Origin of the sequence: Thiofilum flexile DSM 14609, assembly GCF_000380185.1 — a bacterium.
Taxonomy (GTDB): domain Bacteria; phylum Pseudomonadota; class Gammaproteobacteria; order Thiotrichales; family Thiotrichaceae; genus Thiofilum; species Thiofilum flexile.
This window is the reverse complement of the sequence record NZ_KB904749.1, coordinates 1-115,343: the sequence shown is the minus strand read 5'-3', so window position 1 is coordinate 115,343 and position 115,343 is coordinate 1. Positions and strand designations below refer to the sequence as shown.

Sequence of the window (115,343 nt, the reverse complement as noted above, 5' to 3'; positions counted from 1 at the left end):
TTTTCTAGCCCTTCTTTCTCCCCATCTGCTTTACCCTCTTGATAGCCCTCTACCTTTCCGTCTTTATACCCATCTAAACGCGCGGTTGCTTGGCTACTCATAAAATCTCGATAATCCTTTAAGCTGCTTTCATATCCTTGACGTTCATTAGCCGGTAATTGAGCGATTTCAGCAATCCCAAATAAACGTTGAAAAATCTCATCGGTGAGTTGAGAGGGAATATGATCTAATTCATGGAGGTGCTTAAACACATAAATCCACTTATCTTGTAATGTACTTAATTCATTAGCCTGCAACTGAAAGCGTGGGAGGACTAAATAGATAAAGTTAAGTTTATCGTAGAATAAAATATTATCCTGATCTTTTAATTGGGCATGATAAAAGACTTTACTTTGCTCATCATCAATCAAAAAATCCAGAATGCCAATGGTATAAATCGCGGTAAGCTTATAGTTCCAATCCCCACGCTTAGCTTGCTCTTGAACAGGAAAGGTAGCGTAATAAATACTACGATCTTTGAAATAAATTTGCTTGACACGCTGTAGTTCTACAATAAAACGCTCACCTGTGGGGCTAATGCAGTTGAGATCAAACACCGCTTTGCGATCCACCATACTACGGCCTTGATACTCATTTTTAGTGTAACTCAAGTCTTGTACTTGATGATGTGCTGGTAAGAAGGTGTTTAAAAAACTGATGAGTAAGTCCTTATGTGGCTCTTCTCCAAACAGCTTTTTAAAGCCAAAGTCAGTCAACGGATTGAGATAGACGTCACTCATACACAGGGTCGCTCTTGAGGTCGCTTGTAATAGCAACAGTATAGTGAAGATGGGGGTCAGATGCGAGTGACCCTCAGAAGCGTTATGGCTCTTTTGATCGAGATTATAAGCTATATTTTAAGCGTATCTTTTTAAACTTAAACATACGGATTATTTATGCTAGCTATTAAATGGATATTGAAAAAATGCCAATATTTAACTTTATTTACCTTGTCGTTAGTATTTCTCTGCAGTATTGCTCAGGCACAGCCTGCTCAAATTTTAGATGCTAATAGATATTTATTTGCGGGTAGTTTGCCTAATAATTCTAATCCTCTTACTAAAAAAATTGCTGGTCTGGTTTATGGAAGAGCTACTTTATATAAGAGTTTAAATAGCACCATAGGAACCGTTGAAATAGATCAATTACCTAATATAGTGAAGCAAAACTTGTTTCGATCTACTACCTATAACCCTTTTAAAGCAGCCTATGCTTATCTGTACACATCCAGTAATTTAGAAAAATTAAAAAGTTGTTCGTTTGTAGGGGTTCCATTTGAGCTGGATAATAATTCCAAAACACAAGAATGGTTTATATCGACTTCATTATATGGGTGCCTGAAGGGGCAAGTGCGAGGCGATGGAGGAGGTATACATTCATGGGTGCTTCAACAGGATAGCCAAAATAAGAGTAGAGTTTTGATGGAAAGTGATGGGCCACTTAGTATTACTAAAACTCCTCAAGATAAGGCAGGGTATCGTCAGATGCGAACAGAACATTATGTCATACGCTTTGCCCCACAAGAGAAAATAGGTTGTGGTAAGGTATTGCTGAAATGGGGCTATAATGGTAAGCAATACAAAATCCTAGAGCAAGGTCCCATCTTCTCAGCAGATTGCCCTGGTGATTGGTATAGTGCAGACCTTTCTAAAGAAGAAAATGCTCAACGTAAACATCAAGCAGCAACTCAGGTAAAAGCGGCTGTTAATAGATGGCTACCTACACTCAAGGCTTTTCGTTAATCCCCCAACAAAGCACTTTCTAATATAATCAGAGTGCTTTGCTAAGCTGATTTAAGCCTGTGCATCTAGTGCTAATCTTCTCGTATTGCCTAAAAAAAAACCATTTCAACCCTTGCCGCTTTGGTGTAAATTGATATTTCGCACAGACATAACGTTTTAATTAAGACTATTATAAGGGATTTTTCGGCCCCTGATAAACTAGCGGTTTACTTAGGGTCTCATTCAGTTTTTCCTCACCAAGGAGGTATTTATGGATAATGATCAAACTGTTGAACCCACTATTACCATGACGCAATCCCCACGCAGCGACGATCAGCCCGTGGAAGAGTTCACTGTCAATGAGGGGGTTAATAAAACAGGGTCGGCGCGTTTGACTGCCATTGAAGATATTATTCAAAGCATGCAAAAACAACCCGATGCTGATAATGACTCACAGATTCTTTCAACGCTAGAAACACTCTTGAGTGATGCCTCCCCTGAAGATGCAGCCCGTTTAAAGTCGGCGCTGCTTAAATGGACTGCGGACAACAAGCTACCAGCGAGTCCCGATGATGAGTTAATCGAAAATTGGCGCACGGCGGTTTACCCGTATAAAAATCGTATGTCACGCAAAAATTACGAACAGCAAAAATATCACCTACAAGTTGAACTCCTCAAATTACAAATGTGGGTACGTGAGACCGGACAGCGTGTAGTGATCCTATTTGAAGGTCGTGATGCGGCGGGTAAAGGGGGAACCATTAAGCGCTTTATGGAGCATCTCAATCCTCGTGGTGCTCGTGTGGTCGCGTTGGAAAAACCCACTGAAACCGAACGGGGTCAATGGTATTTCCAACGTTATGTGTCTCATCTTCCTACTGCTGGCGAAATCGTCATGTTTGACCGCTCTTGGTATAACCGTGCGGGGGTTGAGCGTGTGATGGGCTTTTGTAGTGAAGATGAATACTTAGAGTTTATGCGTCAAGCTCCTGAGTTTGAGCGCCATCTGGTCAAAAGCGGTATTCATGTCATTAAATTCTGGTTCTCTGTGAGTCGTGAAGAACAACGCCGTCGCTTTAAAGAGCGTAAAATCCATCCGCTCAAACAATGGAAGCTCAGCCCTATTGATCTCGCCTCCCTAGAAAAATGGGAAGATTACAGTAAGGCTAAAGAAGCGATGTTCTTCCATACCGACACGGCTGAGTCACCTTGGACTATTATTAAGTCAGACTGTAAAAAACGTGCTCGCCTCAATGCGATGCGCTATGTGTTAAATAAATTAGCCTATGCCGGCAAAGACCCTAAGACCGTCGTGCCTGTTGATCCGCTTATCGTGGGTCGCGCTAGTTTAAGCAACTAAAGCACTGACTTAACTTAGCCGCTATGTAGTATTCTTAAGGAGTAACGTGTATTTCCGAGTAATGCACGTTAGAATAGTGCCATTAACGAAAGTTTACTATTTTAGGAGTATTTATGGACGTTATGGAACGCATTGACCAAGCGGTTAAAGATAATCCCGTTGTCATTTTTATGAAGGGTACCCCACGCATGCCGCAATGTGGCTTTTCCAGCCGCGCAGCTCAAGCATTAATGCAGTGTGGTGAAGAATTCGCTTATGTTAATGTATTAGCTGACCCTGAAATTTTCCAAAACTTGCCACGCTATGCCGATTGGCCTACCTTCCCACAAATCTATGTAGATGGTGAGCTGATTGGTGGTTGCGATATTACTTTAGAAATGTTGCAAAATGGCGAGTTAGTGCCTGCTGTTAAAGCAGCGGTTGCTAAACATAAGGCGGCACAAGCGCCTGCACTTGATACCCCAGCCGATGAAGTTCAGCCTAGCGCTTAATTTTAATCACCCCTAATAACCTTATTCCCTATACTTTGCGCTGTGCGAACAGTGCAAAGTATAGTGTGTTGCCTAAATTTTTCTATTTTCAAGCCCCGCATTGACTCCATCCGCCTTTTTTGAGTGATTGAAAGCTCAATTAAAGTCCATTTATTACGGAGTAAAGTTGCCACTCTTAAATGACCTGCTTACAATGCGCTTCTTAGTTTAATTATGCCTGCGCTGCCATTACCAAACGCTCAATATTTAACGCATATAGGTCTGGATAGCCATTACTTTAGGAGTTTTTTATGCCCTGGAATGAACCGGGAGATAACAATCAGGATCCATGGACTGGCAAAAAGCGCTCTACAGGAAGCAAAGCGAGTCCAGAAGAACTACTCAATTCGTTTACTAAAAAACTAAATGAATTACTAGGAGGTCGTAGCGGTGGCTCTAATAACTCCTCCCCTAGCCAAAGTCCCAATCTCAAAACCTTAGGTCTATTAGCCGCTGCGGGGGTGGTTGCGTGGCTAGCTTTTGGTATTTATACCGTCGATGCACGCCAACAGGCGTTAGTATTACGTTTTGGCTCGTATGCGGAAACCACGGGGCCTGGATTACATTGGCACCTACCCTATCCGATTGAGCGCATTGAAATTGTTGATGTGGATCAAAACCGTAGCGCTCAAGACCGCAGCACCATGTTGACCAAAGACGAAAATATTGTCGATATTGCGGTTTCTGTGCAATACAAAGTCAGCGACCCGGTCGCTTATAGTTTTAATGTGCGTAATATTGACAGCTCGGTTGATCAGCACGGCACTTTGTATCAAGTATTGCGTAGCTCTATTCGTGAAGTGGTCGGACGCAATAGTATGGATTTTATTTTAAAAGAAGGGCGTGAACAAATAGCACTCGAAACGCAAACGCTCATGCAAGACATTCTCAATGGTTATAATGCCGGGGTAAGGATTATTAAAGTTAACCTCACCTATGCCGAAGCACCAACGGAAGTGAAAGATGCGTTTGATGATGCCAACCGCGCACGGGAAGATGCGAATCGCTTCCAAAATGAAGCCGATGCTTATGCTAAAAAAGTAGTCCCCGAAGCACGTGGTCAAGCTGCTCGTAAACTAGAAGAAGCCAATGCTTATCGTGAGCAAGTAACCGCTCAAGCCCAAGGGGATACCGCCCGCTTTACCCAGTTACTCAGCGAATACCAAAAGGCTCCTATTGTCACTCGTGAACGTTTATATCTTGACACGATGGAAAAAGTGCTAACCGGATCACGCAAAGTATTGGTTGATAATAAACAGCAAAATATTTTGTATTTGCCCATCGAACCCGGTTCAGCCGTGAGTAGCCTTCCGCCTCCACCGACACCACCGGCGAGCTTTACCTCACAAAATAGTGATAGCCGAGGGATGATTACCTCAACGGCTCCTGCTGTGACTAATACTAGCTCAACACGCCAAGAACGTAATTTAGCTCCGGGTGCTACACGGGAGGGACGTTAATCATGAGTATGATGGATAAATTGAATACCTCGACGCTTAAAATCATTGGCATATCCGCAGGCGTGTTAGTCGTTGCGTTATATGCCATGGCCTATACCGTGGATCAACGCCAGCAGGCGATTAAATTCCGTTTTAGGGAAATTGTGGAGTCTAATATTGTTCCGGGTTTACACTTTAGAATCCCTATTATGGAGCAAGTGGCTTATTTCCCCTCGCAAATTCTATCCTTAGAATCCAGTTCAGAACGCTTCTTAACGAGCGAGAAGAAATATGTGCAAGTCGACTTTTTCGTGAAGTGGCGCATTGAGGATGTGGGTAAGTTTTACCGTTCTACCAGTGGTGGCAGTATGCAAGATGCGACCAGTCGTTTAGAAGATATTATGAAGGATGGCCTACGTAATGAATTTTCTAAGCGCACCATTGAAGAAGCCTTAAGCGCTCAACGTGCTCAAATCATGCAGGGTTTAAAAACCAAATCCAATGAAGCCTCTAAAGAACTAGGGATTGAAGTGGTGGATGTGCGGGTCAGCAAAATCGACTTCCCTGATCAGGTTAGCGAATCGGTGTATGAGCGCATGCGCTCCGAGCGTAAACGGGTCGCACAAGACTTCCGTTCACGCGGTAAGGAAGAAGCCGAAAAAATCCAAGCGGCTGCGGATCGTGAGTCGACCATTATTCTAGCCGAAGCCTATAGGGATGCCGAACGGATACGAGGTGAAGGGGATGCTAAGTCTGCTGAGATTTATGCTAAGGCTTATCAAGCGGATGCTGCTTTTTATTCATTCTATCGTAGTTTACAAGCTTATCGCGGTTCGCTAGGAGATAACTCTAGTGTGATGATTTTAGATCCTAGTATGGATTTCTTCCGCTACCTGAAACAGCCTCAGCCTAACGCTGTTGCGGCTCAGTAAGCTATGATCGATTGGCAAAGTCTATTAACTGCCATAGCCCTCTTACTTATTATAGAGGGCTTACTGCCGTTTATAAGCCCCGGCTTATCTAAGAAAACGTATACAGAATTTTTGACCTATTCGGAAAAAACCTTACGTTTGATTGGTCTCGCTAGCATTATTGCTGGTATCCTACTGCTCTTTCTGACTGATTAACTCCACCATGTCCAATGCTAATCAATACTGGGCGCTCCCCGACGGGATTAATGAGGCATTGCCTATTGATGCCGCACGTCTAGAGCGCTTACGCCGTGAACTACTTGATTTATATGCCACTTGGGGCTATCAACTCGTTATGCCACCCATGGTGGAGTATCTGGAGTCCTTGCGTATTGCACAAGGCACTGATCTGGATTTGCAAACCTTTAAAGTGACCGATCAGCTCAATGGGCGCATGATGGGGGTTCGCGCTGATATGACCCCACAAGTGGCGCGTATGGATGCCCACCGCCTAAGAGCAAATGAAATCAATCGCCTTTGCTATATTGGCACGGTATTAAGAACAAAAAGCTTTCACCGTGATGGTTCGCGTGCTCCCTTGCAAGTGGGTGCCGAACTATTTGGGCATGCAGGCATCGATAGTGATGTAGAAATACTAGCCTTATTAATCCAAACCCTTATGCACTGCCATGTACCTGATATTTTACTTGGTATCGGTCATGTAGAAATATTCAGCGGTCTGGTGGCTCAAGCAAAATTAGATGAAGTAGAACAAAAGCACTATCTAGCCATCTTAGAGCGCAAGTCCCTGCCTGAATTAGATCAGTGGTTAGCTAAGCTTACTTGTAGTGATGAAATACGCGCGATGCTACATGCCTTGCCACGCCTTTATGGTGGGGTCGAAGTGCTGCAAGATGCCCGTAATGCTCTACAGTTAGCACAACCTAATGTCCTAGCCGCCCTCGATTATCTACAACAGATTGTTGAGACGCTACAACGCCATTATCCGACTTGCCGTATCCATATTGATTTAGCCGAACTATCGGGCTATAGCTATCATACAGGTATTGTCTATGCGGCTTATACACCCGGAACAGGATCGGAGATCGCACGCGGCGGGCGTTATGATGGTATAGGTGAAGCGTTTGGGCGCTCTCGACCTGCGACCGGATTTAGTACCAACCTACACGAGTTAGTGCAATATCTGCCTGCTGCTCTGATGGATAATGGCGCTATTTTAGCACCTGCTACTCAAGACCCTGCGTTAGATCAAGCAATTGCTCAATTACGCCTACAGGGTGAATGTGTAATTCGCGCTTTAGCAGGACAGGTGAGTACAGCAGCAGAGCTAGGATTAACCCGCCAACTCGTATATACGAATGGGCAATGGATTCTTAATAAAGTTTGAGTGAGATTGAGTATGGGTAAGAATGTTGTGGTACTGGGTACCCAATGGGGTGATGAGGGTAAAGGTAAAATTGTTGACCTACTCACCGAAAAAGCTGCCGCTGTGGTGCGCTTTCAGGGGGGGCATAATGCCGGTCATACCCTCGTTATTAATGGTCAAAAAACGGTATTACACCTTATTCCCTCCGGTATTCTTAGACCTAATGTGGAGTGCTTAATTGGTAATGGCGTGGTGCTTTCCCCAGAGGCATTGCTAAAAGAAATGACTATGTTAGAAAACAATGGCATACCCGTGCGGGAAAGGCTGCGTATTTCGGAGTCATGCCAATTGATTCTCCCCTATCACGCCGCACTTGATTTAGCACGGGAAAAAGCACGCGGCAGCCAAGCCATCGGTACGACTGGACGCGGGATTGGGCCGGCCTATGAAGATAAGATTTCTCGGCGTGGGCTAAGGGTCAGTGATCTCTTAGATCCAGTCCAATTTGAAACTAAACTGCGCATTATTCTAGACTACCATAACTTTATCTTAGTCAATTACTATCATGCTGATCCTGTTGATTTTCAACAAACTTTAGAGCACGGCCTAGCCATGGGTGAAGTATTGCGCCCTATGATTATGGACATTCCGCACCGCCTCTATGAGCTACGTAAAGCCGGACACAATATTATGATGGAAGGTGCTCAAGGTACCCTACTCGATATTGATCACGGTACTTACCCCTATGTGACCTCCTCAAATACCACAGCCGGTGGCGCTTGCACGGGTTCTGGTGTAGGGCCTCGTGATCTAGATTATATTTTAGGGATTACCAAAGCCTATACCACCCGCGTTGGCTCAGGCCCCTTCCCGACTGAATTATTTGATGAAGTAGGCCAACACATTGCTAAAACCGGACAAGAGTTTGGTGCTACTACCGGACGCGCCCGTCGCTGCGGTTGGTTTGATGCCGTTGTGTTACGTCGCGCTATGCAGCTCAATAGTATTAGTGGCTTATGTATCACTAAACTCGATGTTTTAGATGGGATTGATACCATTCGCCTGTGTGTAGCCTATGAATTAGATGGCGTACAATACGATGTTCCACCTATTTCAACCGAGCGTTTTGCTCAATGTACCCCCGTATACGAAGAGCTACCCGGCTGGACGGAATCCACCTTTGGCGTGACCGACTATCATAAGCTACCCGCTAATGCACAGGCTTATTTAAAGCGCATTGAAGAGGTACTAGAAACACCGATTGATATTATTTCAACGGGGCCCGATCGAGAACAAACCATTATTCTCAATCATCCTTATGCTTAATGACTTAACCTAAGTCGCTCAAGAGTAATCGAGCAGTTCTCGCTCGATTACTCTTGCTCTAGTCCTTTACCCTCACAGACAAGCGGCGGCACTCTATGCTATTATTTAAAATAACAACTGCCTCTTTTTCCAGTAGCCTAGTAAAACAGTGATTCCATGCTCCGTAAAAAGCTCCCCATTGGTATTCAAACCTTTGCCGAAATACGTCGAGAAGGCTATTACTACGTTGATAAAACAGCTCTAGCCTACAAACTAATCAATGAAGGCAAGCACTATTTCCTCTCTCGCCCGCGCCGTTTTGGTAAGAGTCTATTTCTTGATACGCTGAAAGAATTGTTTGAGGGTAATCAACCCCTATTTCAAGATCTAGCGGTGTATGATCAATGGAATTGGGCAGTAAAGTATCCCGTATTACGCTTCAGTTTTGCCAGTGGTAATTTTACCCATGCTGATTATTTACCTCAGAACCTCAGTGCTCAATTAGATACACTAGAAGCTCAGTGGGGATTTCAGTCCGGTTATAGTACCTGTCCTGAGCGTCTACAAGCACTAATTCGTTACACAAAACAAGAAACGGGGCAATCTGTTGTAATTCTGATTGATGAATACGACAAACCTATTTTGGATGCTCTGCATTACCCTGAGATCGCTCGTGCGAATCGTGATTTCCTCCGTGGATTTTATGGCACCATTAAAGACTATGATGCTTATATTAAACTGAGCTTTTTAACGGGTGTTACCAAATTTTCTAAAGTTAGTTTATTTTCTGGCCTAAACAACTTAAAAGATATTACTTTAGATGAACGTTATTCCGCCTTATGTGGTTATACTGATACCGATGTAGATCAAGTATTTTCGCCAGAACTATCAAGATTTGATCGAGATGAAATTCGTAGATGGTATAATGGTTATCACTGGTTAGGTGACGGTGTTTATAACCCTTTTGATGTTCTACAACTGTTTGATACCGGCAAATTTAAAAACTATTGGTTTGAAACGGGTACACCTACCTTTTTAGTGGATTTGTTACTTAAGCGTAAAGTGACCTCTATCTCATTAGATAATAGTATTAGTAGTGCGACTGTCCTCTCTAAATTTGACGTGGATGATATAGAAACCGATGCTTTATTATTTCAAACCGGCTATTTAACCATTAAAAATACTCTCTGGGCAGGCGATAAGGAGTTCTATACCTTAGGCTATCCTAATCAAGAGGTTTACCAAAGTCTTAATGAGATTCTCTTATCCGCATGGGTTAAAAACCAAAAGGCGCAAGGTATTCAGACTTTACGTTTATATGATTTATTAAAAGCTAATGATTTATTAGGCTTAAAGTCACTGTTTCATAGCTTCTTTGCTAGTATCCCCTATCACTGGTATAGCAATAATGATATTCAAAACTATGAAGGCTATTACGCTAGTGTATTTTATTCTTATTTTGCCTCATTGGGTTTAAATGTTACTGTCGAGGATGCCACCAATTTAGGACGTATTGATATGACGGTACAATTCAATGGAGCTATTTACCTGTTTGAATTTAAAGTCATCGAAAATAGCAGCCCAGAAGCCGCTATGGAGCAATTAAAAAATAAAGGCTATGCTGATAAATACCGTGCCCTCCAGCAACCTATTTATCTAATAGCGGTAGAGTTCAGTAAGTTATCGCGTAATATTGAAGGCTTTGCGGTGGAGTCTGTTGGAGTACCCCTATGACCTCTTGCAGTACTGACCCTGATCTCAATCGCCGCTTTGGTGGCATTGCTCGTTTATATGGTGTGGAGGGTTTCGCCCGTCTACAACAAGCGCATGTCTGTGTGATTGGCGTGGGAGGTGTTGGCTCTTGGGCGGTCGAAGCACTCGCTCGCAGTGGAGTTGGGCAATTAACCTTAATTGATTTAGATTCGGCGAGTGAGTCGAATATTAATCGTCAACTAGTCGCTTTAGATAGCACTTTAGGCAAAGCTAAGGTTACTATTTTAAAAGAACGCTGCTTTGATATTAATCCCCATTGTAGTGTCAATACGATTGAAGACTTTGTAGAATTAGAAACGATTAATACTCTAATTACCCCTCAGTTTGACTATGTGCTCGATTGTATTGATAACTCTAAAATCAAAGCCGCACTCATTGCTCATTGTAAACGCCATAAAATTAAAATCATTACGCTAGGTGGTGCAGGTGGACAAAAAGACCCTACTAAAATTCGCCTCACCGATTTAACTAAAAGCCTGCAAGATCCATTACTGTCTAAAGTGCGTAAATTACTCCGTCAGGACTATAACTTTACTCGTAATCCTAAACGCCGTTTTGATATCCCCTGTGTATGGTCTGAGGAAACTATGAGTTTTGCCGATAATGCCAGTGCTAAAACAGGACTAAGTTGTGCAGGCGGTTTAGGGTCGGTGATGACAGTAACCGCTACTTTTGCATTAGTTGCGGTTAGTTATGTACTGGATAAATTAACGACCTCTAGTCAAGCTAATCATAACTAAGCAAAAGCTATTGAGTATTTCTGGAGCAGCATTGGCGGTAGGGATGCCGCCTTGTAACGTACAAGGATGTATTTACAGCAACTGCGGAAGCAATACTCAGTAGCTTTTGCCTATGCACCAACTAAGGTGTATCTCGTAACTGCTTTAATGCACTCGATGATAAAATCAAAATCTGATTTTTATCCTCCTGAATAACGCCCTGCTCTTTCATTTTAGAGAGTACCCGCGAAAACGTTTCGGGTTGTAACCCTAAACGTGAGGCAATCATTGCTTTGGTGGCAGGTAAACGAATCGTCTGCTCATCTGTGGCTTGCTCTAAAAAAGCGAGTAAATAGCCCGCTACCTTTTGCTGTGCAGTCGCCAGACTTAGTGTGTGAATATCATTTAAAAAACCATGAATCCGTAAACTCAAACTCGCCAGCATTTTAAACGCTAGCTCATGATTAACTTGTACTTGATCACGCAATATTTGCGAGGGTATGGCAATTAATTCTGTCGACTCTAATGCCGAGGCATAAACCGGATAAGGCTTACTCAATAAAGCAACAGCCTCGGCAAAAGTTTGTCCCGGACTGATGATTTCAATCACTTTTTCTTTGCCTTCGGGCGTCAGGCGATATAAACGCATACTACCTTTAGTGACTAGAAAAAAATGTTGTGAAGGATCACCCTCGCGAAATAATAATTGACCCATCTTTAAACTCATGAGACGCGAGGCCGCTGCAATCGGGGCTAGATCAGCATCACTCAAACTATTCAATAATGGGGCTACTCGTAACAACTCCATCTACCACTTACCTCTTACAATCGATGCCAAAGCTATCAGGATAACGCCATCAAGCCTTGATCTAGGTCAAGGCGGATGAGCAACCCTTTTTCATATGGTGAGCACATAATAGAACCCAGGATGGAATTATGTTTTGCTATCAATGTGAACAAACCCAACGTAGTGATACCGTGCTCGGCTGCGCCTCACAAAAAGGCAATTGCGGTAAAGATACCAATACCTCCGATTTACAAGATATTTTGATCTATCAACTGATCGGTTTAGCTGATTATGCTCAACACGCTCGCACCGTGGGTATTACTGATCAAGGCATTGATGACTTCATTCAGTATGGCATGTTTACTACTTTGACCAATGTGAATTTTAATGCCACACGCTTTGTAAATTTAATTCAGCAAGCTGCCAAACTACGCGATACCTTAAAAGCCCAGTTAGCCACCACTCCCCTTGCCAATCATACTTGGGTTGCAGCTGCCTCTTTTGCACCGACTAGTACGATGGAGGAGCTACTAAAACAACATCCGATTGCAGCGATTAACCGCGATCAAGCCGAAGTTGGGGCGGATGTGATTGGTTTACGCATGTTGATTTTATATGGCTTAAAAGGGGTTTGTGCCTACTCTCATCATGCTCGCACCTTAGGTTTTCGTGATAGTGCTATTGATGCAGATATTGCAAAACTACTGGCTTATTTGGGCACTGATCCCGTGGATATGGATGAGCTACTGGCTCAATCCTTAGCAGTCGGTGAAGTTAATTTGCGTGTGATGGAATTACTCGACCGTGCGAATAATGAAACCTTTGGTAATCAGACTGTTACTCAAGTGCGGGTTAGTCCTGTTGCGGGCAAAGCCATTCTAGTCAGTGGTCACGACCTACACGATTTAGCCCAAATTTTGGAGCAAACCAAAGACAGCGGTGTGAATGTTTATACACATGGCGAAATGCTCCCCGCGCATGCCTATCCGGGCTTAAAACGCTATCCGCATTTAGTGGGTAATTATGGGAGTGCTTGGCAAAATCAACAAATCGAATTCGCTGAATTCCCAGGGCCTATTATTTTAACCTCGAATTGCATTATCGAGCCGGATAAAAGCTATAAACAACGTATTTTTACCGTAGGCCCGGTAGGTTGGGCGGGGGTGCGCCATATTGATAATGGCGACTATAAAATGGCGATCCAAGCTGCTAAAGCGCTGCCCGGATTTAAAGAAAGCGCTCCCGAAAAATTTATTACTACCGGCTTTGGTCATCACACCGTATTAGGGGTGGCAGATAAAGTAGTTGCTGGGGTAAAAGCCGGAGCCATTCAGCACTTTTTTGTTATTGGTGGCTGTGATGGAGCTAAACCCGGACGTAATTACTACACCGAACTGGCACAAAGTACGCCCGCTAATAGCGTCGTACTGACCTTAGGCTGTGCGAAGTATCGCTTTAATCAACACGAATTCGGTGCTATTGACGGTATTCCGCGCTTACTCGATTTAGGGCAGTGTAATGATGCCTATTCAGCGATTAAAATCGCCAGTACGTTGGCTGGAGCCTTTGGTTGTAGCGTAAATGAGCTGCCCTTGTCCTTAATGATTTCTTGGTTTGAGCAAAAAGCCACCGCAGTCTTATTATCCCTCCTAGCAGTAGGTGTGAAAGGTATTCATTTAGGCCCCACGTTACCCGTTTATCTCACTCCGAATTTATTAGCGGTATTACAAGAACGCTTTGATATTCGGGTGAATAATACCCCTGAAGCTGATTTAAAACTGGCACTAGCGACGGCGGCTTAAGGGTTATTATGATGTCGGAATTCCAGATTCAATTAGTCACTCGTGACGAGCAAGTGCTGCAATTTAATTGCCTTGCAGGCGAGGATATTGTCAGTGCTGCCGAGCGAGCTGAATTGTATTTAATCAGTCAATGCCGTTCGGGTAGCTGTGGCGCATGTATCGGCACTGCCACACGCGGGCAGTATGTGCAAGATATTGATCCCGATATTGCTAACAGTATTGCACATACAGAACAGGTACTCTTATGCCGTACCTATCCACGCAGTGATTTGCAAGTAGTTCTGCCCTATGACGCCAATCAGGTACGTAAGCAACCGTTACCTATGCGCCAAGCCACTCTACTAGAAAAAAATTACCTCACCCCTGATACCTTGCAACTTAAATTGCAATTAATCGAAGACGAGGACGGTAATTTAAGCCTAGCCTTTGAGCCGGGGCAGTATATTGAAATCTGGATTCCGCAGACTGAGATTAAACGTGCCTATTCTATTGCCAATGCACCAAACTGGGATGGGGTATTAGAACTGCTGATTAAGCTGCGCTCCCACGGACAGTTTGCTCAGTATATTACTGAGCAGGCTCAAGTCGGCGATGTGCTCACCCTGCAAGGAGCCAGTGGTAACTTTACCCTACAAGATCGTGGCTTACGCCCTCGGTATTTTATTGCGGGCGGCTGTGGTCTCGCCTCTGTGATGGCAATGGTACGCCAAATGGCGGAATTGCAAGAACCCCATGAAGTGCAATTACTCTTTGGGGTATGGCGCGAAGAGGAGGTCTTTTACCAGTCCGAGCTGGCTGAATTAGCAGCAGACTATCCTAATCTGCACTATCAAATTTGTGTGCAGGATGCAACTCCGACGTGGCAAGGGTTTCATGGCTCAGTCGCGGATGCTTTTAAAGCCTTGATGCAAAACACACCCACTACCCCTGATATTTATATTTGTGGTTCTAATGGTTTAATTGAGCGTGTTGCTGAAGTGGCTGCCACATTTAATATCAGTAAAGACCAACTGATTCATGAGCATTATGGTGCTCAAGCTACTAACACTAGTCATTTTTGCCAAGAGGATAGCTGTAGTATGCCCTATGCTGTAGCGAGTTAATACTTAGCCTGCGGCTTAGTTCAATACCTAAGCCACAGGCTAGAATCATTAGTTATTTGGTATTTGGCTCGCAATGCATTTCGGGCGCACCAGCCCCCCAAGTGATCATAGCCCCTCCGTGATGCTCCCAGAAGCTCTCATTGCGCCCCTGATAACGTGCTCCACTACCACTAGGCTGTACATACATGAGTGACACACTGTCACCGCGCTCAGCGATTAAGGTCGCAGGTTCAGTCTTAAAGAAAGTGACTGTCACCTCATTAGCCGCATTCCCACCACAGCCATAACGCACAGGGCCAATGGCAGACACTAGCCGGTAACGAGCCTGTAGCTCAGCAATGCGTTGTTGATAGCTCTCTCTCACGCAAGCGGTCTTATCAGTACTTTTCCAGCAATCATCGCGCCCTTTAATCCAGCCGCGCTGTTCGGCTTTCAAAGTTGACCCAGGTTCATTCGCAGCCATTTTCAAGGCTTTTTTGTATACCCCCGCTAGTTTGAGATCAAGCGCTACTAAGGCTTTATCCTTACAAATCAACTCCGCGATACTGCCAGACTCTACCTTTTTACACGTGAATGACGGCTCCTGTGCCGCTTCAGCAACACCCATCTGTATCCAGCTCGAAGCAACTAGTGCAATCAACAACCCATACTTATTCATGAAAACTCCTTTTTTTCTGTGAACTTCACTTATTTTCATCGTTACTTGAGACACTAAAAACCATTTAAAGATTCATAGAAAACAGCGGGAATAATAAAATTACTGAATAGATTATGCGGGTTCAACCTCAAAACCCACGACATTTCGGCTTTCTTTACTAAACTCAACCCCAATAAGGTAAATCGGTAAACCAAGTGCCTTATATTTATCAGCATAGTGTTTGGCTTTTAACTGCTCTAATGCCTTACCCTCACCACTATTTTCAATCACTTTAAATTCAAATAGGTAAATATGCTGATTAAACTTTACTGCCATATCTAAGCGCCCTAGACTAGAACTATCCTCTACAATCGTTTCCATACCCAAAGCAGCAAAATGGGAATAGAATATGGAGGCATAGAACCCTTCATAATGAGCAATTAAACCCTTACTACTGTCATACCATTGATGAGGAATACTGGCAAAGAAGGCTTGGAAAATGGTTTTCAAACGCTCAAAATCATTAGCTTTCAAAGCCTGATAAAGATTTTTTCGATTGACAATAGGGGCACTACTTGGCTCACTCCAATACTGGAGTAAACTACCATTTAAGCTTTGATAGACCTCTCGATTAGGATAGCCTAAGGTATAGAAATAGTTATCATCTAAATTCTCAACTTGCTTAATCGTTAAATAGCCGGTTTGAAACATTAAGGCTTCAATCGCCATTTGGTCGATATCAAAGCTTGAGAGCAATTCATCATTACTTAAAAGTTGATTAAGCTGGGGAGTTTGTACTTTAGCTTTTTGTAAAGCGTGAATTAAAAAGGTAGGCGTTCCTGTTTCAAACCAATAATTTTTAAATTTACGTGTATCAAACAATAGCAAAATATCAAAAGGATTATAGACCCCTTCACCTAACCAATTATAACCATTATACCAAGCGCGTATTTCATCACGCTCTAATCCGGGTAGCTCTGCTGCAAACACGGTATCAATATCCTGATCGGTATAGCCACAAAGAGCGGAATAGCGTTCATCTAAAGTAATATCATTTAAATTATTTAATCCTGAAAATAAACTAACCTTAGAAAACTTACTCACTCCCGTTAAAAAACTAAATTTAATATGAGCATCATAATCTTTAATGGTGCTATAAAATCCACGTAAAAAATCCCGATTAGCTCGTGCTATTTCAGGGCTATCTAGTGCATCTAAAATCGGCTTATCATATTCATCGATTAAAATAACTACGGGTTGTCCCGCTTGCTGTTCAACAGCTTGAATTAATGCTCTAAAACGCTCTGGACAAGTAGAGTAGACAGATTGCTGATTAAACTGCTGCTCTAAGTTATCTAATTGTGCAGCTATATTTTGAGCTAGATAATTGATCTCTTTAAAATTACCACTGCCAAAACTAAAACGTAGTACTGGATATTTTACTGACCAATCCCAATCCTGCTCGGCTACTAAGCCTGTAAATAGAGCTTTATTACCTTCAAATAATTCTTTTAAGGTATCTAAGAATAAGCTTTTACCAAAACGGCGCGGGCGTGAGAGAAAATAGTGCTTACCCTCATCAACTAATCTGACTGCAAAAGCTGTTTTATCTACATAGTAGTAATTACCCTCTAAAATCTGGCTCAGGGTTTGTATGCCAATGGGGAGCTTTTTGCGCTGGGTCATGGGTTATTTTATCCTAATGCTCATTAGAGTAAGTTTAGCACACTCTAGTTTACCAATCTCAATGACAGGTATGCGATATGAATAACTCAGACAAACCTATCTTTTGGCGTGACTCACGTCTGCCCTATCTGGAGCTGCGGCAGGTTATAGATGGGCGCAAGGTCTGTTATGCGCCACATAGCCACCCCCAATGGTCTTTAGGCGCTATCACCGAGGGTAGCAGTCTATCTTCTTATCAGGGCAATACATTTCAGGTCAGTGCAGGCTCGCTGTTGATGATGAATCCCTATCGAGTTCATGCCTGCAATCCCCTCATGAATCAGCCTTGGAGCTATCTGATGTTGTATATTGATACGCAATGGTTAGCCTCTTTGCGGTATGAGTCTGGTTTGCTGGAGACTCCCTGCTGGCAAGACATCCCCACCACGCTCCTCACCGACCCCGAATACTATGCAGGCTACTGTCAGATGGCAGAATGCCTGCTCGATCCAGACAAGAATTGGCTGGACAAACAGACGGTTGTTATTGAATATTTGACTACCCTGATGTTCAAACTAGTCGGGCAAATATGGGAACTAAAACCACCTCCGAATGCCCCTGATACACTGCTGGCATTGGCTACCTATCTTCAGGATCATGCCACACAGACCGTAGCAGAGGTATCCTTAGATGCACTATGCGAGCGCTCTGGTTACAGCCCTAGTCATTTGATCCGAACCTTTCGATATTATTTCGGTTTGACACCACATGCCTACTGGATCAATGCGAGGATTCAGCTAGCACAACAGGAACTTAAACAGGGCAAACCGATTGCCGAAACCGCACTGAATGCAGGGTTTGCCGACCAACCCCATTTTCAACGTACCTTCAAACGTTTACTAGCTGTCACACCTAGACAATACCAACAAGCCTCATCCAATCAATAGGTAAATACAGCTAGCCGCCAGTAATAAAGCGAGTATTCGATTGATAGCGATTAGTATTTTAGGGTTATGAACATAGTGTCGCAAAAAGGCACCCGCATACACCCAACAGCTCAGGGATAACCAGCAAATGGGCAAGTAAATAGCGGCAAACAGCATAACTTGCCCCATATCGCTACCACTAGTATAAGTGCCGATACCAGAGGCTGAGGCAAGCCATGCTTTGGGATTGAGCCATTGCATAATAGCACCTGTCATAAAACCGGGGGCTTGGTCAATTTCCGCGTTTGAGACCTCACCCTTATCACGAAATAACTGGATGCTCAGATACAGTAGGAACGCGATACCCGCCCAACGCAACACCATATTAAACCCCGGTATAGCCATCAATACCGAGTAAAGCCCCAGACCAATAATAATAAACAGGGCAATAAAACCCAACGTAGCACCCGTAACAAAAATGAGTCCTCTAGAAATGGGATAGCGTGTACCGCTACTTAGCCCTATTAGATTCACAGGCCCTGGGGAAATCGATGCTGCCAATGCAAAAGCAGCCATAGGTAACATCAGTGAAAGTGTGGGTGTCATGGTAGTTTCTCTTAGTTGATGAAGCTCAACCGAAGTCTGCAACCATGCTGGTGTAAAGTATTGAACAAAATTGCCCGTGCGTACTCAGATAAGTACTTGAGTCAAAGTAATCGAGTATCTCCTCCGCAGCCGCTGTGAATACGTCCCTCTCGCCATGACTGCTTCAGAAATACCCACTTACTTTGGTATACCTACTTATAACAACCTATCTAAAAAACTCTGGCTATCAATAGTTTCCTGTATTAATCTTGTTTCGTCTAATCATGGAAATGTATAGATACCATTGATGATGTCTAACAGACTATCTCTGTAACATTAAATATTTTGATATCAAAACCTGTCCGTATTATCGCGGCTGCTGAACCCGATGTATTAACAGGATGATGAAATGAGTAATGAAAGAGATCGAGCCTGGAGAAGGTTCAAAAACTGGGTCAATAATGGAAGAGGCATGGGGACTGAAGAAAGATGGAAGCCCGAAAAAAACTGGAAAATGCTCTATGTTCGATCAGAAAAACAAGCCAGAGCTAAACAACTTGGCTTTGAATACCCCAGAAAAAGCAGCCGTCAACTGTTAGACCTTGAACTTTCACCGAATGAATAAGCCGTTAAATCTGTTATTTATTTGTAGTAGAAATCAGTGGCGCAGCCCTACAGCAGAAGCACTCTGGAAAAACGACCCCAGATTCAATACAAGATCTGCTGGTACTAGCCCTAAAGCAAGAAAAACCGTTAGCTCATCGGACATCCGATGGGCTGATATTATCTTTGTCATGGAAGAAAAACATAAAAACCGACTGATTGCCGAGTTTACGAGAATGCTGGACTATAAGCCGGTTTATGTTTTGGATATTCCCGATGACTATCACTACATGGACCCACAACTGATTCTTGAATTAGAAGCCAAAGTTAAACTGAGTTTTGTGGACATTCATCACACCAAATAAATCAACAATCAGGATAGTTTTAGCTCTGCTACCGCACCAGGCGTATCAATATCCCACAGCACTCCCTTATCCTCTACCTCTACTTGAGTTAACAGCGCTTGCTCACGCTGAATAATACTCCCTGCCCCCTTATCGCCTTGTAAAGTAATTAATTTATCCCTAAAGGCAGCGCTAAACCCTACCGGATGCCCACGTTGTCCTTGATAAAAAGGTGCAATCATCTTTGCCCCCTGCTCTAAACCTTGCCCCACCCTTTGCAAAGTATTTAAGCTAATAAAGGGCATATCCCCTAAAGCAATAACCCAACCTTTTACCTCAAAAGCACTCAATACCCCTAACGCTAAGCTCGTACCCATGCCTTGCTTGGCCTCTTGATTGATGACTATTTCAATAGTGTCCTGCTCTAATAAGGCTTGTAGTGCTACATACTCAGGACTTAGCACAGCGATCACTCTTTCAAACACTGCTTTAAGATGACGTGCTGACTGCACACCCATCACTACACCATTCGGCAATACATGCAGCAATTTTTGCGAGCCAAAACGGGTACTTTGCCCAGCGGCTAACAGAATGGCGGGATATTGAGAACTAATTTTTTGCATACACTATCCTAGTACCTGCATGAGATATTGCACCGGATGCTGTGCTTGAAACGACTGCTCACTCAACTGATGACGACAGGAAAAACCACTGGCTAATAAGGTTTGTTTGGAGTGCGTGGCCTGCTCCACCGTTTCGCGCCAATGGGTATTAAAAATTTGCTCTGATAAAGCTTCATTCACGGCTTCATGCCCAAAGAGTCCTGCCATGCCACAACAGCCACTGCTACGCACCGAGAGCTTTAAACCTAAATACCCAAAAAGTGTTTGCCACTGTTGCATACTGACTTTCGAGGCGGTTTGTTCCATACAGTGGGGTAATAATAAAGCACCACTCTCCGAGCGCACCCTACTTTTTAATGGCTCCAAATACTCGATATGTTGAGTAAGCCACGCCTCTAACGCCTGTACTTTAGGCAGCATCTCACTCACGGCTCGATACTCCTGTTGATAGAGTAAGCGTGTTACCACATCCACACTCACTAGCGGCAAACCCTGTGCGGCATAATGTGCTAATGCCTGTGCCTGAGCTTTAGCAACCTGCTCAAACTGTTTACTAAAACCTTTTACATACAAAGCCTTACCATTATTTAATACTGGTGCCACTATCACCTGTACTTGTAAAGCGCTTAATAGATCAATCGCACTTTGTAACACTGAACGATCAAAATTGGCATTAAAACTATCCGGCAGTAATACCACTTGCGCTTTAGGCTGGGGTATAGAGGGAATATGTAAGGTTTGTGTGGAAAAATGGGGCAAGTGAACTAAACCTAGCTGCCGCAGCAAGCGCTTAGATAAGGGATTATGCAATAGCCTATTCGTCCAGCGTGGAGCTTTACGCCCCCAATAAGCTAAGGATTCAAAATGGGCAAAAGCATAATCTCGTAGCGGGCGGCGTTTGTTCTGATGATAGGTATGCAAAAACTGCGATTTTAACTTGGGTATATCCACCTTAACCGGACAACTATAACTACACGACTGGCAAGACAGGCAAGCGGATAACGATTGATAAACCTCCTCACTCAATGGCTCTAGAATAGTACTGGAGGTATCTAAACTGTTTAAACGTGCCCACTCGCGTAATAAAGCCGCGCGGCCTTTGGGTGAGTAGCTACGATTTTTAGTGGCCCGATAGGAGGGGCACATCGCCTCTTGTGTTGACCACGAAAAGCATTGCCCATTGCCATTACAGCGCACCGCATCATGATAGGCCGCTGCATACTCGGTATTTAATTCAGCATCAAATTGCCCGCGTAAAGGAACCGTATCAATACGATCTAAAGCCCTCAGAGTATGAGGATCACTCTTAGGCGTTGCTAATTTATGGGGATTAAAACAATTATGAGGGTCAAAAAGGGCTTTGAGTTCTTGTACTATGGGGTATAAGGTGGCCTCAAAGAAAAAGGGTACATATTCACCACGAAAACCTTTGCCATGCTCACCCCAAAGTAATCCGCCATATTTTTTAGCTAGCTGTGCTACCCCATCACTAATCGGTCGAATCAAGCTTTGATCCGTTACCTGGCGCATATCTAGCAGGGGTCGTACATGCAAACAGCCCACATCCGCATGCCCAAACATGCCATATTGCAAACCATAGCTATCTAATAAAGCACGAAACTCCCGAATAAAATCGGGCAAATATTCTGGCGGTACGGCTGCATCCTCTACAAATGGAATCCCGCGTCGTGCCCCTTCTAAACCGCCCAATAAGCCCACAGCCCGTGTGCGTAGTGACCACAGTGCATTCATAGCAAAAGGTCGCACTTCCACTAAATGAGTCACCACTTGGAATGCCGCGCTAGACTGCTGAATCAAAGTAGTTAAATAAGCGCATTGTTCGGTAATACTCTCCGCTGTCTCGCCACAGACCTGAATAAAATTCGCCCCCAAAATCGGCTGAGTACTGTGTTTTAAGGTATCACCTAATACCGTTTGCAAATCTTGCCATAGAGAGTCTTGCTGCACTAGGGTCAAAATCTTGTCATCCACTACTTCAATAGCGACCGGATCGGCGGGGAGTAAGGTGGGAATATGTTCTAAAGCAGACAGGAAATCAGCATAAAATACCGCAATCAAGGCTTCATGTTTGGGGAGAGGGATCGCTTTTATAGTAATACTTTGGGTGAGTGCTAAAGTCCCCTCCGAACCGGCTAGTAAATAGGCTAGATTGATTTGTGGGGTTTGACTATCGGACTGAGGTACTAAGGCTTGCTTGAGATTATAACCCGTCAGACCTCGATTCATTTTGGGAAAAATACGCTCAATAGCGGCTTGATGCGGGGCAATTAAATCATGACAGGCTTGATAGAGGGGGTGGGTATTTAGCGGTTCATTACCCTTGACGGTGAGTGTGGAGCCATCGGCTAATACCACCTCTAGCTCCACAATATAATCCGAGGTTTTGCCATACACACGCGAGCCTTTACCGGAGGCATCGGTTGCCACCATCCCACCAATCGTGGCACGTGAAGCCGTCGAGACTTGAGGTGGGAAAAATAAACCATGTGGGGCTAGAAATGCATTGAGCTGATCGAGGACTACGGCAGGCTGCACTTTCACCGTCTGTGCGACCGGGTCAAAGGCTAAAATCTCGGTTTGATAACGCGCAAAATCCACCACAATACCCGTATTCAGTGATTGCCCATTCGTGCCAGTATTCCCACCACGAGCGACTAAGGCTAGATCCGTATTCGTATAGTCCTGCAGTGCTTGCACGATAAGCTTTAGATCATCGACTGCTTTTGGATACAGGATAGCTAAGGGCAGCACTTGATAAATACTGTTATCGGTAGCCGCGACAATACGCGCTCCATACTGCGTTTCTATATCGCCTGCAAACCCACTAGCGCGTAATTGCCCTAAATAGTATTCGAGTATCTCAACCATGTAGCACCGCAAGACACTGTGCTAAAGATTGCTGTTCTATACGGGCATACCATTCAAAGGCATCCAATACCTGCACACCCAGCGCTTGCTCAAAGGCTTGTTGGCTGGCCTGTGCGGTAAAATCATTGGCGGCATCAGCGGCTAAATTCGAGCGGAAAATACCGGCTGCACTCACAGGTAGGAAGTCTTCATAAATAATAGGTAGGGGCAGAATAATACCGTTCTTAATTAACTCCTCGATACTCTGTTTCGCGCCTTTGACCGTATCGGTTTGTAAGTGATAGGTAAAATAAGCGAGTTCTTCTTGTCGAAGCTGTGTTAAATCATCAGGAAAGGCCTGAAATACCTCCTGCAAAACGTGGTAGTAATGTTTAGGGTCAGCTTCAGGCTGGGGCACTCGCTCTCGGACTTGTGCTAATAGCTCATCATATAAAGCTCGACCTTTAGGGGTTAGCGCTACTCCCCGCTGCTCAATCTCACCAAAGCGAGCGGTATGAGTACCTGTCTGCCAAGTACCAACGTTAGTTTTAAACTGAATCGCTTCCTCTAAGGCTTTAAAGCTGGTTTGACGCAATAAGATAGGGTGTTGGCGCTTTGGCGGCCCTTCAATAATTGTTTTAGCCTCAATCCCCTGCGCTAACATTGCCGCTTGTGCCTGATCAATATCTAAGGTGCGTGGGGTCAGGTGATTAATATGTGGCCCTTTAAAGCACACAATATCCGCAACTAAAGGGTGCAATGCTTTTAATTGTTGATAGGTGTCCTCATCCACCGCCGCCTCACTTTGCCAACGAAACACATTAAGCGCCTCTGTTACAAAATGATCGGCCTGATACGCAGTTAAGCCCCCCTGCTCCTCCGCCAGTTCAATTAAGTCTATTAGTTCAGGGTGAAAGATTCTCCGCTTGGCTAATAGCGCTTTGATACGCTCTTGCAATGCCTGATCGGGAATTAACTCTAGGCGTAATAAGGAGGTAAAAATACGAAAGGGATTCACGGCTAAATCATTAGCATCCACCGGACGAAACGCGGTCGAATGAACCGGAAGCCCTGCTATACCAAGATCATAATAACCCACAGCCTGCATACCCAAGACCGCAAACAGGCGGCGCATGGTATGTAGTTCTGCAGCGGTGCCTAAGCGAATAGCCCCGTGACGCTCTTGGCTTAGGCGCACTAGGTCGGTATCTCGCTCTGAGCGGGGTAAATCATCAGAGTGCTCCGCTAAATACTGCCCATTAACCTCAACAACCAGATCAACTAACGCCCCATATAAGGGCACTTCAGTACGATACATCGCTGATAATGCTTGGGAGAACTGCTCCCGCAGTTGATTAGGGCTGATCAAAACACTATCAAACATATCACTCCTCTCCTACTATTAAGATCAAGAAGGCTAGCTTTATTAGCTTTTCACCGCAAGCGCTATGATTTTTACGGCGGCATAGATATTGCTTTGCAGTATAGGCCATTATTTAGGCAAGTAGATATCCCAAGGTAATCGAGTATTTCTGGAGCAGTCTTGGCGGCAGGGATGCCGCCTTGTAGCGTACAGGGAGGTATTCACAGCGGCTGCGGAAGAAATACTCGATTACTTTGACGCAAATACTTAATACCACCAAGGATAGGAGTTGACTATGACTAAATTGACCACACTCATTGCTAGTGCATTAATAGCTCTCAGCCTCACCACCACCGCACAGGCAGCGGATAAATTGATATTAGGTAATGATGGTGCTTATGCGCCTTTTCATAGCAAAGATAAAGACGGTAACTTAATTGGCTTTGATATTGAAATCGGTAATGCATTGTGTAAAGTCATGGAAGTGGAATGTGAGTGGGTAACAACCGATTGGGATAGTTTAATTCCCGCACTCGATGCCAAAAAAATCGATGCCATTCTTTCTTCTATGTCGATTACCTCAGAACGTAAGAAGAAAATCGATTTTACCCAGAAATATTATAGTACCCCGATTCAGTGTGTGCGCGAAGTGGGTAAAGAGGCTGATCCTAGTGACCCAGAAAAAGTTAAAGGTAAAAAGGTGGGCGTCCAAAGTGGTGTAGTCGCGGATAATTTCGCACGGGCTAAATTTAAAGATCTTGCCGAAGTCATCGCTTATAAAACACAAGAAGAGGCTGATTTAGATTTATTAGCGGGTCGCCTTGATTTAGTGTGTGCTGACTCTGTCGTACTGGTTCCCTTTATTAAAGAAGAGAAAAATGTGGGCAAGATTGAACTCATAGGGGGTGATTTTACCGATGTAGCCTTTGTAGGAGAAGGGGTTGGTATTGGGGTACGTAAAGGCGAGACCGAGTTAGCTGAAAAATTTAATCAAGCCATTCAAAAAATCCGTGATGACGGTACTTATGCCGAAATTAATAAAAAATATTTTGATTTTGATCTCTACGGTAATTAATACCTGAAACTAGAGTAGCTTTAGGGCTACTCTAGTCTTAGCGTTTGAGTATCGATCAGTTAAACCACAACTAATGCAGCATAGAAGGGAATTTCGGTGCGCTACAGCGCTGATAACGCTCGAACAGTGCTGAAACTGAACTCACTTTCTTAGCTGATCAATCAAGCACAAAGCTAAACTGCTGTTATTTCTATCGTGTTACTTTTACTCAAGATAGAGGGGACTTTTAGCTTTTCACCGCAAGCGCTATGATTTTTACTTGCTTTATTAAGCTGATTGTTTTATTGCTTAGCATATCTCATTCGCCGCAGCTGGGAACTACACATGACAACTGACCACACCCTTGTCGTCAATAATATTACTAAACGTTTTGGAGAACTCTCTGTTCTCAATGGTATTTCTCTCACCGCCAATAAAGGGGATGTCATTTCACTCTTAGGCTCAAGTGGCTCCGGTAAAAGTACTTTTTTACGCTGTATCAATCTGTTAGAGATTCCCGATACCGGCGAAGTATGGGTCAATGGTGAACTTATTGAAATGACTCAGCACCGAGGCAAAACAGCACCGAAAAGTGCTAAACAAGTCGACCGTATTCGCACCCGTCTCGGCATGGTGTTTCAGGGTTTTAATCTCTGGAGTCACCGCACTATTTTAGAAAATGTCATGGAAGCCCCCGTGCATGTACTCAAAACCTCCAAAGCCGAAGCCAAAGAATACGCTATGGAGCTACTCAATAAAGTAGGGATCGCGCAAAAAGCTGATAGCTACCCCGATCATTTATCCGGCGGACAACAACAACGGGTTGCTATTGCGCGGGCTTTAGCTATGAAACCAGATGTTATGCTGTTTGATGAACCCACCTCCGCCCTCGACCCTGAATTAGTTGGGGAAGTATTGCGCGTGATGCGTCAACTTGCGGATGAAGGTATGACTATGCTAGTCGTCACTCATGAAATGGGCTTTGCCCGTGAAGTGTCCTCTCAAGTCGTGTTTCTGCATCAGGGGCGCATTGAGGAACAGGGTACGCCCGATCAATTATTTAATAATCCCCAAACCGAACGCTGTCAGCAGTTTTTAGCGAATCAATATAAATAGCTTAAGTAAGACTTTTTTACTATCACAACTATGTAATGTAACCCGTCCAACGATAGGACTATAGGAGTTGACTCATGACTAAACTAACCACGCTCATTGCTAGTGCGTTAATAGCTCTCAGCCTCACCGCAACCGGACAAGCAGCGGATAAACTGCTATTGGGTACTGAAGGCGCTTATGCTCCTTTTAATAGTAAAGATAAAGACGGTAACTTAGTCGGTTTTGATATTGAGATTGGCAATGCGCTGTGTAAAGCCATGGAAGTGGAATGCGAATGGGTTACATCAGACTGGGATGGCTTGATTCCAGCACTTGATGCCAAAAAATTCGATGCGATTATTGCCTCTATGTCGATTACAGCAGAGCGTAAAGAAAAAATCGATTTTACCAAAAAATATTATAGCACCCCGATTAAATGTGTGCGCGAAGTCGGTAAAGACGTTGATCCTAGTGACACTGAAAAAACTAAAGGCAAAGCCGTTGGCGTACAAAGTGGTGTCGTTGCCGATAATTTTGCACGCGCTAAGTTTAAAGATATTGCCGAAGTGACTGCGTATAAAACGCAAGAAGAGGCTAATTTAGATTTATTATCGGGTCGTCTGGATTTAGTGTGTGCCGATTCTGTGGTACTCGCTCCTTTCGTTAAAGACGAAAAGAATGCCGGTAAAGTAGAATTCGTCGGTGGTGATTTTACCGATGTTGAATTCGTCGGTGAAGGTGTAGGTATCGGTGTGCGTAAAGGCGAGACAGAGTTAGCTGAAAAATTTAATCAAGCGATTCAAAAAATTCGTGATGATGGCACTTATGCCGAAATCAATAAAAAGTATTTTGACTTTGATCTTTATGGTAATTAATTAATGCCTAAAACTAGAGTAGTTTTAAGGCTACTCTAGTTTAGACCAAATAAGTAAACTCATAACTACCGACAAGTAATTTCAGTAAAGCGATCACAAAAGGAACCATTGCAGGCTTGTCCACTAAATAACTTTGAGGGTGGACTATTCCAAGCAATTTCATGGCTCACAGAGGTACTATAACCTTTTTTGAGGCAGTATAAATCTGCAGCAGGCTTACCACAATTTGTTGCCCATGTAGTACAAATATCTAAACTCACTCCATTAACTGTCGGGTTTCTAAAAATTACAACTTTTGTACTACAGGTAATACTGGCAAATCGATCACAATCAGGCACTGTGCAGCGTTGTCCGGTCTTAGGCAGAATCGTAGGGGGTGCATCATAGACAATAGTATGGCGACGTGAACTCGCACCGGAACCTAAGGATAAACGACAAAAATAATCGGCAGCAGGCTTACCACAATTTGTTGCCCAAGTTAGGCATATATCCACCGCATTACCTTGGTAAGTAGGATTACTATAAAGCGTAGGTTTGTTTTGGGAATAAGCCGTTCCCCCTAAACTAGGGGCTACTACTAGTGCATAGGCATTATTAACCATCAGTAGTAAAGCTAAACTTATAGTGATTAAGTATTTTATTAGCAACATGTTACACCTCTCAAGGTTAATCGCATAGGAGCCGTGTTTAAGTTCTAACTATTCACCGAGCTTTAAAAGTAAAAAATATTACCCTTAATCCAGTTAAAGATTAATAAAATTAAATAGATATTGTTATAGAAATGACACTTAATTAAAATACCATAAAGATACCAACAAAAGCAATCATTTTCACAAGGCAATTGCTTGAATCTTTATTGTTGTAGAAGCACGTAGCAAGGTAGCCGCTAGACCCAGTAATAGGATTTCGAGCAGCAGATAGATCAGTTTGGCAAGTTGACGCGGATCTTTTAGGGGCGGCAGATGCTCCATCAGACAGCTTACGGCATTTGCCCTGTCTAAGAGCGGGCTGCCCCTTTGCAAATCCCCCAATATTTAGTATTCTAATTAAGAATCAAGGGGGTGCTCATATCCCATCTTCCCACAAGAAAAGACTCATCGGTCATTGAAGCATTGTGTGACTTGCTTATTCGGCACAATAGTCACGTATTCCATTGAGATAACATAACTCTATATTCTGTTATTGGCTCAAGCGAGTTTAAGAGTGGGACAAAACTCGTGCGATACTGACGGAGATTATGTTATGCCTTTCTCTATTTCTGCCAATACTCTCAAGCATCAAGCTAAAATCGTTGTCAAATTTTGGCCTTTCAAACACATCAAAACCACACAAGCTCGCCAACTATTGACCCAATTGTATGGCTATAAAGATGATCATCATTACCAAAAACTACTTGCATCGCCTCATGCTCCCTTTGCACCTATCACCGAATCGGTATTGATTAGCCAGTATAAATTATGGGTAAAAAACCTAGCCGACCTAGGTTCTATGAATCAAAACCAAGCCAAAGCTCTATTACATCAACTATGGCCCGCTTACCTTAACCAACAAATAGCGCTGACCGATAAACTTTACCGTGTCAGTTTTCGTTTTTATGGTGACTGTAATGATTTTTTAGCCGGAGAAATGCTCAATCAAGATATTAGCTACGCCTTCGATGATCGCCCTTCGATTAAAGACAGTATTGAAGCATTAGGTATTCCGCATACCGAAGTAGGTGCCATTCAAGTCGATCAACAATGGGTAGGCTTTGAGTATCTCTTGCAAGATGGGCAAACGGTCAAGGTATTTCCACACCCCAATCAAGACACCACTCACCCATTACCCTACATGCCATCCCCTCGCCCCTGTTTCTTACTGGATGTCCATTTAGGTGCTCTAGCACGTTATTTACGTCTAGCCGGATTTAACTGTCTACATGAAAACCAAGACTATGGTGATGCGGTATTAGCTGAGATAGCCGCTAGTCATACCTGTATTTTACTCACGCGCGATATAGGATTGCTCAAGCGCTCCAAAATTAAATATGGGCGTTGGATCAGAAACGTGTTACCTGAGCAACAATTCAAAGAGGTGGTACAGCACTATCAATTACACTCGGCCTTTCAACCCTTCACCTACTGCGTAAAATGTAATGGACACATTAAGCCTGTTGCTAAAAATAGTGTTCAAGCCTTAGTTCCTGCGGGTGTATTTGCGTGGCAACAAGACTATCAACAATGCCAAAACTGCGGACAAGTGTTTTGGAAAGGTTCGCATTTCAAAAAAATCATGCAAATTTTACAAGAAGTAGCCTAGGGGGCTGTCATGTCTAACACATTCAATACGGGAATAGAACAAATCCCACTAACCCAAAAACAATCCCAAAAACACTATCAAACCCAGCATGATCAGGCCATTATCGCAGCGACTCAACGCTATCGGCAAGAACCCCTATTTCTTGAGGATGGCACCCTGCTAGGACAACCCCAGACCCTGCTTAACTATCAACCCAGCAGCCATACCCTATTCCGACCACGCCGTTGCTATATTTGTAAGGAGCGCTATGTTGAGGTGCACCACTTTTATCACCAACTGTGCCCACATTGTGCTGACTATAACTACCAGCAACGCACTAATAACGCTGACCTCAACGGGCGTGCTGCACTAGTCACCGGTGGGCGTATCAAAATAGGTTATGAAATTGCTTTAAAATTGTTACGAGCAGGTGCGCATGTCATAGTCACCACACGCTTTAAACACGACGCGGTGGCTCGCTATATGCAAGAAAGAGACTACCCTGAATGGCAACAACGTCTCACTATCTATGGCTTAGATTTACGACATATCCCAACCGTAGAATCTTTTATTAGTTACTTGACTACTCAAGGTCAACCTATTGATATATTGATTAATAATGCCGCTCAAACTATCAAAAAATCTGACGATTATTATCGAGCCATGGCTATTCGTGAGCAGAAATGCTTACCCCTTGCAGCCAGTAACTGTTTGGGATCGTTCAAGGATAAACAACTTGAGCAGTATCAGCAGCACTATTTGAGCCTTCCTACACATCATCACATTCATACAGAAAGTAAAGTGGATGAATTTGGTGAACCACTGGATAGGCGACCCCATAACTCTTGGTTAAGCACATTAGAATCGGTAGATACGGTAGAGTATTTAGAGACCCAAATTATAAATGCAATGGCTCCCTTTTTATTCAATAGTCGTTTGAAACCGTTAATGATGCAATCACCTTTCCCACAACGCTTTATTGTAAATGTATCAGCGATGGAGGGGCAATTTAATCGTGAAAATAAAACCCACCGCCACCCTCATACTAATATGGCAAAAGCCGCCTTAAATATGATGACACGAACATCCGCACAGGATTATCAGCAGGTTGGAATCTACATGAATAGTGTTGATACCGGCTGGGTAACACAAGAAAATCCCTTCCCAATAAAAGAGCGTAACCGCCGCAAGGGAATTGTGCCACCACTAGACTGCATTGATGGCGCAGCACGAGTACTTGTACCTATTTTTGATGCTGTGAATAATAAGGGCTTGGTTTATGGTAAGTTTTTAAAGGATTATCAGCCTACTGCATGGTAAGACTAATACAGAAAAAAGCCCCCTTTCAGCATCGCCCAGCCGACTCCTATTTGCTAAAAAGAGCGGCTGGATTGTCTTTTGGAAAAATCATGACAACAACATAAAAAGGCTACTTAAACCAATACACTAATGCAATCGTAATACCCAAGGTAACAACTAAGGTTCGTAAATGATTCGGATTAATAAAGCCTGCTAATTTGCCACCCAACATACCACCGATTAAAGCGCCGATTGCCATTATCCCCGCCGCTAACCAAACCACTTCACCAGAAAATAAAAAGAATACGGCGGCAGCCACATTGACACAAAACGCGACCGCTTGTTTAAGCGCATTTAGCTCTGTCAAGGTTCCTTCTAATACCAAGGCTAATACCGCTAAAATAATGACGCTCAACCCCGCACCAAAATAGCCACCATAAATAGCGCCTAAACACACTAAGGGGACTACCCACCACACGGGTAAATGGGCATGAGCCGGATTTTGTAGCCGCTGCTTTAGCCAATTGCGTAATGGATTTTGTAAGGCTAATAAGATAGAGGCCAATAGAATGAGCCAAGGGACTAAACTACTAAATACCTTTTCATCAGTTTGTAATAATAATAACGCGCCTACCAAACCACCGAAAACGGCTATGGGTAAAACCCAAGGCCAATAATGCTGTTGTGCCCTAATCTCCTTCCATTGTGCCAGCGTTGCCCCTAAATACCCCGGACATAAGGCCACCGTACTGGTTACATTCGCAGCGATGGGGGGAATACCAAGTGCTACTAAAGTCGGAAACGTCACCAATGTACCACCGCCAGCTAGCGCATTAATCAGCCCCGCCAGAATACCCGCTATCCCAATAGCTACTAGTCCCCACCCATCCACTGCTAACATATATTACTCCTGCTGATCCTCTAGACCTTGACCCAATTCGGCGGCGAGATCTTGAGGCTCAATCTCCAATCCTTCCAGCTCCTCATCCCAATTCGGGCCAATGAGCAAATCATCCTCATGCATACCCGGCAGCCAATCGGTGACAAACTCTTCTAAACTAATTGCCTCTGGCTGATAGCCACTCCATTCCTCGCTACAATGCCCACGTGCGGCGGCTTCTGTTGACCAGAAGGGAATAACATCCGTTTCCTCAAAAAATGCAGAGGGACAGGTCGCCCAGCCATCCTCCGAATTTAAGCCCCACACTTGTCCGTTTTGCTTAACGTCTACGATGAAAGCATCATAGGCAGCCTCAAAATCGACTTCAGTATCTTTCTCTTTCATAAAAATGCTCACCCGCTCGTAATTAGCAATGTCAGGAGGTGTTCTCACGACCCTCCCCTTGATGGCTTCATGCCTAGGAGGATTATGGGGGGTTTTAGGTACTGACTCCAATAGGGTTATACAAAATAATGCCTTAACAACCACGCCCATAGAGGCTAGATTTGCTTAAACCCCCATAAACACCGATACTATTTTCATTACATAAACAGTTTGTATGTGGTGTAGTATGTCTAATCGTCCAAACCAGTATGACTTAGCCATTATCGGTGGCGGTATTAATGGCTGTGGTATTGCGCGTGATGCGGCGGGGCGAGGGCTGAAAGTCGTCTTGATTGAGCAAGGCGATTTAGCACAAGGAACCTCTTCAGCAAGCACTAAGCTGATCCATGGAGGTTTGCGCTATTTAGAGCATTACGAATTTCGTTTAGTGCGGGAAGCCTTATCCGAGCGTGAGGTTCTGCTTAAAAACGCCCCACATATTATTTGGCCTTTACGCTTTATCTTGCCTCATAATACCGAACTACGTCCCCAATGGATGATCCGCTTAGGGTTATTGATGTATGACCATCTAGGAGGGCGTAAGCTCTTACCTGCTACTAAAACCATTGATTTAACCACTGATATTACTGGCAAACCGTTAGCCTCCGGCTATAGCAAAGGCTTTGAGTACTCTGACTGTTGGGTGGATGATGCTCGTCTTGTGGTCTTAAATGCCCTAGATGCACAACAACGCGGTGCTACGATTTTAACCCAAACCCAATGCACTCATGCCCAGCGCCAAGCAGAACATTGGGATATTACCCTCAGCACAGCACGACAAAATGCACCTACCTTGATTCAGGCTAAAGGCTTGGTTAATGCTGCAGGCCCTTGGGTTGATCAGTTCTTACATCAAACGGCACTACTACCCACCGCACAACACCATGTCCGACTCGTGCGGGGTAGTCACATTGTCGTGCCTAAAGTATATGAACATGATCGAGCCTATATTTTCCAAAATGGGGATGGGCGCATTATTTTTGCTATTCCCTATGAACAGAATTTTACTCTCATAGGTACTACAGACTGCGATCACACTACAGGTTTAGGCCATATAGCAATTACACCAGAAGAAATTGATTATCTTTGTAAGGCCGCGAGTGAGTATTTCAAAAACCCTATTACCCCCGCTCAAGTAGTTTGGACTTATGCGGGTGTCCGCCCGTTGTACGATGATGGGGCGAGTGCCGCACAAGAAGCCACCCGCGACTATGTCTTAGCGGTCAGTGATGAGAACGGGAAGACTCCTTTGCTTAATGTATTTGGCGGCAAGATCACTACCTATCGACGCTTAGCTGAAGATGCTCTGCACAAATTACAGCCCTATTACCCACAGCAAACCGCCCCTTGGACGTATGCCGCCCCCTTAGCAGGAGGTAATTTTGCCATCACTGCATTACCTCAACTGCTTAGCCGTTTACAGCAAGACTATACGTTTTTAACGCCGGCGTGGGCGCAGAGTTTAATCCGACGTTATGGGACGCGAGCGTGGGATATGCTGGCAAATGCCCAACAATTAAGTGACATGGGTCAATACTTTGGCGCAACCCTCACCGAACGCGAAGTCTATTTCCTGTGTGAAGAGGAATGGGCAAGCAGTAGCGAGGCGATTTTATGGCGACGCACTAAATTAGGCTTGCATATGACTCTGGATGAGCGTAACTATTTCATGGAGTGGTTTGCTAACCTTTAAATAGCGACACATTGCAGGAGGAGACAACATGAGCTTGACCGTGGATCACGTTTCCAAAGTCGTTGGACGGGATACTCATATTCATCCCACCACCCTTACCTTAGCAGCGGGTAGTTTGAATGTGCTGTTAGGCGCGACCCTAGCCGGTAAGACTAGCCTCATGCGTTTAATGGCGGGTTTAGATAAACCGACCACGGGGCGCATACTGTGGCAAGGACAGGATGTCACCGCTAAACCCGTACAAGAACGTAATGTCGCGATGGTTTATCAGCAGTTTATTAACTATCCCTCCTTAAGCGTCTACGAGAATATTGCTTCTCCTCTCAAAATTCGGGGTCTACCTAAAAAAACCATTCAAGCCAAAGTACATGAAGCCGCCGAATTGCTCAAACTCACCCCTATGCTAAAGCGTAGGCCGCTAGAATTATCCGGTGGGCAACAACAGCGCTGTGCTTTAGCACGTGCCTTAGTCAAAGAGGCCGACTTAGTATTACTTGATGAACCCTTAGCCAATCTAGACTATAAACTGCGTGAGGAATTACGGGTTGAATTACCACGTATTTTTACCGCTTCCGGTGCCGTATTTGTCTATACCACCACTGAACCTACCGAGGCATTATTACTAGGGGGGAATACCATCACCCTACATCAAGGTCAGGTGACTCAAATGGGTAATACCTTAGAGGTCTATCGTTATCCGCAAACCCTCACCACCGCACAGGTCTTTTCTGATCCTCCGCTCAATACCCTGTCTGTAACCAAACAAAATCAGCTGCTTAAAACACTAAAAGGTCAAGTACTCGCTTGCCCCCTTGCGCTACAAACACTACCCGATGCCCCCTATACCTTAGGCTTTAGACCGCATCATTTCACTCTGCAACCGAGTAGCCCCCATGATCTTGCTTTTCATACCCAAGTCACGGTTGTAGAACTCTCTGGCTCCGAAAGCTTTATTCACCTCAAACACGAAGAGGAGCGTTGGGTCGCTCTGGTGGGTGGCATACATGATTTCCCCTTAGGCAGTGCCATAACACTCTATGTCGCCCCCGAACAAGTGTATTGCTTTAATGAGCAAGGTAAGTGGATGTCTCCCCCTTCACTGGCTCAAGCAGCCTAAAGGTAGTCTAGATGGCTGAAATTTATCTCAAACAACTGGCACATAGTTACCTACCTCATCCTCAAGCACCCAGTGACTATGCCTTAAAGCAAATTGACCTGACTTGGGAAGATGGCAAAGCCTATGCCCTATTGGGTTCTTCGGGCTGTGGCAAATCAACCTTACTCAATATTATTTCTGGTCTATTACATCCAAGCCAAGGCCAAGTCTTATTTGACGGGCAAGACGTCACCCAGCTACCAACCGAACAACGCCAAATTGCCCAAGTATTCCAATTTCCCGTGGTCTACGACACCATGACGGTCTATGACAATCTGGCCTTTCCACTACGCAATCGCAAAGTGGATGAAGCAACGATTAAAACGCGCGTACAAGAAATCGCCCAACTACTCGAAATGAGCGGTGATTTAAAGAAAAAAGCGCAAGGTTTAACCGCCGATGCTAAACAAAAAATATCCCTAGGACGTGGCCTGATTCGGCAAGATGTCGCCGCTATTTTATTTGATGAACCGCTGACGGTGATTGATCCCCATTTAAAGTGGTTATTACGGATGCAACTCAAAGCGTTGCATCAAAAAAGCCAGCGCACCATGATCTATGTCACTCATGATCAAACCGAAGCCTTAACCTTTGCCGATCAAGTCGTGGTGATGTATGACGGCTATGTGGTGCAAATGGGCACCCCCCAAGCCTTATTTGAACGCCCTGCTCATACTTTCGTAGGCTACTTCATTGGTAGCCCCGGCATGAATGTATTACCCGTACAAGTCGCTGGCCGCCAAGTCTCTTTTCATGATCAAACGCTGTATCTACCGCAAAGTTATACCCCAGCGCCTAATACATCCTTAGCCTTGGGTATCCGCCCTGAGTTTCTCAGTCTACACCGTGAACCCACTTTTAATAGTATCCCTGTCACGATTCAACGTATTGAAGATATTGGACGCCATAAAATAGTACGTACCGCGTTTCAAGATTTAATCATCAATGTGATTGTGCCGGATCAGGTGGCTGTTAGCCCTGAATACACCTATTTAAGTTTTGATGCGGCTCATATTCATCTGTATGCCAACGATTGGTTAATCACAGCGGAGGACACCCTATGAATAAGACTTGGAATAATAAAGCGTGGTGGATGGTACTCCCCGTCGTATTACTAGTGGCTTTTAGTGCGGTGATTCCACTCATGACGGTGGTCAATTACTCGGTGCAAGATACCTTTGGTAATAATCAATTTTTCTGGGCCGGATTACAGTGGTTTGAAGAGATTGTTAATTCCGAGCGTTTTCATGATGCCCTCATTCGGCAATTTATTTTCAGTGCGGTGATTTTAGCAATTGAAATTCCGCTCGGTATTTTTATTGCCATGAATATGCCCAAAAAAGGCTGGGCGGTTCCGGTGTGTTTAGTTTTAATGTCTTTACCTCTATTAATTCCTTGGAATGTGGTGGGCACCATTTGGCAAATCTTTGGACGGGTCGATATTGGTTTACTCGGTGCCAGCATGAAAGCACTCGGTATTGATTATAACTATACCCAGAATATTGCCGATGCATGGATCACGGTCGTGGTGATGGATGTATGGCATTGGACCTCACTGGTGGCCTTATTATGTTATGCCGGACTGCAATCCATACCAGAAGCTTATTACCAAGCCGCACGTATTGATGGTGCGAGTACTTGGGCCATTTTTCGCTATATTCAGCTCCCTAAAATGCGTGGAGTACTGTTAATTGCGGTGCTATTGCGCTTTATGGATAGCTTTATGATCTATACCGAACCCTTTGTTGTCACCGGTGGCGGCCCCGGAAATGCTACCACTTTCCTTTCCATTGATTTAGTCAAAATGGCGATTGGGCAATTTGATTTAGGGCCTGCGGCGGCGTTTTCCATTATCTACTTCTTGATTATTTTGCTACTCAGTTGGGTCTTTTACACCGTCATGACCCACCTCGATAAACAGGGGCAAAAATCATGAGTACGGTAGCCACATCGAGTATTGCTCCTATTAAAAAATCACGCTTTAGCCGTCAAGGTATAGTCATGACGGTATATTTAGTGTTTTTACTCTTACCGATTTATTGGCTGATTAATATGAGCCTTAAAACCAATGAAGAGATACTATCAACCTTTAGCCTATGGCCTCAGCATTTAACCCTAGATAACTATATTAAAATCTTTACCGATCCCTCGTGGTATTCCGGCTATATTAACTCTATTACCTATGTAGTCTTAAATACCGTGATTTCGATTACTGTAGCGTTACCCGCAGCCTATGCCTTTTCGCGCTATCGTTTTCTAGGGGATAAACATCTCTTTTTCTGGTTACTCACCAATCGCATGGCTCCCCCTGCGGTATTTGCTTTGCCCTTTTTTCAGCTATATAGCTCGGTGGGTTTATTTGATACACATATTGGAGTGGCCTTAGCCCATTGTTTATTTAATGTGCCACTCGCGGTATGGATTTTAGAAGGTTTTATGTCCGGTGTACCGAAAGAGATTGATGAGACTGCTTATATTGATGGCTATAGTTTTACACGCTTTTTTACCCGTATTTTTATGCCCTTAATTGCCTCCGGTATCGGTGTTACGGCCTTTTTCTGTTTTATGTTTTCATGGGTGGAGTTATTACTCGCCCGCACTTTAACGTCCGTCGCGGCTAAACCAATTGCAGCGACTATGACCCGTACCGTATCTGCCTCCGGTATGGATTGGGGGGTACTCGCTGCTGCTGGAGTACTCACGATTATTCCGGGGGCCTTGGTGATTTGGTTTGTGCGTAATTATATCGCCAAGGGCTTTGCTCTGGGTCGGGTATAAGGAGGTCGCGATGGATTTAAGTTGGATGGCGTGGACTTGGCAAACTGCCTTGTTTTTTAGCCTGATTTTATTAGCCCTGATATTAATGACGATTTGGAGTATTAAAGCCCCTCAAGCACCGAGGAGAGGAATATTAGGCATTGAAACAACCCCAGGCGATCGATTATTTATTTCGCTCTTAGGCAGTGCCTTTATTTGCTTGGGATGGCTTGCTGCGATAGGTTCACCCTTATGGTGGGCTTTAGTTGTTTGTGTCATTTATGCCTTAGCAGTATTTCGCTGGGTATAAATTTGATTCATCTAGGAGGAGGACGATATGAAACTGAAACGTTTAAGTTTTACGGTGACTACAGCACTCATGCTTAGTTATGGTTCGCTGGCTGTTGCCGATATAGAAGCCGCTAAAAAATGGATTGATAGTGAATTTCAACCCTCTGCATTATCAAAAGAGGATCAAGTCAAAGAAATGGAGTGGTTTATTAAAGCCGCTGAACCGTTTAAGGATATGCAGATTAATGTAGTATCCGAGACCATCACTACTCATGAATATGAAGCTAAAACCCTAGCCAAAGCCTTCACTGAAATCACGGGCATTAAATTAACTCATGATTTAATTGGCGAGGGGGATGTGGTCGAAAAACTGCAAACCCAAATGCAGTCTGGCAAGAATATTTATGATGCCTTTATTAATGACTCTGACTTAATTGGTACACATTGGCGTTATCAACAAGTACGTAATCTAAGTGATTGGATGACGGGTGAAGGTAAGGATGTTACTAATCCTAATTTAGATATTGCGGATTTTATTGGCGCTAGTTTCACGACAGGGCCAGATAAAAAGCTGTATCAATTGCCCGATCAGCAATTTGCCAATCTCTATTGGTTCCGTTATGACTGGTTCTCTAATCCGAAAAATAAGGAAGACTTTAAAGCTAAATATGGTTATGACCTCGGTGTGCCGGTGAACTGGTCAGCCTATGAGGATATTGCCGAGTTCTTTACCGGACGCGAGCAGGACGGCAAAAAAGTCTATGGGCATATGGACTATGGTAAAAAAGACCCTTCACTCGGTTGGCGTTTTACCGATGCGTGGATGTCTATGGCGGGGATGGGTGATAAAGGTGAGCCTAATGGTCTGCCCGTGGATGAGTGGGGCATTCGGGTCAATGATAAATCCCAACCTGTCGGTTCTTGTGTGGCTCGTGGTGGTGCGACTAATGATGCGGCGGCAGTGTATGCGGTCACTAAATATGTAGACTGGCTCAAAAAATATGCTCCACCAGCAGCAGCGGGTATGGTGTTCTCCGAAGCAGGCCCTGTTCCGGCTCAAGGTGAAGTGGCGCAACAAATGTTCTGGTATACCGCCTTTACCGCCGATATGGTCAAAGAGGGCTTACCCGTCATGAACACAGACGGCACTCCAAAATGGCGCATGGCCCCCTCTCCGCATGGAGCCTATTGGCAAAATGGTATGAAGGTAGGCTATCAAGATGCGGGATCGTGGACTCTCATGAAATCCACCCCACCAGAACGCGCCAAAGCCGCTTGGCTCTATGCTCAGTTCGTCACCTCTAAAACCGTAGATGTGAAAAAATCGCATGTCGGTTTAACCTTTATTCGTGAGTCCACGGTCAACCATGAAAGCTTTACCGAACGCGCTCCTAAATTAGGTGGGTTAGTCGAATTTTATCGCTCACCGGATCGAGTAAGATGGTCGCCAACAGGTACAAATGTGCCAGACTATCCTAAACTGGCTCAACTATGGTGGCAAAATATCGGTGATGCCTCCTCCGGTGAAAAAACACCTCAAGCCGCTTTGGATGCTTTATGCGAAGCACAAGAAAAGGTACTCGAACGGTTAGAACGCAGTGGTGTACAAGGTGATTTAGGACCAAAATTAAATGAGCCTAAAGACCCGAATGAATGGCTATCTGACGATCATGCCCCACGCAAAAAGTTAGATAATGAAAAGCCTAAACCTGAAACCATTGATTACGATGAACTCATTAAATCATGGAAAAAGAGCTAAAGTAGATACTCAAAAGTAATCAGGTATTTCTGGAGCAGTCTTGGCGGCAAGGATGCCGCCTTGTAGCGTACAAGGATGTATTATTCGGCGCGTCCATGCGCCTCTCAAGCTGGCGTGAAAAATCGTTCCTGACGATTTTTTTACAGCGACTGCGGAAGAAATATCTGATTACGTTCGCTCAAATCTTAATACTCAGCCTTAGTGATTATACTAAGGTTGAGCTGGATTGTTTTTAGTTAGGGGAGTTGATTCATGTCTCAGTATATTGTTGCTATTGATCAAGGTACGACCTCTAGTCGCAGTATTGTCTTTAATGAAAACCTCCACGTGATCGCCTTGGCGCAACAGGAATTTCCCCAACACTTTCCACAGTCGGGTTGGGTCGAACATGATCCTAATGATTTACTACACAGCACGCTGGGTACCTTTAAACAAGCCCTCGCTAATGCACACATTACCCTACAACAAGTCGCTAGCATTGGCATTACGAATCAACGTGAAACCGTGGTGGTGTGGGATAGAAGCACTGGCAAAGCCATTTATAATGCCATAGTCTGGCAAGACCGGCGTACAGCTGATTATTGTCAAACCCTTAAAGACTCTGGTGCTGAAACCTTAATACGGGAAAAAACCGGCTTACTTGCTGACCCCTATTTTAGTGGTACTGAAATACGCTGGATTTTAAATCATGTCACTGGCGCACGAGCTAAAGCCGAGAAAGGCCAATTAGCGATGGGCACGATTGATACGTGGCTGATTTGGCATTTAACCGGCGGAAAAGTCCATGCGACCGATGCAACGAATGCGAGCCGTACCTTACTGTATAATATCCATACCCATCAGTGGGATGATGAACTCTTAGAACTCTTAGATATACCCCGTTCATTACTGCCTGAAGTGAAAGATAGTGCAGCAGATTTTGGTACTACTGATGCGCAGTTACTAGGAGCCGCCATTCCTATTTCTGGGGTTGCGGGTGATCAGCATGCGGCCGTAGTGGGTCAAGCCTGTTTTAAAGCGGGCATGATGAAATCGACCTATGGCACCGGTTGCTTTGCTCTCCTTAATACTGGAGAGCATGCGGTACTGTCGCAAAATAAACTACTCACCACCCTCGCCTATCAACTCAACGGTAAAGCGACCTATGCTCTGGAAGGCTCGATTTTTGTAGCCGGTGCTGCGGTGCAGTGGTTACGCGATGGCTTAAAAGTGATTCAGCACGCTCATGATACGCAAGCCTTAGCCGAACAAGCCGATCCACACCAACAAATCTATTTAGTCCCCGCCTTTGTCGGCTTAGGAGCACCTTATTGGGATGCGCAAGCACGAGGCGCATTGTATGGTTTAACCCGTAATACCGGAGCTGCGGAACTAGCACGAGCGACCTTGGAGAGTATTGGGTATCAAACCCGTGATTTACTAGAAGCAATGCAAGCCGATAGCACTCTACTACAAGCCACCAAAACGGTCTTACGGGTAGATGGCGGTATGACAGCCTCGAATTGGACTATGCAATTTTTAGCCGATATTTTAAATAGCCCTGTCGATCGCCCCCAAGTGCTGGAAACGACCGCGATGGGTGCTGCATGGCTTGCGGGCTATCAACAAGGGATTTGCCCCGATCCTGACACCTTTGCAGCTCAATGGGCGCTAGATCAACGCTTTGAGCCACACATGAGTGATGAGGTGCGACAAACAAAATATGCGGGTTGGAAAGAAGCCGTTAGGCGCACCTTAACCCCTAGCTAAATCAGCCCCCGCTCAGAATACCTTGAATAAACGGCTTCACTGCGGCAACACCGTCACGCTCCATCACTCGGATAGTTTCCGAGCCAATCACGGCAATATCCGCCTTGCCGCGAATAAACTCGAAATCAGCGCGTGAAGTGACACCAAAGCCCAACGCCAGTGGCAAATTGGTAGCGGCTCGACAACGCGCCAAATAGTCGCCTAACTCGCTGGAAAAGGCAGTATCCTTACCCGTCACGCCTTTACGTGCCACGGTATAAATAAAACCAGCACTGCAATCACTTAAGTGTTGCATGCGCTCACTGCTAGTATTAGGGGTAAAAATATGAATCGGTGCCAGTTCACACGAGCGCATGGCAGCTAAATAATCCGCCCCTTCCTCGGGTGGTAGATCGGGAATAATCGCCCCCTGCATCCCAATCTGTTTCATCTGCCCCACAAAATCAGCCACTCCACGCCGGAATAGGATGTTGTAATAGGTCATAAATAGAAAAGGAATATCAAAGCGCTGCGTGATTTGCTCGGACAATTCCAGACAGCGATCTACTGTAGCACCCGTCTTTAGCGCTTCGGCATTAGCACGCAAAATCACCGGCCCATCGGCCATAGGCTCGGAAAATGGAATCTGTAGCTCCATCAAATCCACACCGGCCTCGACCATAGCCTCCACGACACGCAGAGAAGTATCAAAATCCGGATAGCCCAACACAATATGGGTCATGAGCAGCAAGTCTTTTTGTTGACGACGCGCTTGAATGTAGTGTTGTAATTGGTCAGTCATTTCAATGTCCTCCCTGTGCGCCGGACTGGTATTGTGCAGCCTTACGGATAATGAATTCCTTCCATTTCGGATCATCAATGGCATCGGCTACGGTGAAAATATCTTTATCAGCACGTCCAGATTGATTGATGAGAATAATATCGTTCGGACTCAGATCAGGTGCTTCTTTGAAGGCCTGTGCAAACGCATGTGAGGATTCCAGTGCTGGAATCAATCCTTCCTTACGCACGGTTAGCTGCATGGCTTTGATCACTTCATCATCGGTGGCGGCTTCAAAGCGTACTCGTCCGGTTTCATGAAGGCTTGCTAGAATAGGCGATACTCCCACATAATCTAGTCCAGCAGAAACGCTGTGAGTATCTTGCATTTGACCATCTCGATCTTGCAGGAAATAGGTCTTATAGCCTTGAGCCACACCAATGCTAGCATCGTCATAGGCAAGCCTTGCCGCATGCTCGCCCGTGCCACGGCCTCGACCTCCGGCTTCGACTCCGACTAGCTCTACCTCTTTATCATTTAGAAAACCACTGAATAGCCCCATCGCATTAGACCCCCCCCCAACACACGCATAGGCACGATCGGGTAAACGTCCGACGCGCTCTAACATCTGTTGCCGTGCCTCCTGCCCAATAATGGACTGAAACCAAGTCACCATGTCAGGGAAGGGATAAGGGCCACAAGCTGTACCGAGTACATAGTGGGTATCATCCATATTAGTTACCCAATCGCGGAAGGCTTCATTAATGGCATCCTTCAGGGTTCGGCTACCATCCTCGACCGGAATTACCGTCGCCCCCATTTGTTCCATCCAGAATACATTAGGACGCTGACGCGCTACATCTACCGCTCCCATGTAGATAGTACATTCAAAACCAAAACGAGCCGCCATAGTTGCTGTCGCCACACCATGCTGACCGGCTCCGGTTTCAGCGATCACACGCTTTTTACCCATACGCCGCGTCAATAGCCCCTGCCCCATGACATTATTAGCCTTATGCGCTCCGGTATGATTGAGATCTTCACGCTTGATATAAATCTGTGCCCCACCAAAATGGCGCGTCAGGTTTTCGGCAAACGTAATCGGGGTCGGACGGCAGGAATAGCTACTCATCAAAGCCTTATATTCCGCCCAAAAGGCTGGATCGGCTTTCGCTTCCAGATAGGCTGCTTCCAGTTGTTCAAAGGTGGGAACCAGAATCTCTGGAATAAAGGCTCCCCCGAACTGGGTGTGATAACCGCTGTGTTTCATGCTGTGGTTCCTTGTGCAGGGCGTATCCAACCCGCTGTGGCGGGTAGGTGAATGGTTTGAGAAAAATGGAATCGGTCAGTACGGCAATGGATGTCACAATAAATTGCGGCCCGATGGCTGCCAAAGTGCAGGGTACGTCCTACCTGTAGCAGAGGGGTGTGACGATTGGTTTTTAATAGTATCCCGATGCTTGGCTCTGGATAGATAATGCTAAAGGACTGCTCTGCTTCACTGGCTTCAAGGTAATACGTTTCACGCACTAGACGCGCTAATGAATCCCCCTCCAGATTATGCTGCTCTAGCCCATAAAACAGCTCAGCATCAAGGTAAAAGGTTTCGAGTAGTACCGGCTCAGCCGCCAAACTGCTAAGGCGCTGAAAGTAATAGGCTCTGCGTCCGGTAAAAATCACAGGATGGGGTTCATCTAGCGCCAGTAAACGCGGAGGCTGTAGCAAAGTAATACGAGCCTGACTACCGGCTAATGCGGCACTGGTTCCCGCTAGTGAGAACAAATCAAGCTGCTGCACGGGTGGCAAAACATAAGTACCCGAACCCCGTCGCCGCTGTAATAAGCCTTCACGCACTAAAAGATCCGTTGCCTGTCGCACCGTGGGACGCCCGATGCCGTAGTAGCTAGCGAGTTCGTGCTCCGAAGGAATTTTCGTATCTACCGCATACACAGACGCCGCCACATCCTGCCGGATACGCTCCGCCAGTTGCTGATAAAGAGGAATCGGTGAGCGGGTATTAAGCGACATGTCCGGCCTGTACTATATAGGATAGGCCTAGCATAGATTGATAGCTGTATAGTTGTCAAGACAACTTAGGACTATTCGTAGCCAACTGAAAACCCTCTGCCTCTATCAATGACAGGATGATAAACTAACGAAATATTCAATACTTCTCACTTCAATAACTCAGGAGATAATTCAATGGGAGCATGGTCACACGAACCTTTTGGCAATGATACGGCTTGCGACTGGGCTTATGATCTGGAAAACACACACGATTTATCCCTCATTGAGCAGGCCTTTGATGAGGTACTAGATCTAGGTACTGATGATTATCTGGACTCTTACGAAGGCTCTCATGCGGTAGCAGCAGCTGAAGTGCTAGCCAAACTATTAGGTAAAGGGACTCAAACCGATGGCTATACCTCCAAAATTGATGCTTGGGTTCAATCTATTCACATCCAACCTAGTGAGACATTGCTCAAAAAAGCACAACAGGCTCTCACCCGCATTATGACTGAAAACTCTGAGCTGCAAGAACTATGGGGCGAAACAGATGATTATAATGAATGGGTAAACTCCATAAATACCCTACAGGCAGCCCTTAGCTCTACTTAAAACGAGTGCTAAAATTGACTGTAATAGCTTAACTCAGGTAATAACCATGCAAATTTGCCAATTAACCACTATAGATGGAAATACCCTAGAAGGGTTAAATGCTTTACTACATGATTGTGTTAATAATGGGGCATCGATTGGCTTTATTATCCCCTTATCTAACGATACCACCCATCATTATTGGTCACAGGTCTCTAAAGCCTTAGAGGATAGTTTATATCTTTGGATAGCTAAAACAGAAGGACAAATAGTAGGCTCGGTACAATTAAACGTGTGTACTAAAGATAATGGGCGTCACCGTGCAGAATTGCAAAAACTGATGGTATTGAGTAGTGCTCGCCAACAGGGTATTGGTAAACAGCTCCTAGAGGCCGCAGAACACTATGCTAAAAATCTTGGCCTACGCCTATTAGTCCTTGATACAGAACAAGGCTCAACTGCCGAATTGATTTATCCACGCCTAGGTTGGGAAAAGGCAGGCGTAATACCTGACTATGCTATTACACCCAATGGGCGCTTACATCCAACTGTGTATTATTTTAAACGTTTACCTATCACTAATAGCGATAGTGAAAGCCTACAATAAACGGATTCCACTATTCGCTTAAAAAACTAATAGGCGGGCTAACTCGGTTTAGCCCAAACCGCTGGACGTTTCGCTAAAAAGGCTGCCACCCCTTCGCGTGCTTCCTCTGTACCTCGCACGCGGCTGATCGTTTGTGCAGTGAGTTCACGTACTTCAGGCGTAATTTCACTCGGACTTAGTTGATTAAACAACCATTTAATTTCCTTGTGTGCATTAGGACTGCCTAACAATACATCCGCAATCACCCCATCAATCGTTGCATCTAGGGCATCACTATTGACTACTTGATGTACTAAACCTAAGGCTAAAGCCTCTTGTGCGCCAATGCGTCTAGTGGTTAAGGCTAAACGTTTAGCATGGCGCTGTCCTATGGCATTAATCACATAGGGACTAATCACCGCAGGCACAATACCAAACTTAGCCTCGCTCAAGGTAAAGGTCGCATTATCTGCCGCGATGGCAATATCACAGGCACACACTAAACCGACTCCACCACCTAATGCTGCACCGTTAATACGGGCAATCGTCGGTTTCGGGCAAGACTCAATCATATGCAACATTTGAGCTAAGCGCCGTGCATCCTCTAAATTCCATTCCTGTGAAGCCGCACTCGCGCGGCGCATCCACTGTAAATCGGCTCCGGCGCTAAAATGCTTACCCTCACCCGCCAAGACGATGACACGCACACGCTCATCGGCGATGAGTTCGGCAAATACCGCCTTAAGCTCAGCAATCATTTGCTCATCAAACGCATTAAAAACGGCGGGGCGAGCCATAGTAACCTGAGTCACCCCAGCAGCACGCTCAGTAACTGTTAAAGTTTGCCAACTCGACATACATTTCTCTCTAGCGATTCTCAACATTGAGTAGTGAAGTGTAACTAAGCACTAATATCCCACTCAACTTCTACTTCATCCCCAGCTCCCATAGCCTTACTTAGTAGCTCAACTAAACCTGCATCGGCGCCCTCTTCTGCTAAAATCTCTAACTCAGCACGGTTGAGCCAGTAATCATGATCCTCTGGGCTTTCTTCTTCTAAACGATCCATTAAGAACTGTAGCTGAGCAGGGGTTAAGGTACCAATGATCTCTTGGGTATCTTTATTTTTTAACGTAATCATCACAGCACTCCACCTTGAATAAAATAAAACTATTATAGTCTAAGCACCATAATAGAACCTTTAAAAGATAGCAACCTGCTGCTTATAAAACCCCTCACATCAAAGGCTCCAGCAGGTGACGCTCTACTAGAATCCTGCTACATTGCAGCTTTAGGATTCAAAGGATCACTGCCGTGCATGATTTAATGACTTGCGTATTTGTGCAATTGCGTTGCAAACCCGGCAAAGCATATGAAGTGGCTGACCATATTTATGAGCGTGAAATAGTTTCTGAACTGTATTCGACCAGTGGTGAATGGGATTTATTGATTAAGCTGTATGTACCCCATGAAGAAGATATTGGCAAGTTCATCAATACCCATATTTTAGATATTGAGTATATTGAACGCTCTTTGACTACGCTGACCTTTAAAGCCTTTTAGCCCTCCTCTAGCAGTGCTGGGATAAGCTGTGTTTAAAACCCAGCTTTTAAAGCCTAATCATCCACACAAGCCAATGCTTGTAGCTGCTTAGTATCCAGCAGGTGAATTCGCCCTTGCCGCTCTTCAATCCAGCCTTGACGTTTCCAATCCGAAATAAATCGACTGACCGTTTCAATGGTTAAACCTAATAGCTCGCCTATTTCACTGCGTGATAAAGGTAACTCAATCCAACCATTCAAACCTACCGGCTCACACCAGCGAATCAGAAATGAGGCTAGGCGTTCTGAAGCTTTTTTAGCGCCTAACTCTAGCATCATATCCTCAGCTTCACGTAAGTGCTGAATCCAACGCTTCATCATGGCGTTTTCGATTTCAGGATGCTGGCGCTTTAATGCTAATAATTCGGCTAATGGTAAACGGCAAACTTCGATTTCACACAAAGGAATCGCACTATGGTTATAAGGCTCACCAATAAAACCATCAAATCCAAAACTATCCCCCGCGCGAATTAAGCGCACAATCTGAGTACGCCCATTGGGGAGCGTTTTTACTAAACGCACTAAACCCTGACGCAAAGTATAGGCACAACTGGCGGCTTCGCCTTGATGGTAAACCGTTTCATTCGCAGAGAAATGTATAATAGAAGGTTGAAAGTGTTGAATCTCTACTAAAGCAGCCTCTGGTAATTGAGCAAAAATACTCATCTGCCGAATAGCACAAGAGCGACAGTGCCCCTTACCTTTAATGCTCGACATGGGAACCTCGTTATCATCGTCGTTATGCTCACAAGACTATGCTGCCTTAGTGCTTAAGGCAAGCAACCTAAGCGTAGTACCCATTTGTTGAGCGGTGCGAACTCTACTGCAACTAGTGGGCTTTAGATGATAGCAAACGCCTCAAAGCCGCCTCAGCATCTGCGTCGTGGTCTTTAGCGGCTAGTTGAGGCTGACATATGATCCTTGTTTGAAAATATCGCATTTAACCGCGTATCAATGGCAGCATCGTAACCCATATTCAGATAAGGTATAAGCCACCTGCAGAGGTGATTATAGGTCGGATTACCGCCAAGACCGATAAAATAGCGTGTGTAGATCTGGCGGGATTTTTTGTTAAATAGATAACCGATGAGCCTTATCTGCGGCAGATGAGTTTATGAGTTGCGTCATCACCCTCTACCTTTGCCCTAGCTCGTTTGCTGTGAGCTTGCCATCCTTATTTTTATCAAGCCGCCCGAATGCCATGGAATAAAGTTTGCGCGATTTAACCATATTGGCACGTCCGATATTGTCTTCTGCATTCAGATCGATAAACGTCCTGAATTCCTTTTGATTGAGAGCCTTGTCGCCATTAACATCCGCCTGCTGGAAGTTTTGCACAGCAGCACTGTTGTCACTAGCCCATACCGGAGTGGTTAACATAGCGAAAATGAGCAGGATAATAGATAATCTGTTTTTCATAAGAAAAATCCTTGTCGATTTATTGTTGAAGCCATTAAATTCAATGTGTCAAAGTACCGGTTTTACCCGTCAGGCAGACTGTGTTGATCCATTAAGACGAGCCAGTCGCCGCTTCCCGTAACGTATCATCGCACCAAACTGGATACTGAGAGGGTTATAGCCAATGAAGCCATCCGTTGTACCGTATTGCACTTTTTCGGTTTCAGCCTGATAACTGCCGAACATGCGATCCCAGACAATAAATACCGCCGCATAATTTTTATCAATATAGAGCGGGTTAACACCATGATGTACGCGGTGTGCTGATGGGGTGTTAAGCAGCTTGCCCTCAAACCAACCCATGCGTGGTAGAAATTCGGTATGCAGGAATAGCTGATACAACAAACCCAGCACCAGCGAGCCAAAAACATACTCTACCGGGAAACCGATAATAATCAGTGGTAAGAAAAACAACGGGCTGATGAATTTACCAACCCAATTGAGGCGAACAGCCGTGGTGAAGTTCATTGCCAGACTGGAATGGTGGGTATGGTGCATCGACCACAGCAGCGGCGATTCGTGACTCAGGCGGTGATACCAGTAATACATAAAGTCGGTGACCACAAAAGCCAATGTAAAAGTCAGCAGGTCTTTTTCCAAGCTGAATAGCTGCAGTGGTTGGATGAGACTGATTAGCCAGACCGTCCATGCGACGGTGAATACCTTAAGTACGGTATTTGAAAAGAGCATCATCCCAATATTACTCAGACAGTCTTTGACGATGAATACATCCTGTCGTTTCCGGCGGGCGATGATAACTTCAAGCACCAGCAATGCCAAAAAAACACTGGGTATGATCAATTGTAATGGTTGCAGGTTTTGCATTTCCATGAATCGTTTCCTATATGAATAACTGAAGTGTTGTTACTCATGAAACGAGTCAGAGGCAGAAACCCTTCGTTTTATTCCGTTTGTTTTAGTATTTTATTTCTCCAGCTCACGGGTCAAAACGGCAATTGCCTGAGTCAACAGGCCATCCCCCTGCTGCCATTGTTGCGACCATTCCCGACGTGCTTCGGGGGGTAGTTCCTTCATGGTCGCAGCCATTGCTGACTGTAACTGCTCCACTATTTTGTTCAGATCAGCTCTGGACTGTATGAGCGCCTGATCCAGTGCAGCACTATCCAGTTCGGTTTGTTGTAATAAATGGTTGATAGCCTGACGTCCGCTCCTGAGTTGTTGCAAATTGTGCAGTAGTTCATCCTTGTTATTACGCAGGTGTCTCTGAAACACCGGGCGTGCCACTACTGGCACCGTTTGCATCGTGTGCGCTAATAGTGAATCGGAAATGAGCCGGTTTTTGAGCCACTGGCTACCTGCCCAGATAATAAAAAAGATATTCAGCAGCAGTGAGCCAATCAGAACAAAGCGTTTCATTCGAGTACTCATAGTGCTAATACACTCAGGTTAGGGGTGCCGTATAGTAATGCGGTCAAAAAATCCTGTTTAGGCATTACTGCCAGCAAATCCAGCAAACCAGCGAGAATACCAACCACCGAAGCAGCGGTTGCCAAGAGCGGATACAGCCAGCGGTTCTCCCAGCCTGATTCACCAGCGAGTTTATGCCCAACGATGTTGACAGCCGAAGGAAATTGTTCAGGAATCCGCCGCAGTTTTTCCTGTAGCGCGGGCGAGGGTTTATCACCGGCTAAGCTCTGCTGTAACCATTGTTCAAATGGTGCATCTTTGGGGGTAGTTTTATCTTTCATTCGATTCACCTAACTGTTGTTTTAACCGGAATTTAGCGCGTCCCAGCAAAGATTCAAATGCCTTAAGCTGTAAATCCATAACCTGTGCAGCCACCTTATTGGATAGGCCTGTCTGGTAAACCAGTGCGATAGCGGTACGTTGGTCGATGTTGAGCTGGCTGAGTGCCTGTTGAAACTGTGCTTGTTGTTGTTGATGCTCGAAAACAGCCTCAATTTGCTGCGGTGCAGCCAGCTCGTCCTCTGCAGCCAAAGGTTCGTTATAACGGTGAGCGGCACTACGCAGTTCATCCAGCGACTGGTGGCGGACAATCTGGTATAACCAGGTGCTGAATTTCCCCTGTTCGGGTTGCCACTGACCGGCTTGTTGCCAGACTTTGACAAAGCAATCCTGCACAATATCCTCAGCCAGTTCCGGCTGCTGCACCATACGGTAAGCTAAGCCATACGCCAGCTCATGATAGCGAATCACTAGCTGATCGAAAGCGGTGCGCTCACCATGCAGCACGGCTTTCACCAGTGTGGCATCGTTATCCTCAGATCTATCATCGCGACTACGCAGCAGCCTGGCGATGACTTCTAGTGCATTGGGCATAGTAGGGCTTTACAGATCGTTTTCTTAAGGTTTTGATCAATCATATCCAGTGATACGGAGTAGGATTGGAAAACCTTCGTTTTATTTTTCCAGTTAGCCACATCTATCCACTCACCAGCACTCTGATAGCAATGGGAGGGGATAATCCCGATGCAAACCCTAAGCGCCGGATTTGAGCTTACCCATGAACTCCTTAAAATGTGGCGCAAAATCCTTGAATAACTCCATATCTTTATGGCGCAGCATCACTTCACTAAATAATTTTAGGCCAACAATAAAAGCCGTCGCCTCATCTTCTTCAAACTGCCCGCGCTGTTTTACTTTACTCACCAACGTAGCTAGATCGTCGTGATTCCTAGCTTCAAACACTAGCTTTTCTGCACTAACCGGATTGCCTTGATTATCTGCAAGCTTCTCTACCGTGACCTGATATAAGTGACCTTTCATCCTCATAACTCCTGAATATTGTTTGAAGAAATACCGTCTAAACATTCGACTAATGGAGGATATTACCCGATTAAAAAGCAAAAAAAGTGCATATCAGTACTTATCTTAACCATTTTTTCTGTTTATCTGATATTTGTTGGGCATTTGTAACAAATTGTTATTATTGTCTCAAATAAACAACAAACCCACACAGGCATAAATAATGAAAATAAAATTATTTGGTTTATTAGCTATTGGCCTTTTATCTGCACAGATGAGTATGGCAAAAGAATTAACCCTAAAACCTAGCTATAACTATATGGATGGTAAATTACTACTAGGTAATGATGATACTGGTATTGATTATGGTATTGACTGGAGTGTTTCACGGGATATTAGCCCATCATTCAATATGTTATTTGGTGTAGAAAGCATGGTCACTGAAGGGAATAGTCATTCTTATGTAAATAGCATATCACTCAATACGTTAAGGGGTGGAATGGGGGCACATAAAAGTATTGCTCCTAAAACAGATATTTATGGTAATGCGACCTTAAGCTATAGCTATTTATTATTAGATACTGACTACAAAATCGGTAGAACTAAAGGTGAATGGGGCTATGGTACTGAACTAGGTATTCGCCATAAGCTAAATTCCAAGGTAGAGTTTAATGCTAAGATAGAATATAAAAAACTAGCTGAGGATTTAGATGATACGATTTTCGAAGATGTAGATGGTCTGATGTTCAGCATGGGTGGACGAGCTTATTTAACGAATGCCTTATCAGTCGGTGCTAATTATCAGCATAATACAGATGTAGGACTTATGGGACTTAATCTACGTTACGATACTTTCTAAATCACTTTCCCTACTCAAACTATAAAATGGTTCTGAGTAGGGGATATTCCACAGAATATCAGGTTATTTTAGATTTTAAAATCTCTACTTAAGCAATATCTGCCTCTAGAACTTCTCCTCCAAACAAGAAAAAAACAGGGGCATATCAAAAAATCAGCTTCTAGATCTTTTTATTTTATTACTACATCATTAGTTAAAAGTACCTAGGTAATTCTTTAAACCACTTAGAGCAGGGTGTTCAAAATCCCAGATGGGTTTAGCCATGCTTGCCTCAAATGAACATTTTCGACCAGCTTGTTTTTTATCATTTTTAGAGCAATTATCATAGCGTTGATAAATATTAATCCAAAATTTATCAAAATCTTTTTTTGAGAGAACCTTTCCCTGACTAGTTAAACAAGCTTCCCAAGCACTTAAGCAATCTGCAAAACTAGACTCTTGGTTTTTAATAGCTCTCAATAAAGTTTCTAACTCACCTTCACCATTATAATTTAGTACATGACACGAAAGATCAACATCATACTGATGACAATGTCGCCAACTATTAAACTCTAAGGGTTCAGTATCAAACCCACTCTCAATAAGTGCTTGATTGACCAACTCTAAGCGTTGATCGACACCTTGAGTATCTGCATCAACTATTATACCTAGTTTTTGAATATCATCTTTTTCTATAGTTGTTTGTATTTCAGTTAGCTTATGCTTTAGCTTAACTAATGATAGTCCCTCTAAACATTCATAGTCATCAATAGAGCAAATAGGGTTTTCTACTATAATTGCAGTTTTATTAATATGCTTTAACAAATTTTCTATGAAGAACTTATCATTTTGACTTTCAACAATCAGGACATTTTTACTCACCACGAATATCCTCATTATGATCTAAAGCATATTTTAATTGCTCAGAATCGCGATAGGCTGCTGATATTCTTTGTTTTTTCTGACTATAGAATAGTTCAAAATAAGCACCATTATTTCTACTAGTCTCTAACATTTGAATATTATTGAAAGCGGTAATACACTCTTTTGAATGAGAGGTCACAAAGACTTGGCAATTTGCTTGAGCACTAGCGAGAAAAATAAGCTCCCAGAGTTTAGGGTAGTTAGTGTAGTGAATGCCATTTTCTATTTCATCAATGAATAGATAGCCATCTTGACTAGCCCAAATAGCACAGAGTATCGCTATATAGCGATTTACACCCTCACCTAGAGAACTTAATAATACCAACTCATTTTTATTAGCTAATTTAGCTTTGAGCTTTACTCCATGACTCACAGGAACTACCTTTATACTCCTAAGGTGGTCACTAAAAAACCTTATTGAACTCTCTAAAAAATGCTCTTTATCCTTATTAATAATTGCGCCGTATAAAAGTGCCAACTCATCATCAGATAAACGAGATGATTTAATAAAAACTCCTTTAAGCTCCTCCTTCTTAGCTCGCATAGAAAAAAAAGCCTTTAGATCTGAATCTGATAAGCGTCCAAGAGGTATCGTTGTATTTGCACCACCAACTACAAAACGTAATGCCATATCAGATATATTATCAAAAGGGGTTCTATCAAATTGCTGTTTAAATAAAGGGTCGTTATCCTTATGCACCTCTAGTTGGTTTAAATTAGAATTTATTTTAAACCCTATATGATTATCATAAACCAAATCGTTCTCAAGATATCCTTTATCTTGCCTACGTCTTAATAAAGTCCAAGTAAGATAAGCTAATATATAAGGGTTAGATGAGTTACTTACTAATTCTAATGCTTCTAAAAGCGCGGTCTTGCCCACATTATTTTTACCACCAATCAAGTTCACCTGTTTAAAGCCATTAATCTCTAAATTCTCAAAACACTTAAAATTTTCAATTTTTATGTTTTCAATACCATGCTGGCTCATAACGAACTCCTGATAATTAGACGAGTAAGACTCACACTTCCCCGTCTAATAGTAGCAAACAATCTCAATAATACGGTTTAACCTACCCATACCCGTGCATTACTAAACATCCGCATCCACGGTGCGCCACCCTCCCAATCGTGAGGTAGCCATGAATGCAATACGGCACGGAATACCCGCTCTGGATGTGGCATCATAATTGTAAAACGTCCATCTTCTGTGGTAAGACCCGTAATCCCTAAGGGTGAACCATTGGGGTTTTCAGGGTAATGCTCGGTTGCCTCACGATAGTTGTTAATGTAACGCAAACCAACTAAACCCTGTGCAATTAGCTCTTGAGGATTTACACCTTCATCAAATACTGCACGCCCTTCACCATGTGCCACCGCAATGGGTAACATCGAGCCTTCCATACCTTGTAGGAAAATCGAAGGTGAGCGGAGCACCTCAACAGCGGCATAACGCCCTTCAAACTGTTCAGAACGATTGCGATAAAAGCGCGGCCAATGGTCTGCACCAGGGATCATATCGCGTAGTTGTGAGAACATTTGACAACCATTACATACCCCCAGACCAAAGGAGTCTTGACGAGTAAAAAAGGCAGCAAATTCATCACTCGCACGTGGATTGAGTTGAATAGTTTTAGCCCATCCGCCCCCTGCACCTAATACATCACCATAAGAGAAACCACCGCAAGCCACTAAGCCTTTAAAATCCCTCAGACTCACACGACCACTAATAATATCGGTCATATGCACATCGACTGCTTTAAAGCCTGCGCGATCAAAAGCGGCAGCCATTTCAATCTGACCATTCACCCCTTGCTCGCGTAAAATCGCCATCGCAGGACGCGCCCCTAAATTAATATAGGGTGCGGCTAGATCGGCAGTGGCATCAAAACTAATCTCCCAAGGTAAACCCGGATCACTCGCATCGTCTAAACGCTCAAACTCTTGCGCAGCACAATCGGCATTATCACGCAGTGCCTGCATGCGATAGCTCGTCTCAGCCCAGATTTTTTGTAACTCGGCACGAGGCGCTTTAAATAGCTCTTTATGACCAAAGTTAATAATAAATTCATCGGTTTCATTCAATTCGCCGATGACATGGGTATGGTGGCCTAGCCCCGCATCACGGAAGGTGGTTAGCACAGTATCGGTATCGAAATGGCTGACTTGAATCACCGCACCTAGCTCTTCATTGAATAAGGCGGGTAATATTTTCCCACCCAGCTCACCCAATGCTAAGGTAATACCCACATGTCCGGCAAAACTCATTTCTGCTAAGGTGGCGAGTAATCCACCATCCGAGCGGTCGTGATAAGCTAAAATTAAATCATCAGCGCGTAAATCTTGAATCACTTCAAAAAAGGATTTCATGGCCTCAGGATCATCTAGATCAGGAGACTGATGCCCGACTTGATTATAAACTTGAGACAAGGCCGAGGCTGCTAGGCGGTTTTTACCCTTACCCAGATCAATTAAAATTAAATCGGTATCGCCTTTATCCGTGCGTAATTGCGGCGTTAGGGTATGGCGCACATTTTTAACCGGAGCAAAGGCTGAAATAATCAACGACAAAGGCGCAATCATTTCACGCGGCTCACCGTCTTGCTCCCATACGGTTTTCATGGAGAGCGAATCTTTACCCACCGGAATGGCTAAGCCTAAACGCGGGCATAACTCCTCGCCTACTGCTTTTACCGTGTCATACAGCGCGGCATCTTCTCCAGCATAGCCTGCTGCTGCCATCCAGTTAGCGGATAAGCGAATATCACGTAGGCTTTGAATATCAGCAGCGGCAATATTAGTTAAGGCCTCACCAATCGCCATCCGCCCTGAGGCAGCAGGATCTACTAAAGCAATCGGAGTACGTTCCCCCATCGCCATAGCTTCACCATAGAAAGTGGTATAATCACTCACCGTCACCGCCACATCGGCTACTGGCACTTGCCACGGCCCTACCATTTGATCCCGTGCTACCATGCCCGTAATAGTGCGATCGCCAATGGTAATGAGAAAGGCTTTAGAGGCAACACTAGGCAAACGTAATACGCGCTCAATCGCCTCTTTTAGATCAATACTTTCTAATTCTATTTCTGGTTTATGGAAAGTCTGATGGCGTACATCACGTAGCATCTTAGGCGGTTTACCGAGTAATACACTCATAGGTAAATTCACGGGGGTATTATCAAACAGGGAGTCGCCGACTAATAATTGCTGCTCCGCCGTGACAGACCCAACTACCGCATAGACTGCCCGTTCACGTTCACATAAGGCTCTAAATTCGCTCAAACGCTCCTCAGCAATCGCCAACACATAACGCTCTTGTGCTTCATTACTCCACACTTCCATAGGCGACATGCCCGGCTCATCATTAGGGACAGCGCGTAGTTCAAAACGCCCCCCACGTCCGGCATCATTAATAATTTCCGGTATAGCATTCGAGATACCGCCCGCCCCTACATCGTGAATCGAGAGGATAGGATTCTCATTCCCCATCGCGACACAGCGATCAATCACCTCTTGGCAACGGCGCTGCATTTCTGGATTACCCCGTTGTACTGAGGCAAAATCCAGATGTTCAGTACTCGCTCCACTGGCCATCGAAGAGGCCGCGCCTCCACCCAAACCAATCAACATGGCAGGCCCACCCAACACAATAATCGGTGTACCTTCAGGCAGTGGTTTTTTCTGAATATGATTAGGGCGAATATTACCCATACCGCCCGCAATCATAATCGGCTTATGATAACCCCGTAACTCTAGACCCTTAGCACCCGGTGCCTGCATTTCAAAAGTACGGAAATAACCCGCAAGATTAGGACGTCCAAATTCATTATTAAACGCCGCTGCCCCCAATGGCCCCTCGATCATAATCTCTAGGGCTGAGGCAATACGGGAGGGTTTACCGAAATCCTGCTCCCATGGCTGGATATAGTTAGGAATACGCAAATTAGACACGGAAAATCCACATAAACCTGCCTTAGGTTTAGAGCCAATCCCTGTCGCCCCTTCATCCCGAATTTCGCCCCCTGATCCCGTTGCTGCACCCGCAAATGGCGCAATCGCAGTGGGATGATTATGGGTTTCGACCTTCATTAAAATAGGGACTGGCTCGTGACTATAGCGATATTCTGCCGTTTGAGGATCGGTTAGAAAACGCGTTGCATCAGAGCCTTCAATGACCGAGGCATTATCTTTATAAGCGGATAAAATACCATCCGGTGCGTGTTGATAGGTGTTGCGAATCATGCCAAATAGTGATTTAGCTTGTGCTTTATTATCAATCACCCAATCGGCATTAAAAATCTTATGACGGCAGTGCTCAGAGTTGGCTTGAGCAAACATCATTAACTCAACATCAGTCGGATTACGCCCTAGAGCCGCATAGTTTTCCGCTAAATAAATAATTTCATCGGGTGATAGCGCTAAACCCCAGTCTTTATTGGCTTGAGCGAGGGCTGCATCCGCATCCCCACTAATATTCACAAATCTCAGCTCACCGGGTTCGGTATGTCTAAATAAGATTTCAGCATCTTGATAATTATTCAGTACTACCTCGGTCATACGATCATGCAAGAGCTTTGCAATTGCTTGATTTTGCTCAGTGGTTAACTCATCGCCCTTGAGCACATAAACCAAACCACGCTCAATACGTTCTACCACCCTTAAGCCACAATTATGGGCAATATCGGTGGCTTTACTTGACCACGGTGAAATAGTACCCGGACGAGGTATCACCAGAAATAAGTTACCCGTTAAGAGCACACCACTACCGGCTTGCTCGCCGTAGTTCAAAACGGTGACTAAACGTTGTTGTTCAGCACTATCGAGTTCACGCTCACAACGTATAAAATGGACATATTCCGCATGGAGTGCTTGGACAGCAGGGTTCAGTGCTTGAATGGTTTGAAGTAACTTTTCACGACGAAAATCAGTAAGAGCAACGCTACCGGGGAGAATCAACATAGTCTTTGGTCTGAGGGTATTTTCAAAGCGGGTATGATAGAGCATCTCACTAGCGACGGCTACAGATGGATGTTTATGAAACCGACTTATCTGCCTCATAACACAGCATCCTACTAGGGTTTCTCTAGTCTCTTTTGTCCGTATCGCATCATACTCATTGCTTATTGAAATAAGAATTATTACTATTTGCAAAAATATGAGAATAATTCTCATTAAAGTTCATACTTACCCCCCTCATGATTAATGACTGTTTGTTGGGAGATTTATTTTGATACGTAAGACTTTATTGGCTGCTTTAGTCGGTAGCACTTTGGTATTGGCTACTCCATTTCTAGCCTATGCAGATACTACCCCAGTGGCGACCAGCGCCACCCCTACGCCTAGCCAAGTAATCACTCAGTATGCTGATATTGCCTACGCTAATTATGCTGATTCCTTAAGCTCAGCCAAGGCCTTACAAACCGCTATCAATGCTTTTATAGCGGCTCCCTCCGCCGAGACCCAACAAGCCGCCAAAACTGCTTGGATAAAAGCACGCGCTATTTATAGTCAAACTGAAGTTTTCCGGTTTGGTAATCCTAATGTGGATGACTGGGAGGGACAGGTCAATGCTTGGCCTTTAGATGAAGGGCTGATTGATTACGTCCAAGCTGATGCCTATGAGTATGAGGATGGTAATAAATTTGCCACCGCGAATATTATTGCGGGGACAGAACCGATCACTAGCGAGCTGCTTAAATCGTATCAAGAAAAAGGTGGTTCGGAGGCCAATGTCGCTATTGGTTATCATGCTGTTGAATTCCTACTCTGGGGGCAAGACCTTAATACTGACCCTAAAAGTGCTGGACAGCGCTCTTATACCGATTACCTCAAAGGTGAGGCTTGCAGCAATGGTCATTGCGAGCGCCGAGCGGAATACCTCAAAACTGTGACCGACCTATTAGTCCAAGACCTCGAAACCATGGTTAAAGATTGGGCACCCGATCAAGACAATTACCGTAAAACCTTTTTAGCGCTAGATGAAAAAGAAGCAATGCGTCGGGTTTTATTTGGTATGGGCAGTTTGAGTCTGGGTGAATTAGCCGGACAACGGATGAATGTCGCCCTGCTGGCTCATTCACAAGAAGATGAACATTCCTGCTTTAGTGACAATACCCATGATGATATTTTCCGCAATATCCAAGGTATACAAAATGTGTATACCGGATACTATGTCAAAGCGGATGGATCGGTATTAGAGGGTGCCAATATAGCTCAATTAGTCGCCAGTAAGGAGGCTAAAATCGATGCAGACTTAAAAGCAAAACTCACCGATTCACTTAAAAATGCTGAAGCTATTGTAAGCACAGCTCAAGCCGGTAGCAGCTTTGACCAGCAAATTGCAGCCGATAATGCTAATAATGCTCTGGTTAAAGCCACAATCGATGCACTCAAAAATCAAACCGCCGCGATTGAAAGCGCTGCCGGTGCTCTAGGCATACAAAACCTTAATCCTGAACCTTTGGAGGAAGAGTAATGAGAACGCTCTCATTATTAGTCTTACTAAGCTTCAGTAGCAGTATTGGAGCTAATACTACGGAAAAAACCACTGATTTACGCTTATCAGGAGGTGCTACTACCACCTTTGATAAAAGTATCAATGCGTTTTCTCTGCCCGCCAATAATATGAGTATTTCACGCCGCGACCAGTTTTTTATTGGTAATGCGTTTTTTACTCAGCCTTGGGTGAGTGCGCCCTCGTCTACTACTGCACGCGATGGCTTAGGGCCTTTACTTAATAGTAATAGCTGTCAAGGCTGTCACACTAAAGATGGACGTGGGCAACCGCCGCAATCGTTAGAGGATACGCATTTCACCTCCTTGATTCGCTTAAGTATTCCCCCTACTACAGCCGATCATCAGCTAGTTATTAAAACCATGGGCGTAGTACCTGAACCGAGCTATGGTGATCAGCTTCAACCTTTGAGTATTCAAGGCTTAAAACCGGAGGGTAAGCCTGTTGTCAACTATGAAACCATCACGGGACAATTCAAAGACGGCACGCCTTACGAACTTCTCAAGCCTAAGATTAGTATTAGCCAGCTCAATTATGGCGCATTACATCCGAATACCTTAATGTCCTTACGCGTCGCCCCCGTAATGGTAGGTATGGGTTTATTAGAAGCGATTCCAGAATCGGCTATCTTAGCTTTTGCCGATCCAGAGGATAAAAATGGTGATGGTATTTCAGGTCGCCCGAATCGGGTGTGGGATATTCAAACCCAGCAGACCACTCTCGGGCGTTTTGGTTGGAAGGCCAACCAGCCCACAGTAAAACAACAAAGCGCGGGAGCCTTTCATGGCGATATTGGGATTACCTCTAGCCTGTTCCCAGAGCAAAGTTGCAGCACGCAACAAACGGACTGTTTAGCAGCACCGGATGGTGGCAAACCTGAGATTAGCGACGAAATTTTAAACCAAGTGACCTTTTATGCCTCAACCCTAGCGGTTCCCGCGCGGCGTAAAGTAACTAATCCACAAGTCCAACACGGTCAAGTTATTTTTAATCAAAGTGCCTGTGCAAGCTGTCATATTCCACACTATGTCACGGGTAAAAAAGCAGGCTTTCCTGAGCTAGAAAATCAGTCTATTCAGCCTTTTACTGATCTACTACTGCATGATATGGGTGAGGGACTAGCCGATAATCGTCCTGACTTTGAAGCGAGTGGATCGGAATGGCGCACTGCACCTCTGTGGGGTATTAGCCGGATTGAAAAAGTGAATGGTCACACCCGCTTTTTACACGATGGGCGTGCGCGTAATCTCATGGAAGCTGTCCTGTGGCATGGCGGTGAAGCCGAAGCTGCTAAGCAAGCCGTGTTAGCCTTGAATCCTCAAGAGCGTGCAGCGCTTTTGGCTTTTCTTAATTCACTCTAACCCCTGACTGACTATGAAACTCACGCTCCCACTCTTAACCGGCCTGTTGATAGTAAGCTTAGCGCACCTTGCCAAGGCTGATGAGCCAATATCGACTACAACAACCTCTGCTACTACAGCAGTAGTTACCCCTGCAAGCACTACCCCCACGCTAGCGGTAAGTGATGCTGAAATCCGAGACTTATTAACCGCTATGACCGATAAGGTCATTCTGCCAACCTATCAAGCATTAGAAACTAATACGCAAAAACTCGTCACTACCAGCCAAGCCTTTTGCACCAAGCCCGATGTAGCCGGTTTTAAAGCGCTACGGGAGGTATGGTCAGTTGCTTTAAATACCTGGCAAGAAGCCGATGCCTTTAATATTGGCCCCGCCATTGAAGATCAATTTGATTTTAATTTTTACTTTCGCCCGATTAAGAAAAGCCTAGTCAATGGCCTATTAAAAGGCACTGAGCCTATTACCCCCGAACTACTCAAAAAAAATGGGGTGGGGGTACAAGGTTTTGCGGCACTAGAATACTTACTCTTTGACCGTGAAAAAACAGAAGAGGCGCAATTAAAAACGTTTGATAATAATAAGCGTTGTGAATATTTAAATGCGGCCAGCACTCTATTACATACGCATAGTGCCACCCTCTTAAAAGCTTGGACACCGCATTTTAGTGATGCCATGAAAGAAGTCGGTAAAGGCAGTACCGAATTTGTTACAGCAGCGGAGGCGTTTAACTTAGTTATTAACCGTATTTACCAAGCGGCTGAAAATGCCAAATTAAAAATCCAACCCGCGCTAGGGCAGCCCGCTTTTCAAGCTGGATTAGACCCCCAACGTGAGCAGGTAAAACCTTATCAATTAGAAGCTTGGCGCAGTGGGCATACTCTTGCTAATACTCAAGCCACCCTTATTGGGGTAGAAAAAATGTTGGTAGACGGTGGGCTATTAGCTTGGCTAAAACAGCAGAATAAAACTGCCTTGGCAGATGAATTCGCAGGTATTTTTCAACGGATTAAAGCGCTTTCATTTCCCTCTACGGATTTATTTGCCCAATTAGAAGCGCGTGATTTTAAAGCAGCCGATGCCTTATTTAATGAGGCTCAAATGCTGACCCGTTATTACAAACAACGCCTTGCACCGGCTCTGGGGGTGAGTTTAGGATTTAATGCCAATGATGGGGATTAACTATGCATGCTAAGCGGCGGCACTTATTACAATTATTGGGTGGGGCGGGTCTGATCACGGGATTAGGCGCTTGGGGTTGGCATCATAGCGCCGCCGCTGCTACTCAAGCAGGGTATGTATACAGTGCTGCTACCTTAGAGGGTGGGGTATTTGCCTTAGTACAAGTCGAGCTAGCAAGCTTTACGCAACGCATTTTCCCCCTTCCCTTTCAAGGCCATGGTATTTTACCCCTGTCAGCGCAGGAGGTCTTAGTGTCAGGGCGGCGTCCGGGGACTCAGTGTGCATTTGTTAATACGCAAACACAGGAAACGCGCCTCTTTAATGCACAGGAGGGGCGACATTTTAATGGTCATGCCTGCCTCAGTGCTGATAGGCAAACCCTCTTTACCACGGAAAACGCCTATGATGAGGTACGCGGCATTATTGGTATTCGCGATGCCAAGACTGGACGTTCGTTAGGTGAGTATTGGAGTGGGGGGCTAGATCCGCATGATATTAAACTCATGCCTGATGGTAGAACCTTAGTCATTGCCAATGGCGGGATTGAAACCCATCCCGATTTTGGGCGGCGCAAGCTTAATATCGAGACTATGCAGCCTTCACTGGTTTATCTGGATAGCAATACGGGCAAAGTACTAACCGACTATCGCTTACCGCAACATCAATTAAGTATCCGCCACTTAAACGTGACACCACAAGGCGATGTGGGTATCGCTTTGCAGTATGAGGGTAATAGCGCACGCACTCCCCCCATTGCATTAGTCGCATGGCAAGCCTTTAATCAAACGCTAAAACCAATTTTAAGCACACCCGAACAATTAGCCCCATTTAGAGGCTATTTAGGCGATCTTATTATTAAACCGAATACACAAGAACTCATGGCGACCTCGCTCTTGGGTCAGCATATAGGTATTTGGGATGTATCACAACAAAGCTTTAAGTCATCCCTCCCGCTCGCCGAGCCTAATGGAATTGCTCTCACAGCTAATCAACAAGTGCTAGTATCTAGTGCCACAGGTTCGCTCAATATTTGCTCTAACAATCAAACACTTCCCTACCCTATTTCACAAACGCTGAGCTGGGATAATCATTTAGTGCTAATAAGTTAAATAATGCTTACTTCTTAATCTTCTCCGGTTTGAACAAGACTGACGTTCCTTATTCTACGACCAATGGTGCAGCATTCAACGGCCCTTCACACTAGACTTTAGGCATAGTTATTTTTCTATTGGCTTCGTGTTTATAGATTTAATAACCCACGACTTGAATGTACTTGGATATGGTTAGGGCTTTGCTGTTAACACTCCTAACTGCAGTACACTCTTATTTTAACTGATTGAAACTATTAGATTTAATATAGTTGCAGCAACAACAATTAGGAGAAGCACGTTGAAATACTCAATCATTACTGTACCCATTAGCCTAGTATTAGCCAGTTATGGGCAGGCTGCTTTAGCCGGATACGGCTCTAATAACTGTTATGATCCGTGTCAAGGATGGTCGGTTTCTTATGATGCTCAACAACAAGCGCGTGCTCAGCACCAAGCTCGTTTACGCGCTCAACATCAAGCACGAGTTCGTGCTCAGCGCCAAGCCCAACAAGCTCGGTTGCGTGCTCAACAACAAGCCCGTGCACGCGCTCAGGCTGCCGCGCAATATCAAGATCCCAATTGTGTTATTACTAAAATCGTGATCCGTTCTGAGCGTCGTGTTGTCAGACGTGTGACCAGAACAGAAACAGTACGCCGTTATGTTTCTAATCCGGTTCAGGAATATGTTCCTGCTCCAGTTCAAGTCGTTGAGCGTCCTGTAGAGCGCCCGGTAGTTTACGCTAGCTTTGATGATGGCTTTGTTGGCTTTGGTGGTGGTTCAGGCGGTGGTGTTTGGATCGAAGGCGGTCACAAAGGTAAAGGTAACGGTCATCACGGTGGCAAGGGCAAAGGTCAAGGCGGCGGCAAGGGTCATGTCCAAGTCGGTGGTGGCTGGGGCGGACATGGTGGTAATGCGGGTTGGTGGGGAGGAAACTCTCACTCCAATGGCAATGGTAAATGGAAACATAATAGCCCCTCTACCAATACTCACATAGCAGACAGAGGATCACGCGGTCATCGTGGTGACATGGGTGGCGGACACTCTGGTGGGCGTTGGGCAGGTAATACTATGATTGGTGGTAACTGGTCAGGTAACCTCCCAATAGGTAAAACGGTCTAAGCAACCTAACTCACACACTTTGGTGTAACTGAGAGGTGTAACACCTCTCAGTATTGAGCTGGCTCTTATCTAGCGCTGAGCATAAACGGCTCCTACACCTTGTTTAACTGTATTCCCTAGCTCATGTACCGCCATGGCATAATAACTACTATGGTTATAACGCGTGATCACATAGAAATTATTAAAACCAATATACGGCGCTTTGCCCTCATCATTAGACAGTGCTAGCAAATGCACACTGCCACTGGCTCGATAAGGCTGGGCGGGGGTAATACCATTTTGCGCTAAATTAGCCAGTGAGTACTTATTCTTAAAGCCATCCGGCATAGAATAATAATTATTTGAGCTAACATTGGCAGTGACCACTACACTTTCACCCGAACGCCAGCCGTGTTTAGCAAAGTAATTGGCAATGCTACCAATAGCATCCACTGGATTCCATAAATCCCGAATACCATCACCGTCAAAATCTACTGCATAGCTTTTAAAGCTACTCGGCATGAATTGACCATACCCCATCGCTCCTGCATAAGAGCCTTTAGGTGTGAGGGGATCCATGCGCTCGGAGCGAGTCATTTGCATGAAGGTTTCAGCTTCAGTTAGGAAGAAACTAGCACGCCGAGGCACGGCAACCGCTGAAGTCAGTAGCGCCTCTAAAATCCGATAGTTACCAAAAATTTCGCCCCAACGGGTTTCTACCCCCATAATGCCAACAATATACTCTGCCGGAACGCCATATTGCTGTTCGGCTCGTGCTAAATAGGCACCATAACGCCCCCAGAAATTACGTCCTTTGGCAATATTACCTGCGGTCAGGAATTTACCGCGATAGCTAGGATAGCCGCCGCCACCGCTTTTAGGTTTGGAGTCTTCGCCACCTTTGGCATAATACTTAGCCCATATTTGAGCAATATCTTCCTGGTAGCGTGCTTGTGAAAATACACCATAGAGATAATTACGATCAAACCCACTGCGGGCTAATTTCTCAATCAGACTTAATACGGCGGGCTGGCCTGCAAATGATCCGGTCAAGCTGGTGGCATAATAATTACCCTTGCCTTGTCCTCCCGCTGGGGTCAGATTCATATAGGCAACTTGCATCGGTGCTGGTCTACGCGGAGCCGGTGCATAGCTCACTCTACGCGTCTGATCTACCTGACGTACCGTGGGGCGAATCACTAAGCGCTGTTGATATTGCTGCATTTGGCGTTGCTGTGCTTGAGCAGCCAACTGCTGCTCACGGACACGGCGTTGGCGCTGTGCCTGTGCATCAACCTCTGCTTGTGCGGCTAGTTGCTCGCGGACACGGAGTTGGCGCTGCTTTTCTGCCTGAGCGGCTAATCGATTACGTTGCTGCTCACTTTCCCAGCGCTGATGGTATTCCATACGCTTGGCTTCTAATTCGGCTATGCGCCGTTGACGCAATAACTCTGCGGTATTATCACGCACACTTACCGCTCTGGGTCTAACATACTGTCTATTGCTACTAGCGACTGTTTCTGTAATAACGCTCGACTCTACACGAGTCACACTAGGCTCTGCCTCTGGAGTATCAGGTAATGGCAAAGGCGCGGATTCGGGTATCGCCGTCACGTTAATCTTTTCCGGGGCAGTCTCCTTGACGGGTGCTGATCCACACCCAGCTAGGGTCGATACACATAAGGCTGCCACAGAATATTTTAATAATGTTCTACCTGACTTCATAAACTCATCCCTTTTAAATGCCCTTAGCGGGCTTATTATGCTTGTATTTCAGGGAAGCTGTCGCGGGTCAAGCGGTGATTATTTATAACCTTACTGAGTAAAGTCCATAAAATTAGGGACTTCTTTCATTATTGGTGGTACTTGATTTGCGACAGCATCACCCACTGTCACCGGATCCGGTGTACTCAGTGAGGGAAAACGCCAGCCCCCCGGCATGTACCCCATATCATGAGGTGCGTTGATCATTTTATCCCACCAATCATTCGTCTGATCGGTATAAAAATCAGGCCAAATATAACGCACATCACCCCAAGGCTTACGCGGCTTAGTGGGTTGATTGTTATACTCATTAGTGGAGTTATTAGGTGCTAACATAGACTGCCTACTCTCTGAAGTATAACCCTGAGGATATGAACTTATGGTGTACGGTACATTATTTCCATACGGATAAGGCATTAAGTAGGGATTGGCGTTCTGGAGCATGGGCGCATTATTAGTCGGTATAGGGTCGGATGGGAACACTAAGTCATCAAATTGGTTAGTGCCAGTATCGGCGTTAGCCTTAACAATACTGAGGGCTAACGCTAATGTTATTATGATTTTATGCATGATAAGTCTCCTAAAGATGGACTATCCCCTAAGATGATCACTCTTACTTTAAGTATAAACCAGTAGGGGCTAATACTTTCAGCATAACAAACCCCTTAGGTAAAATCCGTATCTCTTCATGTACAGGGTTAACCTAATAGTAAACCTCACCTTACCACTCATGTACTTTGCTTCTATGTTGATAAATCCAATAGATAATAGCCAAGGCAATCGCTGCACCGGCTGGAAGAGCCAGCGCCATGAATTGTAGATGTTGATAACTATAGGCACCGACTGAACCACCCAAAATAAAGCCTAAAATCAGCAATAAGAACAACAGTGCCTTGCGCCTATCGATAGGATGACCGCGCAATCTGGCTCCTAACATGGTTCCCAGATCTGTGAATAAACCCGATACATGTGTAGTTCTGATGACCGCACCACTGTAGGTACTGACCATACCATTTTGCAGTCCACAAGCGGCGGAGGCGAGAAAATGCCCCGTATTAGAACCATAGCTCAATAAAAACAAAGCCCCGAACAATAATGCCGCCTCAAGCAATAACGCCACACTATATCTACGTCCTAGTCGCAACACGGCACCGTCAATAATAGCCCCACTCAAGGCTGCCCCGAACATGAAAGAAACTATAATCAAAAACAGGTGGGTACTTGCTGAGAGATTGAACTGGATTAATGACGCCCCTAATAATGTCGATGTCCCCGTGAGATGTGAAACACCCTGATGCTCAAAACCTAATAACCCAATAGCGTTTATAGCTCCCGCCATTAAAGCCAGCCAGAAACCACCAATTTCAACCCAGCGCGGAAGTTTAGTAAACACCTACGATCCTATCTAATACAACAGACAACATAACACTTACCACTCTTTGAAATACTGAGACTTAACCCATTACACCCACGGATTCACTAATGTTAAGTTAGGCAGAAAATCAAAATCAACCTCATTGCGTGTCACTAATACGGCATTATTAGCTTGGGCAATCGCTGCAATCATCCCGTCCTCCACACTCATCGGGCGGCCTAGTTGCTTAGCCGTTATCGCAATATCTCGATAAAAAGGCGACACCTCACAGGAGTAAGCTAAACAGCGCCCCTCAAATAATATAAATACTTGAAGTGCCACCTCCGCTAAAGCATGTTTACGTTTACCCTCCGGCAAGAGCGCAATCCCCCACTCTATTTCACCCTTACTGATCGCGCAAAAATACAAATCTGATTCTAGTTGAGCATCGATCCACTCCATTACTTTAGGTTCTGGATGAAGCTTCATGAGTTCAGACAGCACATTGGTATCTAATAAGAACATACTCAATCCTCAGCAAAATCAGGCGATGCTCGTGGAGCCGAACGCTTTGGCAATAGCAAATCCTCGCCCCCTGTTAAGGCAATAACGCGCTGATGAATACGAGTAGCTAACCCTCTGTTTTGCTTAGGTACTAATATTTGCTGCAAAATACGTCGAGCCTCCTCTTCCATGGAACAGCCATGTTGAGCCGCTCGAATACGTAATTGGGTTTTAATGGAATCATCTAGATTACGAATAGTCAGCATTGCCATCATAAGCCCCTAACAATGATTGAAGAGCATTCATTGTAGTCAATGCATTCATTGCATGCAAACAAATAGAGACTACCCTTTCCCTCTCACACCCGTTATGCTTAACCTATAACTCACCCAACGGACTATATCCATGAGTGCCTTAGCTAATAATCACTACACCACGCCCGAAGGCTATTTATTAGGTGAAAACGACCGCCCCGACGGCATCAAGTATGAATATGTTAATGGTCAGATTTATGCGATGGCTGGAGCGAGCCGTGCTCATAATATTATTACCGGTGAAATGTTTGCCTTATTGCGTAACCACTTAAAGGGCAGTCGTTGTCGCGCCTATTTATCGGATATGAAAGTGGGCATTCAAACCAGCACTGAAAATCACTTTTACTATCCCGATCTGCAAGTCAGTTGCCAAGAAGAAAATAATCGCTATTTCAATACCTCACCTTGCCTTATTATTGAAGTGCTCTCTGAAAGCACAGCCCGTATAGATCGCTATGAAAAACTGGTGGCTTATAAACTGATTCCAACCTTGCAAGAATATGTGCTTTGCGCCCAAGACAGCCCCTTAGTAGAAATCTATCGTAAAAGTAATCACTGGCAGGCAGAATACTTCCTAACAGGGCAATCCTTCACCTTAGAATCTATTGGACTCACTTTAGCCGTGAATGATATTTATGAGTTTTTAATCACGCCCCCTGCTCACCATTGAGGAAATACTATGCATATTTGGGTTGATGCCGATGCTTGTCCGGTTGTTATTAAAGAAATCTTATTTCGCAGTGCTGAGCGTACTGGACTGATGTTGACCTTAGTGGCTAATCAACCGTTGCGGGTGCCCAAACTGCCTAATATCACTACCCTACAAGTAGCAGCGGGGTTTGATGTGGCGGATAATGAAATTGTTAAACGTATTCAGGCGGGTGATTTAGTAATCACTGCGGATATTCCCCTTGCAGCGGAGGTACTCGATAAAGGCGCTCAAGCCCTCAATCCACGCGGTGAACTGTACTCCCCCGATACCATCAAGGCGAAGCTCAGTATGCGTGATTTTATGGATACCCTACGCGGCAGCGGAATTGATACCGGAGGTCCCGCCCCCTTGAATCAACATGATCGTAAAGAATTCGCCAATCGCTTAGATACCCTCATCACGCGCTATTTACAATCCCAACGCAACCAATCCACAACCGACTAACATGACCCGCAGCTACAAATATCTGGTACGCAGATATCCGGCATACAATCTAAGTTTTTGGGCTTAGAAATCAAATTACCTACGACCTCGCAATCTATCTCACTAGCACAGTCTGTTAAATAGTCCTTACATACCTTTTCACGTTTATTGTCCTCATCTTCGCGGGTACTCAACAGAGGTGCTTGCTTTAAAAGCTCAAAGGCCACGCGGCACTCCATAAAACGTGCCCTAATTAAAGCCCTACTCTGCCAAACGCCATGCTCAGCAATGAGCTTTTTTACCGCTTGCGAACACGAATCCCCCCGATGTAGTACAGCATGCGCACACCGAAAACCTTTATAAGGCGAGATAAAACGCTGATAAAAATCAATAGCGGCTATTGCAGAGGGAGTTGCTAGACTCATAGCTTCAATACTCGTAGACCTGATTGATTGAATCTAGCACTCATAGAGAGGATGTCATTAATATACTATTGACTAACGGGTTTAATGCCTCCCTATTCAGTCAGTCATTGCTCTAAGTACGCAAAGGAAACTTTAATACATACTCAGGTGTAGCAATCCCCTGTACTAAATCACTAGAAGGTATCGGCTCACCATACACATGCTGTAGCGGAATCACACCTGCCCAATATGGCAAACTTAAATCCTCCTTATCATCAATAGGGCCTCCAGTACGCACCTTACAGGCGGCCTCATCCAAGGGAATTTCAATCAGGCTGGTCGCTTTTAATTCATTATCCTGTATCGCTCGATAATCGCCTTGAGACCCCGGAATAATGGCATAGACAATATCCATCAGGCATTGCGCCTTTTCCTCGCCCTCAATCGCTCGCCCTACTCCATGTACTACCGCAGAGCGATAATTAGCCGAACAGTGCATCCCCGACCGTGCAACCACAATGCCATCAATATGGGTAAACGTGACACAGACCGGATGACCTGCAGTAATATGTTTAATCAAACGTGAGGTTCGTGAACCATGTATATAAATATGATCGCCAAGCCGCGCCACCATCATAGGCATAGCAAAGGGTTCATTATCAATCGACACCGCGACCACGCCGACCAATGCGGTATCAATAATGTTATACAAGGTTTCAGTATCATAATGAGCACGTTTAGCGGTTTGCTTTACCGTAGCCCGTGCACTAGGAGCCAATTCATGAGTACGAGACATAAACAATCCTTACCATCAATCTATCAATAGACTGCTACCTTAAAGGAATTTGTGGTCTAATGAACAGAACCATAATACGATTGATAATAGACCATATACTGCTTCATAACCTTAATTGTCATACTCAAATATCTCATTCCAACCCTGTTTAGTTTTAACTGAAATATTAACATCAGCAACAAACGCTTGAAGTTCTTGCAAGAATATTTGTATTTGAGCTTGTGTTAGTAAGGCACTAACTACAATGATAAATTGTCTTATATCAACAAAATCAAAGGTTTTACCCTTATAGTGATAAACATCTACTTCATCACTAGCTAGCGCTATATCCTCTGGTATACGACAAATAAAGGTTAGTGGTTTATCTAGTACATTTAGCCCGCTCAGTGTATCAATACAATCATCCAGCCTCTTCAAACTGATAGCTTTAACAGTCACTTCATATAGGTTAAGTATATTGTCGTTCTGACTCGTCCAAATATCAGCCGGTTTTTTAGAAGTAGTATTGGTACCAAAAACACTCTCGTCCCCACCCTGCACAGTAATTGAGGATTTTGAATATAAGTGTGTTAATAATCTAGCTACGATAAATTGAGGAATGCTACCTGCTTCGGGGTATGTCACACAGAAGGTTGCTAACCCCTCAGCCACTTGCCTTGAGCTATGGGTTGCATTACTCACTTTAGTAACCTGATAGTGGCTGAGCTGCTGAGCATATCTAAGCAACCTGAAAAAGAAGTAATCAATCAGGTGTACCCTTTGTTGGCCGGTATAACTCATGATCATGCGCAAAAAACTAACCGCTGCAAAAGCAGCAGATTCAGGGCGTTTACCTTTTGCCCAATTCTCATCCAATTGATTACTATTTTTAGCCACATTTAACGGATCTGATTTACTACAGGGAATACCTTTTTCCGTCAGCGCATACCAGATACCTTCCTCAAAAATAGAGCGTGGATTACAACCATAGAAATTATTGAGCGGATCATAATTAGGATTGAGATAGATACCCACCAAAGCGGTTAACACCACACCGCGAAAACCTTTAGCTTGAACCTCTATTAACTCAGTTAGCAAAGTATGGACTGGTGTTCCATTATAGAAATCTGGAAAATCAGTATCTTGTAACATCTCAGCTCTATGTAACTTAGCATTGACATAGTACCGAGCATCTTCATTCCGTTCAGCAACTTTCATTAACAATCCCTAGTAATGCCATGACCTTTAAAGAGAAACTTCTATTTTCACTAACTCTAAAGGCCTCTATTATGTACATAAACTCTAGCACATCCAAACGCCGCTCAAATTGTTCAATTTTTGAAATATCGGATTGATGCATACCTAGCCTATTAGCAAGCTCTGTTTGAGATATAGCCAAACGTTTACGCTCACTAGTGATAGCCTCTATGATGGAACGATACCGTTGATCATGAATAGCTTTGTCCTTTTTCATAGTCGTCAATTATGTTACACTCTATAAATTATTCTTAAATGGAATATTTCAATGAAAGCTATTTCATTATTCTCTGGCGCAGGTGGAATGGATGTAGGATTCAAACAGGCTGGCTTCACAGTGATTGCTGCTAATGAAATCGACACTCATGCTTGTCAAACATTTAGGGCCAATCATATAGAAACTACGCTATATGAAGGTGATATTGCCAACTATACCAATGAACTAGCTCATTTAACCGATATTGATGTTGTCTTCGGTGGCCCCCCCTGTCAAGGATTTTCAGTCGCCGGAAAAATGGATATTACTGATCCAAGAAGCCAATTAATTTTCAGCTTTGCAGATGTAGTCGAAAAAGTCCGTCCACGGGCATTTGTGATGGAGAATGTCAAAGCTTTAGGCCATCTAGAAAAGTTTGCCTTACTCAGAAAACAGTTAATAGCACGTTTTATCAAAGCAGGTTATACAACTATATTAATTACCTTAAATGCTAAAGACTTTGGTATTCCACAATCCCGCGAACGGGTATTTTTTATTGGCCTGCGCCAAACTACTAACCCTATTACAGTAGCCTCTTTCCAAAAATATTATAAAACGCCCCCTACACTGCGAGAGGTAATTTCTCCATTAGGAAAGGCTGGAACACTCAATAATCGTAAAACGTGCAAGGCAAAGATTACGTTAGCTACTAAACCTGTTTTAAGACAATCCCCCTATGCAGGTATGTTATTTAATGGTCAGGGACGCCCATTAAATCCAGATGGCTGGGCTAGTACTCTACCTGCTAGTATGGGTGGAAACCGTACACCCATTATTGATGAAGCCCATTTATTTCATGATGCTAAACCTTGGGTGGAGGAATACCATCAGCATTTAATGAAAGGTGGCAAGCCCTATTCTTCAGATGCAGCACCTCACTCATTACGACGTTTAACAGTTGACGAAGCCGCTTTATTACAGGGCTTTCCGCTAAACTATCAGTTTTGTGGACCGCAAAGTAAGGTTTTCTCACAAATTGGTAATGCCGTTCCTTGTAAATTAGCTTATGTCATTGCTGATGTTGTTTGTCAGACTTTAGCCTATCCAGATTTTTCACAAAATGATGAACACTCTATTGGGCAGAATATGGAGTTACAATTTGCCTAAATCTGGTAAATAGTAACCTCTATGCCCTTAAATATCACCTCAATCAACCTGCAACGCGACCTTGCTATGCCACTAGCACGCCAACTCTATGGGCAGATCTATCAGCAAATTGTACAGGGGCAATTGGTTTATGCCGAGCGTTTGCCATCGAGTCGCTTATTAGCCGAGCAACTGCAATTGTCCCGTGGGGTCGTGGTAGAGTGTTATGACATGCTGCGCCTAGATGGTTTGGTCTTAGGGGTTGGCAAAGGTGGGACTCAGGTCTGTTATCAACCCCATCAACCTAAACGTAACACCCCCGCCTCATCCCCGCGCTTAGGTTTGTCTGAGCGGGGGCAACGGCTGGCGCAAGCTCGTCACTATACGCCCCAAGCTCACTCACCTGAACTACTCAAAACCAGCCTGCCAGACCTCAAGCTATTCCCCAAACAACAATGGTTTAGCCTACAAAAAGAAGCGTGGGCACTCACCCAAGGCCAATATCAACGTCAAGGTGGGGTTATCGCTTTAAAGCAAGCCTTACGTGATTTTTTAGCCCGTTATCGCGGTATTCCAATTCATGACTTAAACTGTTTATTGATTACCACCGGAACGCAGAGCGCCTTAAGTACCCTGACCCAAGTGCTAACAAATGCAGGCGATAGTGCCATTATTGAGCACCCCTGCTGGGAGGGTGGTAAAGCAGCTTTAGCTCAAGCAGGACTGCATATCAAAACCGTGCCGGTTGATACAGAGGGCGCACAGCTACCGGACTTTTCGGCACGTCTAGCGATTCTCACCCCCAATGCCCAATTCCCTACCGGCTTTGTCATGAGTGTAGCACGACGTGAAGCATGGTTAGATTATAGCCATCGGTATGGAGCGTGGTTGATTGAAGACGACTATGCAGCAGAATATAGTTATAACCAACATCCCGCCCCCTCCTTACTCGCTTATCCGCAAGCACAACAAGTCATTCATGTGGGCACTATGAGTAAATTATTACTCCCTGATTTACGCTTAGGCTGGATGGTTGTACCACAGCATCTGGCTATTCCCTTGTCTAGTATCTTAAATACGTTAGGCTTACAGCCGTCTTATTTACAACAACAACAGCTAGCTCTATTTATGCAATACGGCTACTTAGGCAAACATTTAGCCCATACCCGCATGCTCTATAATCAACGTCGTGCGGCCTGCACAGACTATTTACAAACCTATGCTAGCGATCTATTGACAGTAATGCCTTCGGTGAGTGGGATGAATACTTATCTACGTTTACATAGAGCGGTGAATAGGCAAAGTTTATTGCAGCGTTTCAGTGCAGCGGGTTTAGGTTGTGAAGTGTTTGAACTGGAAGAGCAGGAACAAAAAGTTAGTTATATTTTGTTCGGACATGCAGGATTAGAGATAGAGCAAGTGCCTACTGCTTTACATCACTTGCTCAAGGTATTACGTGAGTGCAACTAACGCTTACAGCACACCGTCGGAGTATTCCCACATCACCGCTTTATTATCCTTAATTGATTGCTTGAGTAATTCAATCAAAGGATAAGCACGTGCATTAGGATTCACCCCTTTGTCTTCCTCATCATCATTACTAGCAGGCGCTGCTTCCTGCGCTTTAAGAGCTGCTTGTAAGGAGGCTAAGGCTTGAGGTAAATCTTCAGGACGCAGAGCACTCGGAACCGTACCGCTGGTTCCCATATTAATGATTAAAGGTTTAGCATCCTTTTCATACATTGATACGCTCATACCAGCGGTATTGGTAAATTTCACTAACATAACAACACTCCTTTATCCGTTAATAGGTGCTCTAAGCATAGCACTTTAGGATAAAAGAGTGTTTATTCGATTATCAAGCCTATTTACTGACGCACACAATCCACATAGTAACGTTTCACGCCGTCCACGACTTCTGCAGATAGACCATGCACATCGGTTTCAAAGCCGGGGAATTTTTCATTAAACACTTGGGAGAATTTTAAATAGTCCACAATGGTTTTATTAAAACGCTCACCCGGAATGAGTAGCGGAATCCCCGGAGGATAAGGTGTGACTAAGCTCGCGGTAATACGTCCCTCTAATTCATTCACTGGCACTCGGTCAATTTTACGATGCGTCATCATAGCAAACGCTTCCGAGGGCTTCATCGCACATTCCATATCGGATAAATACATTTCAGTAGTCAGACGTGCCACATCATATTCGGCATAGATTCGATGAATCTGCATACACAAATCACGCAAGCCAATCTTTTCATAGCGAGGATTACGGGCAATAAACTCCGGTAGCACACGCCATAAGGGTTGGTTTCTATCAAAATCATCTTTGAATTGCTGTAGTGCAGTTAAGAGGGTATTCCAGCGCCCTTTAGTAATCCCAATGGTGAACATAATAAAGAAGCTATATAGACCGCACTTCTCAACAATAACACCATGCTCGGATAAATACTTAGTGACAATCGCCGCCGGAATCCCAATCTCTTCACTAAACGCACCATCCACATCTAAGCCCGGCGTGATAATCGTGGCTTTAATGGGATCTAGCATATTGAAGTTATTGGCTAAATTACCAAACCCATGCCAACGCTCATTCGCTTTTAAGACCCACGTCTCACGGCTACCAATGCCCTCGTCTTCAATCGCATCCGGCCCCCAAATACTAAACCACCACGAATCCCCATACTCATGATCGACCTTTTTCATGGCACGGCGGAAATTGAGCGATTCCGAAATGGACTCCTCAACTAAAGCCGTTCCTCCGGGGGCTTCCATCATCGCAGCAGCCACATCGCAGCTCGCAATAATGGCATATTGCGGACTAGTGGAGCTGTGCATTAAATAGGCTTCATTAAACACATTGAGGTCTAATTTAGTTTCTTTAGCATCTTGTACTAAGATTTGTGAAGCCTGTGATAAGCCTGCCAGCAACTTATGGGTGGATTGAGTGGCAAAAACCGTTGATTTTTCGGTACGCTCACCATTACGTGACATGGCATGCATGCCTTTATAAAAATCATGGAAGGTCGCATGCGGTAGCCAAGCTTCATCAAAGAGAAGATTATCGACCCAACCATCCAAGCGCTCTTTAATCATGCCGGTGTTATAAAGCACCCCATCATAGGTACTCTGGGTGATAGTCAGAATGCGCGGATTAGAGGTTAATTTACTCGCGAGTGGATGCGCCGCAATCTTGGCTTTAATCGCTTCTGGCTCAAAGGAGGCTAATGGAATCGGGCCAATAATCCCATAGTGATTGCGCGTAGGGGTCAAAAAGACGGGGATAGCGCCGGTCATAGTAATGGAGTGCAGAATCGATTTATGGCAATTGCGATCCACAATTACAATATCATTATCTGCCACACAAGAATGCCACACCATTTTATTCGAGGTGGAGGTGCCATTGGTCACAAAGAATAAGTGATCGACATTAAAAATTCGTGCTGCATTACGCTCGGAAGCCGCAACGGGGCCGGTATGATCGAGCAGTTGCCCCAGTTCATCCACCGCATTACACACATCGGCACGGAGCATATTTTCACCAAAAAATTGATGGAACATTTGCCCAACCGGAGATTTTAAAAATGCAACCCCGCCCGAATGTCCTGGGCAATGCCAAGAATAAGAGCCATCAGCTGCATAATGTGTTAAGGCGCGGAAAAACGGCGGTGCTAGGCTATCTAAATAGGTTTTGGCCTCGCGCACAATATAACGTGCTACGAATTCGGGAGTATCCTCAAACATATGAATAAAGCCATTGAGTTCCCGCAGAATATCATTCGGAATATGGCGAGCCGTACGGGTTTCACCATGTAAGAAGATTGGGATTTCAGCATTGCGCCAGCGTATTTCCTCCACAAAGGCACGTAAAGCACTAATCACGGCTGGCTCTGACTTACCACTCTCATCCGCCGCAGCGGCAAACTCTTCATCATCAATCGCTAAGATGAATACACTAGCCCGACTTTGTTGTTGCGCAAAGGTAGATAAATCGCCATAGCTAGTAACACCAAGCACCTCCATGCCTGTGTCCTCAATAGCTTTAGCCAGAGCGCGAATGCCTAAACCTGAGGTGTTCTCAGAACGAAAATCTTCGTCAATAATGACAACCGGAAAACGAAAGCGCATGGATGTAATAGCCCTTTGAGAATGGATGAACAAAAACTGATTATACTATAGGAATTATGAAGGGACGGTATTACTCAATAGTCTATTTTACGAACATACTATTCCCCTGCACAACAATCCATCTGTCTGCAAGTTAAGCCGCCTATTGGCAGCCAAGCTTTTTCTCTGTTAGTCTTTGGGTACTAACAGGACGGAGGATATAACCATGACATCAGCCCTAGCTAAGACGCTACGCATGAGCGCGTTGGCACTTTCGCTCACACTCGCCGCTAGCACAGCCCACGCCGAACAATTTATCAATATCCTCACCGGAGGCACCTCTGGCACTTATTACCCCCTAGGTGTCGCACTCTCCAAGATTTATGGCACTAAAATGGAGGGCGTGCGCACTCAAGTCCAAGCCACCAAAGCCTCGGTTGAAAACCTTAACCTACTGCAACAAGGCAAAGGTGAATTAGCTTTCGCACTCGCCGACTCGGTTAAAATGGGTTGGGAGGGTGATACCGAAGCCGGTTTTAAAGGCAAATTGGATAAACTACGTGCGGTCGCTGCCATTTACCCGAATTATATTCAAGTCGTTGCCACAAAGGACTCTGGTGTTAATGTCCTCACGGATTTAAAAGGTAAAAGCCTCTCGGTCGGTGCCGCTAAATCCGGTACTGAACTCAATGCTCGTGCTATTTTTGCCGCAGCCGGTATGAGCTACAATGACCTCGCTAAAACGGAGTATTTACCCTTTGGTGAATCCGTTGAATTAATGAAAAATCGCCAATTAGACTCCACGCTACAATCATCCGGTTTAGGGGTTGCCTCGCTAAAAGATTTAGCTGCTTCTTTGCCTATTACCGTAGTGTCCATCCCTAAAGAAATCGTTGAAAAAATAGGTGCTCCCTATATTTCTGCACCTATTCCAGCCGGAACCTATCAAGGCCAAGACGCCGATGTACTCACTGCTGCTGTCACCAATATTCTAGCCACTCATTCAGAGGTATCGGACGATACGGTTTATCAAATGACCAAATTAATGTTCGAGAATCTAGAAGAATTAAAAGCAGCCCATAAAGCCGCCTCCGATATTAAAATGGAAGAGGCTATTAAAAACTTACCGATTCCACTCCATCCCGGAGCCGAAAAATTTTATAAGGAAAAAGGTTTGCTCTAAATGCAGGCCACTCCAGCTCCTCACCCTGCAGCGGTTGATGCTAATTTGCATCAACCTTTAGAGAGTGGTTTTCCCCAAAATAATCAGGGGAAAATACTCTTTTGGATTGCTGTTGTTTTTGCACTATTTCAAATTGCAACGGCGGCACATCTTATTGACTTACCTAGTCAAACGGTGCGTGTTTTACATGTAGGCTTTTTACTTTTATTAGTTTTCCCCTTAGTTGCCCATGCTAAAAGCACCTCCCTTGTCATGCATAAAATAGCGTGGGGATTAGCCTTTATTGCTGTAGGCGTTGCGCTATATCATTGGGTAGAATATAACGCCCTACTCTTACGAGCCGGCGATCCTTTACCTCGTGATATGGTAGTCGGTATTATTTCACTGGCATTGATATTTCTGGCGACCTATTTAACGATGGGAGCTGCCCTTCCTATTATTGCCGGACTCTTTTTAGCTTATTGTCTTTGGGGGCAATATTTACCTTCGCCTTTAAATCATCGCGGTTATGATTTAGCCCAAATCATTGATCATATGGCCTATGGTACTGAGGGTATTTACGGTATCCCGATCTTTGTCTCCTCTTCCTATATTTTCCTCTTTATTCTATTTGGTGCTTTTCTAGAAAAAGCCGGCATGATTAAACTCTTTACCGATGTTTCTTTAGGCTTAGTCGGACATAAACAAGGGGGTGCGGCTAAAGTTTCGGTTATCTCCTCGGCATTAATGGGGACTATTTCCGGCTCTGGTGTGGCGAATGTGGTGACAACGGGGCAATTTACCATTCCCCTGATGAAGCGTTTTGGCTACAAAGCTGCTTTTGCGGGTGGTGTTGAAGCGACGGCCTCTATGGGGGGGCAACTCATGCCGCCCGTGATGGGTGCGGTTGCCTTTATTATGGCAGAAACCTTAGGGGTCGAATATCACGAGGTTGTCAAAGCAGCGCTGATTCCCGCTATTTTATATTTCTTTTCAGCCTTTTGGATGGTGCATTTAGAGGCGGGAAAAAATCACTTACATGGTTTACCTAAAGAAGAATTACCTTCTGCCCTTGCCGCCTTAAAAGCACAATGGTATTTAATCCTACCCTTAGCCGTTTTAGTGTATCTCTTATTTTCGGGCTATACCCCCTTATTCGCTGGAACCATTGGTTTAGCATTAACTGTTATATTAATATTAGGTGGCTCCATTGCTTTAGGGCTATCTAGCAATACTATTCGAGTTATTTTCTGGATAGGTCTTGGTTTAGTCACTGCTGCCTTTCTTAAATATGGCTTAAATATTCTCCTGATTGCATTAGTGGCATTAATTCTTTGGAATCTATTGACGGAAGGCGGACGTGAAACCTTAAAAATCTGCATTGACTCCTTAGCCGACGGAGCAAAAACAGCTCTACCAGTGGGTATTGCTTGCGCTATTGTGGGTATTGTTATTGGAACGATGACCCTAACCGGAGCCGCCAATACTTTTGGGCAGTTTATTGTATCGGTAGGGGATAAGAGTTTATTTTTATCATTATTACTCACCATGCTGACTTGTATTATATTAGGCATGGGTATTCCTACTATTCCGAATTATATTATTACCTCCTCTATTGCCGGATCTGCTTTATTAGCCTTAGGTGTGCCTTTAATTGTCAGCCATATGTTTGTGTTTTACTTTGGTATTTTGGCTGACTTAACACCCCCGGTTGCATTAGCCTGCTTTGCCGCATCACCTATTGCCAAAGAAAGTGGGCTAAAAATTTCCTTGCAAGCCATTAAAGTCGCCGCAGCGGGATTTGTATTACCCTTTATGGCCGTTTATAGCCCTGCTCTGATGCTGCAAAGCTCTGATCCTATTGCTATTATTTATATTATTATTAAAGCCATATTAGCCATTACCCTATGGGGTATAGCGATTACTGGCTATTTTCGCTCTCCATTAAATTTAATAGAGCGTTTAATTGCTATGGTAGCAGCCTTTAGCTTAGTCCTTGCCTTGCCTTTAACCGATGAGTTAGGTTTTCTATTCAGTACCTTATTAATAGCTTGGCTTTGGTATAAAGCACGCAAAAAATCGGTGAGCCTTGTAACTTGAGTATCTGCATTTTATTAGCGGCAGGCACTTTACAATTAGGTGGTCATGCTTTTAGCCTAAACTGGATACACTCTGTAGAAAAAGTGGAGTGGCAAGAGCAATGGCGCGTAGAGTCTCAAGGCCTCGTGCTCGATACGGCGCGAGTGAAAGGATCAGGGGCAGGTATGGAACCCGCTGATGATGCCGTACTAAAAGAGGGTTGGTGGGAGTGGCATCCACAGGTGCCACCCTTACCTGAAATAGTATTGGCTAATTCCAATGCTACTGTCAGTAACTGGCAACTTTGCACTGAAGATAAAACCTGTAGGGATTTAAAGGATACAAGTTTAGAGGTGATTCGGATTAAGCCTTGTGTACTCAACTAGTCAGTAACCGCCTACTCATCTGAGTAAGACAAAGGCACCACATGAGGCGAGCTAGAGGCCTGCACCTCTAGTCCGCCATCAAATGTCCAGCTATGAGCGCGACTATATCGACCTGCAGTAAATGTTGTCCCATCGGACTGCCAACTAACCGTAGCAAAATACTTAGCACTCATAAGTCTAGACTCTTATTAATTAAACATGACCAACCGGAAGCCGCTTAGCGCCTTTTTTCTCCGCTAATAAGCATAAAAAATCATGCGCTAACGTCGCCCCTGCAATCGCCGTAATCTCTGATACATCATAAGCGGGTGCCACTTCCATGACATCTAAGCCCACCAGATTTAGGCTGCCTAATTCGCGTACAATCCCCAAGGCTTGCGCGGTGGATAAGCCCCCAACTACAGGCGTTCCCGTACCCGGTGCAAAGGCCGGATCAATACAGTCAATATCAAAAGTCAGGTATACTTTTTTATCTCCTACACGCGCTTTAATCCGCTGCACCGTCTCCTCAATGCCGTGGCGATGAATCCAAGGTGCACTCAGAATCTCAAAGCCATGATCGGAGTCATTATAGGTGCGAATCCCCACTTGCACCGAGTGATCGACATCAATCAAGCCTTCACGTTTAGCGCGTAAAAACATACTGCCGTGATCAAAGCGCGTGCCGTCATCGTCCCATGTATCACAATGGGCATCAAAATGTAGCAAGGCTACCGCACCATGCTGCTCGGCGATTGCTCTCAAAATCGGATAAGTGACAAAATGGTCCCCCCCCAAGCTCAGGGGAATAACACCCGCTTTTAATACAGTCGCTATATGACTTTGAATCGACTCCACGACGGTTTCAGGATGATGCGGATCCATAAAACAATCCCCATAATCCACCACCGACAACACTTCAAAGGGGTCAAAGCCGAAGGGAAAAGATTTCAATTCCGCTAATTGCGTAGAGGCAGCCCGAATAGCACGCGGCCCAAAACGCGCTCCGGGACGATTCGTAACGGCACTATCATAGGGAATGCCACTGACCGCTACATCAACACCTGTTAAATCACGTCGATAGGGGCGACGTAAAAAACTCAAAATCCCCCCATAGGTCATTTCAGGCCAGCGCCCTAATAGCTCTGATTTAAAAGCGGCTTGATCGCCGTAGGATTCACTCATACTTTTTTCCTTTTTGAGCTACGACTAATATTCCAAATGGCGACTAAAACCCCTAGTGCCACAATGCTAATCATAATGGTTGCTAGTGCATTAATATCTGGGCTTACCCCTAAACGTACTTTAGAGAAAATAATCATCGGTAGGGTACTATTCCCCGGCCCTGCTACGAAACTGGCAATGACTAAATCATCAAAGGATAAAGTAAAAGCCAATAACCAACCGGATACTAATGCGGGTATAATTAAAGGTAAGGTTATTAAAAAGAATAATGAAAAAGGTTTAGCCCCTAAGTCTAAAGCAGCCTCTTGCAACGACTCATCCATATTACTTAGGCGTGACTGTACGACTACTGTTACATAGGCCATACAAAAGGTCGTATGGGCAATAATAATAGTCGTTAAACTACGCCCGGCAGGCCAGCCAATTAAACCCTCCATCGCCACAAATAATAATAAGAGCGATAACCCAATAATCACATCCGGCATAACCATAGGTGAGGTGACCATGCCGGATAAGAGTGTTTTACCTCTAAAATTACCCAGGCGGGTTAAGCTCAAGGCTGCTATTGTTCCTAATACGGTCGCTAAACTGGCACTCACCGAAGCGACTATTAAGCTATTGACTAAAGCATCTTTTAAAGCTTCATTTTCTAAGAGTGAGGTATACCATTTAGTCGAAAAGCCACCCCATACCGTCACTAATTTAGATTCATTAAAACTAAAAATAACTAATGAGATAATGGGTAAATACAGAAACGCAAACCCTAAGGATGCGGCAATCATTAAAAAGTTAGCGCGTGATTTCATGTATTACGCTCCTGTCTAACATCTTGTACCCGACGTAACACCATCATAGGAATCACTAGGAATACCAACATCACAATCGCTACGGCTGACGCCATAGGCCAATCGCGATTAGTAAAGAACTCATCCCATAATACCCGTCCAATCATTAAGGTATCGGAGCCGCCTAATAAAGTCGGAATCACAAACTCACCCACTACCGGAATAAACACCAATAAGCTTCCGGCAATAATACCGGGTATGGAGAGCGGTAATACGACATGTAAAAAGGTTTCATAGGGTTTAGCCCCCAAATCGGCAGAAGCTTCTAATAAGGACTCATCTAGCTTTTCCAATATCGTATATAAGGGCAAGATCATAAAGGGTAAATAGGTATACACCACCCCAATATAGACTGCAAAATTAGTCCCAATCATATTCAGTGGTTCATCAATAATCCCTAGCGATAGTAGAATATTATTAATCACCCCATTTTTATTTAAAAACCCCATCCAAGCATAAACCCGTAATAGGAACGAAGTCCAGAAAGGCAAAATGACTAGTGCTAATAATACATAGCGATATTTTTTGCTGCGAGCAATCAAATAGGCAATGGGATAGGCCACTAGTAAGGTAATAACCGTTGAAATAGCCGCGATTTTAATGGAGCTTAAATAGGCATCTAGGTATAAGTTATCTTCCCAGAGAAATTTATAATTACCTAAATACAGGCTCAGCGTCACCATGGCATCCTCGCTATTCCAGCCCCATAAACTACTGACAGGCGGAATAGAAAGAGCCTTTTCACTCAATGAGATTTTAAAAACAACCGCAAAAGGAATGAGAAAAAATAAGACCAACCAAGTCATCGGAATAGCAATAACAAAATGCCGTCCTTGACGCAGAAAATGTACGGTACTTTGCCACCACCGCTCCAAAGCGGAGGGGCGTACAGGGCGGGTTAGGGTATTCATGAGCTTAGCACCACGCAATCGCCGGATTCCCACGACAAATACACGGGTGTTTCCCAAGTAAAGCCATCCTCTTCACGACGAATACGATTAATGCGCTCCACCCGCACCATTTTCCCAGAGGCCAGTTCGATCTTATAAATCGAGCTGCTGCCCATATAGGCGACCTCTTTAATGACCCCTTTGGTCCAGTTATAGGGCTGTTGCGGCTGCTCGTGGCTGAGCATAATTTTTTCAGGACGTGCGGCTACCCACATTTCTTGCTCAGGCGCACAGCTCACCCCATGATCAATATGAATCAGCGTACCGGCCTCTTCTGACATAATTTCGGTATAATCTGGCTCATCTTCGGTCACTACTCCAGCAAAAATATTCACCGAGCCAATAAATTGCGCCACAAAGCGATTGACCGGATATTCATAAATTTCCGAGGGCGAGCCGATTTGAATAATCTCGCCTTGACTCATCACCCCAATCCGCGAGGCTAAGGTCATGGCTTCCTCTTGATCATGGGTTACTACCACGAAAGTCACGCCTAATTTATCTTGAATATTGACCAATTCAAATTGGGTTTCTTCTCGCAGTTTTTTATCTAAGGCACCGAGCGGCTCATCGAGTAAGAGTAATTTAGGGCGTTTAATTAAGGCGCGAGCTAAGGCTACCCGTTGCCGCTGTCCACCGGATAATTGATCGGGTTTACGTTTAGCAAATTGGCTAAGCTGCACTAATTTCAGCATGTCATCAACACGTTGTTTAATCTCATCGCGCTTGACCCCTTCGCGTTTTAAGCCAAAAGCAATATTGCTCTCGACACTTAAATGGGGAAATAAGGCATAAGATTGAAACATCATATTGACCGGACGTTCCCAAGGTGGAATACCCGCCATATCCACGCCATCAATCAGAATCTGTCCTTGGGTCGGATTTTCAAATCCGGCTAACATACGTAATAGCGTACTTTTACCACAGCCCGATCCGCCTAAGAGGCAGAATAATTCCGAGCGATAAATATCAAGGCTGACATTATCGACCGCAATAAAATCACCAAAACGTTTAGTGACATTCTTAATTTGAATAAAGGGCTTCTCGGTATCAGGTACACTAGTTGAAGGTTTATCAGTAGTTGGCACACCCGTTGGTGGCGTTGTAGCTAGAGCAGCTTGGGTCATCAAAAGAAACCCTCATAGGATAGGTAATAATAAGCTAGGGTAGGAAGTTAATCTCCTACCCCAAGCGTGTTTAGCTATTAACGATCAGTTTTCAATGCCGTCCAAGCGCGTGAGAGTTTGCGGTCGAAACTCGCGCTATGGGCTTTAGCAGGGAAGAATTTAGCTTGTACTTCAGCAGGTGGATAAATGCCCGGATTATTTTTAATGTCATCATTAATTAAATCGGTTGCCTTCGCATTAGCCATCGCATAAGAGACCAGATTCGCTACTGAAGCAGCGGTTTCGGGTTCTAGCACGAAATTAATAAATTGATAGGCATTCTCTTTATTTTTTGCATCGGCTGGAATGGCCATATTGTCAAACCAAATTTGGGTTCCTTCTTTAGGAATCACATATTCAATTTCGACACCCTTATTCGCTTCTTCGGCACGAGTTTGGGCTTGTAGCATGTCACCATTATAGCCCATAGCAATACAGACCTCGCCATTGGCTAAATCAGAAATTTGCTTAGAGGAGCTAAAGTATTTCACACTCTCACGTGCTCCTTTCAACACCTCAATGGCCTTCTCTAAATCGGCTCCTTCCTCACTATTGGGATCTTTAACACCGGCATAGTTCATCGCAACCGATACCACATCTGAGGGTGCATCCATTAATACTAAGCCACAATCTTTTAGCTTTGCGGTAATTTCGGGTTTAAATAAATAATCCCAGCTATCAATTTTAGTATCAGCACCTAAACGATCTGCGATCATTTTTTTATTATAAGCAATCCCCAGTGTGCCCCAGGTATAAGGTACACCATATTTATTATCAGGATCATGGGTCTTCATATTGTCCAGCATTTTAGGATCTAAATTACCGTAGTTGCTTAATTTAGCTTTATCTATTTCGCTGTAAACACCCGCTTTAATTTGACGCGCCAGGAAGTTACCAGAGGGGAATACCACATCATAACCACTGCCCCCTGCCATTAGCTTAGCTTCGAGCATTTCATTAGAGTCATACACGTCGTAATTGACTTTAATGCCAGTCTTTTCTTCAAATTTCTTTAAATAAGCAGGGTCAAAATAATCTGACCAGTTATAGACATTGACGACCTTGGCATCTTCTGCAGCGACTGAGGTAACCAAACCAAGAGCCAAAGAAGTGGCGAGTATAAGAGCTTTAAATTGCATTCGTACTAATCTCCCGTCTAAAAAATGTCAGTTTGTTGATATGTTTCAATCCATGCCCAAATCAATATATCTCCCTGAAAGGAGAGATTTCAACCTTGGAAAAATTGATAAAAAAGTTAAATGCAGCAAGCTTCGTTTTATGCTTAAACACCTAACCGATCCCGTAAAAGATACCACCACGACCCCATCACGGTTAACGGCACTCGCAATAAGCGCCCGCCCGGAAAGGGGTAGTAAGGTAAACGCGCAAAACTATCAAAACGAGTCGCATCACCCTTTAAAGTATCGGCAATCAGCTTCCCCGCTAAATGGGTACAGGTGACGCCATGCCCACTGTAACCATGAGCAAAATATACCGTATTCTTCAGCCGCCCAAAATGGGGAATACGAGTAAGCGTCAGCGCAAAATTACCACTCCACGCATATTCGATCTTAACATCTTTTAGAGTGGGGAAAACCTTTTCTAAGTGAGGGCGAATTTTTTGCACAATATCAGCGGGTTCCGCGCCGCCGTACACAGTACCCCCTCCATATAATAAACGATGATCAGCCGTCATACGGTAATAATCTAAAAAGAAATTGGCATCCTCAATACAAGTCCCCGCTGGCATCAGTGCTTGGCATTTTTCTGCACCTAATACTTCGGTGGTTAATACTTGGGTACTCACTGGCATAATTTTATTGGTGAGTTCAGGGACAGCATCCCCTAGATAGGCATTACCACAGACCACCACATAATTGGCCTCTACTTCACCCTGTGCCGTTTTAACCAATGGCTTAGCTTGATCATGCAATACTTGTACCACGCGTGAGTCTTCAAAAATCTGCCCACCTAAGGATTCGATCGCCGCCGCTTCCCCTAGACATAAATTTAGCGGGTGTAAATGTCCGCCACGCTTGTCTAATAAAGCGCCAATATAACACTCGGTTGCTACATGCTGCTGGAGTTGGGCTTTATCTAGCATCTCTAATTCAGTATGACCGTGTTGCTCCCAATTAGTTTTCACCTGTTCTAATTCATGGAGTTGGCGCGGATTCAGAGCTGCCACCACATTATGGGGTTTGAGATCACATTGAATATTATACTGCTTAACCAAGGAGCGAATAATATCGCCCCCCTCTAAGGACATAGCACCAAGCGCATCGGAGGCCTCTTTGCCATAGCGTGCTTCAATGACACTCAGGTCACGGCTATAACCATTGACGATCTGCCCGCCATTGCGCCCCGAAGCGCCCCAGCCAACCCGATTACCCTCCAACACTACGACTTTAAAGCCATATTGTGCTAAATGCAGCGCAGTGGATAAGCCCGTGAAACCCGCCCCAATCACACAAACGTCTGTCGTGATACGCCCTTGTAAAGCAGGACGTGCAGGAGCAGGATGAGCCGAAGCCGCATAGTAGGACGTGGTATGATCAACGGGATGTGATGTTTGGCCTTGACTCGACATAGCCCCCCCTTATAGAGCAATTAGAATAAAATTGATTGTGATCACAATAGTTAGGGAGGTCAAGGTATTGTCAGATACCTGATTGTACAGACTAGGATCTTCACACCCGTAGTTTACATTGCAACTTATTTCCCTGTTGAGAGAACTAGAACCTTATAGAACTGTTCCTTAGATATATAGTAACCATATGGTTCAGTTTACATTATATTAATAAACCATATACTTGATAAAAAACATATTATCTTAGATAAAAATCTATCTAGAGTAAAGCAACGGAAAATAAATTAACTCTATCTTAGTGACAATCAATACTTAAACTACAATAACAATAAAAGGTAAGGTATCGTGATTAACAGCGACACACTAATAATATTCATACTAATATTATCGGGTTTAGGTATATTATTCATAATATACAAATTAACAATAAAAAAATGCCCTGCCTGTAAATCAGAAAAACTTTCTACTCAATTTAGCCAAGAACTAGATCGGTGGAGGCAATCTGTACGAGTTACTGAGCAACTAAGTAATGGGAAACAGAGAGATCGACATGTTCAAAAAACATTCATTAAAATAAAGCGTAATTTTTTATGTAATGACTGCCATCATGAGTGGACTGAAATAGGTGTTGAAGAAAAGTAAATTTCTAGAATCAAGTCTTATTACATTATTACTCATTAGTAATATTAAATATATTTAAAATACTATTTATAGATTTTATCTAAAAATCAAATCTAAATGAAACTTAACAACCATCAGCTAAAGCTGAATGGTTAAGCGTGGATCGCAGAGGACTGAACGTCCACCCAATATCGCACCTCACGCTTTTAATAGATTTTCATCCTATTACCTTAATTGCATCAAAACTAAGGCCGCTAAAGCTAACCGTCTAAAGATGGTGGTTTTAACCTTAAAAACGGACTAATAAAACCATGATTTTTCCTCTCATTTTAGCATTAATAATTACTATTATAATTTCACTATTCTATCATTCTAAAATTAAAAAATTTAAAAAAGATATTTCTGGAAATAAATCAGATTTTTGGTTATCAATTGATGAAAAAAATAATTTTAAAAATACTCATAAAGAATACTCTAACACTAAAGATATAATAGATAATGCTCATAATCGTGCTGTCGCAGCGGGGGTTATGAAAAATAAGGATGGCAACTACTCAGCCAAAAGTAAGATTGGCAAAGAAGTTATAGCAATACTAGATAGATATGAAGAGCCTTTTACTGATTTGAAAAACAAACTTGATAAAGTCAAAACAATGCCACTACAGCGATGGACTGAATTTAACAAAACAATTAAGATATATAATTTTTTTACATACTTGGCTGCTACATTTTCATTATTTATAGCTATTTTAATCACACTATTTTTTGCCAATAAGATAGTATTCATTGGCATATTAAAAAATGAGTTAGTATTATCGATAATATTATTGATTATAGTATTATTATTTATATACGAACAAGCTAAAGATCGAGCTACAGCATTCACCCCAAAACCACCCATTGTTAGTCACAACAACATAGATGATTACTAGATGCCAGCTAGATATTAAAAAATTAATAGTTATCAGCTAAAACTGAAAGAACTGAGTATAGTTGTAGTAATGAATATAGTTCTCTCTATACTCTTTTATAATTTTGGTTCAAGTTTCATTAGGTTAGTATACTATACATCCAATTGACAAAACTAATCAGATCATGATCACATCTGCTACTATAAAATAAACGCTAACCTTCGGAGTACTGTCTATGACCACATCAGCGACCTCTTTATCCTGGCATGAACGTGCTCAGCACTTATCTATTCAAGGCCAAGCGTTCATTAATGGTCACTATGTCTCCGCGCAATCGGGTAATACCTTTGCTAACTACAGCCCGATTGATGGTCGTTTGCTCAACTCGGTTGCTGCGTGTGATGCGCTGGATGTGGATTTAGCGGTTAAAGCGGCCCGTACTGCCTTTGAGGATGGGCGCTGGGCTAAACTGCCACCGCTAAAACGCAAACGGATTTTATTTAAATTTGCTGATCTGATTGAGCAACACACCGAAGAATTAGCCCTATTAGAAACCCTTGATATGGGCAAACCGATTCGGGATAGCCTCTCTATTGATATTCCGGCCTCAGTGCGCTGTTTGCGCTGGTATGCCGAAGCGATTGATAAGGTTTATGACGAAATCGCCCCCACCCCGCACAATGTCATCGCCACGATTACGCGTGAACCTTTAGGCGTTTGCGGTCTGGTAGTCCCTTGGAATTTTCCCCTTTTGATGGCGATGTGGAAAATTGCTCCCGCGCTTGCTACGGGTAACTCCATTGTATTAAAACCTGCCGAGCAATCGTCCTTAACGGCTATTCGCTTAGCAGGATTAGCCACACAAGCCGGTATCCCTGATGGTGTGTTTAATGTGGTGCCAGGGATGGGTGAACAGGCGGGTAAAGCGCTCGGTTTACATATGGATGTAGATGGCGTGTTCTTCACTGGCTCCACGGCGGTAGGCAAATTATTTATGCAATATGCCGGACAATCTAACCTTAAAAAGCTCGGCTTAGAATGTGGCGGCAAAACCGGACATATTATTTTAGCCGACTGTGGTGATTTAGATGCGGCGGCGACGGCGGCGGGATTTGGGATTTTCTTTAATCAAGGCGAAATGTGTACCGCCGGTTCACGCTTGATTGTCGATGCTGCCGTTAAAGATGAAGTTTTGGAGCGTTTAAAAGTTTTTTCTACTCTCATGCCACCGGGTGATCCACTTGATCCTAATACTCGTTTAGGGGCTATGGTCAATCCAGAACATACTCAACAAGTGATGAAATACATTGGTTTAGGCAAACAAGAGGCCGCGTTATTTATGGGTGGCGAGCAACGCCAAGCCGTAGCCGGAGGCTGTTATATTGAGCCAACCATTTTTCACCAAGTATCCTCTTCAGCCCGTATTGCGCAAGAAGAAATCTTTGGCCCCGTCCTCTCAGTCATTACCGTGAATGGCGTTGATGAAGCCATTCAAGTCGCCAATAGCACTATCTATGGGTTAGGGGCGGGGGTGTGGAGTGACAACATCAATACCCTGTATAAAGCAACCAAAGGCTTACGCGCTGGTGTGGTTTATGCCAATTGTTATGATGCAGATGATATAACCGTACCCTTTGGCGGCTATAAACAGTCTGGCATTGGACGGGATAAGTCTTTGCATGCGCTAGAGAAATATACCGAGCTGAAAACAACGTGGTTACAGCTCAAGTTATAATACTGCCCTGCTTATAAGTAGGTATACCAAAGTAATCAAGTATTTCCTCCGCAGTCGCTGTGAATACCTCCCTGTACGCTACAAGGCGGCATCCCTGCCGCCAAGACTGCTCCAGAAACACCTGATTACTTTGGCTCGGATACTTACTCAAACTTGGTTTAAAAGCATTAGCTCGCCAGGGTAAGGGTTGAGGTAATATTGTCTATCAATATAGGGCACTGGATGGCGTCTAAAATGATGTTTTAATAAAGTAATGGGTACAATTAAGGGTACATAACCTTGTTGATAGCGCTGAATCATCTCGACTAATTCAGTCTTATCCTCGGCATCTAAATGCTCACGCAAATAGCCCATAATATGAGATAGCGTATTAGCCTGTTGCCCACGGGTGGCTATTTGCTGGAGTACTTGCATAAGCCGTTCGATATACTGCTCACATAATTCATGCAAATTAGTATGGTTACCCGCTTGTGCGACTAAGCGTCCTAACTGACGCAGCTCATCCTGATTATGCGCCATAATTAAATATTTATGATCACTATGAAACTGCACTAGATCATTTGCTTTCAGACCCTGTGCGACTAATTGCTGCCAACGATGGTATACATAAATCCGCTGAATAAAATTCTCACGTAGATGCGGATCGCCTAAACGCCCTTCTTCCTCCAAGGGCAAATGCGGATATTGTTGTTTTAAAGCCGCTGCAAATAACCCTATACCTGTTTTTTCCGGTGGACGCTGATAGAGATAGTCCGCATCATAAACTTTGACCCGCTCCATACCACAGCTAGGTGAATCTTTTTTGAGAATATAGCCCGATAATTGCGGCAATTGCGGTTTAATTTGCTCAATCACTTGGCTTATGGCATCCGTATAATCCTTGACCTCCCCTTTGGTGGTTTGCACCCGAATACCTTGCTCATAACGTACCAAATGAATAGGCGGACGCGGCACCCCTAGCCCCGCGCTGAGTTCTGGGCAAAAGGATACAAATTCAAAATACTCGCCCAAAGTCGCTTGAATATAAGCATTTCGCTTATGAGCGCCGTCATAACGCACCAGCTCGCCTAATAAACAACTACTAATCCCGATTTTTATTGGTGTTTGCATATGTTTCACTCTTTACCCACTCAGTACGCTTGTAGAGTATTTACACCATGAATACAAGCACAAAAAGCAAAACGCCCGCTAAAACTCCTTAGAGGGCGTTAAACAGATAAGTAGCAAGCGTAAAACTTATTTTACATGTACTGCTTGCAGCATCACTTGATTTTGATGATGAGCTGGTTTTTGAATGTAAACTACTTTTTTAGCGGCTGGTTTTACTATTACCACTTTTTTAACGATTACTTTTTTCTTAACCACTGGTTTTGGTTTTACTATTACCACTTTTTTCTTAACCACTGGTTTTGGTTTTACCACTACCACTTTTTTAACTTTCTTATGAGGTGCTGCTTTTTTTACAACAATCACTTTCACCGGCTTTACTGGTTTATGTTGACGATGTTGATCTACTACCACAACCTTAGTTTGGGTAGGGACTGCTTGTAGCATCACTTGATTTTGATAACCACCGGCTTGAGCGGTACCCATAATGCCTAAAGTAGATGCTAATAAGGCAGCGATTACAGTTAACTTTTTCATGTTCATTTCCTCTATTAATCAGTTATTTGGTTTAGAGAGTGTTATGTTTAGTAGCGCTCTCTGTTGTGTGTCTTGATGAGGTCTATTATAGAGAAATGATTTTTTTTGTTTGTGCATTAAGTCCGAAATACTTAGTAACTTATGTCACAGACTTAAAGTCTCATTTGCAAGCAGTCAGTACCTCCAACGCCCTCTAAACTCATGAAAATTAAATAGCCCAAAAAGTAAAACGCCCTCTAAGCATACTTAAAAGGCGTTATTCACATCATAGACCTGATTATCTTTGTAGATCAAACGTTTAAACTAATGACTCTACAAACGATAGGGACATGAATTAATAGTGATGATGTCTAATAGGCGCTGCATTAGTAGTAGCGGTTCTATAGACCACACGATCCACTACAGCAGGACGATGTACGGGTCTTTGTTGTACATAAACTACTTTCTTAACGACAGGAGCAGGACGTACATAAACTACTTTTTTAACAACGGGAGCAGGACGTACATAAACCACTTTCTTAACAACAGGTCTTGGTTTTACCACCACAATTTTCACGGTATTAGCCGCTTTACGTTGGTGATGAGCCGCACGTGCCATTTGTTGACGATGATTATTGTGCATACGTTGAACATTACGGGCATGACGTGCATCGACTACTACGACTTTAGCGTGAGCAGGTACAGCTTGCAGAGTTACTTGATTGTAATTACCGGCTTGGGCAGTACCCATCATGCCTAAAGTAGATGCTAATAAGGCAGCGATGGCGGTTAATTTTTTCATGTCTCAGTCCTCTAATTAATGGGGGGATTCGGTTAGTAAGGGGTTGATATTTACCCACCCCTTTATTTGTCTCAACGAAGTCCATTATAGAGAAATGATTTTTTTTGTTTGTGCATTAAGTCTAAAACATTTGGTAACTTATGTCACAGACGCGGTCGCTAATTTAGCAGAAAAGGCCATAAACATAGCACCAACACTGCCAGTAGATACGGCGGATAAGCGTTTACGCCGTTTAAAGGCCTCTGCTAAATAGACCCCTGCATAAATTAAGGTGGCTAAATAAATAAGGCTCATTATCTGCAAAGTAACTGCCAAGATTAAAAATGAAACCATCTTACTATCATAGCTAGGGTCAACAAATTGCACGAAAAAAGATAAAAAGAATAGAATGGCTTTAGGGTTTAGTAAGCTAATCAATAAAGAGCGTTTAAAGGGTGAGCTATTAGTAGCCTCTTCTAAAGGCTGCTCGATTGCTTCGGCTAAATTACGTTTATTCCAATTCTGTATGGCTGAGCGCACTAGTTTAAAACCAATATAAGCTAAATAAAGCGCCCCTACCGATTGAATGGCTTTAAAAATGAGGGGATAAGCCGTTAATACCGAAACCGCACCTAACGCGGTTAAGACCATTAAAATAGCATCGCCGACAAAAATACCTAAAGCCCCTTGCCAGCCCGCTTTAATGCCACGCTGAGCCGCTGTAGCCAATACATAAAGTGAGTTAGGCCCAGGGAGAAGAATAATCGCAATGCAGCCAATGAAATAGGTTGCGTAATTGAGTACACCGAATTGTTCCATGACTATTTTGATACCTAGAGAAGAAACGACATGATGCTTATCAATCCTGAGGTGAATAAATTTGTCAAGTCCCAAGGCAGAGGCATTGCACACTCTGCCTTGAAAGATAGGCTTTGACGATTACTTCACGACACTAGTGTCTGTTATGACAATTTGTGTACCTTGGGTGGCAAGAAACGCTGCCATTTGACGTTGCATCTCGGTGGTGGTTGCGGAGCTAGCGGTAGGACTTAATAAGGAGCTATGTCCGCCTGCAGTAAAGCGCACCGCCGCATCAGACCCACTCTTTGAAGTACTCGCACTACTGAGTCCCATCATCCGAATCAAAGGCTCGGTTCCTGATAAAGGATAGCCGGTAACACTATTAGGGACGACTTGATCGGATGCTGAGGTAGTAGAGCCTACCACTTCATGCAATAACACTGGATGTTGTGACACCGCCGTGGCTGCTAAATTAATAGGGTCAGCCGAGTCGAGCATAAACTGGGTGGCAAACATAAAGCTATCATAGGCAGCGGTTCCCGCTATCACTCCACTGCTGGCTAAACCGGCTCGAATAGCAGGGCCAAAGGTTGCTGAGCCATCTAATAAGCGGGCAATTCCACCACCAGGTACTGACAAGAGCGCGGGCGTAGAGGTTGTTTCTGTTGCTAAATAACCTACCCCTACCATAGAGCCTAATGAAATCCCCGTAAAGCTGACTTTAGTGGTGTCTAACACCACGCCCGTATCACTTTGTAAGCTGCTTAAACTATTGCGTAAGACCAAGATATCGGAGATAGCTTGGCGGATATTATCGCGTGATACTAAAGGCACAGCTAGATTAATAAAGTGCTTGCCTGACTCATCAATCACACCATCCGCACCTGTCGCACCCGTAGTATTATTCACCACATCCAAATCAAAAGTGCGCTCAATACTAGTACGTAAGGCTGCAAATTTCTCATCATCTACATTAATACCATGTAGTGGTAAATCAATCGCAATGGCAGCAAAACCCTGTGAAGCTAAGGTATCAGCAATCGCTAGCACCGTGGCACGATTCGAGGTAATACCGTGTTGATAAATCACCACCGGCCAGCCGGAAGCGGGCATAGTTTTACCCGAAGCGGCAGTAGGTATGGTGAGCATCACCGGAATGGTTTGAGTGCTGGTTGCTACAGGTGCGGTATTATAACGAGTTAAATAGCTGCTACTCGCTCCATGCCAATAGGCTGTCAATGGGGCTGAGCGACTTAAGTAATAGGGTACTTGTAAGGTTCCCATATGTAACTGAGCTTGCCCATAGGTACTTGTCACAGGCGTTACTCTAGTTTGTAGCGCTCTAGCCGTTGCTTGCGTTTTCACTGCTGATAAAACGGGGGTCACGGATTGAGTGGTAAACGACCAGCTTAAAATAATGGAATCTTTGCTCACTCCAGCACTGGCAGCAGCAGTTTCATGCGCATTGATCTGTAAACGTAATGCCTCTTTGGTGCTATCTGTAAAAACGGCGGAGCCTTTTAATACCGCATAGCTGCTACTGGTGGATACTGCTTTACCTACAGAATCTTTGAGTGCATTGGTTACCACCACCAAATAACTAGTACTTTCCTTGAGGGGTTTTAAAGGGACTAAGGCTAAAGTGGTGCCTGTGCTATCTAGAGTGGCTAATAACTCACTACTCGTCAATTCACGAGTCACGCTTGCGACTAGCCCGCTCGACTTAGTCACCTCAAACACACGCACTGACTGTCCTAATACTACCGAGCTGGCTAAAGGAGCCTCATTCAGCGTCGTCGTAAACGGCATAGTGAGACTAAACCCATCTAGAGTATTGAGCATAGTCTTTAGCGCGGCACTACTATCCGTGCTACTAATCGGTAAATTGAGAGTACCATCAGTACTACCACTAAAGAGCAAATCATTGGTAGTCGGAATCACACTATTAGCCGGATCATAAAGCATTCGAGCAGTAGCACTATACTCCACGGTCGTACCATTACCGACTTGATCACCATTATCCGCACCACCGCAGCCGGTAAGACCTATTAATACTAGATAGCTAACTAATGCCAGCCGATGAAAAGCATGCCTATTCATCTCTATACTCCTTAGTGGATATTCTCTATGCCGTTTTAACTATTGTCGCCTAACACCAAAGCCTAATATCTGATTAGGCTTTGCCAATGCACTTATTTATTACTAGAAAGACCAATTGAACTGCGCGCTAATAATATCCACGCTAGAGTCATAACTACCGATTAAGGTATGAGCACGCGTTGCATCTATATTATTTTTATTATTAATCGGGGTATCTTTAACAAAAATATGGGTATAACCCATATCAACACTAAAGTTTTTACGTGGTTTATAATTGGCACCAAAACTTAACCAAGTCCGATTACCATCCGGTGTACGCGGGCTGCGATGCTCAGCATCAGGTACGGGGGTTTCGTCATAGGCAATACCCGCTTTTAATTTCCAGCGATCGTTATATTGATAATTCGTGCCGATAGAATAACGGTTCACATCTTTCCAATTTTGGGGCAAATTAGTAACATCAGAACCACTCGTACGGGTAACTTGTAAGGTTTTAAAGCTACTCCAACGGGTACGGGTAACATCCCCCAATAACTCTAAACGCTGATTAATTTTATGCGCGACGGATAAAGAGAAATGGGCGGGTAAATCAGCCAAAGCTGTGACATCACCCCCTGCTAATAAAGGACTCGCACTTAAAGCGGGTGGAACATTAAATTCCGCTGTGCCCTCTAAATTCTGTTTCATGCGTGAACGGTAACTTGCACCAATACGGGTTTTTTCCGAGGGTTTAAACAACACCCCCACATTATACCCCGCACGGACATTATCTCCCTCCACTTTGACTTTTCCATCAGGTAGGGTGGCACAGACACTCGGCGTAATTCTGGCTGCTAGACAGAGGGAACGTGAATCTACCGCACTTTGTAGCTCCACCTTCATTTGCTGCACACTCACCCCCGCCCCGACACTAAAGCGGTCATTCACTTTATAGGCGAGAGAGGGATTAAAATTAATCGTTTGAATATCGGATTCTAGGGCATGATAACGTCCGACCCAATTCTCATCATATTTCGTTCCCAGACCAAATGGCGCATTCAGACCTACCCCAAAACGCCACTTCTGACCTTTACCTTTAACGAGATAAGCATTAGGAACAACACCGACCTTGCCTCCATCATCATTATCACCTGTAATTTTTGTGCCTAATCCCGGAGGATTGAGTGAGCCATTATTAGTAAATTGAGCTTTAGGCGCGACGACATGACCGGCAATAGAGGCATGCGTACCTGCCGGTAATTCTGTCATGGCGGCGGGGTTATACCAGACAACTGAAGCATCCTCAGCGGCAGCAGCCCCACCCGCATAAGCATTACCAGCGCCTGATCCAGATTGATTGGCAAGGGCAAAACCGGCTGCATGAACGGTGAAACTGAGCGTACTAAGGACGAAGGCAGTACCAAAATGCCATATATGTTTCATTGTTATCTCCTCCTGTTGTAATAAGCCAACACTAACAAAAATTACAATGCTTTGCATTAGCATTTCAACGGCAGCCGATTGACGTAACGTAAACTATAAACTACGCGAAACTAATAAAAACTAGCATCTTGCCCAAACTATGCTTTAGGATAACCCGACCGTTATCAATAGTGGGGGTAACCATCCCTCTAACTGATGCGTCTACATAACTCAATCAATTCCAATTCACAATTAAAGGACAATAAGATGGATGCAGTTAAAATTTTAGGTAGCTTATTAAGCAGTGGGGTACTGTCTAACGGCTCTGGTAGTAATGTACTAGGTAACCTACTCGGTGCTGCTTTGGGTGGAAACCAACAAGCCAATGGTATGATGGGTATGCTAGGCAGCCTATTAGGCGGCAGCAGTCAAGCATCAGGGGGTATGGGTGGCTTACTAGGTAGTCTACTAGGCGGTGGCGCTCAACAACGTCCTGCTCAACAAGGCGGCGGCATGGGTGACTTATTAGGTAGCCTATTAGGCGGTGGCGCTCAACAACGTCCTGCTCAACAAGGCGGCGGCATGGGCGACTTATTAGGCAGTCTATTAGGTGGCGGTGCTGCAACAAAGGGCATGGCTGCCAATGGAACGCCTGACCTTGGTAGTTTACTCGGTGGAGCCATGTCTAAATATTTAGGCTCACAAAATGGTAATCCTCAACTCAATGACCTGACCGATAGCTTCTTACCGCCTCAAGCCGTTAATCAACAAGCGGTACAAGATCAGGCTCTGCTATTAATTCGCACCATGATCAATGCGGCTAAAGCCGATGGTAATATTGATGCTCAAGAACAAGAGCGTATTTTATCCAAAATGGGTTCTTTGACGGCTGATGAAGCGGCCTTTATTCGCAATGAATTCCAAGCACCACTGGACGTAGCCGCGTTTATTCGCAGCATACCAGCGGGCATGGGGCAACAAATCTATACCGTATCTTTAATGGCGATTGATCTTGATACCCAACAAGAAGCGCAATACTTAGCGCAACTGGCACAAGGTCTGCACCTCAATGCTCAACTGTGTAATCAAATCCATGAGCAAGTTGGCGCACCGAAGATTTTCTCTTAATAGCCACAGCATACCGTTAATTAATAGCTAAGGGAGCAATCGCCCCTTAGCTACCTATCTCTCTAAACCATTTCTCCCCACCCTCCCATCTCGGTTATGCTAATTATTTAGCTACTCCGCAGGTATAGTTATGTTTAAAACAATCGCCTTAGCCGCACTACTGAGTGTCAGTGGGTTAATGCTCCATGCAGCACACGCCGATGAGGTGTGGAATACCAACACCGGCAAGATTACTTATGACTCCGAACAAGGCTCTGTTGCCGTTTGGACTTATGGCACTGGGACAGAGGCTGGCGTTATTTATGTCCTAGGTTTAGCCAAAGTTTATACCCATCGCGGGCGCTATGATGGTTATTGGGCGCAAACAACGGCTAAACAAAAATGTGATTCCGAGCGAGTCGGTGTTGACGGGGCGATGACACCGTATTGGGGACGTTTTCAGATTCGCTTTCTTGACAAAAACTTCCCCTCACGCTGGGAAGCGGTATGGAGCTATTGTGACGGCTCAGCTCAGGCCAACAAGATTATAGCCACACCCGCTCAGCCTTAAATAGGACTTAGCTATAAGTAGGTATACCAAAGTCATCGGGTATTTCTGGAGCAGTCTTGGCGGCAGGGATTGCCGCCTTGTAGCGTACAGGGACGTATTCACAGCGGCTGCGGAGGAAATACCTGATGACTTTGGCTCAAGTACTTAACGCCTTTAACATTAAACTTATCCAAACAACTAAAGATGTTATTTCATCCAAAGGCGCTATAATATTTTCCATTAATGTACTGATTATACCATCAGCTATCCCATCCATCGGTATTTTCAGTACTATCCTCTTTTTTTGCTTACACTGGTAGTAGCCCCATGTATCGAGTTAATCCTAATATGAAAGAACAAGAACAATTACATAAAATTCGTAAGGCTGTGATCCCGGTGGCAGGTTTAGGTACTCGCATGTTGCCTGCTACTAAGGCGATACCTAAAGAGATGCTTCCGGTCGTTGATAAACCGCTGATCCAATATATTGTGGCTGAATGTGTAGCAGCGGGAATTAAAGAAATTATTTTAGTCACACATTCGAGTAAAAACTCTATCGAAAATCATTTTGATACCAGTTTTGAACTCGAAACTATGCTAGAAAAGCGGGTTAAGCGCCAACTATTAGAAGAAGTGCGCTCCATTTGCCCTAAAGATGTGACCATTATGCATGTCCGTCAAGGCGTTGCTAAAGGTTTAGGTCATGCAGTGCTCTGTGCTCACCCTTTGATTGGTGATCAGCCCTTTGCAGTAGTGCTACCCGATGTATTGGTTGATGAGGTAGCTTGCAATCTCAAAACCGAAAATCTAGCCCGCATGTTGGCACTCTTTGATGAAACGGGAGCCAGCCAAATCATGGTGGAACCCGTCCCCTTAGAGAGTGTTTCTTCTTATGGTGTGGTGGATATTAATGGTCATTTCTTAGAACCGGGTAGTTCTGCACCCATGCAAGCTGTGGTGGAAAAACCCGCCGCACATCAAGCTCCCTCTAATCTTGCCGTAGTCGGACGTTATGTATTACCGGCTGCGATTTGGGATATGTTACGCCGCACCCCACCCGGTAAAGGGGATGAAATTCAACTGACGGATGCGATTGCGATGTTGATTGAGCACCCTGAATACTCGGTACATGCCTTTCATATGACCGGACGCAGCCATGATTGCGGTGATAAATTAGGCTATATGAAAGCAAATGTTGAATATGCGGCTCGTCATGCTCAACTCGCTCCTGAATTTAAAAGCTTTTTAAAAGAGCTGGTGAAAACCTTTGATTAACAATTGCTAATTACTTGAGCCAAAGTAATCGGGTATTTCTGGAGCAGTCTTGGCGGCAGGGATGCCGCCTTGTAGCGTACAGGGATGTATTCATAGCGGCTGCGGAAGAAATAATCGATTACTTTGGTATACCTACTTAGCACTTGTAGATTTTGGTACTAAGCTAAAAGCCAGTTAGACTGGCTTTTAGTTTATGGGACTAGGCGTTAGGCAAACGTGGCATGGCTAAAAAGGCGCGATGTAATTGATTCGCCCATTCATGACGCACGGAAATGAGGTAGGGATGATCAGCATCTAATTTAAAAGACTGTGCGGTTTTAAATTGATTGGTGCGATAAATCAGCAGCTCAATGGGAGGTCCTACACTCGCATTACTTTTCATGGTCGAATCCATGGAAATCAAGGAGCAAATGGCAGCATCTTCTAAGGAAGTAGCGGCATTAATAAAGCGATCAAGTACCGGTTTACCGTATTTACTTTCTCCAATTTGCAGGTAGGGGGTATCATCAGAGGTGGTTATATAATTCCCTTGCGGATAGATCATATAAAGATTATGGGGACGACCGCTAATTTGCCCACCTAGTACTAAAGTGGCATCTGGCATAAAACCAGTATTCTCGGAATGGCGTCTAATACGATTAACCAAGGTTTCACCGATATAATCGGCGATATCGGCGAGGTAGTTTAAGGTATTGAGGTTGTAAGGCTTGTCCTCCACAATGTCGCGGCGTAATTGTTGTAGAACACCTTGAGTAGTTCCTAAGTTACCCGCGCTCATCAGTACTAGAAACCGATCAGGATTGGTTTCAAAGACGTGCATTTTGCTGTAGGTGCTGACATTATCGATACCCGCATTAGTGCGGGAGTCGGATGTAAAGACTAAACCGTCTGTTAAATAGGTTGCAACGCAATAGGTCATGGATGCTTCTTGAGAGTTTTTGGTGAGATATAAATTATGCGACTCGCCCCTGAAGGTCAATGGTTAGCTGTGGAAACATTCACGCTCTATCATAAATAAGCTATGATTCGCCCCCTGCATGACTAGGTGCGGACTCAACCGATGCGGATTAACGAGGACTATTATTACTATGAAATTTAATCAACGTTTTCGGATGCTGCTAGCAGGAGCGGTATTAGTAGGCACTGTACTACTGTTATTATTTGTATTTTTTGCCACCCAAAGCCTGTTAGATGTATGGGCACGCCTACAAACGCTACCTAGTTGGCTCTTTTATACTTATCTTACTTTAATTCTTGGCGTTATCTTAAGTAGTGCCTGGGTGATGTATAAACTACTTTTCCCCAGCCGTTCCCGTAAAGCAGATAATACCCCCCCTACCGCTGAAAGCCTCACCCAAGAAATTCAGCAAGTCGAAGACTCCGGCATTGATATGACGGCTATTCGTGAGGAGCTTAAAAAATTACAAACACGTAAAGAAGCTGGACAAATTCATATTGCGTTTTATGGTGATGTGAGTACGGGCAAATCCTCGATTATCAAAGCCCTCTTACCAGAGGCGAATGTGGAGATAAACCTCAGAGGTGGCTCCACGCGTGAAGTATCAGAATACCGTTGGACTAGTAGTGCAGGTGATCAGCTCTTACTCACTGACCTCCCCGGACGCAATGAAGCAGAGGGTGAATTAGATCAAGTCGCCTTAGATGAAGCCATTCGGGCGCAAATGGTTGTTTATGTCACGGACTCGGATCTGAGTCGCACCCAATTCAATGATATTCAAACCCTCTATCAATTTAATAAACCCACTATTATTGCGGTTAATAAGAGCGATCTTTATACCGCAGAAGAAAAAATTCAAATTCGTGAACAAATTGAATCGCGTTTTGAAGATAAAGGCCCACAAGTTGTCTTTGTACAATCCGGTGGACAAGAAGAAGTGGTACGGATAAATCCCGATGGACACGAAGAAACCTTCATGCGCCCCCGTAAAGTTAAAATTGAGTCTCTCGCTAAGGCTATTCAGACCATTATTGATGACCGCGAGGAACTACTAGGTGAGTTACGGGATGCGAGTGTTTTCAGTCTAGTCAAACAAAAACTAGATGCCACCAAACGCGCTCATCGTTATGATCAGGGTAAGAAAATTGTCCATACCAGCACTCGGAATGCGGTACTCGGAGCGATGGCAGCGATGGCTCCGGGGACAGATATTGTGATTCAAGGTATTATTGGCACCCGCATGGTTCAAGAACTATGCAAGCTGTATGATAGCCCCGTCAGCCAATTAGACCTCGACGATTTCTTAGACTTCAGCCAGAATCAGGTGAAAAAAACGCTGCCTATCATCCTTGCTGTGATTGGTAATGGTTTAAAGGCCTTTCCGGGGATAGGAACGGTGGCAGGAGGCATGGTACATGCTGTCGCTTATGGTTTGATTTTTGATGCCTTAGGCAATGCGGTTTTACATACTTTAGAGCAGCGGGGAGAACTAAAAGCCGCACCTGCTGCCATTACCTTTAGGGAGATGTTGAGTGGAAATCTGGAAGAACGTACAAAAACATTTGCCAGATTGGTTATCGACCATTACAAATCAGGTTCCAGTGCTAAACAAGAAGAGCAGCGCTGAATCGGTTGAGGTCATAACTGAGCCAAGGATGGCAGAGACACCTGAACCCTCCACCGGCGGCGAACAGCATTTAAAACTCGCCACAGACAGCTTAAGGAAGCTATTTGAGGATAATGTCCCCACGAATGTGCGGGATGCCCTGCAAGAGGATTACGATCAAATCCGCGCTATGCTAGAAAAGCTAGAGCAAGGCCATGTGCATATTGCGGTGTTTGGGCGCGTGAGTGTAGGTAAATCCTCGCTCTTGAATGCGTTATTAGGTAAAAATGTATTTAGCACCAGCGTATTACATGGCGAAACTAAACAAGCCTCCATGAATCAGTGGCCTGAATACTCCGATCATGGTATTTACCTTATCGATACGCCGGGGATTAATGAGGTACAAGGCGAGGAGCGGGAAAGGCTGGCCTATGAAGTTTCGCGCCGTGCGGATTTACTTTTATTCGTCATTGATAGCGATATAACCGAAGTCGAGTTTGAAGCACTCAAACAAGTTGCCCAAGTTCACCGCCCGATTATTTTAGTCGTCAATAAGGCGGATCGTTATACCGAAGCCGAGCGTAAGCAATTACGTGCCATTTTGCGTACTCGCACTCAGGGCATTATTGCGCCCGAAAATATTGTATTTACCGTCTCACAAGTGCGTAATCAAACGATTATTACCGTTGATGATAAAGGTGAAGAGCACGAAAGTGTACGCCAGCGCCCTATTGATATTGCCGCTTTAAAAATGCGTCTCTGGGATATTATTGAAGCTGATGGTAAAACCTTATCCGCTTTAAATGCGTCCCTATTTGCCAGCGATTTAAGCCAAGAAGTTTCCGAGCGGATTTTAACCGTTAAGCGTCAGTTAGGTGCTAAAACGATTCGTTTGTACTGCATTGCCAAAGGGGTTGCCGTTGCGGTGAATCCGATTCCGGTTGCGGATTTGGTTGCGGCGGCTGCCATTGATGCAGCGATGGTTTTACACCTATCTAAGCTCTATGGCTTACCCATGTCGATGAAAGAGTCTAAGGAGCTTATTACCGTCATTATCACCCATCTGACCTTGCTCATGGGGGCTACTTGGGTGGTGAATCTACTCTCCTCGGCGCTGAAAGTTTCTACCTTTGGAGTATCAACTTTGATTACTGCTGCCACACAAGGGGCTTTGGCGTGGTATAGTACCTTAGTCATCGGGCAAGTTGCGGAGCGTTGGTTAGCTAACGGCAAATCATGGGGCGATGCCGGACCTAAGTTAGTGGTGCAACAAATTTTGGATAGTCTTGATCGTGATTCAGTCATGTCTGAGGCACGGGAAGAAATTTTATCGTATATCCGCACTAAAAAAGACAAGGATAAATAATGCCTCAATCTCTACGGCGTTGGTTAGTAATAGCGGTAGTCATCTGTGCCGCTATCTATCAGTATTTTTTCAATCGGGGCTATCAAAGTAGCGTGCCAGCCCCCACCACCTCCGCACAAAGTGTCGCCTTAAGTGCTAAAGACCAAACCAACGCCGTTGCTAAAATTCAACAAGCCTTACGTGAACAAAATACCGAAGCTAAATTTTGGGTCACTTTATCTGGTAAGGTTATTAAATTACTCAAAGATGATCGTGAAGGCTCCATGCATCAACGCTTTCTCATTGAAATAGCGCCTAATATCACTTTATTAATTGCCCATAATATTGATATCGCAAAACGAGTACCTGTTAAACAGAGTGATACCCTCACACTCAGAGGCGAATATGTGTGGAACGATAAAGGCGGTGTGCTCCATTGGACTCATCATGACCCTAAAGGCCGCACGCAAGGCGGCTGGATCGACTATCAAGGACTACGCTATCAGTGACCATCCGCATCTAATAGCCACGCTTTTTCAAACGCTATTAAATAGTCTTTCGTTGAGCTTTTTAAATGCTGACGGACTAAATCACATTCAGCATTATATTTTGCTACATTGATTTGACCGCGCATTAATTGAAAGCGTAAATAAACCAGCCAAGTATTTAACACATCCGTTTCACAGTAATGGCGAATATCCGCTATTTTACCAGCTTGATAAGCATCCCATACTTTAGAGCCATCCATACCCATTTTACCCGGAAATCCCATCATCGTGGCTAACTCATCTAAAGGCGCATTAGCACGTCCAGTATAAAGCGCTAATAAATCCATTAAATCGGTATGGCGTAAATGATAGCGGCTAATATAGTTATTATATTTAAAGCTCGAATCATCCTCACCTAAGTCCCAATAGCGCGGCGCACTGATTTTATGGAGCATGGCGCGATAATGTAACACGGGTAAATCAAAACCCCCTCCATTCCACGACACTAAGGTAGGTGAGTATTTTTCAATGCCATCAAAAAAGCGTTGAATTAGCTCTTTTTCACTGGCCTGCTCATCGCCTAATGACCACACCTTAAACTCATCATTACGCCCACGAAAGGTCACTGAAATCGCGACAATGCGCTGCAAATGATGCGGCAAAAACTCCGATCCAGTTTTTTGAAAGCGTAAATGAAACATTGCTTTAGCAACACCATCAGGGTCTAAATCACCCAATTCATAAATACGCCGCCCGCCTTCAATATCAGGGACTGTTTCAATATCAAATACTAATGTGTTCATTTTTGTCCTTTAAGCCGGAAAAACGCCTGTGGAAATATAGCGATCACCCCGATCACAGATAATGGTGACTATGGTAGCATGCTCCACGGTCTGTGCGAGTCTAAGGGCAGCAGCCACCGCTCCACCGGAGGATACGCCACAAAAAATGCCCTCCTCAGTCGCTAAGCGGCGCATAGTGGTCTCGGCCTCTACTTGGGTGACATCTATCTCTAGATCAATCAGGGCGGGATTAAAAATTTGGGGCAAATATTCCGGCGTCCAACGGCGAATCCCCGGAATCTGATCTTGTTGCGTGGCTGGACGTACCCCAACAATTTGAATTTCAGGGTTTTGCTCTTTGAGATAGCGTCCGGTTCCCATAATGGTTCCCGTCGTACCCATGCTACTGACAAAATGAGTGACCTGTCCTTGCGTATCGCGCCAAATCTCTGGCCCAGTTCCTACATAATGAGCACGAGGATTATCAGGATTGGCAAATTGGTTTAATACTTTACCCTTCCCTTCACGCTCCATTTGCAAAGCTAAATCACGCGCCCCTTCCATGCCGCCTTGCTCTTTACTCACCAAAATCAACTCCGCTCCATAGGCTCGCATAGATGCACGACGCTCGGCACTCATGGTGTCTGGCATAATGAGTAGCATCTTATAGCCTTTCATCGCAGCAACCATGGCTAACGCAATACCGGTATTACCACTAGTCGCCTCAATTAAGGTATCGCCTGCTTTAATATCGCCCCGTAATTCAGCTTGTTGAATCATAGAATAGGCAGGCCGATCTTTGACCGATCCGGCAGGGTTATTGCCCTCTAATTTAACTAATAAAGTATTGCTCGTCTGAGCAGACAGACGTTGTAATTCGACTAAAGGGGTATTACCAATAAAGGATTCCAGCGTTGGATAGCGCATAGTGACTCATCTAACTATTCATCATGATCAGTCACTATACACGCGGAATGAAAGGGCGCAAAGCTCCTCTCTACATGTTCAGTTGTGATGCTTTTGTTGTACTATATACTTAAATTCATATTTAACTATGTATTAGGATACACAATATGCAGACCTTATTGACTACAAAAACGGTTTCCATGACTGAACTACGCGAGCCTGCCAAGATTTTTAGTCAAGCGGGTGATACCCCTATTGCTATTCTAAATCGTAATCAAGTAGTGGGTTATTTCGTACCCATCAGTGCCGTGGAAATCATTCCGGCTCGTCCTGCGGGTTTAGAGGCTGTCAAACAGGCTTTTGCTATTCAGAAACAACGGCTTACCCCTGCATTAGATTATTTGCGGGATAAATAATGACTTACGTTTTATTAAGTGCTGAAGAGATTGAGTACCTACACGAGCAAGTACTGTATGAAGGCGAGTTAGCGGGTTTAGCAGGCGATAAGTCGCTAGTCAGTGCATTAGCACGCGTCGAAAATCGCCTAACTTATGGTTTAATCAACGATGTTTACGAACTAGCAGCGACCTATGCCACCGTATTAGCGGTAGGGCATGTATTCAATGATGGTAATAAGCGCACAGCGTTTACCGCTATGAATATCTGCCTGGTGTTAAATGGGATTGATCCAACGTTTGATGTGATAGAAGCCGCCGATGTGATTATTGAAGTAGCACAAGGTAAGCGAGATGAGCAAGATTTAGCGGCTTGGCTGCGCAGCCACATCATTGGGGCATAGTGACTATTCATCATGATCAGTCACTATACACGCGGAATGAGAGGGCGCAAAGCCTATGCTACGAGCAAGCCTTGAACGCTATTTTGTAGGACTTGAGCCGTTTCTTGCCAATTTTGTTCTAGCATCACGGCATGTCCGGCATTCACCCAATCCAATTGACAACGGTAAGTGCTCGCCGTCCATTGCACAATACCGGTGGGTACTAAGCGATCATGACGCGCCCCCACTACACTTAATGGCGTTTTCATCACCCGCGATACCAAAGGCAAAGCCATATTTAAATCCCACAACAAACGCATTGATTCGCGTTGCGGTGTCGCAAACCAACGCGCTAGGTCTGTCTCTTCCGCTGGGTGATAAAACAAAATATCACGGGCAAAACTGGTATCCGCCATTTCAGGAAAGCTATACACCTTCGCCATTTGCATAGCGAGTAGTGGATTCGTCAAGGTACTCGAAATCGACAATGGCATCATGCCTTGCGGGGGCAAGCTACACATTAATACCGCAGCAGGCGCTTGATACTCGGATAAATAGCGCTGCACCACCATTCCACCCATGGAATGCCCGACTAATATCGGCTCGCGTCCGGTGGATTGTTGAATACGTAACACCGTTTGGCGTACATCTGCCACAAAATCATGCAGAGCCAATTGATCTAAGGGCTTACCCGCTGGTGAGTTACCATGCCCACGTAAACTGACTGCAAAAGGATGAAAACCTCGTTTAGCAAACCAAGGCATAAAATACTCATCCCAAATCCAAGCACCACTTAAAATGCCGTGGACAAATAAAATAGGCACAGCCGAATCGGACGCTGCTGCAGAGCGCTCTAAAACTTCTAATGACATGAAAAATCCTTTTGACCGAAAGCGTAGTGAACATACTACGCTTTGGCTAGTGACGTGAAGCTAATTCATGGGCATATCATTGCCCTCTATTACTGATTATTCTCAATGACGATTACGATTCATCTCGAACTCCTGATACTTCTGCGCTACATGGGCATCAGAATAGTCACCATCCACCGTATTCTGAACACTGCGTCCATCCAACCCTTGAATACTATCAATAGAACCACCCCACCACTCTCGATTACGCAATACACCGATGAAAGGGCTTAAGTAACAATCCAAATGTCCTTTACCCGGAGCAGATATTTCAGCACTCAATGCGGTCAGATAATCTACTTTATGTGTGCGTTGCCACTCAATGCAAAAGCCTGCTCGATGGCAAAGCTCACTGTGGATGATCAGCATAGTACGACCATTCCCATCAAGAAATGGGTGCCCATAAGCAAACCACCCCATTACCTCACCCAAACGATGACGTAGAGCCTTTTTATTTTGTCCTATACGTAGCCCCTCCTCCACAGCACGTCGAACATCAAAGGGGTGGCAAAACATTATATTAGCCTTAGATACAGCACTGTTGGGTGCTGTTGCTGCACGATCCTGACCAGCCCAAGGGTAGAGTTCTAAGAACAAAATACGATGAACAGCGAGAAAATCTTCATAAACGAGCGTTTTACGCTTTGCCACATAAGCCAAGGCCTCATCTAACCCAGCACGAAACATTGTGTGCTCAAGCTCACGTACAATATCTGGATCTTTTTCTTTAAATCGATTACGCAAGTAACCCGCTTGGTCAAAATCCTTAAATGGGTCGAACACTCTGTTGCCGCTCCCTCAAGTAATTAACCGCTAATATCGCAACATCTTGCTTCGAGAGTTTTCCAGCTCGTTTCAATGCAATAAGAAGATCTTCAATACCATCCGATTTCACCTCATCCCCAGCCAAACGTGTGACCGTATCAGCCCACTGATCCATTGGGTTATCGGTGTAAATAATTTGATGCTGATAAGCAAGATCTTGTATATAGCGAGCCACCCCCTTGGTCGGGATTGTTTGCTGTAGAGATAAAGCGTTATTTTTAGGTTTGCGCCGCTGGCTGCGTACCCACACTATCCTTCCATCAATCATCAGCTTGCGTGAAATTCGGGGCGTTTCCGTCTCAATGACAATCTCGTCTGTACTTCCAGAACTAAAAGGGGTGGGCTTTTCATGTAATACAAGCCCCCATTTCTTAGTAACCTCACGGATAATCGTCTCCAGACTTGCTTGAGGTCTTACCTGCCCATTTCCTGCCACTTGCTTTGCCTTCGCATAAACTCCTGAGGCCAACCGCAGAAGCTCGCCTTTCTTTAATAGGGCATTCAACACATGTGTTACCTGTGTCTGGCTTCCTAAAGCAGCAATATCTGAGCGAAATATCACAGTCCCTGAACGACGTTTGATCGACTGGCGCATGCGAGCTTCAAGTTTCATGACAAGTACCTCTTCATACCTATACTACTATTTTAATAGATATTCTTATAAAATTCAATTTTTACTTTAATTACATATAGTTATGCCATGGTTTTCAATCAAAAAACCGGCATCACTTGTAATAAAAAAACGCCCTATAATCGGAGTACTTATAAACATTTCAAACACAAAAATAGATAAGCCCACGCTTCCATGGGCTTATCTGTTAACTTCTGCTAGTCAGTCACTACTAATCTATGATCACTCCCACTCAATCGTAGCCGGTGGTTTACCAGAGATATCATACACCACACGCGATACCCCTTTGAGTTCATTGATAATGCGGCGCGATACCACATCCAAAAACTCATAGGGTAAATAGGCCCAACGGGCGGTCATAAAATCAATCGTTTCCACCGCACGTAGTGCGATCACATGATCATAACGCCGCCCGTCTCCGGTCACTCCGACCGACTTCACCGGCAGAAATACCGCAAAGGCTTGCGCCGTTTTGTCATATAAATCGTGTTTACGTAACTCTTCAATGAAAATATGATCAGCTAGGCGCAATACATCGGCATACTCTTTTTTCACCTCACCTAAAATCCGCACCCCTAAACCAGGGCCGGGGAAAGGATGGCGATAAACCATCGCTGGCGGTAAACCTAGTGCCACCCCCATGACGCGAACTTCGTCTTTGAATAGCTCGCGTAAGGGTTCTACTAAGCCTAGTTTCATATGTTCAGGTAAGCCACCCACATTGTGATGCGATTTAATCACATGCGCTTTGCCGGTTTTACTGCCTGCCGATTCAATCACATCGGGATAAATCGTACCTTGAGCTAGCCATCTAGCATTGCTGAGTTTTTGGGATTCTTCGTCAAAAATTTCAACGAAGACTCGACCAATAATTTTACGTTTCGCTTCAGGATCGGATACGCCTTTTAATTCGGTCAGAAAGCGCTCTTCCGCATTGACACGAATCACTTTGACACCCATATGCTCGGCGAAGGTATTCATTACTTGATCACCTTCTTGATAGCGTAAGAGTCCAGTATCAACAAAGACACAGGTAAGCTGATCACCAATCGCTTTGTGCAGTAAAGCGGCTACAACCGAGGAGTCCACCCCGCCAGATAAGCCTAGAATCACCTCATCCGAGCCAACCTGAGCACGTACTCGCTCAATGCTGTCTTCAATAATATTGCTCGTCGTCCATAAGCCTGCACAGCCAGAAATATCCCGTACAAAACGCTCTAAAATCGCTTTACCCTGTTTGGTATGGGTGACTTCTGGGTGAAATTGCAACGCATAGAGTTGACGAGACTCATCTGCCATCGCCGCAATCGGGGCACTATCGGTACTCGCCATGAGCTTAAAGCCTGCTGGCATTTCCGTCACTTTATCCCCGTGTGACATCCATACGTCCAACATGCCATGCCCTTCGGCAGTGGTCGAGTCAGCAATATGATTGAGTAATCGGGTATGTCCTCGCGCTCGTACCGATGCATAGCCAAACTCGCTATGATCAGAGCCTTCAACCTTACCCCCTAATTGCACCGCCATCGTTTGCATGCCGTAGCAAATACCCAGTACTGGCAAACCTAAAGTAAATACATTAGGCGGGGCAAAGGGTGCATTAGTTTGTGTGACCGACTCAGGACTACCGGAGAGAATAATCCCTTTCGCCCCAAACTCAATCACGTCTTGTTCGGTAATATCCCAAGGTAGAATTTCACAATAAACGCCTATTTCACGCACCCGTCGTGCGATCAGCTGAGTGTATTGTGAACCAAAATCTAAGATGAGAATTCGGTCAGAATGAATATCGTGGTTCATAGTTACACTCGATAGTTAGGAGCTTCTTTAGTAATAGTGACATCATGGACATGAGACTCACGCATGCCTGCCGAGGTAATCCGTACAAAAGAAGGCTTAGTACGCATCTCGTCTAAATTGGCACAGCCTACATACCCCATGCTCGCCCGCACGCCACCCATTAATTGATGAATAATAGGCATCAGAGCGCCTTTATAAGGCACACGTCCCTCAATACCTTCGGGTACGAGTTTATCCACGGCATTTTCAGATTCTTGGAAATAGCGATCACTCGAACCTTTCGCCATAGCACCTAGTGAACCCATCCCGCGATAGGCTTTATAAGAGCGACCTTGGAAAATTTCAATTTCACCCGGTGCTTCATCTGTTCCCGCAAAGAGGCCGCCTAACATGACGCAATCGGCACCAGAGGCTAGCGCTTTAGCCACATCGCCCGAATAGCGAATGCCACCATCGGCAATCATAGGGACGCCTGTACCTTGTAAGGCACTAGATACATTCATAATAGCGCTAATTTGTGGCACCCCCACACCGGCTACAATCCGGGTGGTACAAATAGACCCAGGGCCAATACCGACCTTAACCCCGTCGGCTCCGGCTTTCACTAAATCAAGTGCAGCTGCTCCGGTTGCAATATTGCCACCAATGACCTGTACATGAGGGAAGTTCTTTTTCACCCAAGTCACTCGATCCAGCACACCTTGTGAATGACCATGCGCCGTATCTACAACGATCACATCCACACCAGCCTCGACCAAAGCCAGCACACGTTCCTCAGTGCCATGTCCCACACCGACCGCTGCACCGACTCGTAAACTACCAAAGGCATCTTTACTCGCATGGGGGTAGTCGGTGGATTTTTGAATATCTTTGACTGTGATTAGGCCGCGTAATTGGAATTTATCATTCACCACCAGTACTTTTTCAATCCGGTGCTTATGTAATAAATGTTCAATTTCATCACGCCCTGCCCCTTCGGTTACTGTTACCAGACGCTCTTGTGGGGTCATAATGGTACTAACAGGTTCATCTAAACGGGTTTCAAAACGCAAATCGCGTCCGGTCACGATCCCTACTAATTTTTCGCCGAGTACGACCGGTACACCGGAAATATTTTTCGCGCGGGTTAATTCCATCACATCACGGATGGTGGTGTCGGGTGTCACAGTAATGGGGTCTTTAATAATACCGCTTTCGTATTTTTTAACAGCACGCACTTGGCGGGCTTGTTGTTGGGCACTCATATTTTTATGAATTACCCCCAGCCCCCCCTCTTGAGCGAGCGCTATGGCTAGACGGTATTCGGTGACCGTATCCATCGCGGCTGAAACCAAGGGAATATTAAGACGAATGTTACGGGTTAATTGGCAACTCAGATCCGTATTGGCAGGCAGGACGGTCGAGTGAGCGGGGACGAGGAGCACATCGTCAAAAGTAAGGGCTTCCTGAAGGATACGCATACTATTTTCCAGACCTATTAAAAGTAGGCGGCTAATTATAGGGTTTGTGCGATAAGTGGTAAATGGGTAATTAGCTAAGACACTAATACAACTTAACTAGCCCTTTAGATGTTGGCCTGTTTCCAGCTCATCTAGCGTAATATGTAAACCCGTTGCTTGAAAATTCTCATAGGAACGCATCGCTTGCGCTTCGTACTCTAACCGCGCTTGCTCTTGAGCGACATAATTATCAACAGCCTCTAATACCAAACTATGTAAAGAGCGTTGTTTATGTTTAGCCAACTGTGCTAAAGCCTCTTTACGAGCGCCTAATTTAATGAAAGTAGTACCCGATGAGCCTGTATGTGTATTCTTCTCTACCATGATGAATCTCTTAATCAGTGTTACCTAGTGCCACCTCTTAGGATAAGCTTATTTTTAGAGAGAGGAAATTTAACTATATGTTACTAACTAATTTTGCACTCTTACTCATCGGCTACTCCCTATTTAGTGCTTTATTACTCAGCATTACTCGTCTACGGACTCAGTTAGGGCGGCTGCAAGCCTTATTAGGTCTGCTATTACTAGGGTTATTAAGTATCCTACAACTCAGCCATTTTGCTTTCTTACAGTTTCAATCGCCCTTCATTCATAGCCTAGGCTACAGTTGTACTTTATTTGCCATTGCTCCTACTTTTTATCTATTCAACAAGCCCTTTCTCTATGGCACGCCCCACTATAGACCATCGCAACTATTACATTATTTACCTGTTTTACTAGGCTTTATGCTGAGGCCTCACCAAGCACTACTATGGGCTTTTTTAATCGGAGCGGGGTATTTAATCTGGCTCGCTACGAGTGTGTATGCGCTTCGTGCCCAACGTAATCGCTTTAAAGGGGAGCTATTGATACTCAGTGCGGTATTTATCATCGCCTTAGCGGTATCAGGCTTGGTATTACTCCTACCGTGGTTAACGGAGCAAGTGTTTTTCAGCCTCTATGCGACTGCCATTGGATTAGCCTTTTTATTGACTAATTTTGTGTTAAACCTCGCCCCCGAATTACCCGAACAAGTCACCGAAGCAGCGCAAGAAACCTATGCAGTCTCCACCCTCACCCAAGTGGATTGCCCGCAAGTATTAGAGCGCTTAACCACCCTGATGCAGCAACAACGCTTCACCGATCCTGAGCTAGACCTTGCTACCCTCGCCCATGAATTAGGTATCACCAGCCATCAACTGTCTGAACTGATTAATACCCAACTTGGCAAAGGCTTTGCACGTTATATGCGTGAATGGCGAGTAGAGGCGGCTAAGACGCAATTGATTAACGAACCAAAGGCTTCGGTGCTCTCGATTGGTTTAAGTGTAGGCTTTAATTCGCAGTCTAATTTCTATTCAGCGTTTCGGGAAATTACCGGCATGACACCGAGCGCTTTTCGTAAGCTAATGCTCAAGACTAGCACTGGCTAGACCACTATTATTTATTTTTTCGTACTAGATTATAAATAACAATAGCAACCGATAAAGCAGGCACCCAAACTACAGAAAACAATACAAAATCAACAATAGATGGATCTGAAATTTTGAATACACTCATTATAGCCATAGTCACTATTGCCAACACTATTGAGGGAACAATCAATATCTTGGGTGTAATGTTATAGTGAGCTGGCAAAATTTTGGTTGCCAAGTTGCTAATTGCTACACATGGCAGTAATAAAATCACTACTGGAATTATAACTCTTACTAAGATAACAATTATGATGAGGGGGATGCCTAGCAGGATGTCTTCCATCGTTAAGCCTTAAAATACAAACAGTACCTCCCACTTTAACAGACCCTATACAACCTGAGTTCGACATAAGAAAATCTGTTAATTCATTGATTACAATGCAATAAGTGCAGAGCTACTAAGATTTAACGAGGGTTTTCGGGGTTGATAGGTATAAGCAATCAATCCCGCGACCACATCTGCCATATAATTCGTCAAAGAACGATGACGAGAATGCTCGACTTGAGATTGATTTTTTAGTTGATCATTGATGGTCTCAATAATCGCCCGCTTACGCAGTAATAGCTGATCCCATAGGCTTCTCACAACGGGTTTC

General features: G+C 44.4%; 116 protein-coding genes (1 of these 116 running past the window's edge). 55 read left to right on the top strand and 61 right to left on the bottom strand.

All coding sequences use genetic code 11. The features are described from left to right. Positions 1–779 carry the 5' portion of an Rpn family recombination-promoting nuclease/putative transposase gene (locus A3IK_RS0103540; protein WP_020558595.1) on the bottom strand. The gene continues 160 nt to the left of window position 1, outside the view, so 779 of the gene's 939 nt are visible here — the first part of the coding sequence; its start codon is at positions 777–779; the stop codon falls past the left edge of the window. Positions 780–935: 156 nt separating this feature from the next. Between A3IK_RS0103540 and A3IK_RS0103535 the strand changes: the two genes are divergently transcribed. The 10 genes from A3IK_RS0103535 (at position 936) to A3IK_RS0103490 (ending at position 11,205) form a co-directional block, all read left to right on the top strand. Further along, positions 936–1,781 carry a hypothetical protein gene (locus A3IK_RS0103535; RefSeq protein ID WP_020558594.1) on the top strand — a complete coding sequence of 282 codons (846 nt, stop codon included), beginning with the start codon at positions 936–938 and terminating at the stop codon, positions 1,779–1,781. 601 nt (positions 1,782–2,382) lie between these two features. Continuing rightward, positions 2,383–3,120 carry a polyphosphate kinase 2 gene (gene ppk2 / locus A3IK_RS0103530; protein WP_245539451.1) on the top strand — a complete coding sequence of 246 codons (738 nt, stop codon included), beginning with the start codon at positions 2,383–2,385 and terminating at the stop codon, positions 3,118–3,120. A gap of 113 nt (positions 3,121–3,233) precedes the next feature. Then, a complete protein-coding gene (grxD, locus tag A3IK_RS0103525) occupies positions 3,234–3,611 on the top strand; it encodes a Grx4 family monothiol glutaredoxin (protein WP_020558592.1) in 378 nt (125 codons plus the stop codon). Positions 3,612–3,901: 290 nt separating this feature from the next. After that, positions 3,902–5,110, top strand: a complete 1,209-nt coding sequence (gene hflK / locus A3IK_RS0103520) for an FtsH protease activity modulator HflK (protein WP_020558591.1) — start codon at positions 3,902–3,904, stop codon at positions 5,108–5,110. A 2-nt stretch (positions 5,111–5,112) separates the two neighbouring features. Continuing rightward, entirely contained in the window at positions 5,113–6,021 is a 909-nt protein-coding gene (hflC, locus tag A3IK_RS0103515; protein WP_020558590.1) for a protease modulator HflC, read from the top strand. A gap of 3 nt (positions 6,022–6,024) precedes the next feature. Beyond that, on the top strand, positions 6,025–6,216 hold the full coding sequence (locus A3IK_RS0103510; RefSeq protein WP_020558589.1) for a DUF2065 domain-containing protein: 192 nt from the start codon (positions 6,025–6,027) through the stop codon (positions 6,214–6,216). A 7-nt stretch (positions 6,217–6,223) separates the two neighbouring features. Beyond that, the gene (locus A3IK_RS0103505) at positions 6,224–7,408 is read left to right on the top strand and encodes an ATP phosphoribosyltransferase regulatory subunit (RefSeq protein WP_020558588.1); all 1,185 of its coding nucleotides are present in this window, start codon (positions 6,224–6,226) and stop codon (positions 7,406–7,408) included. Between the two features lie 12 nt (positions 7,409–7,420). Then, a complete protein-coding gene (locus tag A3IK_RS0103500) occupies positions 7,421–8,713 on the top strand; it encodes an adenylosuccinate synthase (protein WP_020558587.1) in 1,293 nt (430 codons plus the stop codon). Between the two features lie 156 nt (positions 8,714–8,869). Next, entirely contained in the window at positions 8,870–10,426 is a 1,557-nt protein-coding gene (locus A3IK_RS0103495) for an ATP-binding protein (protein WP_020558586.1), read from the top strand. Further along, positions 10,423–11,205: a tRNA threonylcarbamoyladenosine dehydratase gene (locus A3IK_RS0103490; protein WP_020558585.1), complete on the top strand. Its 783-nt coding sequence runs from the start codon at positions 10,423–10,425 to the stop codon at positions 11,203–11,205. The genes A3IK_RS0103495 and A3IK_RS0103490 overlap by 4 nt, the downstream gene beginning before the upstream one ends. A gap of 121 nt (positions 11,206–11,326) precedes the next feature. Here the strand turns inward: A3IK_RS0103490 and A3IK_RS0103485 are convergent, their stop codons facing one another. Continuing rightward, entirely contained in the window at positions 11,327–11,992 is a 666-nt protein-coding gene (locus A3IK_RS0103485) for a Crp/Fnr family transcriptional regulator (protein WP_020558584.1), read from the bottom strand. Between the two features lie 128 nt (positions 11,993–12,120). On the opposite strand from A3IK_RS0103485, the gene hcp reads away from it, so the two are divergent. Together hcp and A3IK_RS0103475 are read left to right on the top strand one after the other, a co-directional pair. Further along, positions 12,121–13,773, top strand: coding sequence for a hydroxylamine reductase (gene hcp, locus A3IK_RS0103480; protein ID WP_020558583.1), 1,653 nt, complete (start codon positions 12,121–12,123; stop codon positions 13,771–13,773). 8 nt (positions 13,774–13,781) lie between these two features. Further along, positions 13,782–14,876, top strand: coding sequence for an FAD-binding oxidoreductase (locus A3IK_RS0103475; protein WP_110690255.1), 1,095 nt, complete (start codon positions 13,782–13,784; stop codon positions 14,874–14,876). A 52-nt stretch (positions 14,877–14,928) separates the two neighbouring features. On the opposite strand, the gene A3IK_RS0103470 is transcribed toward A3IK_RS0103475, so the two are convergent. Both A3IK_RS0103470 and A3IK_RS0103465 read right to left on the bottom strand, forming a co-directional pair. Next, positions 14,929–15,534 (bottom strand): MliC family protein, encoded by a 606-nt coding sequence (locus tag A3IK_RS0103470; RefSeq protein ID WP_020558581.1) that lies wholly within the window; start codon positions 15,532–15,534, stop codon positions 14,929–14,931. A 111-nt stretch (positions 15,535–15,645) separates the two neighbouring features. Further along, positions 15,646–17,199, bottom strand: coding sequence for an ATP-binding protein (locus A3IK_RS0103465; RefSeq protein ID WP_020558580.1), 1,554 nt, complete (start codon positions 17,197–17,199; stop codon positions 15,646–15,648). Between the two features lie 77 nt (positions 17,200–17,276). Between A3IK_RS0103465 and A3IK_RS0103460 the strand changes: the two genes are divergently transcribed. Further along, positions 17,277–18,125 carry an AraC family transcriptional regulator gene (locus A3IK_RS0103460; protein WP_020558579.1) on the top strand — a complete coding sequence of 283 codons (849 nt, stop codon included), beginning with the start codon at positions 17,277–17,279 and terminating at the stop codon, positions 18,123–18,125. On the opposite strand, the gene A3IK_RS0103455 is transcribed toward A3IK_RS0103460, so the two are convergent. Continuing rightward, entirely contained in the window at positions 18,111–18,710 is a 600-nt protein-coding gene (locus tag A3IK_RS0103455) for a LysE family translocator (protein ID WP_020558578.1), read from the bottom strand. The genes A3IK_RS0103460 and A3IK_RS0103455 overlap by 15 nt on opposite strands. Positions 18,711–19,098: 388 nt before the next feature. Between A3IK_RS0103455 and A3IK_RS0103450 the strand changes: the two genes are divergently transcribed. Both A3IK_RS0103450 and A3IK_RS0103445 read left to right on the top strand, forming a co-directional pair. After that, positions 19,099–19,314, top strand: coding sequence for a hypothetical protein (locus A3IK_RS0103450; RefSeq protein ID WP_020558577.1), 216 nt, complete (start codon positions 19,099–19,101; stop codon positions 19,312–19,314). After that, positions 19,307–19,657 (top strand): low molecular weight protein tyrosine phosphatase family protein, encoded by a 351-nt coding sequence (locus A3IK_RS0103445; RefSeq protein ID WP_020558576.1) that lies wholly within the window; start codon positions 19,307–19,309, stop codon positions 19,655–19,657. Before A3IK_RS0103450 ends, A3IK_RS0103445 begins: the two co-directional genes overlap by 8 nt. A gap of 8 nt (positions 19,658–19,665) precedes the next feature. Here the strand turns inward: A3IK_RS0103445 and A3IK_RS0103440 are convergent, their stop codons facing one another. The 3 genes from A3IK_RS0103440 to hglS are packed head-to-tail and all read right to left on the bottom strand — an operon-like array spanning position 19,666 to position 24,511. Next, complete coding sequence (locus tag A3IK_RS0103440) at positions 19,666–20,259, bottom strand: nucleotidyltransferase family protein (protein WP_020558575.1); 594 nt, start codon at positions 20,257–20,259, stop codon at positions 19,666–19,668. A gap of 3 nt (positions 20,260–20,262) precedes the next feature. Next, positions 20,263–23,148, bottom strand: coding sequence for an FAD-binding and (Fe-S)-binding domain-containing protein (locus tag A3IK_RS0103435; protein WP_020558574.1), 2,886 nt, complete (start codon positions 23,146–23,148; stop codon positions 20,263–20,265). Further along, positions 23,141–24,511 carry a 2-oxoadipate dioxygenase/decarboxylase HglS gene (hglS, locus tag A3IK_RS0103430; RefSeq protein WP_020558573.1) on the bottom strand — a complete coding sequence of 457 codons (1,371 nt, stop codon included), beginning with the start codon at positions 24,509–24,511 and terminating at the stop codon, positions 23,141–23,143. Before hglS ends, A3IK_RS0103435 begins: the two co-directional genes overlap by 8 nt. A gap of 274 nt (positions 24,512–24,785) precedes the next feature. Here hglS and A3IK_RS0103425 point away from each other — a divergent pair, with 274 nt between their 5' ends. The 3 genes from A3IK_RS0103425 (at position 24,786) to A3IK_RS0103415 (ending at position 27,514) form a co-directional block, all read left to right on the top strand. Continuing rightward, positions 24,786–25,565 (top strand): transporter substrate-binding domain-containing protein, encoded by a 780-nt coding sequence (locus tag A3IK_RS0103425; protein ID WP_020558572.1) that lies wholly within the window; start codon positions 24,786–24,788, stop codon positions 25,563–25,565. Between the two features lie 324 nt (positions 25,566–25,889). After that, positions 25,890–26,660 carry an ABC transporter ATP-binding protein gene (locus A3IK_RS0103420; RefSeq protein WP_020558571.1) on the top strand — a complete coding sequence of 257 codons (771 nt, stop codon included), beginning with the start codon at positions 25,890–25,892 and terminating at the stop codon, positions 26,658–26,660. A 74-nt stretch (positions 26,661–26,734) separates the two neighbouring features. Further along, on the top strand, positions 26,735–27,514 hold the full coding sequence (locus A3IK_RS0103415; protein WP_020558570.1) for a transporter substrate-binding domain-containing protein: 780 nt from the start codon (positions 26,735–26,737) through the stop codon (positions 27,512–27,514). Between the two features lie 65 nt (positions 27,515–27,579). On the opposite strand, the gene A3IK_RS20075 is transcribed toward A3IK_RS0103415, so the two are convergent. Next, positions 27,580–28,164: a hypothetical protein gene (locus A3IK_RS20075; RefSeq protein ID WP_020558569.1), complete on the bottom strand. Its 585-nt coding sequence runs from the start codon at positions 28,162–28,164 to the stop codon at positions 27,580–27,582. Positions 28,165–28,756: 592 nt separating this feature from the next. On the opposite strand from A3IK_RS20075, the gene A3IK_RS20640 reads away from it, so the two are divergent. Together A3IK_RS20640 and A3IK_RS18380 are read left to right on the top strand one after the other, a co-directional pair. Beyond that, positions 28,757–29,812: a Mut7-C RNAse domain-containing protein gene (locus A3IK_RS20640; RefSeq protein WP_020558568.1), complete on the top strand. Its 1,056-nt coding sequence runs from the start codon at positions 28,757–28,759 to the stop codon at positions 29,810–29,812. Positions 29,813–29,821: 9 nt separating this feature from the next. Then, positions 29,822–31,111 (top strand): SDR family NAD(P)-dependent oxidoreductase, encoded by a 1,290-nt coding sequence (locus tag A3IK_RS18380; protein ID WP_020558567.1) that lies wholly within the window; start codon positions 29,822–29,824, stop codon positions 31,109–31,111. A gap of 109 nt (positions 31,112–31,220) precedes the next feature. On the opposite strand, the gene A3IK_RS0103395 is transcribed toward A3IK_RS18380, so the two are convergent. Both A3IK_RS0103395 and A3IK_RS0103390 read right to left on the bottom strand, forming a co-directional pair. Then, positions 31,221–31,991 carry a sulfite exporter TauE/SafE family protein gene (locus A3IK_RS0103395; protein WP_020558566.1) on the bottom strand — a complete coding sequence of 257 codons (771 nt, stop codon included), beginning with the start codon at positions 31,989–31,991 and terminating at the stop codon, positions 31,221–31,223. 3 nt (positions 31,992–31,994) lie between these two features. Next, positions 31,995–32,423 (bottom strand): DUF2750 domain-containing protein, encoded by a 429-nt coding sequence (locus A3IK_RS0103390; protein WP_020558565.1) that lies wholly within the window; start codon positions 32,421–32,423, stop codon positions 31,995–31,997. A 178-nt stretch (positions 32,424–32,601) separates the two neighbouring features. Here A3IK_RS0103390 and glpD point away from each other — a divergent pair, with 178 nt between their 5' ends. The 8 genes from glpD (at position 32,602) to glpK (ending at position 41,819) form a co-directional block, all read left to right on the top strand. Further along, positions 32,602–34,107 (top strand): glycerol-3-phosphate dehydrogenase, encoded by a 1,506-nt coding sequence (gene glpD, locus A3IK_RS0103385; protein ID WP_020558564.1) that lies wholly within the window; start codon positions 32,602–32,604, stop codon positions 34,105–34,107. Positions 34,108–34,135: 28 nt separating this feature from the next. Continuing rightward, on the top strand, positions 34,136–35,224 hold the full coding sequence (locus A3IK_RS0103380; RefSeq protein WP_020558563.1) for an ABC transporter ATP-binding protein: 1,089 nt from the start codon (positions 34,136–34,138) through the stop codon (positions 35,222–35,224). Positions 35,225–35,235: 11 nt separating this feature from the next. Beyond that, positions 35,236–36,327, top strand: a complete 1,092-nt coding sequence (locus A3IK_RS0103375; RefSeq protein WP_020558562.1) for an ABC transporter ATP-binding protein — start codon at positions 35,236–35,238, stop codon at positions 36,325–36,327. After that, complete coding sequence (locus A3IK_RS0103370; RefSeq protein ID WP_020558561.1) at positions 36,324–37,199, top strand: carbohydrate ABC transporter permease; 876 nt, start codon at positions 36,324–36,326, stop codon at positions 37,197–37,199. Before A3IK_RS0103375 ends, A3IK_RS0103370 begins: the two co-directional genes overlap by 4 nt. Beyond that, entirely contained in the window at positions 37,196–38,041 is an 846-nt protein-coding gene (locus A3IK_RS0103365) for a carbohydrate ABC transporter permease (RefSeq protein ID WP_020558560.1), read from the top strand. Before A3IK_RS0103370 ends, A3IK_RS0103365 begins: the two co-directional genes overlap by 4 nt. A gap of 10 nt (positions 38,042–38,051) precedes the next feature. Next, positions 38,052–38,330 carry a DUF2160 domain-containing protein gene (locus A3IK_RS0103360; RefSeq protein WP_020558559.1) on the top strand — a complete coding sequence of 93 codons (279 nt, stop codon included), beginning with the start codon at positions 38,052–38,054 and terminating at the stop codon, positions 38,328–38,330. Between the two features lie 27 nt (positions 38,331–38,357). Further along, entirely contained in the window at positions 38,358–40,070 is a 1,713-nt protein-coding gene (locus tag A3IK_RS0103355) for an ABC transporter substrate-binding protein (protein WP_020558558.1), read from the top strand. Between the two features lie 252 nt (positions 40,071–40,322). Further along, entirely contained in the window at positions 40,323–41,819 is a 1,497-nt protein-coding gene (glpK, locus tag A3IK_RS0103350) for a glycerol kinase GlpK (protein ID WP_020558557.1), read from the top strand. A 1-nt stretch (position 41,820) separates the two neighbouring features. Here the strand turns inward: glpK and trpA are convergent, their stop codons facing one another. From trpA to A3IK_RS18375, 3 genes are read right to left on the bottom strand one after another with little or no spacing between them, the layout of a single operon-like run. Continuing rightward, positions 41,821–42,600 carry a tryptophan synthase subunit alpha gene (trpA, locus tag A3IK_RS0103345; protein ID WP_020558556.1) on the bottom strand — a complete coding sequence of 260 codons (780 nt, stop codon included), beginning with the start codon at positions 42,598–42,600 and terminating at the stop codon, positions 41,821–41,823. 1 nt (position 42,601) lies between these two features. Then, positions 42,602–43,849, bottom strand: a complete 1,248-nt coding sequence (gene trpB / locus A3IK_RS0103340) for a tryptophan synthase subunit beta (protein ID WP_020558555.1) — start codon at positions 43,847–43,849, stop codon at positions 42,602–42,604. Then, complete coding sequence (locus A3IK_RS18375; protein WP_020558554.1) at positions 43,846–44,607, bottom strand: GntR family transcriptional regulator; 762 nt, start codon at positions 44,605–44,607, stop codon at positions 43,846–43,848. Before A3IK_RS18375 ends, trpB begins: the two co-directional genes overlap by 4 nt. Before the next feature lie 174 nt (positions 44,608–44,781). Between A3IK_RS18375 and A3IK_RS0103330 the strand changes: the two genes are divergently transcribed. Then, on the top strand, positions 44,782–45,198 hold the full coding sequence (locus tag A3IK_RS0103330; RefSeq protein WP_020558553.1) for a DUF4259 domain-containing protein: 417 nt from the start codon (positions 44,782–44,784) through the stop codon (positions 45,196–45,198). Positions 45,199–45,244: 46 nt separating this feature from the next. Beyond that, the gene (locus A3IK_RS0103325) at positions 45,245–45,784 is read left to right on the top strand and encodes a GNAT family N-acetyltransferase (protein ID WP_020558552.1); all 540 of its coding nucleotides are present in this window, start codon (positions 45,245–45,247) and stop codon (positions 45,782–45,784) included. A gap of 38 nt (positions 45,785–45,822) precedes the next feature. On the opposite strand, the gene A3IK_RS0103320 is transcribed toward A3IK_RS0103325, so the two are convergent. Continuing rightward, on the bottom strand, positions 45,823–46,620 hold the full coding sequence (locus tag A3IK_RS0103320; RefSeq protein ID WP_020558551.1) for an enoyl-CoA hydratase-related protein: 798 nt from the start codon (positions 46,618–46,620) through the stop codon (positions 45,823–45,825). A gap of 44 nt (positions 46,621–46,664) precedes the next feature. Continuing rightward, complete coding sequence (locus tag A3IK_RS0103315; RefSeq protein ID WP_020558550.1) at positions 46,665–46,904, bottom strand: hypothetical protein; 240 nt, start codon at positions 46,902–46,904, stop codon at positions 46,665–46,667. A gap of 173 nt (positions 46,905–47,077) precedes the next feature. On the opposite strand from A3IK_RS0103315, the gene A3IK_RS0103310 reads away from it, so the two are divergent. After that, on the top strand, positions 47,078–47,326 hold the full coding sequence (locus A3IK_RS0103310) for an Lrp/AsnC family transcriptional regulator (protein WP_020558549.1): 249 nt from the start codon (positions 47,078–47,080) through the stop codon (positions 47,324–47,326). A gap of 53 nt (positions 47,327–47,379) precedes the next feature. Here the strand turns inward: A3IK_RS0103310 and A3IK_RS0103305 are convergent, their stop codons facing one another. The 7 genes from A3IK_RS0103305 to A3IK_RS0103275 all read right to left on the bottom strand — a co-directional run bounded on the left by A3IK_RS0103305 (position 47,380) and on the right by A3IK_RS0103275 (position 51,570). Beyond that, positions 47,380–48,081, bottom strand: a complete 702-nt coding sequence (locus A3IK_RS0103305; RefSeq protein ID WP_020558548.1) for a Crp/Fnr family transcriptional regulator — start codon at positions 48,079–48,081, stop codon at positions 47,380–47,382. A gap of 417 nt (positions 48,082–48,498) precedes the next feature. Next, entirely contained in the window at positions 48,499–48,783 is a 285-nt protein-coding gene (locus tag A3IK_RS0103300) for an EF-hand domain-containing protein (RefSeq protein WP_020558547.1), read from the bottom strand. A gap of 69 nt (positions 48,784–48,852) precedes the next feature. Further along, the gene (locus A3IK_RS18370; protein ID WP_020558546.1) at positions 48,853–49,653 is read right to left on the bottom strand and encodes a sterol desaturase family protein; all 801 of its coding nucleotides are present in this window, start codon (positions 49,651–49,653) and stop codon (positions 48,853–48,855) included. Between the two features lie 93 nt (positions 49,654–49,746). After that, complete coding sequence (locus tag A3IK_RS0103290) at positions 49,747–50,199, bottom strand: periplasmic heavy metal sensor (protein WP_020558545.1); 453 nt, start codon at positions 50,197–50,199, stop codon at positions 49,747–49,749. An 8-nt stretch (positions 50,200–50,207) separates the two neighbouring features. After that, positions 50,208–50,531 carry a hypothetical protein gene (locus A3IK_RS0103285; RefSeq protein WP_020558544.1) on the bottom strand — a complete coding sequence of 108 codons (324 nt, stop codon included), beginning with the start codon at positions 50,529–50,531 and terminating at the stop codon, positions 50,208–50,210. Next, positions 50,521–51,123: a sigma-70 family RNA polymerase sigma factor gene (locus A3IK_RS0103280; RefSeq protein WP_020558543.1), complete on the bottom strand. Its 603-nt coding sequence runs from the start codon at positions 51,121–51,123 to the stop codon at positions 50,521–50,523. Before A3IK_RS0103280 ends, A3IK_RS0103285 begins: the two co-directional genes overlap by 11 nt. Before the next feature lie 159 nt (positions 51,124–51,282). Continuing rightward, on the bottom strand, positions 51,283–51,570 hold the full coding sequence (locus A3IK_RS0103275; protein ID WP_020558542.1) for a DUF3861 domain-containing protein: 288 nt from the start codon (positions 51,568–51,570) through the stop codon (positions 51,283–51,285). A 202-nt stretch (positions 51,571–51,772) separates the two neighbouring features. On the opposite strand from A3IK_RS0103275, the gene A3IK_RS0103270 reads away from it, so the two are divergent. Further along, positions 51,773–52,408 carry an outer membrane beta-barrel protein gene (locus A3IK_RS0103270; RefSeq protein ID WP_020558541.1) on the top strand — a complete coding sequence of 212 codons (636 nt, stop codon included), beginning with the start codon at positions 51,773–51,775 and terminating at the stop codon, positions 52,406–52,408. A gap of 189 nt (positions 52,409–52,597) precedes the next feature. On the opposite strand, the gene A3IK_RS0103265 is transcribed toward A3IK_RS0103270, so the two are convergent. The 3 genes from A3IK_RS0103265 to purL form a co-directional block, all read right to left on the bottom strand. Further along, on the bottom strand, positions 52,598–53,269 hold the full coding sequence (locus tag A3IK_RS0103265) for a DUF3226 domain-containing protein (protein WP_110690254.1): 672 nt from the start codon (positions 53,267–53,269) through the stop codon (positions 52,598–52,600). Continuing rightward, positions 53,262–54,302, bottom strand: coding sequence for an AAA family ATPase (locus tag A3IK_RS0103260; RefSeq protein ID WP_020558539.1), 1,041 nt, complete (start codon positions 54,300–54,302; stop codon positions 53,262–53,264). Before A3IK_RS0103260 ends, A3IK_RS0103265 begins: the two co-directional genes overlap by 8 nt. Positions 54,303–54,379: 77 nt before the next feature. Then, complete coding sequence (purL, locus tag A3IK_RS0103255; RefSeq protein WP_026220790.1) at positions 54,380–58,273, bottom strand: phosphoribosylformylglycinamidine synthase; 3,894 nt, start codon at positions 58,271–58,273, stop codon at positions 54,380–54,382. A 268-nt stretch (positions 58,274–58,541) separates the two neighbouring features. On the opposite strand from purL, the gene A3IK_RS0103250 reads away from it, so the two are divergent. The 5 genes from A3IK_RS0103250 (at position 58,542) to A3IK_RS20070 (ending at position 64,580) form a co-directional block, all read left to right on the top strand. Further along, positions 58,542–59,789 (top strand): imelysin family protein, encoded by a 1,248-nt coding sequence (locus A3IK_RS0103250; protein WP_020558537.1) that lies wholly within the window; start codon positions 58,542–58,544, stop codon positions 59,787–59,789. Further along, a complete protein-coding gene (locus tag A3IK_RS0103245) occupies positions 59,789–61,189 on the top strand; it encodes a di-heme oxidoreductase family protein (RefSeq protein WP_020558536.1) in 1,401 nt (466 codons plus the stop codon). The genes A3IK_RS0103250 and A3IK_RS0103245 overlap by 1 nt, the downstream gene beginning before the upstream one ends. A 13-nt stretch (positions 61,190–61,202) precedes the next feature. Continuing rightward, the gene (locus A3IK_RS0103240; RefSeq protein ID WP_020558535.1) at positions 61,203–62,369 is read left to right on the top strand and encodes an imelysin family protein; all 1,167 of its coding nucleotides are present in this window, start codon (positions 61,203–61,205) and stop codon (positions 62,367–62,369) included. A gap of 2 nt (positions 62,370–62,371) precedes the next feature. Next, complete coding sequence (locus tag A3IK_RS18365; protein ID WP_020558534.1) at positions 62,372–63,478, top strand: DUF1513 domain-containing protein; 1,107 nt, start codon at positions 62,372–62,374, stop codon at positions 63,476–63,478. A gap of 280 nt (positions 63,479–63,758) precedes the next feature. Further along, positions 63,759–64,580 (top strand): hypothetical protein, encoded by an 822-nt coding sequence (locus tag A3IK_RS20070; protein WP_020558533.1) that lies wholly within the window; start codon positions 63,759–63,761, stop codon positions 64,578–64,580. Between the two features lie 69 nt (positions 64,581–64,649). Here A3IK_RS20070 and mltB read toward each other — a convergent pair whose 3' ends face one another. From mltB to A3IK_RS0103205, 5 genes are all read right to left on the bottom strand, one after another. Further along, a complete protein-coding gene (mltB, locus tag A3IK_RS20065; RefSeq protein ID WP_020558532.1) occupies positions 64,650–66,284 on the bottom strand; it encodes a lytic murein transglycosylase B in 1,635 nt (544 codons plus the stop codon). 90 nt (positions 66,285–66,374) lie between these two features. Then, on the bottom strand, positions 66,375–66,893 hold the full coding sequence (locus A3IK_RS0103220) for a hypothetical protein (protein WP_020558531.1): 519 nt from the start codon (positions 66,891–66,893) through the stop codon (positions 66,375–66,377). Positions 66,894–67,044: 151 nt separating this feature from the next. Next, positions 67,045–67,716, bottom strand: coding sequence for a YoaK family protein (locus tag A3IK_RS0103215; RefSeq protein WP_020558530.1), 672 nt, complete (start codon positions 67,714–67,716; stop codon positions 67,045–67,047). A 69-nt stretch (positions 67,717–67,785) separates the two neighbouring features. Then, positions 67,786–68,202: a type II toxin-antitoxin system VapC family toxin gene (locus A3IK_RS0103210; protein ID WP_020558529.1), complete on the bottom strand. Its 417-nt coding sequence runs from the start codon at positions 68,200–68,202 to the stop codon at positions 67,786–67,788. Positions 68,203–68,204: 2 nt separating this feature from the next. Further along, entirely contained in the window at positions 68,205–68,456 is a 252-nt protein-coding gene (locus A3IK_RS0103205) for a FitA-like ribbon-helix-helix domain-containing protein (RefSeq protein ID WP_211209401.1), read from the bottom strand. 130 nt (positions 68,457–68,586) lie between these two features. On the opposite strand from A3IK_RS0103205, the gene A3IK_RS0103200 reads away from it, so the two are divergent. Next, positions 68,587–69,165 (top strand): Uma2 family endonuclease, encoded by a 579-nt coding sequence (locus A3IK_RS0103200; protein WP_020558527.1) that lies wholly within the window; start codon positions 68,587–68,589, stop codon positions 69,163–69,165. A gap of 9 nt (positions 69,166–69,174) precedes the next feature. Beyond that, positions 69,175–69,651: a YaiI/YqxD family protein gene (locus A3IK_RS0103195; protein WP_020558526.1), complete on the top strand. Its 477-nt coding sequence runs from the start codon at positions 69,175–69,177 to the stop codon at positions 69,649–69,651. On the opposite strand, the gene yidD is transcribed toward A3IK_RS0103195, so the two are convergent. From yidD to A3IK_RS18340, 4 genes are all read right to left on the bottom strand, one after another. Beyond that, positions 69,648–70,055: a membrane protein insertion efficiency factor YidD gene (yidD, locus tag A3IK_RS20060; protein ID WP_020558525.1), complete on the bottom strand. Its 408-nt coding sequence runs from the start codon at positions 70,053–70,055 to the stop codon at positions 69,648–69,650. The genes A3IK_RS0103195 and yidD overlap by 4 nt on opposite strands. 112 nt (positions 70,056–70,167) lie before the next feature. Next, positions 70,168–70,830, bottom strand: coding sequence for a pyridoxamine 5'-phosphate oxidase family protein (locus A3IK_RS0103185; protein WP_020558524.1), 663 nt, complete (start codon positions 70,828–70,830; stop codon positions 70,168–70,170). Positions 70,831–70,941: 111 nt separating this feature from the next. After that, the gene (locus tag A3IK_RS18345; RefSeq protein WP_020558523.1) at positions 70,942–72,027 is read right to left on the bottom strand and encodes a hypothetical protein; all 1,086 of its coding nucleotides are present in this window, start codon (positions 72,025–72,027) and stop codon (positions 70,942–70,944) included. Beyond that, positions 72,014–72,283, bottom strand: coding sequence for a helix-turn-helix domain-containing protein (locus A3IK_RS18340; RefSeq protein WP_020558522.1), 270 nt, complete (start codon positions 72,281–72,283; stop codon positions 72,014–72,016). The genes A3IK_RS18345 and A3IK_RS18340 overlap by 14 nt, the downstream gene beginning before the upstream one ends. 51 nt (positions 72,284–72,334) lie before the next feature. On the opposite strand from A3IK_RS18340, the gene A3IK_RS0103170 reads away from it, so the two are divergent. After that, positions 72,335–73,429, top strand: coding sequence for a DNA cytosine methyltransferase (locus tag A3IK_RS0103170; protein WP_020558521.1), 1,095 nt, complete (start codon positions 72,335–72,337; stop codon positions 73,427–73,429). 21 nt (positions 73,430–73,450) lie between these two features. Beyond that, on the top strand, positions 73,451–74,878 hold the full coding sequence (locus A3IK_RS0103165; RefSeq protein ID WP_020558520.1) for an aminotransferase-like domain-containing protein: 1,428 nt from the start codon (positions 73,451–73,453) through the stop codon (positions 74,876–74,878). A gap of 3 nt (positions 74,879–74,881) precedes the next feature. On the opposite strand, the gene A3IK_RS0103160 is transcribed toward A3IK_RS0103165, so the two are convergent. Together A3IK_RS0103160 and A3IK_RS0103155 are read right to left on the bottom strand one after the other, a co-directional pair. Further along, entirely contained in the window at positions 74,882–75,193 is a 312-nt protein-coding gene (locus A3IK_RS0103160; RefSeq protein WP_020558519.1) for a DUF1840 domain-containing protein, read from the bottom strand. Positions 75,194–75,276: 83 nt separating this feature from the next. After that, positions 75,277–77,538 (bottom strand): arginine/lysine/ornithine decarboxylase, encoded by a 2,262-nt coding sequence (locus tag A3IK_RS0103155; protein WP_020558518.1) that lies wholly within the window; start codon positions 77,536–77,538, stop codon positions 75,277–75,279. Between the two features lie 205 nt (positions 77,539–77,743). Here A3IK_RS0103155 and A3IK_RS0103150 point away from each other — a divergent pair, with 205 nt between their 5' ends. Genes A3IK_RS0103150 through A3IK_RS0103140 form a run of 3 tightly spaced genes read left to right on the top strand, consistent with a single transcriptional unit; the run spans position 77,744 to position 81,144 of the window. Further along, positions 77,744–78,700, top strand: coding sequence for a TAXI family TRAP transporter solute-binding subunit (locus A3IK_RS0103150; protein WP_020558517.1), 957 nt, complete (start codon positions 77,744–77,746; stop codon positions 78,698–78,700). Then, the gene (locus A3IK_RS0103145) at positions 78,701–80,779 is read left to right on the top strand and encodes a TRAP transporter permease (RefSeq protein WP_020558516.1); all 2,079 of its coding nucleotides are present in this window, start codon (positions 78,701–78,703) and stop codon (positions 80,777–80,779) included. Continuing rightward, positions 80,776–81,144, top strand: a complete 369-nt coding sequence (locus A3IK_RS0103140; RefSeq protein WP_020558515.1) for a DUF1850 domain-containing protein — start codon at positions 80,776–80,778, stop codon at positions 81,142–81,144. The genes A3IK_RS0103145 and A3IK_RS0103140 overlap by 4 nt, the downstream gene beginning before the upstream one ends. A gap of 11 nt (positions 81,145–81,155) precedes the next feature. On the opposite strand, the gene A3IK_RS20635 is transcribed toward A3IK_RS0103140, so the two are convergent. From A3IK_RS20635 to A3IK_RS0103105, 7 genes are all read right to left on the bottom strand, one after another. Beyond that, positions 81,156–81,317, bottom strand: coding sequence for a hypothetical protein (locus A3IK_RS20635; protein WP_020558514.1), 162 nt, complete (start codon positions 81,315–81,317; stop codon positions 81,156–81,158). Positions 81,318–81,336: 19 nt separating this feature from the next. After that, positions 81,337–82,308 carry an agmatinase gene (gene speB, locus A3IK_RS0103130; protein WP_020558513.1) on the bottom strand — a complete coding sequence of 324 codons (972 nt, stop codon included), beginning with the start codon at positions 82,306–82,308 and terminating at the stop codon, positions 81,337–81,339. Beyond that, positions 82,305–83,114: an ABC transporter permease subunit gene (locus A3IK_RS0103125; RefSeq protein WP_020558512.1), complete on the bottom strand. Its 810-nt coding sequence runs from the start codon at positions 83,112–83,114 to the stop codon at positions 82,305–82,307. Before A3IK_RS0103125 ends, speB begins: the two co-directional genes overlap by 4 nt. After that, the gene (locus A3IK_RS18330; RefSeq protein WP_020558511.1) at positions 83,111–84,064 is read right to left on the bottom strand and encodes an ABC transporter permease subunit; all 954 of its coding nucleotides are present in this window, start codon (positions 84,062–84,064) and stop codon (positions 83,111–83,113) included. The genes A3IK_RS0103125 and A3IK_RS18330 overlap by 4 nt, the downstream gene beginning before the upstream one ends. Then, positions 84,061–85,230, bottom strand: a complete 1,170-nt coding sequence (locus A3IK_RS0103115) for an ABC transporter ATP-binding protein (RefSeq protein ID WP_020558510.1) — start codon at positions 85,228–85,230, stop codon at positions 84,061–84,063. The genes A3IK_RS18330 and A3IK_RS0103115 overlap by 4 nt, the downstream gene beginning before the upstream one ends. Positions 85,231–85,307: 77 nt before the next feature. After that, on the bottom strand, positions 85,308–86,408 hold the full coding sequence (locus tag A3IK_RS0103110; protein ID WP_020558509.1) for a polyamine ABC transporter substrate-binding protein: 1,101 nt from the start codon (positions 86,406–86,408) through the stop codon (positions 85,308–85,310). Positions 86,409–86,551: 143 nt separating this feature from the next. After that, positions 86,552–87,859 (bottom strand): NAD(P)/FAD-dependent oxidoreductase, encoded by a 1,308-nt coding sequence (locus A3IK_RS0103105; RefSeq protein WP_020558508.1) that lies wholly within the window; start codon positions 87,857–87,859, stop codon positions 86,552–86,554. Between the two features lie 932 nt (positions 87,860–88,791). On the opposite strand from A3IK_RS0103105, the gene A3IK_RS0103100 reads away from it, so the two are divergent. Together A3IK_RS0103100 and A3IK_RS0103095 are read left to right on the top strand one after the other, a co-directional pair. Continuing rightward, a complete protein-coding gene (locus A3IK_RS0103100; protein ID WP_020558507.1) occupies positions 88,792–89,412 on the top strand; it encodes a hypothetical protein in 621 nt (206 codons plus the stop codon). 214 nt (positions 89,413–89,626) lie between these two features. Next, complete coding sequence (locus tag A3IK_RS0103095) at positions 89,627–91,126, top strand: aldehyde dehydrogenase (protein WP_020558506.1); 1,500 nt, start codon at positions 89,627–89,629, stop codon at positions 91,124–91,126. A 147-nt stretch (positions 91,127–91,273) separates the two neighbouring features. Here the strand turns inward: A3IK_RS0103095 and A3IK_RS0103090 are convergent, their stop codons facing one another. The 6 genes from A3IK_RS0103090 to A3IK_RS0103065 form a co-directional block, all read right to left on the bottom strand. Next, positions 91,274–92,236, bottom strand: coding sequence for a YbgA family protein (locus tag A3IK_RS0103090; RefSeq protein WP_020558505.1), 963 nt, complete (start codon positions 92,234–92,236; stop codon positions 91,274–91,276). Between the two features lie 126 nt (positions 92,237–92,362). Continuing rightward, positions 92,363–92,770 (bottom strand): hypothetical protein, encoded by a 408-nt coding sequence (locus A3IK_RS0103085; RefSeq protein ID WP_020558504.1) that lies wholly within the window; start codon positions 92,768–92,770, stop codon positions 92,363–92,365. A 334-nt stretch (positions 92,771–93,104) separates the two neighbouring features. Then, positions 93,105–93,551, bottom strand: a complete 447-nt coding sequence (locus A3IK_RS0103080) for a hypothetical protein (RefSeq protein WP_020558503.1) — start codon at positions 93,549–93,551, stop codon at positions 93,105–93,107. A gap of 138 nt (positions 93,552–93,689) precedes the next feature. After that, the gene (leuE, locus tag A3IK_RS0103075; protein ID WP_020558502.1) at positions 93,690–94,349 is read right to left on the bottom strand and encodes a leucine efflux protein LeuE; all 660 of its coding nucleotides are present in this window, start codon (positions 94,347–94,349) and stop codon (positions 93,690–93,692) included. A gap of 120 nt (positions 94,350–94,469) precedes the next feature. Continuing rightward, on the bottom strand, positions 94,470–96,431 hold the full coding sequence (locus A3IK_RS0103070; protein WP_020558501.1) for an alpha/beta hydrolase: 1,962 nt from the start codon (positions 96,429–96,431) through the stop codon (positions 94,470–94,472). 102 nt (positions 96,432–96,533) lie between these two features. Next, positions 96,534–97,853 carry an OmpP1/FadL family transporter gene (locus A3IK_RS0103065; protein ID WP_020558500.1) on the bottom strand — a complete coding sequence of 440 codons (1,320 nt, stop codon included), beginning with the start codon at positions 97,851–97,853 and terminating at the stop codon, positions 96,534–96,536. A gap of 246 nt (positions 97,854–98,099) precedes the next feature. Here A3IK_RS0103065 and A3IK_RS0103060 point away from each other — a divergent pair, with 246 nt between their 5' ends. The 3 genes from A3IK_RS0103060 to galU all read left to right on the top strand — a co-directional run bounded on the left by A3IK_RS0103060 (position 98,100) and on the right by galU (position 100,764). Continuing rightward, entirely contained in the window at positions 98,100–98,960 is an 861-nt protein-coding gene (locus A3IK_RS0103060) for a tellurite resistance TerB family protein (protein ID WP_020558499.1), read from the top strand. Between the two features lie 130 nt (positions 98,961–99,090). Continuing rightward, positions 99,091–99,510: a hypothetical protein gene (locus tag A3IK_RS18325; RefSeq protein ID WP_020558498.1), complete on the top strand. Its 420-nt coding sequence runs from the start codon at positions 99,091–99,093 to the stop codon at positions 99,508–99,510. A 306-nt stretch (positions 99,511–99,816) separates the two neighbouring features. Next, entirely contained in the window at positions 99,817–100,764 is a 948-nt protein-coding gene (gene galU, locus A3IK_RS0103050; RefSeq protein ID WP_020558497.1) for a UTP--glucose-1-phosphate uridylyltransferase GalU, read from the top strand. 199 nt (positions 100,765–100,963) lie between these two features. Here galU and A3IK_RS0103045 read toward each other — a convergent pair whose 3' ends face one another. Further along, positions 100,964–101,683: a proteasome-type protease gene (locus A3IK_RS0103045; RefSeq protein ID WP_020558496.1), complete on the bottom strand. Its 720-nt coding sequence runs from the start codon at positions 101,681–101,683 to the stop codon at positions 100,964–100,966. A gap of 169 nt (positions 101,684–101,852) precedes the next feature. Here A3IK_RS0103045 and A3IK_RS0103040 point away from each other — a divergent pair, with 169 nt between their 5' ends. The 3 genes from A3IK_RS0103040 to A3IK_RS0103030 are packed head-to-tail and all read left to right on the top strand — an operon-like array spanning position 101,853 to position 105,182. After that, positions 101,853–103,349, top strand: coding sequence for a GTPase (locus A3IK_RS0103040; protein WP_020558495.1), 1,497 nt, complete (start codon positions 101,853–101,855; stop codon positions 103,347–103,349). A gap of 28 nt (positions 103,350–103,377) precedes the next feature. Further along, complete coding sequence (locus A3IK_RS0103035; protein ID WP_020558494.1) at positions 103,378–104,694, top strand: GTP-binding protein; 1,317 nt, start codon at positions 103,378–103,380, stop codon at positions 104,692–104,694. Further along, positions 104,694–105,182, top strand: coding sequence for a DUF3465 domain-containing protein (locus tag A3IK_RS0103030; RefSeq protein WP_020558493.1), 489 nt, complete (start codon positions 104,694–104,696; stop codon positions 105,180–105,182). Before A3IK_RS0103035 ends, A3IK_RS0103030 begins: the two co-directional genes overlap by 1 nt. On the opposite strand, the gene A3IK_RS0103025 is transcribed toward A3IK_RS0103030, so the two are convergent. Then, positions 105,176–105,964 (bottom strand): 3'-5' exonuclease, encoded by a 789-nt coding sequence (locus tag A3IK_RS0103025; RefSeq protein WP_020558492.1) that lies wholly within the window; start codon positions 105,962–105,964, stop codon positions 105,176–105,178. The genes A3IK_RS0103030 and A3IK_RS0103025 overlap by 7 nt on opposite strands. 9 nt (positions 105,965–105,973) lie before the next feature. After that, positions 105,974–106,870, bottom strand: a complete 897-nt coding sequence (gene cysM, locus A3IK_RS0103020; RefSeq protein ID WP_020558491.1) for a cysteine synthase CysM — start codon at positions 106,868–106,870, stop codon at positions 105,974–105,976. Positions 106,871–107,016: 146 nt separating this feature from the next. Here cysM and A3IK_RS0103015 point away from each other — a divergent pair, with 146 nt between their 5' ends. After that, positions 107,017–107,265, top strand: a complete 249-nt coding sequence (locus tag A3IK_RS0103015; RefSeq protein ID WP_020558490.1) for a type II toxin-antitoxin system Phd/YefM family antitoxin — start codon at positions 107,017–107,019, stop codon at positions 107,263–107,265. After that, complete coding sequence (locus A3IK_RS0103010) at positions 107,265–107,648, top strand: type II toxin-antitoxin system death-on-curing family toxin (RefSeq protein WP_020558489.1); 384 nt, start codon at positions 107,265–107,267, stop codon at positions 107,646–107,648. Before A3IK_RS0103015 ends, A3IK_RS0103010 begins: the two co-directional genes overlap by 1 nt. A 53-nt stretch (positions 107,649–107,701) precedes the next feature. Here the strand turns inward: A3IK_RS0103010 and A3IK_RS0103005 are convergent, their stop codons facing one another. From A3IK_RS0103005 to A3IK_RS18320, 6 genes are all read right to left on the bottom strand, one after another. Then, positions 107,702–108,499 (bottom strand): alpha/beta hydrolase, encoded by a 798-nt coding sequence (locus A3IK_RS0103005; protein WP_020558488.1) that lies wholly within the window; start codon positions 108,497–108,499, stop codon positions 107,702–107,704. Between the two features lie 102 nt (positions 108,500–108,601). Further along, on the bottom strand, positions 108,602–109,321 hold the full coding sequence (locus A3IK_RS0103000; RefSeq protein WP_020558487.1) for a Fic/DOC family protein: 720 nt from the start codon (positions 109,319–109,321) through the stop codon (positions 108,602–108,604). Beyond that, entirely contained in the window at positions 109,305–109,976 is a 672-nt protein-coding gene (locus tag A3IK_RS0102995; RefSeq protein WP_020558486.1) for a DUF6088 family protein, read from the bottom strand. Before A3IK_RS0102995 ends, A3IK_RS0103000 begins: the two co-directional genes overlap by 17 nt. Before the next feature lie 240 nt (positions 109,977–110,216). Beyond that, positions 110,217–111,794, bottom strand: a complete 1,578-nt coding sequence (gene guaA / locus A3IK_RS0102990; protein WP_020558485.1) for a glutamine-hydrolyzing GMP synthase — start codon at positions 111,792–111,794, stop codon at positions 110,217–110,219. Positions 111,795–111,796: 2 nt separating this feature from the next. After that, complete coding sequence (gene guaB, locus A3IK_RS0102985; RefSeq protein WP_020558484.1) at positions 111,797–113,254, bottom strand: IMP dehydrogenase; 1,458 nt, start codon at positions 113,252–113,254, stop codon at positions 111,797–111,799. 96 nt (positions 113,255–113,350) lie between these two features. After that, positions 113,351–113,617: a CopG family ribbon-helix-helix protein gene (locus tag A3IK_RS18320; protein WP_020558483.1), complete on the bottom strand. Its 267-nt coding sequence runs from the start codon at positions 113,615–113,617 to the stop codon at positions 113,351–113,353. A gap of 77 nt (positions 113,618–113,694) precedes the next feature. Between A3IK_RS18320 and A3IK_RS0102975 the strand changes: the two genes are divergently transcribed. Then, positions 113,695–114,705, top strand: coding sequence for a helix-turn-helix domain-containing protein (locus tag A3IK_RS0102975; RefSeq protein ID WP_020558482.1), 1,011 nt, complete (start codon positions 113,695–113,697; stop codon positions 114,703–114,705). Between the two features lie 7 nt (positions 114,706–114,712). On the opposite strand, the gene A3IK_RS21470 is transcribed toward A3IK_RS0102975, so the two are convergent. Continuing rightward, positions 114,713–115,030 (bottom strand): hypothetical protein, encoded by a 318-nt coding sequence (locus tag A3IK_RS21470; RefSeq protein WP_020558481.1) that lies wholly within the window; start codon positions 115,028–115,030, stop codon positions 114,713–114,715. 90 nt (positions 115,031–115,120) lie between these two features. After that, on the bottom strand, positions 115,121–115,343 hold a 223-nt coding region (locus A3IK_RS18315; RefSeq protein WP_020558480.1), incomplete at its 5' end, for a transposase.

Bases quoted from the DNA above. Each gene is read 5' to 3' on its own strand.
- A3IK_RS0103030 (WP_020558493.1), top strand. From the start codon at position 104,694: ATGCCTCAATCTCTACGGCGTTGGTTAGTAATAGCGGTAGTCATCTGT.
- hflC (WP_020558590.1), top strand. From the start codon at position 5,113: ATGAGTATGATGGATAAATTGAATACCTCGACGCTTAAAATCATTGGC.
- A3IK_RS18320 (WP_020558483.1), bottom strand. From the start codon at position 113,617: ATGGTAGAGAAGAATACACATACAGGCTCATCGGGTACTACTTTCATT.
- glpD (WP_020558564.1), top strand. From the start codon at position 32,602: ATGTCTAATCGTCCAAACCAGTATGACTTAGCCATTATCGGTGGCGGT.
- A3IK_RS0103465 (WP_020558580.1), bottom strand. From the start codon at position 17,199: ATGACCCAGCGCAAAAAGCTCCCCATTGGCATACAAACCCTGAGCCAG.
- A3IK_RS0103415 (WP_020558570.1), top strand. From the start codon at position 26,735: ATGACTAAACTAACCACGCTCATTGCTAGTGCGTTAATAGCTCTCAGC.
- hflK (WP_020558591.1), top strand. From the start codon at position 3,902: ATGCCCTGGAATGAACCGGGAGATAACAATCAGGATCCATGGACTGGC.
- A3IK_RS0103070 (WP_020558501.1), bottom strand. From the start codon at position 96,431: ATGAATAGGCATGCTTTTCATCGGCTGGCATTAGTTAGCTATCTAGTA.
- A3IK_RS0103025 (WP_020558492.1), bottom strand. From the start codon at position 105,964: ATGAACACATTAGTATTTGATATTGAAACAGTCCCTGATATTGAAGGC.
- A3IK_RS0103165 (WP_020558520.1), top strand. From the start codon at position 73,451: ATGCCCTTAAATATCACCTCAATCAACCTGCAACGCGACCTTGCTATG.
- leuE (WP_020558502.1), bottom strand. From the start codon at position 94,349: ATGGAACAATTCGGTGTACTCAATTACGCAACCTATTTCATTGGCTGC.
- A3IK_RS20640 (WP_020558568.1), top strand. From the start codon at position 28,757: ATGCCTTTCTCTATTTCTGCCAATACTCTCAAGCATCAAGCTAAAATC.
- A3IK_RS0103115 (WP_020558510.1), bottom strand. From the start codon at position 85,230: ATGACCCAAGCTGCTCTAGCTACAACGCCACCAACGGGTGTGCCAACT.
- A3IK_RS0103035 (WP_020558494.1), top strand. From the start codon at position 103,378: ATGGCAGAGACACCTGAACCCTCCACCGGCGGCGAACAGCATTTAAAA.
- A3IK_RS0103305 (WP_020558548.1), bottom strand. From the start codon at position 48,081: ATGTCGAGCATTAAAGGTAAGGGGCACTGTCGCTCTTGTGCTATTCGG.
- A3IK_RS0103245 (WP_020558536.1), top strand. From the start codon at position 59,789: ATGAGAACGCTCTCATTATTAGTCTTACTAAGCTTCAGTAGCAGTATT.
- A3IK_RS0103110 (WP_020558509.1), bottom strand. From the start codon at position 86,408: ATGCAATTTAAAGCTCTTATACTCGCCACTTCTTTGGCTCTTGGTTTG.
- A3IK_RS0103325 (WP_020558552.1), top strand. From the start codon at position 45,245: ATGCAAATTTGCCAATTAACCACTATAGATGGAAATACCCTAGAAGGG.
- A3IK_RS0103445 (WP_020558576.1), top strand. From the start codon at position 19,307: ATGAATAAGCCGTTAAATCTGTTATTTATTTGTAGTAGAAATCAGTGG.
- trpB (WP_020558555.1), bottom strand. From the start codon at position 43,849: ATGAAACACAGCGGTTATCACACCCAGTTCGGGGGAGCCTTTATTCCA.
- A3IK_RS18380 (WP_020558567.1), top strand. From the start codon at position 29,822: ATGTCTAACACATTCAATACGGGAATAGAACAAATCCCACTAACCCAA.
- A3IK_RS0103450 (WP_020558577.1), top strand. From the start codon at position 19,099: ATGAGTAATGAAAGAGATCGAGCCTGGAGAAGGTTCAAAAACTGGGTC.
- A3IK_RS0103060 (WP_020558499.1), top strand. From the start codon at position 98,100: ATGGATGCAGTTAAAATTTTAGGTAGCTTATTAAGCAGTGGGGTACTG.
- A3IK_RS0103275 (WP_020558542.1), bottom strand. From the start codon at position 51,570: ATGAAAGGTCACTTATATCAGGTCACGGTAGAGAAGCTTGCAGATAAT.
- A3IK_RS0103185 (WP_020558524.1), bottom strand. From the start codon at position 70,830: ATGTCTCGTACTCATGAATTGGCTCCTAGTGCACGGGCTACGGTAAAG.
- A3IK_RS0103160 (WP_020558519.1), bottom strand. From the start codon at position 75,193: ATGTTAGTGAAATTTACCAATACCGCTGGTATGAGCGTATCAATGTAT.
- A3IK_RS0103095 (WP_020558506.1), top strand. From the start codon at position 89,627: ATGACCACATCAGCGACCTCTTTATCCTGGCATGAACGTGCTCAGCAC.
- A3IK_RS0103315 (WP_020558550.1), bottom strand. From the start codon at position 46,904: ATGATTACGTTAAAAAATAAAGATACCCAAGAGATCATTGGTACCTTA.
- A3IK_RS0103490 (WP_020558585.1), top strand. From the start codon at position 10,423: ATGACCTCTTGCAGTACTGACCCTGATCTCAATCGCCGCTTTGGTGGC.
- mltB (WP_020558532.1), bottom strand. From the start codon at position 66,284: ATGAAGTCAGGTAGAACATTATTAAAATATTCTGTGGCAGCCTTATGT.
- guaB (WP_020558484.1), bottom strand. From the start codon at position 113,254: ATGCGTATCCTTCAGGAAGCCCTTACTTTTGACGATGTGCTCCTCGTC.
- A3IK_RS0103125 (WP_020558512.1), bottom strand. From the start codon at position 83,114: ATGAAATCACGCGCTAACTTTTTAATGATTGCCGCATCCTTAGGGTTT.
- A3IK_RS18375 (WP_020558554.1), bottom strand. From the start codon at position 44,607: ATGTCGCTTAATACCCGCTCACCGATTCCTCTTTATCAGCAACTGGCG.
- A3IK_RS0103210 (WP_020558529.1), bottom strand. From the start codon at position 68,202: ATGTTCTTATTAGATACCAATGTGCTGTCTGAACTCATGAAGCTTCAT.
- A3IK_RS0103470 (WP_020558581.1), bottom strand. From the start codon at position 15,534: ATGAATAAGTATGGGTTGTTGATTGCACTAGTTGCTTCGAGCTGGATA.
- A3IK_RS0103475 (WP_110690255.1), top strand. From the start codon at position 13,782: ATGATGTCGGAATTCCAGATTCAATTAGTCACTCGTGACGAGCAAGTG.
- A3IK_RS18370 (WP_020558546.1), bottom strand. From the start codon at position 49,653: ATGGAAATGCAAAACCTGCAACCATTACAATTGATCATACCCAGTGTT.
- A3IK_RS0103280 (WP_020558543.1), bottom strand. From the start codon at position 51,123: ATGCCCAATGCACTAGAAGTCATCGCCAGGCTGCTGCGTAGTCGCGAT.
- A3IK_RS0103080 (WP_020558503.1), bottom strand. From the start codon at position 93,551: ATGAAAAAATTAACCGCCATCGCTGCCTTATTAGCATCTACTTTAGGC.
- A3IK_RS0103505 (WP_020558588.1), top strand. From the start codon at position 6,224: ATGTCCAATGCTAATCAATACTGGGCGCTCCCCGACGGGATTAATGAG.
- A3IK_RS21470 (WP_020558481.1), bottom strand. From the start codon at position 115,030: ATGGAAGACATCCTGCTAGGCATCCCCCTCATCATAATTGTTATCTTA.
- A3IK_RS0103300 (WP_020558547.1), bottom strand. From the start codon at position 48,783: ATGAAAAACAGATTATCTATTATCCTGCTCATTTTCGCTATGTTAACC.
- hglS (WP_020558573.1), bottom strand. From the start codon at position 24,511: ATGTTTGATAGTGTTTTGATCAGCCCTAATCAACTGCGGGAGCAGTTC.
- speB (WP_020558513.1), bottom strand. From the start codon at position 82,308: ATGAGTGAATCCTACGGCGATCAAGCCGCTTTTAAATCAGAGCTATTA.
- A3IK_RS0103440 (WP_020558575.1), bottom strand. From the start codon at position 20,259: ATGCAAAAAATTAGTTCTCAATATCCCGCCATTCTGTTAGCCGCTGGG.
- A3IK_RS0103290 (WP_020558545.1), bottom strand. From the start codon at position 50,199: ATGAAACGCTTTGTTCTGATTGGCTCACTGCTGCTGAATATCTTTTTT.
- purL (WP_026220790.1), bottom strand. From the start codon at position 58,273: ATGTTGATTCTCCCCGGTAGCGTTGCTCTTACTGATTTTCGTCGTGAA.
- A3IK_RS0103485 (WP_020558584.1), bottom strand. From the start codon at position 11,992: ATGGAGTTGTTACGAGTAGCCCCATTATTGAATAGTTTGAGTGATGCT.
- A3IK_RS0103015 (WP_020558490.1), top strand. From the start codon at position 107,017: ATGCAGACCTTATTGACTACAAAAACGGTTTCCATGACTGAACTACGC.
- A3IK_RS0103065 (WP_020558500.1), bottom strand. From the start codon at position 97,853: ATGAAACATATATGGCATTTTGGTACTGCCTTCGTCCTTAGTACGCTC.
- A3IK_RS0103460 (WP_020558579.1), top strand. From the start codon at position 17,277: ATGAATAACTCAGACAAACCTATCTTTTGGCGTGACTCACGTCTGCCC.
- glpK (WP_020558557.1), top strand. From the start codon at position 40,323: ATGTCTCAGTATATTGTTGCTATTGATCAAGGTACGACCTCTAGTCGC.
- A3IK_RS20635 (WP_020558514.1), bottom strand. From the start codon at position 81,317: ATGAGTGCTAAGTATTTTGCTACGGTTAGTTGGCAGTCCGATGGGACA.
- A3IK_RS0103370 (WP_020558561.1), top strand. From the start codon at position 36,324: ATGAATAAGACTTGGAATAATAAAGCGTGGTGGATGGTACTCCCCGTC.
- guaA (WP_020558485.1), bottom strand. From the start codon at position 111,794: ATGAACCACGATATTCATTCTGACCGAATTCTCATCTTAGATTTTGGT.
- A3IK_RS0103375 (WP_020558562.1), top strand. From the start codon at position 35,236: ATGGCTGAAATTTATCTCAAACAACTGGCACATAGTTACCTACCTCAT.
- A3IK_RS0102995 (WP_020558486.1), bottom strand. From the start codon at position 109,976: ATGAAACTTGAAGCTCGCATGCGCCAGTCGATCAAACGTCGTTCAGGG.
- A3IK_RS0103240 (WP_020558535.1), top strand. From the start codon at position 61,203: ATGAAACTCACGCTCCCACTCTTAACCGGCCTGTTGATAGTAAGCTTA.
- A3IK_RS0103395 (WP_020558566.1), bottom strand. From the start codon at position 31,991: ATGTTAGCAGTGGATGGGTGGGGACTAGTAGCTATTGGGATAGCGGGT.
- A3IK_RS0103005 (WP_020558488.1), bottom strand. From the start codon at position 108,499: ATGTCATTAGAAGTTTTAGAGCGCTCTGCAGCAGCGTCCGATTCGGCT.
- A3IK_RS0103260 (WP_020558539.1), bottom strand. From the start codon at position 54,302: ATGAGCCAGCATGGTATTGAAAACATAAAAATTGAAAATTTTAAGTGT.
- A3IK_RS0103320 (WP_020558551.1), bottom strand. From the start codon at position 46,620: ATGTCGAGTTGGCAAACTTTAACAGTTACTGAGCGTGCTGCTGGGGTG.
- trpA (WP_020558556.1), bottom strand. From the start codon at position 42,600: ATGACTGACCAATTACAACACTACATTCAAGCGCGTCGTCAACAAAAA.
- A3IK_RS0103535 (WP_020558594.1), top strand. From the start codon at position 936: ATGCTAGCTATTAAATGGATATTGAAAAAATGCCAATATTTAACTTTA.
- A3IK_RS18365 (WP_020558534.1), top strand. From the start codon at position 62,372: ATGCATGCTAAGCGGCGGCACTTATTACAATTATTGGGTGGGGCGGGT.
- A3IK_RS0103220 (WP_020558531.1), bottom strand. From the start codon at position 66,893: ATGCATAAAATCATAATAACATTAGCGTTAGCCCTCAGTATTGTTAAG.
- A3IK_RS0103170 (WP_020558521.1), top strand. From the start codon at position 72,335: ATGAAAGCTATTTCATTATTCTCTGGCGCAGGTGGAATGGATGTAGGA.
- A3IK_RS0103195 (WP_020558526.1), top strand. From the start codon at position 69,175: ATGCATATTTGGGTTGATGCCGATGCTTGTCCGGTTGTTATTAAAGAA.
- A3IK_RS0103085 (WP_020558504.1), bottom strand. From the start codon at position 92,770: ATGAAAAAGTTAACTGTAATCGCTGCCTTATTAGCATCTACTTTAGGC.
- A3IK_RS0103010 (WP_020558489.1), top strand. From the start codon at position 107,265: ATGACTTACGTTTTATTAAGTGCTGAAGAGATTGAGTACCTACACGAG.
- A3IK_RS20075 (WP_020558569.1), bottom strand. From the start codon at position 28,164: ATGTTGCTAATAAAATACTTAATCACTATAAGTTTAGCTTTACTACTG.
- A3IK_RS0103200 (WP_020558527.1), top strand. From the start codon at position 68,587: ATGAGTGCCTTAGCTAATAATCACTACACCACGCCCGAAGGCTATTTA.
- A3IK_RS0103155 (WP_020558518.1), bottom strand. From the start codon at position 77,538: ATGCGCTTTCGTTTTCCGGTTGTCATTATTGACGAAGATTTTCGTTCT.
- hcp (WP_020558583.1), top strand. From the start codon at position 12,121: ATGTTTTGCTATCAATGTGAACAAACCCAACGTAGTGATACCGTGCTC.
- A3IK_RS0103100 (WP_020558507.1), top strand. From the start codon at position 88,792: ATGATTTTTCCTCTCATTTTAGCATTAATAATTACTATTATAATTTCA.
- A3IK_RS0103090 (WP_020558505.1), bottom strand. From the start codon at position 92,236: ATGCAAACACCAATAAAAATCGGGATTAGTAGTTGTTTATTAGGCGAG.
- galU (WP_020558497.1), top strand. From the start codon at position 99,817: ATGTATCGAGTTAATCCTAATATGAAAGAACAAGAACAATTACATAAA.
- A3IK_RS0103360 (WP_020558559.1), top strand. From the start codon at position 38,052: ATGGATTTAAGTTGGATGGCGTGGACTTGGCAAACTGCCTTGTTTTTT.
- A3IK_RS0103045 (WP_020558496.1), bottom strand. From the start codon at position 101,683: ATGACCTATTGCGTTGCAACCTATTTAACAGACGGTTTAGTCTTTACA.
- A3IK_RS18330 (WP_020558511.1), bottom strand. From the start codon at position 84,064: ATGAATACCCTAACCCGCCCTGTACGCCCCTCCGCTTTGGAGCGGTGG.
- A3IK_RS0103510 (WP_020558589.1), top strand. From the start codon at position 6,025: ATGATCGATTGGCAAAGTCTATTAACTGCCATAGCCCTCTTACTTATT.
- grxD (WP_020558592.1), top strand. From the start codon at position 3,234: ATGGACGTTATGGAACGCATTGACCAAGCGGTTAAAGATAATCCCGTT.
- A3IK_RS0103380 (WP_020558563.1), top strand. From the start codon at position 34,136: ATGAGCTTGACCGTGGATCACGTTTCCAAAGTCGTTGGACGGGATACT.
- A3IK_RS0103040 (WP_020558495.1), top strand. From the start codon at position 101,853: ATGAAATTTAATCAACGTTTTCGGATGCTGCTAGCAGGAGCGGTATTA.
- ppk2 (WP_245539451.1), top strand. From the start codon at position 2,383: ATGTCACGCAAAAATTACGAACAGCAAAAATATCACCTACAAGTTGAA.
- A3IK_RS0103495 (WP_020558586.1), top strand. From the start codon at position 8,870: ATGCTCCGTAAAAAGCTCCCCATTGGTATTCAAACCTTTGCCGAAATA.
- A3IK_RS0103365 (WP_020558560.1), top strand. From the start codon at position 37,196: ATGAGTACGGTAGCCACATCGAGTATTGCTCCTATTAAAAAATCACGC.
- A3IK_RS0103435 (WP_020558574.1), bottom strand. From the start codon at position 23,148: ATGGTTGAGATACTCGAATACTATTTAGGGCAATTACGCGCTAGTGGG.
- A3IK_RS18325 (WP_020558498.1), top strand. From the start codon at position 99,091: ATGTTTAAAACAATCGCCTTAGCCGCACTACTGAGTGTCAGTGGGTTA.
- A3IK_RS0103105 (WP_020558508.1), bottom strand. From the start codon at position 87,859: ATGTCGAGTCAAGGCCAAACATCACATCCCGTTGATCATACCACGTCC.
- A3IK_RS0103150 (WP_020558517.1), top strand. From the start codon at position 77,744: ATGACATCAGCCCTAGCTAAGACGCTACGCATGAGCGCGTTGGCACTT.
- A3IK_RS0103270 (WP_020558541.1), top strand. From the start codon at position 51,773: ATGAAAATAAAATTATTTGGTTTATTAGCTATTGGCCTTTTATCTGCA.
- yidD (WP_020558525.1), bottom strand. From the start codon at position 70,055: ATGAGTCTAGCAACTCCCTCTGCAATAGCCGCTATTGATTTTTATCAG.
- cysM (WP_020558491.1), bottom strand. From the start codon at position 106,870: ATGCGCTATCCAACGCTGGAATCCTTTATTGGTAATACCCCTTTAGTC.
- A3IK_RS0103285 (WP_020558544.1), bottom strand. From the start codon at position 50,531: ATGAAAGATAAAACTACCCCCAAAGATGCACCATTTGAACAATGGTTA.
- A3IK_RS0103425 (WP_020558572.1), top strand. From the start codon at position 24,786: ATGACTAAATTGACCACACTCATTGCTAGTGCATTAATAGCTCTCAGC.
- A3IK_RS0103355 (WP_020558558.1), top strand. From the start codon at position 38,358: ATGAAACTGAAACGTTTAAGTTTTACGGTGACTACAGCACTCATGCTT.
- A3IK_RS0103455 (WP_020558578.1), bottom strand. From the start codon at position 18,710: ATGACACCCACACTTTCACTGATGTTACCTATGGCTGCTTTTGCATTG.
- A3IK_RS18345 (WP_020558523.1), bottom strand. From the start codon at position 72,027: ATGAAAGTTGCTGAACGGAATGAAGATGCTCGGTACTATGTCAATGCT.
- A3IK_RS0103145 (WP_020558516.1), top strand. From the start codon at position 78,701: ATGCAGGCCACTCCAGCTCCTCACCCTGCAGCGGTTGATGCTAATTTG.
- A3IK_RS0102975 (WP_020558482.1), top strand. From the start codon at position 113,695: ATGTTACTAACTAATTTTGCACTCTTACTCATCGGCTACTCCCTATTT.
- A3IK_RS0103500 (WP_020558587.1), top strand. From the start codon at position 7,421: ATGGGTAAGAATGTTGTGGTACTGGGTACCCAATGGGGTGATGAGGGT.
- A3IK_RS0103205 (WP_211209401.1), bottom strand. From the start codon at position 68,456: ATGATGGCAATGCTGACTATTCGTAATCTAGATGATTCCATTAAAACC.
- A3IK_RS0103330 (WP_020558553.1), top strand. From the start codon at position 44,782: ATGGGAGCATGGTCACACGAACCTTTTGGCAATGATACGGCTTGCGAC.
- A3IK_RS18340 (WP_020558522.1), bottom strand. From the start codon at position 72,283: ATGAAAAAGGACAAAGCTATTCATGATCAACGGTATCGTTCCATCATA.
- A3IK_RS0103420 (WP_020558571.1), top strand. From the start codon at position 25,890: ATGACAACTGACCACACCCTTGTCGTCAATAATATTACTAAACGTTTT.